This is a genomic window from Rossellomorea aquimaris, assembly GCF_003315075.1.
Classification (GTDB): domain Bacteria; phylum Bacillota; class Bacilli; order Bacillales; family Bacillaceae_B; genus Rossellomorea; species Rossellomorea aquimaris_C.
On the sequence record NZ_QNRJ01000006.1, the window covers coordinates 1 to 115,343 of the forward strand.

Below are 115,343 nucleotides of genomic sequence, written 5' to 3' on the forward strand. Positions count from 1 at the left end.
CCCTGGACACCCTTGCCTTCAGCTAACGGCTACAACGACCTTCACCGTTCGGGACTTGAACCCTAAAGCGTGTGCACATGCCGGGCACACCAAAAAAGACGATCCTTTTCTTGTAAAAGGTTCGTCTTTTTTTATTGAGCTATATCTCCACCAACATAATATTCCAGATAAACATCTTGTAATTCATTCATTGATAGCTCATAAAGCTGTTTTCCAAAATATTTATATACGCCAATCCTTAATAATTGTTGAATATAGAAGTCTTTTTTAAATTCGGGTGTCTTTTGTTGCTGTGATTTATTTTCTTGATGTAACATGTTCATCCCTCCAGTTGAAGATATACCCTACATCTGGAGTGAACTAAACATCCTCTTACACATTGGAAATAAAAGGAGAAAGAAAAGCGAGAGCTGTTACGTACAAACGTGATGATGGCCCTCTGTGACACTTTTTCCCTCAACTTGAATCGTAGAATGATGAAGGCCAAATTCCTCTTCAAGAATGGCTGAGAGTCGTAATAGAATGGTATCCCGATTCACTTCGTTTCCTACCACTACATGACAGCTTAGGGCTGTGAATCCCGACGTGATGCACCATACATGAAGATCATGAACTTCAATGACTCCCGGGATGGCAGCCAGGCTATTCTTCACTTCTTCCGTATCGATCCCTTTTGGTGATCCTTCCATTAAAATTAAAATATGAATGGAATCCTTCGTTACTCTCCATCCCGAAATGACCAAGGCACATGGACAACCTACCACTAAGACAGATAGTCCCTGATAGACCCATGTCGACCAGTCCCCTGCAAACAGCAGCGGTGGAATGATAGCCACTAGTAAAGCGATGCCCATGATAATCGGTGTATAATATTTAGCGAATGCATCCACAAACGCTCGGGAAGGTGCCCTCTCACCCTGCGCTTCCTCAACTAAATGAATGATTTTAGCGAGAGTCGTGTCTTCAATCCGCTTCGTTACCTTGACTTTTAAATACCCTTCTTCGTTTAACGTTCCTGCAAATACAGCATCGCCATGAAGCTTTTCCACAGGGACCGATTCTCCTGTGATCGCCGCCTGATTGACAAAAGACGAGCCCTCAACAATATCTGTTAAGCGAAGTCCTTCAAATGCTCCTGCTTGTTCCACCAGATTCCTTCGTGGTTTCTCCGTATACGGTAATCTTCGCTGCTCCAAAGTTCACTTTTGCATCTAGCACTCCGTAGAGATGCTGAACGTTCTTCTCGAACTTCGCCGCGAAACCCGCGCACGTGAATCCTTCGACCCGGTAGGTTTGTTTATGGGCTGGTTTACCGGTCACGTTCCTCCACCTCCACTTGATGAGTCAAGGCAATTTCAATTAATTGTTTCACAAGATGGTCGTCTAAGGAATAATAAACGAGCTTGCCTTTTTTTCTGAATTTGGCTAACCCCTGCTTTTTTAATAAACGCAAATGATGGGACGATTTCCAGGCACAGAAAAAGCCCTGGCTTATAACCAGAGCTAACGAAAAATACGTATTAATTTTGTTGAAGTTTTTTCCGATCACGTTTCATCAAGAGATCCAGTGTTACCCAGAAAACAACAGATGAAATCGCAAAGATTGCAATTGCAAAGTATATCTCTTCTGTTTTCCAGTCTAATCGTGGAATAAGCAGGCCAAGTACGCCTGATAATATATAGTAGCCACCTATTAATTGCAGATATAAACGTCCTGTTTGAGATTGAATATTTTCCAGATAGCCTTTCCCTGCTTTGCCAAAGAAAATAGCTATTCCTCTTAAGATGACATAAACCGAAAAGGCAATGATAAGGGCTACAACAAATCCTTGGTTAAACACGTCTGCCATAATCGTTCTCCTTTCCAACTATCCATTGATTCGTATCCTTGGTTGGTCCATTTCTATTCTTTATGATGAAATTGTTATTTCTAACAATAACCGAATGACCAGCACATTGCAACGCACTTTGGATACAGATAAGAATGTGATACTTTTAAAAGGATATACTCATTGCAACCGGATTTCAAGTGCTATCTTGCTTCATTTTTTTACGGAACCATGACTTTTCTATTCAGGAGGTGTTTGAAGCTTAAGAAGGGGCTTTTGGATTCACCCCCATTCTAAAGCTTCTGCTCATTGGACATTTTACTTAATTTATTTCTCGTTGCTGTTTTAATTGCGCTGACTGCTTTCTTCGTTGCATCAGAATTTGCCATTGTCAAGGTAAGAAGCTCCCGTATCGATCAGCTGGTGTCTGAAGGAAATCAAACGGCCATTGCTGCCAAAAGGGTCATCTCCCATTTAGACGAATACCTTTCCGCCTGTCAATTAGGCATTACCATCACAGCCCTCGGACTCGGTTGGTTAGGTGAGCCGACCATTGAAACGTTGCTTCATCCCGTGTTTGAGAAGCTTGATTTGAATGCTTCCGTTACAAGCATCATTTCATTTGGACTCGCATTTTCCGTCATCACCTTTTTGCATGTGGTGATTGGAGAATTGGCACCGAAAACCTTTGCCATTCAAAAAGCAGAGAAAGTCACTCTTTTATTTGCACGACCATTGATTTGGTTTTATCGACTTGCTTATCCCTTCATATGGACATTAAATGGCTCTGCCCGGGTGTTCACCGGGTTATTCGGTTTAAAACCCGCTTCTGAACATGAAATTGCCCATTCCGAAGAAGAGCTCAGGATCATTCTCTCCGACAGCTACAAAAGTGGTGAAATCAATTCATCCGAATTCAAGTACGTAAACAAAATTTTTGAATTCGACGAACGAATTGCAAAGGAAATCATGGTTCCAAGAACGAATATCGTGACCCTATCCTCGGATTTTACCATTGATGAAGCACTCTCCATCATTAAAGAGGAACGCTATACGAGATATCCTGTCGTGGAAGGGGATAAAGATAATATCCTCGGTATAGTGAATGTGAAGGAACTGCTGACAACACTCGTGAACCACAAAGAGGAACATGAAGACTTAACTTCCTTTATCAAGCCTGTGATCCGCGTCATCGAAACCATCCCTATTCAAGCCTTACTCGTCAAACTTCAGAAAGAACGGTCGCCGATGGCCGTACTCCTGGATGAATACGGTGGAACTGCCGGTCTTGTCACGGTCGAGGACATCATTGAAGAAATTGTCGGAGAGATAAGGGACGAGTTTGATATCGATGAAATTCCTGAAGTCCAGAAGGTGAATGAAGATCATTATATCTTTGACGCCGTGATGCTCATTGAAGATGTGAATGACCTTCTTGGCATCTCCCTTGAAGAAGATGAGGTCGACACGATCGGAGGCTGGTTCCTGACTCAGAAGTACGAAGTGAAACTGAATGACAAAATCGAGGAACAAGGCTATTGTTTCAGGTTAAAAGAAATCGATGGCCATCATATTCAATATTTAGAAGTTACCAAAATGGATGGCCATCATGAAAAGAACGAGTCGGATTAACGGCTCGTTCTTTTTCTCTAAGTGAATGAAGTTTATCCAGAACGTCCCCATACAAATCCCACTCTTAGGAAAACAGCTTTCCATTTAGAATAAATCCTTTCATTAATGGAAAAATAACTTCAAACATTTATGAGAGGTGAGTTATGACTAGCATCATTGTTGGATTAATCCTACTTATGGTCTTGGCGTATTTAGGCTGGTCAATCATTTGGATCGCTCCCCTGGTTGCCGGTTTAGTGGCAATAATGAGTGGTCTCGACCTGCTTCCTGCGTATACAGAAACGTATATGACCGGGTTTGTGGATTTTGCTAAAGAATGGTTTCCTGTATTCCTGTTCGGAGCCATTTTCGGAAAACTGATGGAGGATGTAGGGGCTGCCCAATCTGTCGCATACAAAATCACCAACATAATAGGAAAAGACAGGGCCATACTGGGCGTGCTGATTGCAGCTGCCGTTTTAACATATGGCGGTGTAAGCTTATTCGTTGTTGTATTTGCGATATATCCTCTGGCTATTGCCATGTTCAGGGAAGCGAATATCACACGGAAGCTATTGCCTCCAACGTTCGTATTAGGGGCTTTCACCTTTACGATGACGGCCATTCCCGGTACACCTCAGATCCAGAACTTAATACCGATCGATTATTTTAAAACATCCCCCACTGCCGCTCCGATCATTGGGATCGTCGGCGGATTAATAATGGCGGTAGGAGGGTATTTTTATTTAAGATGGCGTCAAAAACAATTTACAAGTAAAGAAGATACATTTACCGAGCCCAAGGGCGGAAACGATGTGAAGGAAATTAACGAATCGGAGCTTCCTAACTTTTACTTATCATTTCTTCCCCTTGTCATTGTCGTCGTAACACTGAATGTCTTTAAGTGGAACATCCTGACCGCCCTGCTTGTAGGCATACTTTCGATATTAATCATTAACTTCAAGCATTACAAAAAATTCATCCCTGCAGTCAATGGCGGAGCAAAAGGTTCAGTCATGGCAGTCATTAACACAAGCGCTGCCGTTGGTTTCGGAGCAGTTGTCACAGCGGCACCCGGTTTCAAGACGTTAACGAAGCTTATTCTCGGCATTAAAGGGAACCCCGTCATATCTGAAGCCATAGCTGTTCAAACTCTTGCAGCTATTACTGGATCTGCTTCAGGAGGAATGGGGATTGCCCTAGAGGCTTTGGGAGATAAATATTATGAACTTTCTCAAACGAGTGGCATCAGTGCAGAAGCATTCCATAGAATTGCTTCCATTTCATCAGGGGCATCGATTCTGCCTCATAACGGTGCCCTCCTGACCTTATTTGCCGTAACAGGGCTAACCCATAAAGATTCGTATTTGGATGTAGCTGTGGTCGGGTTGCTTATTCCTACGATTGCAGAAATCGTTTCAATCATCCTGGCCAATCTGGGAATTTATTAATTAGAGGAGGAAAAGAAGATGGTAAATGATAAAGTTGTATTCATTACAGGTGCTGCAAGGGGAATCGGGTTTGAAATAGGGGAACACTTTGCTCAAAATGGTGCGAAAGTCGTTCTCTCAGATATCAATCAAGAAGGATTGGATGAAGCGGTTGAAGAACTGAAAGACAGAGGCTTCGATTGCCTCGGCATTAAATGCGACGTTACCAGTGAAGAAGAAGTGAAAGCGGGAATTGATAAAACAGTTGAGCACTATGGCCGCATAGACGTATTGATCAATAACGCAGGTATTCAACACGTAGCTCCAATTGAAGAGTTTCCTATCGAAAAATTCGAGCTCCTGATCAAAATTATGCTGACCGCTCCCTTTATCGCAACAAAATTTGCTTTCCCTCATATGAAGAAGCAAAAATTCGGCCGTATCATTAATATGGCATCCATTAATGGACTGATCGGTTTTGCCGGAAAAGCGGCATACAACAGCGCCAAGCATGGTGTCATCGGTCTGACAAAGGTATCAGCATTAGAAGGTGCCGAGCATGGGATTACCGTCAACGCCCTGTGCCCCGGATACGTGGATACCCCCCTGGTCCGTAACCAGTTAAAGGATATTTCAACGACCCGTGGTGTGGAGCTTGAAAAAGTATTGGAGGATGTCATTTATCCTCTTGTTCCACAAAAGAGATTATTATCAGTAGAAGAAATTGCAGACTACACCATTTTCCTATCCAGTGACAAAGCAAAAGGTGTAACTGGCCAGGCCGTTGTCTTGGATGGCGGATATACTGCTCAATAATAAGCAAAGAAAAATCGGATCAGGAAACTGATCCGATTTTTCTTTAGTTCATATTTACAGGTAATTCACCTAAATCGATTCCCCATACGAGAGGCATGAAGAAATAAATCAAAAGGGTAATAAATACGATACTAATCAGATTTAACCATATACCCGCCTTGACCATGTCTCCCATTTTGATATAACCTGATCCGAATACGACAGCATTCGGAGGTGTAGCCACCGGCAGCATGAAAGCACATGAAGCAGCTAAGCCCGCCGCCACCATCAAACTATAAGGGTGAATATTCAAGGCAGCTGCAAGGGCAGCCATTATCGGAAACATCATTGTGGCTGTCGCCGTATTGGACGTAATTTCCGTTAAGAAAATAACAAAGGCTGTCACTGCAAGAAGAATGATAATGAATGATATTCCTTCAAGAATCGTTAATTGCTGTCCAACCCACTCTGCCAGCCCCGTCTCTTTGAAACCCTTGGCAATGGCAAGACCTCCACCGAATAAGAGCAGGATCCCCCATGGAAGCTTCTTTGCATCGTCCCAATTGATCAATCGGGATTCTTTTCTTCCTGGAAGAAGAAATAATACGAGTGCCCCTGTAATGGCTATGATTGTGTCATCTAATGACGGGACCCATTGGTTCAATAGAAACGATCGAGTGATCCAGCAAAGGGCTGTAGCGACAAAGACCGTAAGAACAAGCTTTTCTTCAAATGAAATGCGACCAAGAGACCGGTTCTCTTTCTCCACAATCTCCCTTCCCCCGGGCAATTCTTTCATCTTTAATGGAAAAGCCACCTTGATTAAATACCACCATGTAACAAATAGAAGAATAGTGGCAAGTGGAACTCCAAAAAGCATCCATTTAGCAAACGAGAAATCAATCCCATACAACTGCTTCACTACTGCAGCAAATATCGTGTTCGGAGGCGTTCCGATCAACGTTCCCAAGCCTCCGATCGAAGCACTATAGGCAATTCCCAGCATGATTACTTTACTGAAGTGACCTGTTCTTATAGCCCCCTCCTTTTCCAGGCTTTGATTCACTTGATAAATCACGGCTGTTCCAATCGGAAGCATCATCATAGCTGTTGCCGTATTCGATATCCACATAGATAAAAAACCTGTAGCCAGCATGAATCCAAGGACAATTCTTTCAGTGCCTGTACCAATCAACAAAATGATGTTCATGGCAATGCGCTTATGTAAGTTCCACTTTTCCATGGCGATCGCAATGATAAACCCACCCATAAAAAGAAAAATCGTACTATCACCATAGGCAGACGTGACATCCCCGGATTGAAGAGCTCCCGTAAGCGGAAACAAAATGATCGGCAACAAAGCAGTTGCCGGAATAGGTATCGCCTCTGTTATCCACCATACCGCTATCCATGTTGTACCTGCTAGAACAGATATGGCCTCTTTTGACAAACCTTCAGGTGAGAAAAATAACATGATAAGAATAAACAGGAGTGGTCCTAAGAAAAAACCGATTTTCTGTCTCGGATTTGCATTTGGCTCCGGAACAAGATTTGTATCCACCGTGCTAGAAGCAGCAGGCGTACTTCCGGAACTGAAAAATTGCAAAGTATCCATCACATCCCCGTGCCATTTCCAAAGTGTCCCCCATGCGTTTTTCACAGTAAGCATCTACTCATTCCCCCATTACTCGTCTTACTAAAACTCTATCGACCATCGAAAGCGCTGTCAATCACAACCCCTCCAAATAATGTAAATATCTGAATATTCACTCCTTTATTCCTACTCTCCTTATGTTATCTCCTTCAAAGGATATACATTTGTTGAAGGACCTTCGCCCTCTCTCTACTAAACGAAAAACAAACCATATCTTCATAAACCATTTCGTTGTAAAATATTGTTATAGAGTGTTGACTGTTATTTCAAAAGGAGACAATATGAAAATCTATTGGCAAATAAGCTATTTTGTAATAGGGTTACTTATTTTCAGCTATGGGATCAGCATGTCCATCAAAGTGCAATACTTAGGGATCCATCCATGGGATGTGTTAAACATTGCCTTATTCGAGAAGTTCGGCTTAACGATTGGAACGTGGAATATCATGGTCGGTGCCACCCTGATTGCAGGCACCCTGGTTTTGAAAGGGAAGTATGTTCGAATCGGAACGATCCTTAACGGTGTGATGGTTGGCATGTTGGTCGACTTCTTTCTATTTTACGACCTGCTTCCGCCTCAAACAAACCTAGTCGCAGATATCCTGATTCTCTTATCAGCGATTATTTTAATGGGGGTTGGCGGGGGATTGTATTCAGCGGCACACCTTGGTACAGGTCCGCGGGACGGGTTTATGCTGACCATTTCGGATTTAACGAACCTTTCCATCAGCAGAGTCCGGATCATGTGTGAGTGTGCGGTGTTACTGATCGGACTGCTCCTTTCTGGTCCAGTCTTCATTTTTACTTTTATTTATACGTTTATTCAAAGTCCCATCTTTCAAAAATCTTTCTTATTTTTCACTAACAGACTCCACACACGTTTCCCTGAACACGGCAATATTAGTATGTGAGACGAGAGTGGAAGTGGTGAAACAAAGGTTAAAGGGTTTCGTTTTAAGAGGGGCATTTTAATAAAGAGCGCAAGAATTGACGACCTATGAATCAATAGATCTATCAAGAATCCTGTATATGAATTTTGCACTTTTAAAAAGAGGGGCAGCACTTATTGCCTGGGAGATCTGGTTAAACACCGACGTTTTAATTAGGCGGAGAAATTCCGCTTAATTAGTCGTTATTATTAAAAAAAGCTGAAGTAGACGGAGAGATTCCGCCTATTGACCCGAAAGTTACTTAAATAGGTGATTTTTCTGTGCATAGCCGGAAAAACTCCGCTTAATTACCCCAAAACAAGCACCATTCTGGATATAACCGGAAAACTTCCTCTTATTTTCCTTCCACTGGTTCTTCAACGTCTTTTTCCAATTAAAAAAACCTGCCTAATTAAAACTACGGCGAGTTCTTCTAAAAAGCACCTCAAAGTGGAAAGGTTTAGGTTTATCCCTTAGGACATCTCACATGCAACCAAGCCGTATTGCTGATCCTGATCCAGCTGCTTTATAAACTGGAATAGTTGCTGTACTTGTTCATCATCCATTTCTCTCTTATAATATTCTTCCAGCATCGATAGCATCTCTGCCGGGAACATCAGGCAGGTATGGCTTCCCCAATCGGTCTGCCGTCCCTCCAACCTTTTATAATAAATCCCATCCAACACGGAGAAAAATAGTTCATATCCCTTCGGAAAAAAGGGACTGATCCGTTTAGGATAATTATGATTCCAGTCTCCCCCTTCATAATGAAACGACCGGTCCTTTAAATCACCGATAAAGACTTCCACGTCTGCCATCTTATCTCCTCCTCCAATGTTCTTATTATTATGTATGAACAAGTCCACCTTCTTTAGAACAAAAAAGAGCCCCATCAGGATGATATCCTGGATGTGACTCTTCCCTACTATAGATATTTTCGTTGCACGCTTCGCCCATCATACGTAAATAACATATCACGGTTCTCCACATGCGTTTCGATATGGACCGGTCTTCCCCAAAGCTGATGCAGATAAGGTAAAACCTTTTCCAAATACTTAATATCGAGTTCCACGTCTTCGAACCAGTGCTTCAGATAAAGCTCCCCGTTCTTCATATAATCCCCATCATTCACTGTGATGTAAGGGAACCCTCCATTGACCCTCATCCCCACCAGCTGGTCCCGCACATGAGTCCACTCTTTATCTACGATTTTGTAGTCCTTACCTTGCTTCTGGAATAAATACATATCTTCTCTCGTAACAAGATCTTTCGTTAAATAGTTCCGTAAGAAGGAAATGTCAGACTCAATCTCACGAACCTCAAACATTTTTTCACGGCCTGAATTTGGTTTCACCCCACGCTTTTTCATATCATCCGTCGGGTTGTCGAAACGATCTTCAATATCTTCGAAAATCTTCAATCCTAAATAATACGGATTGATCTGCGTACGGGAAGGCTGTACAACACCTGCATTCAGCTTGGCAAACTCAATGGACTCACCACTCGTCAAATCCATCTCTCGGATGATGCGCTGATGCCAATACGAAGCCCACCCTTCATTCATGATTTTCGTTTCAAGCTGCGGCCAGAAATACAGCATTTCTTCCCTCATCATCGTCAATATATCCCGCTGCCAGTCAGACAACTCCCTGCTGTACTGCTCAATAAAAAGAAGAATATCCTTTTCAGGCTGTGGAGGGAACTTCTTCTTCACCTTTTTCTTCTCTCTGCTCTTCGGTTTTTCATCCAACGACCACAGATCATCATAAGGAGTTGCATGACTCACATCTTCCTCTACCCACTCCACATCGTCCATCGTCCACGACAGCTTCGGACGCATCAATGACGGATCAATATGCTCATCCACGGCAAGTACGGCATCGAGGAAGTTTTCAACCTCCTGCTTCCCATGCTCGATCTCATACCTTCTCACCCGTTCCGCAGTAGCAGCCATACTCTCTACCATATCCCGCTTGGTATTCTGGAATCGCACATTATTCTTAAAGAAATCACAATGAGCCAACACATGGGCAACAATCAACTTATTCTGAATAAGTGCATTCGAATCCAATAAAAAAGCATAACAAGGATCCGAGTTAATCACGAGCTCGTAAATTTTACTTAAACCCAAATCATATTGAAGCTTCATCTTATGAAATTGTTTCCCAAAACTCCAGTGAGAAAAGCGGGTCGGCATCCCATAAGCACCGAATGTATAAATAATCTCAGCAGGACAAATCTCATAACGCATCGGATAAAAATCAAGACCAAACCCGGCTGCAATCTCAGTAATTTCCCCTATCGCATTTTGCAACTGCCTCTGTTCCTCTAAATTCATAGTCATCCCCCTCTTTATACTCTTATCTAAATGTATGAAAAGAAAAGGGATTTGATGAAAAGAAAAGCGGAAGGGCTTTGCCCAGAGGCGACAAGCATAAGGCGAGGTGGCAGGAAGGTGCGCCTTTTCACCTTCCTGTCAGCTTGACTTATGACCTCGAGCCTCTAAGCCCTGCAGCTGGACAATAAGAAAAGCGGAGGCGGCTCGCCCAGAGGCGACAAGCATAAGGCGAATCCGCACAAAAAAAGCTGCTCCCAATCACAAGATGGGAACAGCTTTTTCATAAATGTTATGTCCTAATATTCTTTTGAAGCAGCATCACCGGGATGAGAGTGCCCAGCAGCAATAGTGCTGAAAGGGTGAAAATCATTGAAATACTTAGTACTTCAAGAAGCAGCCCTACTCCAACAGAGGATAACCCAAACAGTAATGTGGTTAACGCACCTTGGGCAGCATAGATTTTCCCCAGCTCTTCAGGTGGAGCACTTTCCTGCAAATACGTCTGAAGAACGACATTTTTAATTTGATCAAACAAACCGAACACAAAGGATAAAACAAGTGCAAGGAGCGCAACCTTATTCCAGGCAAATACGAGTGTCACACTTGACGTAAAGACCATGCAAATCGGGAGCCATCTATGCCTGTGTTTGGAAAACAAGCCGTGGAGCTTAAAAATCAAATACGAGGCAAGGACCAAGCCGATAAAGAAGCTGGAGTTGATGAACCCCCACCATTCTTCTCCTCGCTGCAATTGCAGATCAACATACAAATACAAAACAGCCGCAATCCAAACAGTGCCTGAAATCGATTCTAACCCATAGATCCAAAACACGGGAACTAATCCCTTTCTCTTTCTAACTTCTGACCATCCTTCTCCAAGCTGCTGCCACCAAACTTTTCTCACTTCTAAGCTGGTACTTGGGATGACAGGGAGCTTCAGCATAAAGAGCGTACTGGCGAGAAACAAAACAATGATCACGATAAAGAGATTCGTTTCGTTTATGAGCGATAGCAGGATTCCACCTAACGCCCAGCTTGAAAATTGTATCGTCTGATCGACGGTGGATAAAAAACCGTTCGCTCCCATCAACTCTTCCCGTTTCACAAGAAAAGGCACATACGAATTCCGTGCAGGCAATGCCCATCCATCTAAAAATGAAATGATACTCGCACACCCTAAATAGAACCACACATTTTCAACATTGAGTACCATTAACAACAAAAAGAAGCATAGAAAGAATGTTTTCCCCATTTGAGAATAGGCGATTAAACTCCTCATTTGCATGCGATTCAGCAGAAGGGGTGCTGCCATACTGCTTATGAACCTCGAAAACGTAATCACCAAAGGAACCGCCGTCATGTAAATAGCTGAACCTGTTAAATGGTAAACAAGGGAGATTAACCCTACGATATACAGCACATCCCCCATATTGGCCAATGCTTGACCGAACCACAGATTTCTAAATGCATTGGAATGCAATATCTTTTCCTCCCTCTATTCAGTTTTTAATTAGGTGAGAAAAGACCGTATCACATTGGATCAAAGAACCCCTTTCAAAAATTAAAAACGATTTATGTATAGGTTTATTTTAGCAAAAGGTTTCAAATAATGCAGAGAATACTTTATTTTATAATCAATACGGCGTAGCGGTTACATGCTTTAGATATTACACGCACAATCCGAACAAAAAAAGCCTTCCTTTAAGAAGACTTTAATTGCTGCACCTATTCCTGCACCGTAATGTTCAGTATTTTTTCATTATCAAGATCGTGTACGACGACTACAAGTACCTTCTTCTCTGCACTGTTCTCTTGAACGGTAAATTCAAATGAGTCGGCCACTTTGTTTTCCGTCATTTTCTTTCGACCCTGGTATTGATAATCCTTCACAGGCTGACCGGGGTAGTCCTCTTTAATGACGGCTGTGGCAATCCGGCCAAATTTTTGATAATCCGTTGGTTGAGCATTTGCATGATTTGAAAATAAAAGAAAAAATACAGTTGATGCGATCACAATTGCTTTCTTCATTATCATCACCTCTATTTCGTTTCATTAATAGGATGAATTAAATTCACTGATTTATTCACCCAATAGTAGGAAAACAAGCATTTGCAACATAACCAACTTTTACAGAGAGATAAAAGCGGTTTTCTCCATACAATATGATTACCCCTTCAAAAGGAGGGAAACCAAGTGAACAAAGTCGATTACGATCGTGCCTTGTATTACACTCACCGATCAGAATGGGACAACCTGTTGATCCTCATGGTGAGAACGAAGGATGACCTTCTTTCGAAAAGAATTGAACACTTCTTACATGCGTATCATTTTTCTAATGATTACACGGTTGTAGAGCGTAGCCTATATACGCTATTACGATATGTTGAACATGCAAACTTCACCTATAGTGTCGAGCAACCACTTGAGGAAACCTTTGCAGAAATGTAACAAATGAGAATTCCACCTACGGCTGATCCAAATAGTATGCGCTATTGGATCAGCTTTTATTATTTGGGTATGCTTAGAATCATTAAAATTGAACCAAATCAAAAAAAACCGGCACAATGCCGATTTCCTCGATTAAGACGAAATTTCACTTTTCACTAGCTCAGCCGCTTTCACATACACCTTCAGTTCCCTCATCAGATCATCGACTAATGTAGCAGGTTCTTCTAAGAGTCCGTCCCCTTCATAATCAAAGCAGTGTGGATCAAGGATGAGCTGCTTCGGAATGACGTTTGCATACACTCCACGGCCGACGATGCGAAGGTTGTTTAAGCAGTTGATCCCGCCTTTACCTCCACCGGCACATGCAAGAAGTGCTACTGGCTTGTGGGCAAATTGCTCACTGCTCAGGAAATCGAGTGCATTTTTCAATGTTCCGCTCATACCGCTGTGATATTCAGGGGAGGCTAAAATGACGGCGTCTGCTTCCTTCACCTTTTGTTTAAGTGATTGAACGGATTCAAGCTCTGATTGATCCTGTTCTCCGGTGTACAGTGGCAGTGATCCATCACTCAAGTCAATAAGGTCACAATCATACGTCCGGGCAATGAATCGTGATGCAATTCCAGTACGCCCGCGTTTTCTTGGACTTCCGTTAATAATTACAATACTCATGGTAGAAAAATCCTTTCCGGTTTAGTTTGATGTCAATTGATGTTTGACGGCATACAAAGCCGCTTGGGTTCGATCCGTTACTTCCAGCTTGGAAAAAATGTTTGAGATATGAGTCTTGACTGTTTTTTCCGTTATATAAAGGCTGGAAGCAATCTCTTTATTACTCTTCCCTTTCGTCAGCTCAATCAAAACATCCTTCTCCCGTTTGGTGAGTTCATGGATTTTGTGGGGGGGCTCTTTTCTGGAGATCCGGGTAAGTAAATGGTTGGTTGCCTTAGGATGAAGAGAATTTTCCCCGGACAAAAGCTTACGGATGCTATTTACTAATTCATCGGGTTCAATATCTTTCAATTGGTACCCGGCTGCTCCTGCTTCAATGGCAGGAATCACGTGATTTTGATCAGAAAAGCTGGTGAGCATCAGAATTTGAATGGCGGGATGATTCTTCTTTATTTCCCTTGTTGCTTGAATTCCGTCCATGACCGGCATCATTAAATCCATCAAGATGATATCCGGTTCAAGTGTTTCAGCTAACCGGACGGCTTCTGCCCCATCCTTTGCTTCCCCCACAATATCCAGGTCCTTTTGTGTTTTTAAAAAGAAGACAAGACCTCTTCGTACGACGTGATGGTCATCGGCTATTAACACTCTGATCATGCATGACACCTCCTAATACGGTATTTGAACGGCAATCGTCGTTCCTTTCCCAAGTCCACTATCTATCGTTAGTTCCCCGCCAATGCTTTTCACACGCTCTCTCATACCTTGGATCCCCACTGACGGCAGGGACTGTTTCCTGTCATATTGAAATCCGTATCCTTTATCTTCAATCGTTAATCGAATCGATTGAGCTTCACTTTTTAATGTAAAGAATATGTTCTTTTCACCCGAATGTTTTTTACAATTATTCAATGCTTCCTGACTGACACGCCACAATACTTCTTCAATTTTAGAGCTTAGGCACAGGACCCCCTCTACTTTCAATTCAAGGGTTAAACCGAGCATGTCAGCGTATCCTTTAGCCGCTTCCACCACTCCGTTTTCCAAACCATGGGGTCTTAATTGCCAGATGAGGGCACGCATTTCCGATAGCGCTTCCTGGGCAAGACTTTGTATGGTCTTGAAGGTGTCCTTTACTTCCTCTTCCCTGGTCATCTCCGCTCCGCCTCTTGCCGTTAATGTAAGGGAAAACAACAGTTGGTTCACAGAGTCATGAAGATCTCTTGCCAATCGGTTCCTTTCGCCAATAAGAGCGACTTCCTGCTCCTTCTTAGTCAGCATAATACGCTTAATGGCCGAACCGATTTGAAAGGCAACCGATTCCAGGAGAGCCAGTTCATCTGTAGAAAAGTGGGTCTTATTCGGAGCTGCGACATTCAATAACCCAAAGGATTCATTTCCGGACTGAAGAGGGACGGTTGCATGATACGTTATTTCATCCGTATCCCCTCTGTTTTCTTCGATGGCCTGCTCGATCCGCTGACATTCGATGATATTGGATGCTTTCGTCAGCTTTCCATTCCGAAAGCGGTTGACACACCAGCAGCCGCCCTCTTTCATCAGTTCACATTTCCGGTCAGATAGTGACTTTGGGAGATTCTCATAGGAGACAAGCTCGTGACTTCCTTCCTTTTCAATAAAGAAAATCCATCCCGTCGTGAAGCTAGTTCCTCTGATCAACTTCTTCACTGCACCTGAAAGCATGGAAGAAAGCTCTGTTTCATTGTTCAGCAATTCGGCTATCTCTTTTAAAAGCCCGATATTTGAAAGGGATTCTTGATTCATCTTCATCGTCCTCTCCGATCCTTCACTACTATTATATAGATTTTACACAAATCCGGTATTCTCAAAAAGAATGAAACGTTCTACGACCTTTGACTGAAAACATACGTTCCACTCCCATACAAAAAAACAAGAGATGCACCAACACATCTCTTGTTTTGTATTAGACAATGCAATACTGCCGTAAAGCCTTTATGCCTCTCCTACAGATGAACTTACCATCGTTTCCACTTTCGCCATGATGGCTTCTTGCAGAGCATGTAATTTATTATCGCTGTCGCTTTGCGTCTCACCAATCACGCTGAAGTAGAACTTGATTTTCGGCTCGGTTCCAGATGGGCGCAAGCAAATCCAGGATCCGTCTTCAAGATAATATTTTAAAACGTTGGAAGATGGAAGGTGAATGGATGTTTCTTCACCTGATTGTAAATCGACTTTCTTCCTTACTTTATAATCTTCCGATGAAACAACCTGCATACCTGCCACTTCTTTCAAAGGCTCGTTTCTGAAGTCCTTCAGAATCCCCTGAATTTGTTCAGCGCCCTCTTTTCCTTTAAGAGTTAAACTCTTTAATCCCTCTTGATAAAAGCCATGCTGTTCAAATAAATCATTCAGTACATTATATAGCGTTTTGCCTTGCTTCTTATAGAAAGCTGCCGCTTCTGCAGCCATCAGCACGGCTTGAATGGCATCTTTGTCCCGGGCGAAGTCGCCGATTAAGTACCCATAGCTTTCTTCGTAACCAAATAAGAATGAGTATTCGCCTGTTTCTTCATACTTCTTGATTTTTTCACCGATAAATTTGAAGCCTGTCAGTACATCTTCCACGGAAGCTCCGTAATGTTCTGCCACTTTACGGCCTAATTCGGATGTAACGATGGTTTTGAATACTCGTCCATTTTCAGGAATCATATTCTTTTCCTGTTTACGTGCCAGAATATAATCCAGTAGAATCGCACCTGTCTGGTTACCTGTGAGAAGGATATACTCGCCAGATTCACCTTTAACGGCTACACCTAATCGGTCTGCATCCGGATCTGTGGCAATCAGGATATCTGCGTCGATTTCCTTCCCGTCACGGATGGCATATTCAAAGGCTGCTTTATCTTCCGGATTCGGGGATTTCACTGTCGTAAACTCAGGATCTGGAATGGCCTGTTCCTTCACAATGTGAACAGACTCATATCCTAAAGCTTTCAGACCCTTTTCAGCCATCTTTAAGGCTGTTCCATGTAAGGGAGAAAATACGATTTTCAGGTCGACTTCCTTGGCGATTTGCGGTTTTTCAGAAATCGAAATCAGATGTTCCAAGTAAGATTGATCGATCTCTTTGCCAATCATTTTAATCAGGCCGGATGATTTCAATTCTTCTTCTGACTTCACTTCAATTTCCAGCTCATTTTCCACTTCATTCACTTTATCGATAACGGCATCGGCTACGTGTGGAGGCAGCTGAGCTCCATCCTCACCGTATACTTTGTACCCATTATATTCAGGTGGATTATGGCTTGCCGTGACCACGATTCCAGAGAATGCCTTTAATTGTCTAAGGGCAAATGAAAGCTCCGGAGTTGGTTTCAGTTCGTCGAATACATATGTTTGAATACCATGTGTAGCCAATGTCTTAGCTGATTCCATGGCAAACTCAGGAGATTTATAACGGGAATCGTAAGCGATTACAACTCCGCGCTTTTTAGCCTCTTCACCTTGTTCTTCTATGTATCGTGCTAATCCTTCAGAGGCCTTTCTAACTGTATAAATGTTCATTCGGTTGGTTCCGGGACCAATTTCTCCCCTCATTCCACCAGTACCGAATTCCAGGTTTTTGTAGAATGCGTCTTCTAAGGTTTTCTCGTCGTCTTTCAATGCTCCTAAAAGCTCGTTGATCTCTTCATCCAGATGCAAGTAGTCGCTCCATTTTTCCCAAGATGTTTTCCAACTCAAAACGATCCCCTCCTAATGCTGTATAATAATAAATTCTATCACATATTGTAGAAATCCTGCTAAAACAATCCGTCACATGTCGACAAGATTCGTTCAGACCTTATTTTAGCATAATTTTTCTAAAATGAATTTGTCTTTTTACTCAAAAAAGCCTCGCTGAACCATTCAGCGAGGCTTTTACTTTATTACTTCTTATAGCTCACTCCATACACATCATGGCGGCGATCTTTCAGCTGGCGGACCGTACCCGATTGACGCTGACGTCGCAGCACTTCGAGATCCACGTCTCCGATCATGACCATTTCAATGTTCGGATTCGTCTCACCGACAATTCCATCACGGGCAAATTCAAAGTCTGACGGAGCAAAAATACCTGATTGAGCGTATTGAATGTCCATGTTTTCTGTCTGTGGAAGATTACCGACTGTACCGGAAATGACCGTATAAATCTGGTTTTCCACAGCACGGGCCTGTGCACAGTATCTGACACGGAGATACCCTTGGCGATCTTCTGTACAGAATGGAGTAAAGATGATCTTCGCCCCTTTGTCAGTTGCAATACGGGCAAGCTCAGGGAATTCGATATCATAGCAGATTTGAATCGCGATCTTCCCGCAATCCGTATCGAATACCCTTACGGAATCTCCAGGACTGATCCCCCACCATTTTCGTTCGTTTGGTGTGATATGAACCTTGTATTGTTTCTCGATCGTTCCATCACGACGGAACAGGTAAGCGATGTTGTAGATTTCATCGTCTTCTTCCTTGACGAAGTGAGAACCCCCAATGATATTCACGTTGTAACGAACCGCAAGATCCGTGAATAATTCAATGTAGTCCTCAGTGAAATCTGTCAACCTTCTTACAGCAAGGCTTGGTGACTCGATGTTCAAGAATGACATGAGCTGTGTGGTGAAGATTTCAGGGAACACGACGAAATCAGATTTTGCATCTGATGCTACATCTGTGAAGTATTCAACCTGGTTCGCGAACTCTTCGAAGGAATTGATTTTACGCATCATGTACTGAACAACACAAATTCTGACAGGATAACTTGTTTTGAAATGCCTCTTGCTGGACGGACGGTAATCGACGTTATTCCATTCCATCAGTGTGGCGTACTTATGGGACCGCTTGTCGTCAGGCAAATAGTTAGGGTTGATCCGCATCAGGGTGAAGCCATTCAGAAGCTGGAATGAAAGCACGGGATCATAGATCTTATGACGCCCCACTGAATCCACGTACTCTCTTGGTGACATTTCTTCAGAGTGCTTGTGATAATTCGGGATGCGTCCCCCAATGATGATACTCTTTAAATTCCACTGCCTTGCAAGGTCCTTTCTTGCTTCATACAAACGGTGGCCTACCTTCATGCGACGGTAATCCGGATGAACCATCACTTCGATTCCATAAAGGTTATAGCCATCGGGATTGTGATTCGTTATGTAACCATTATCCGTTACATCATCCCAAGTGTGTCGGTCGTCATACTCGTCAAAATTAATGATCAGACTCGAGCATGATGCAATGATTTCCCCTTCTAATTCGGCGACAAGCTGACCTTCGGGAAACACGTCCAAATGACTTTCCAGGTGCTCAACCTTCCAGGGGTCCATCCCTGGAAAGCAGACAGACTGCATGTTGATGATATCTTGAATGTCCTTAGGTTCCATTGGACGAATGATCATTTTCTTTTCGAACTGTGATAAGTCTAGTTTTTCTGCCATCTATGATCTACTCCTTCATAAAATACCTGAATTATATACCCTTATAGTGCACTGTTGAAACGAAGTTCATGACAGTGCATCCCTTTTATTTTAGCAAAGGGGGGTGTATGATTTGAAGAAATTTGATTTGGTGTTAAATATTTTTAATATAACCAGTAGTGGTTGATTACAGCGAGAGGTGCTCGCTTTCCGCGGGGCGTGAGTTGAGCCTCCTCGGGCTTTGCCCTGCGGGGTCTCAACTTTCCCGCTATTCCCGCAGGAGTCGAGCACCTGCAGCGAGAATCAACTAGGTTATTATTTATTTCATAGATCTTTAACACCAAACAAATTTCACAAAAAATGTCCTTAAAAATAGAAGCACCCGATCATATGGGTGCTTCCTTCCATTACCCTTTAAAATAGTAAGCTGTTGCTTCCCAAGGATTTAATGTAAAGGCATCATCTTTATTGTTTTCTTCGTTGGTGATCAGGACATCAGCCTGTTTGATATCAAAGGAAGCCACGTTTTCAATGACTTGTTTTTCTCCTGATACATTGCAAAGTACCAGGATCTTCTCGTTTCCATAGGCTCTCGTATAGGCATATACGGAGGGATGATCTGCATAGTGAAGCTCGAATGATCCGTATGGGATAATTTCATGTTCTTTACGAAGAGCGATCAATTTTTGGTAGTAGTAATAAATGGATTTTGAATCTTTCAGCGCTTCTTCGGCATTGATTTCTTTGTAGTTCGGGTTAATGGCGATCCATGGATTTCCTTCTGTGAACCCGCCATGGTCCCCGCTGTTCCATTGCATAGGGGTTCTGGCGTTGTCCCTTCCCTTTACATATATGGACTTCATGATTTCTTCCGGATCTATGCCTTTTGCTACTTTTTCACGGTACATGTTGAGGGTTTCAATATCCTTGTACTCTTCAATGGACGAGAATCTGACATTCGTCATTCCGATTTCTTCCCCTTGATAAATGTAAGGGGTCCCCTGCATCAGATGAAGAAGTGTTGCCAGCATTTTCGCGGATTTCTCGCGGTACTCACCATCGTCACCAAGTCGCGACACAATCCTTGGCTGATCGTGGTTGTTCCAGTACAAGCTGTTCCAGCCCTTCCCGTGAAGTTCTGTCTGCCACTTCGTTAAAATGGTTTTCAATTTTACCAGGTCGAAAGGAATGACGTCCCATTTCCCTCCTGGACCCGAGTCCACATCCATATGCTCAAACTGAAATACCATATTCACTTCATTGTGGTCTTCACCTGTGTAAAGGACGGCTTCATCCGGTGTCACACCCGGCATTTCACCAACCGTCATCGCATCATAATGAGAGAGAACCTCTTGATTCATTTCCTTGAGAAATTCATGAATACGGGGACCGTTCATAAAGTACTCATGACCAGAAGCATACGTTTTGCCTTCAGGACTCGGCGCATCTGGAAATGTTGGCACTTTCGAAATGAAGTTAATGACGTCCATACGGAAACCATCGATCCCTTTATCCAGCCAGAATTTCATCATGTCATAGAGTCCCTGGCGCAGCTTCGGATTCTCCCAGTTTAGATCCGGCTGCTTTTTTGAAAAAAGATGCAGGAAATATTCCTCTGTCGTTTCATCATATTCCCAAGCAGAACCGCTAAATACAGACTCCCAGTTATTCGGCTCTTTTCCGTCTTTTCCTTCACGCCAAATATAATAATCACGATATGGATTGTCCTTTGATTTCCTTGATTCCACAAACCAGCCGTGCTCATCGGAAGAGTGATTCACCACTAGATCCATCACAAGCCTCATATCACGCTGATGCATTTCCTCAAGCATTTCTTCCCAATCATCCATCGAGCCGAACTCGTCCATAATCTTTTTATAATTGCTGATATCATAACCATTATCATCATTCGGAGATTCATACACAGGAGATAACCAGACTACATCAATGCCTAGTTCTTTCAGATAATCCAATTTAGAAATAATTCCTCTGATATCTCCGACACCGTCCCTGTTTGAATCCATGAAGCTGCGAGGGTAAATTTGATAGACGACCGATTCTTTCCACCACTGTTTCGTCATATGTGTTTTCCTCCTGTTAGATCAATTCAAAGAATAAAACGATTACTGCAAGCGTTTGCACAGATCGTTAAAAAAATATCATATTTCTTCATAAAGATTTCTCATTTTACGTTTATAATAATAACATACTATAATTTGATAGAATATACGTAGAAAGGAATTCTATATGAATAAAAAGGCAGAGGGGAATAAGTTCAAAAAAGCGGACCTTAACCCGGCTACCGTCGAACCGCTGGACGATCCCAACTATCAGAATGTGATCCTGCCAGAGGAATTAGAAGAGAAATTAAAGAATAACGAAGATGTCACTGTATATTTCTACAGCTCCTCGTGTATTCATTGTAAAAGGACTACTCCTGTACTTGCTCCACTTGCCAAAGACATGGAAGTCGATATGGTTCAGTACAATCTTCTTGAATTTGAACAAGGATGGGATCAGTACCGAATCGAATCCACTCCGACACTGGTACATTTTGAAGATGGAAAAGAAGTGGCGAGAATCGTAGGAGAACAGCCTGAAGAAGAATTTAAGAAGTTTTTTGAAGAGAACGTTACGAAAGAATAAATAGGCAAAAAAAGAGGGGCTGACTTTTCCACGAGTCAGCCCCTTTCAAGTGAGGAGGAATTTCAAGATGAAGACACTTGAGTATCTTCAGGATTAACTTATTACAAGCTATTTTCCCCTCACAGGAATCTTCTAAACATTTTTATACGAATTTTCTAAAGTATCAATCTTTTCCCGGCGTGATTCACTTACACAAGCAGCTGGTTATCCGCTCTCGAATAGATACTTAAGCTATGTTTACAATCCGATTCTCCAGTGAATTGATCATAAGACAGCGGGAAAAACATACCAAAGCCCTGAAGAATCTCAGCATTGTGGTAAAACATTTCTTCATACACATCTTCTTTTGATCCACTCTCGATAATGGAAATCAATGTTTGTAAGCTTGAAATCACCTGAAACGCTTCTTTAAGGGTTCCGAAGTATTCAAAGTTTCTCGTCGTCGTATGTAATACTTGCATATCATCAAATTGCTCAATTTCATCATCTGTGAAATAATCAGGGAAAATAGTACAATACATGTACTGTATGAGCTCTTGAATTTTGTCTTCCTGTTCATGTGTTGATGCTAGTAAAACTTTCACCGTCATAACCCACCTTTGTAATGGTTGTAATCTCTCTGTAATAGATATATTAAGGATAACATAGAAGTAGAACCCACTGCGTGGTAATTATACCCATGAATTGGGTTGAATAGGTGTTAAATTAGGTTTAAATACCCACACATGTATAAGATTTTTGTCATTTGAAGGAGTTTTTTGATGAAAACACAGAAAAAAGGAGAACTATTTGAACTAGTCATCCCAGATAAATGGAAAAATGTAACGATTGAAACAATTCTTAGAAATCACTGGCAAGCACCCAAGAAACTGATTCATTCCTTGAGGATGGCGGGTGATATTAAAGTGAACGGGGAATCGATTTCCTGGACCCAGCCCCTTTCTCCGGGAGATACGCTTCAGCTTCATTTATTTAAAGAATTAGAATACGATGTCCCCCCGACCTACGGAGAGATCGATGTGTTATTTGAAGATGACCATCTGATTGTCATCAACAAACCTGCGGGAATTGATACTCACCCAAACCATCCGGAGGAGACGGATTCCCTCGCAAATCTGGTGGCCTTTCACTATCAAGCCCGGGGAGAAAGCTGCCGCGTCCTGCACATTCATCGTTTGGATCATGATACATCGGGAGCGATCATCTTCGCCAAGCACCCGTTAAGTAAAGCGATTCTTGACCGCCTTCTCACTGAGAGGCAGATCAAGCGTACATACCACGCTCTCGTTCATGGTCGATTGAAGCAGAAAAAAGGCACCATCTCTGAACCGATTGGCAGGGACCGCCATCACAATACTAGAAGAAGAGTTTCACCTTCTGGTCAGGATGCAGTCACCCACTACAAGGTGCTGGAGTATAAAAATCCTTATACATTAGTGGAGGTCCAGCTTGATACGGGACGTACCCACCAGATTCGCGTCCATCTGAGTCACATCGGTCATCCTTTGGTCGGAGACATATTATATGGAGGAAAGCCGATTTTCAAAAGGCAAGCGTTGCATGCTGCACGGATTTCATTTCCTCATCCCCTGACCGGCGAATGGATTGAGTGTGAGGCTGACTGTGCCGATGATGTTGGGCTGTGAGAATAAAAAAACGAGCCGCTCTCGAGCGACTCGTTTTTTTATATGTTCATTATTTCAATCCGTTTTTCACCGCTTCAGCGATTTGGATCGTACGGCGGGTTTGGTGTTTCACTGCAGGCTCTACGGATTCAACCATATTGCCCTCTTGATCGACCGTTACACTCGTTCCGTATGGGTTTCCTCCTGTAGTAAAGCTTGATTGGTCTGTATATCCAGGAGCTGCGATGATTGCACCCCAGTGCATCATGGTTGTGTATAGAGCCAGTACCGTCTGCTCCTGTCCACCGTGTGAGTTGCTTGCAGATGAAGTGGCACTTACTACTTTATTTGCAAGTTTTCCGTTGAACCAAAGACCTCCGGTAGTATCCAGGAAAGCTTTGACTTGAGAAGGAACGTTTCCGAATCGTGTTGGAACATTGAAAAGGTAAGCGTCTGCCCATTCAAGATCGTCAAGTGTTGCAACAGGTACGATATCTTTTGTTTCATTATAGTGCTTTTCCCATGCTGGGTTTGAAGCGATCGCTCCTTCTGGGGCCGTTTCTTCAAAACGAAGTACTTTCACTTCAGCGCCTGCTTCTTTCGCAGCCTCTTCTGCCCATTTTGCCATTTGATAATTTGTTCCCGTTGAACTGTAGTACATGATTGCTAATTTTACGTTAGACATAATCAAAATCTCTCCTTTAAATATGGTTTATATAGTAAAAAGTGAAACACCGAATCAGACTGCAGGTAAATCAATCAACATTCACCTGCATTATTCATGACTAATGAAAAGTAGTGATGTTGGAATGCATGCCGATTCTCTATGTTGGATTTCCACATCAGATAATTTCTATTGAAAAAAAACTCAACTAAAATAAAAGTGCGTCTATAGAAAATGATCCTGCCCCTACCAGTGCTACTCCAAGAGCAACAACAATGAGCATCACATTATATTCTGTACCATTTTGTGTTACCCAATAACCATTTGGTCCGTGAACTTTCACGATCGCTACAATCATCGTCCCAATGATAAGTAACGCTGCTAATGGCGTCAGGAAACCTGCTGCGAATAGCAATCCCCCTGCAACTTCAGAAATTCCTGCAAGTAATGCCATCGTTTTTCCCGGCTTGATTCCAATGGACTCGAAGAAACCACCTGTTCCTTGTAGTCCATGTCCACCAAACCAGCCAAATAATTTTTGTGCTCCGTGAGCAGCGAAGGTTAACCCCACTACTAAACGAATGACCAATAAACCGAACGCAGCTAATGCTGTCATCTTACTTCCTCCTTTATGTTTTCCCATCGAGATGTATCTTCAAACATTTCAAATTCAATTATTCTCAAATCATTTATCTTGAATTTGAGATATATGTGTAAAAAAATGAGTACATGTTATCTCGAATGTATTTATTTTGATTTCGAGATAATTGTATACTACTCTTCTCTTCCCTGTCAATAACTATTTTACAAATTAAATTAAAATGGGTCCGTCCCTCACCTGGAGGGACGGACCTCTATATATATCGATCAAAAATCAAAGTTGTCCGGATCTGGCCCGAAGCGTTCGTCGAGATTCAATCCGTTGATTTGGTTCATTTCTTCCAGTGATAGTTCGAAGTTGAATAGATCTGCGTTTTCTTTGATGCGGCTTTCATGCACGGATTTAGGAATGATGATGACATCATTCTGAAGGTGCCAGCGCAGAATCACTTGAGCAGCGGATTTTTCATGCTTTTCAGCAATGTGATTCAGTGTTGGTTCATCCAGTACACGCCCTTGAGCGATTGGTGACCATGCTTCCACGGCAATATTTTGTGATGCACAAAATTCTCTTACTTTTTCCTGATTCAGACGAGGGTGTAATTCGATTTGATTTAATACAGGCTTTTCATTGCTGTTCTTCATCAAATCTTCAAGGTGATGCTGATGGAAATTACTTACACCGATCGATTTCACTAACCCTTCGCTATGCAGCCTTTCGAGTGCCTTCCATGTATCATTGTACTTTCCTTCTACCGGCCAGTGAATTAAATAAAGATCCAGGTAGTCCATATCAAGCTTTTTCAGGCTCGTTTCGAATGCTTTCAATGTCGTATCGTAGCCTTGATCACCATTCCATACTTTCGATGTAATGAACAGTTCCTCTCTCGCTACCCCACCTTCTTTCACACCTTGACCTACACTTTCTTCGTTGTCGTAGATCGCCGCTGTATCGATGGAACGGTACCCTGACTCAATCGCTGTTCGAACGGCCTGTACCGTTTCAGACGGATCTTTCATTTGGTAAACTCCTAAACCGACATAAGGAATTTCGATTCCGTTATGTAGTGTCTTCGTGCTCTGTAAGTTTTTTAACATATTGCATCCCTCCTGATTTCCTATTTTACAAATCCACTTAGCTTTTTGCTAATATTATGATTGTGAAATTCGTTTTTTTTACTAAATTAAGGAGGCTGGGACAAAAATAAAAACCACGATATATAGACGAACAAACCTGCCTACTAGGAAACAAAATTGTTCGAGTTTTACTTAGATTAAAACACTTTTATCCCAGGCTCCTCTTTTGATCACCGGCCGATAAATTGTTCTCTTTTCTTTCCAATAAACGCAAGCTTATGGAGGGGGCGTGTCATGGCCACGTATTGGAGCTTGATGTCGAGTTCGTTTTCCGGGTTGAATGCTTCATCAACCGCTGCGATGATGACGACATCGAATTCGAGTCCTTTTGACAGATACGATGGGACGACGACGATTTGATCTTTCGGGATCGATTCCCCTTCTTCTAATAATTTCACTTTCCCAGGCTGCCGGTCTTGAAGGATTTCGCTGATTTTCATACAATCCTTCATGCTTTTTCCAATCACGGCGAAGGTTTGGAATCCTTCTTCCCGTCCAGCATCCACCTTCTCCTCGATGACGGAAGCCAATTCTTCCAATTCCACATACTCATCGAAGCTGGGAGAGTCTCCGTGTCTCACCACTGGATTCACTTTAGGAAAATCATAGGGTAGGAGATTCAGCAGTTTATTCGCTTCCTCCATGATTTCAATAGTGGTCCGATAGCTTTTTTGCAACTCCGTATAGGTGGCCCTCGGAAACACATCTCTATACACTGGTTCCCAAGACTGAAGTCCACGATAGGAGTGAATCCCCTGGGCAAGATCCCCCACCAGTGTAAACATGTCGGTTTCAAGAGCCCTCTTCAACGAATAAAGCTGTAAATAACTATAATCTTGTGCTTCATCTATCACAATATTTTTTGCTTTATAAAATTTATCGATTCCAAACAAGTGAGTTTGCAAGTAAAGAAGGGTGGCTAAGTCTTCTACCTCATACTGTTTCTTCTTCGCGTATTTCAACGTATATTGACTAAGCTGTTCTGCCTGCTGCATGCTTAGCTCACCTTTCGAGTAAGAAGCAAGCCGTTTCGGATCTGAGAATAATTCCATGAAGTATTGATCCAGGTTTTTCTTTTCAAACTGCCTCATGTAGGCCGTAACGCTTGTTCGGATCGCCTTCTTAATTTCTTCAACCCGCTCACTTTTCTTGTCCAATGCTTTTGACACATAATCCTTCCGGTTTGCTGCCTGTGTCCTTTGAAAAAGCGCTGTTTCGATCCGTTCATCGAAAAACTTCTCTACCTTCTCCACCATCTGCTTCTTGTTCGTCCGGACATAACTCTGTAAGAGAGCCTTGAGCTTTTCCATCCGGCGATAGATTGGCATATACGTATATTCCTCTTTAAAAAGGTGAGTGAATTTTTTTGCCGAGTAGAGCTTGTATTTATCAACATAGAAGTCCTTTGATGTATAAAAGCGCTGTTCAATTTCTTCTATATAATAATCAAGAATTCTCCTGAATGCTTTGGATCCTTTAAACCCTGATATCCAGGAGGCAGTCTCTACTTCTTCACCGTGGGTTTCAATTAACTGAATGAGCTTGTTATCTTCTACTAATTTCAGCTTTTTCTCTAAGCAGGTCATGACATAATCCGTGAACGTCGTTTGCCTTACCCGTTCAACACCGAGTTCCGGCAGGGCTTCTGAAATGTAGTCGATAAACAAATTACTTGGTGCAAGGATCATCAGTTGTTTCGGGTCGAAATGCTGTTTGTAGTTGTAAATAAAGTATGAAATCCGGTGAAGGGCGATGGTTGTCTTTCCGCTTCCTGCCGCTCCTTGAACAATGATCGGCTTGTTTAAATCGGCACGGATGATCCGGTTTTGTTCTTCTTGAATCGTGGAAATGATTTCAGTTAAACGATTGCTGGAGCTTTTGGCTAATGAATCCTGAAGCAGTTCATCAGTGGTCGTTAAATCTATATCCCTGATTTCTTCTAACCAACCATCCTCGATCATGTACTGACGCTTTAATGAAAGGTCACCTTCGTATGTTTCGTCTTCCGCCTCATACGAAACATCGCCGATCCTTCCTTCGTAATACAGGTTTGCAATGGGAGACCGCCAGTCCACGATGATTTGTTCTTGATTCTCCCTCTGATACAGGGAGGTCTTCCCGATATAGTGCTTCTCCACCTTGTCCGAGCCCTCATGTTGAAAATCAATCCTGGCAAAATACGGTTTCGTTTTCGCTTTCGTCAGGGACTCCAGTTCTTCTTTGGACATCTCAAAAAAGCTTGAGTTCGTCAAGATATCGATGTACGCAGCACTGGACTCGCCCCAATCAATATCTCCAAAAGCTTTTTCCATGTTTTCCTTATACTTTTCCTTACTCGTCTGGGACGTGCTGATGACTACATCAATGTAGCGCTTCGTAAACTCCAGGCGTTCTGATTCAGTTGAAAAATCGGGATGAATAGTTGATTCCTTCGTCATACATTTCTCCTTCCAAATATTAGTAGCCGCAATGGAGAAAAAAAACGTCTCATCAATCCCACCGAGGTAATGACTCTTGGTGGAAAACGTTTATAACGAAAAGCGTAGGCGGCTCGATCAAGCCCGACAAGCATAAGATGAATCTGGCGAGAAGGCGCATTTTGCCTTCTTGCCAGACTTAGCTTATGACCTCGAGGGCCTAGCCGCCGGAGCTAGACATTAGAAAGACATATCGAAATCTGGATAAATTATGTAGGCGTTTGGGAGCAGGAGTATATATTATCAGATAATTCAAGAAAGTACAATACACAATTAATACTCACTGACCTGGAGGCGTTGGGGGTCGGTAAAATTAAAAACCCCTCACCTATAAAGTAACCCGTTCGGTTGAGAGGGAGAAAACTTAAAATAACATAGGATTTGGAGGTGCAATTAGCACGATGTTTAGCACCTTCATTTTTTGTTGTTTTACCAGGGTTTATTGACTTTTTTATTGATTTTAACTTGCAAATTAACACTGCTTTTAGCACCCGTTTTAGCAACCCTGAATAAATTTATTCACGGTTGCTGAAACGGGTGCTAATTTGGTTGTTAAAAATCATGATTAATGGTTATACTGGTTCACAACGAGGATACGAAGGAGCATTTAAAGTAATGAAATTTATTGAACCTAGAAATATCAATGCAGAAAAGGTGAATTGGCTTATTTCAGAACGCGCAAGAGCTATCGTCTCTTATTATGCTGAATACACTGAGTACACAGAAAGCGATGTTGTAGATAAACTACTCCTTAATCTTCTGGAAGATAAAAACTTCATTGAATGGATCAAAAATAAACGAAACAACAAACGTGTTATCAGGCAACTGAAAATAGAGCAACTAATGGAGGAAGACTAAGTGGCTAACTTCAAGACACTCATTTCACCAGACGATGTTGTATTAGAAGTCACTCCGCCTGTATCGCAGAATGAATTAGAGAACAGAAACAAAGATTATGATGTCTTAACTCCTAGACAGTTTGGAACCAAATATAGAGGTTTATCATTTATGCCAATTGAGTTTAACCTTTTTCAAAGAAGTTACTTACTTCAGTTAAATGTTTGTGTGAATCCATACTGTAAGTGGCAAGGGTTACAACAGGAAAAATTTCATAACCTAAAAGGGAAGCCAAGCAGATATAAATTAACTTCCCCCAGCCCAGAGCAAAAGCAAATTCAATGCAACCCTGATCCAATACAAACAAACCCAGGGGTAACATTAGGGTGCAAGACTGTCGCACTATCTAATTGGTCTATTACCGAAGAGATCGAGAGATTGGTTCGAATTAATAGCGTGAAAGATGATATACCTGAGTATACCTTTCACAAAGAAGGTTGTACTAAACAAGACTGCACCCCATTTAATTCTCCATCCCTCTTTTACAAACAAGGGAAAAGCGAAAGTACGGGAGCTCAGCAATGGCAATGCAAAACATGCAGGAAAAAGACAACACTGCAACCCACAAACGCACAATCCCTTACTTATAAACAAAAGCGTAGTGAAATAAACCTTCTGTTGACAAAGTTATTGCTAAATAAAAACCCCGTAAACAGGACTTGTGAAATATTGGGAATTTCAAAGGGGACATATTACGATAAAATAAGATTTATTTATCGCAGATGTCTTGAATTTTTAGAAAGACATGAAACCCAACCTTTACAAAATAAAGAATTTAAAGAAATGTGGATCAACACCGATAAACTCACCTATCACCTAAACAACGTTCGTAAGAAAGGTATGAGTAAGAGTAAGTACAGGGACCTTGAAGATTCAGTTTTTCCTACTCATGTGGTAGTCAGTGCAGATGTATTCTCTAGATATGTATTTCGGAGCGATGTGTCTTATGATTGGGATATATCTCTCGATGAGATTAATGAGGATACCATCCGATATAAAGATGACCATTTAGGAATTTACGCGAGGAAAAACGCAAGGTTTTCAAAAAACTCTTTTTACCCGCAACCACCATCAGCAAATGATACTCAAACGAAATCTGAATATAAAAATGAGCTAGCCAGAATAAAGAATAGGACCAGATATACTGATGGATTACATGTTAATTCAACATATACAACTGTTGCTCATCATTGGATGATAAAGAACTTGGTTCATGCTTCAGAATGGCGTTTTGTAACGGATGAAGACAGTTCGCTTATTACAGCTATATTTCGGGTATTTGCAAAAGAATTCCGATTAAGTGACGCTCACCATTTCCTTTGTCACACTGACAAGACAAAATCTAGACCACAATCACACAAGGAGTACCTTGAGACAGTAAATGAACTGTTGGAATGGGGAGAACTTAATGGGTATAAAACAAAGTCTCCAAATGAGTTGGCTCTCTTAAAGCTAGAACAACTCCTTCAAAATCATCAATTTCATAAGGAAAGTGAAAACTTCTACTGGTTCTTATTTGGAGTATGCTGACAACCCCATAGAACATCCATTAGCTACAATAGATAGGGGTTACCGCTCAGTGGATTGCACCACCAACCTGTCATCATTAGAGCCAAAAGAGATAGCGAGATTGGTGCTTAATGTCAATGACAATGCAGCAAATGCTTTTATTCAGCTTATTAGAAGAAGGTTGTCCATACTGGAGAGACCATTAACGACAGCCAGAGGAGATGGGAAAAGCTATATTTACGCCAATTTCAACCCTGAATATGCACAAATGGCAATCACCATTCTGAGGACATATTATAACTTCTGCTTGCCTTATGAATCCAGAAATATCAAAAAGACACCAGCGCAGCGTTTAGGTATAGCAAAAAAGGTTTTTGAACTAAAAGATATCTTATATTTACGATGATGAATAATATCTTATAAATACTTAAAAAAAGAGCCGTGACTTACGAGTTTCTCTCACTGGATCAGTCGAATGTCCTAATGCTCACTCCAAACAAAAAAAGCATGGAATCCTCCATGCTTCTCTTTGTGTTACCGAGATCATTTAATAAAGGCATTTAACACCTTTCTATTTGTATTGATTTTTAAGAATAATGAAGTTAACCCCAGCACAGCAAAAGCAATAAATAGACCAATAGGAACCGCGTACAAGTTGTTGTTCAAAGGTGAAATTTTATGATAACCCGCAACCATATAATAGTTTTCATAGGGGTCTTTTATATCTATCCAAACGTATTCAGTAGAACCTTTAATTGATGAATCTCCAGATTCAACGGCTACATCCCAGTTTTGCACCATTTCTTGCTTTGAAGCACCTTTCCCAGGTTCAGGATTTTCATATAAAGCAAAGTATTCAATTTCTTTTGTTGCATCAACAAGAGAATTAATTTCATTAATCTTCTCTTCTGAAAATGTACCATCAGCCATTATTCCAAAAACACTATTTACTGTTTGGTCAATGGTTTGAAGTCTATTTTGGTTGTTGTGTTCAGTCCAAATTAATCCTATTAACATTATTAGACCTAAAATGAGAGCAACCATAGATGTTCGAAAAAGATTCTTAATCACATTAGTTTGAGTTTTGAAAAGACTGAATACCCCTCTTGTAATTTGTTTTTCATCACCAAAGCGACTAATAGTAATATCTATCGCTTCTGTTTCTGATTTCCCCTCTGCCTTTAACTCTTCAACAGCCTCAACTAAATGCGAACGCATTTCTTGTTTTAGTTCTTTAGCATCCTCACCACTTACATGGGCATATATCGAATTAACAAACTCATCGATTTTTTTCATTTACGTTCTCCCCCTTCTAAAAATGAATCAATGATGTTTTTTACAAATTGCCATTCTTTACGCTTTTCTTCAAAACCATCTTTACCTAGCGGTGTAAGTTTATAGTATTTTCTTCTTCCTCCGGGCCCTTGCTCGTCACCCCAATAAGAAGAAATCCACTTATTCTTTTCTAATCGCTTTAGTGACAAATAGAGTGTGCCTTCCTTTAATTCGAATTGCTCTTCGCTTTTTTCCCGAACAAGTTTTGCTATTTCGTAGCCATACATGTCCCTGGTTTGTAACAGCGATAGGATCAAAGTGTCGATATGACCTTTTAAAACCTCTTTATTAACCTCCAAATATTCCACCCCCTAATTTCAATAATAAATAACTATACTTAATAATGCAAGGTATTATTTTTTTAAAAAAACAGGCCTTGTGATTAGGCCTGCAAATTACCCTGTTAATTAAAGTGTTATTTGTGTTGTTAATTAATATTTTCTCCCTCTCAACCGAACGGGTTACCTATAAAGATGAAGGGTCTTTCATACGAACCACAGGAAACACAATCTGAAAACTTGTTCCCTTTCCCATTCTACTTTCAACTGTAATGACGCCTCTCATCGCTTCAATGATGCGATAGGATACCATAAGCCCAAGACCGGTTCCTTTTTCCTTCGTAGAGAAATAAGGTTCTCCCAGTCTGGCATGTTGTTCAGAGGTCATCCCTACTCCAGTGTCAGTGATGGTGATGCTGACGTTCCCTTTTTGAACCTTCGAAAGTATCGTAAGGGTACCTCCTTTTGGCATCGATTCGATCGCATTTTTGATGATGTTGAGAAATGCTTGCTGAAAGCTCCGTGTATTACCGACGATGGTTGCGTCCATGACGCTTTTATGTACGTCCACCGATTGCTGGTTGCTCAGGGGCTCTACCATATCAACGAGCTTATTGAGTTGTTTAGAAATTGAAATGTTCTCTACTTGATCAGGGTCCGGCTTGGCAAACGTGAGATAGTCATTGATGATCTCTTCTGCCCGGTTCAGTTCTGATGATGCAATCGCTAAGTATTGCTCTTTTTTTCCAACTGGAAGATTTTCTTGATTGAGCAGTCTCAGAAACCCTTTAATGACGGTTAAGGGATTCTTCACCTCGTGTGAGATGCTGGCTGCCAACTGAGACAGTACTTCCATTTTCTCTATCTTCACGAGTGCTTGTTTGATTTGAATCTGTTTAAGCAATGTTTCACATATGTATGTCAGAATAAGCATCCCCACTGAAGGAAGTAAGATGAAATTAATGAGATAGCTTTCATCAATCACAAACACAGTCATGGCATGAGCAATAAGGGCCGCCACTATGGAATGAACGGTAAAGAGAATCACTGAGAATATGATCTTCTGACGACTCGTTAGCCGGTCGAAATCGAACCACTTCATCCCGATGACCGTCAAGAGGTAGATCGACATGTAAATAACAAATGCTACTATACTCCAACTATATATCATCGTCCTGGATACCAATAAAACAACTAATAGTGCGAGCCCTGTATATGGTCCTCCATACATGATTCCGAGTACGAAAGGAATCATCCGCAGGTCATGTACACAGTATGGATTCTGATAGATCGGGGAAAGCATGCACAGGATAATGGCCATACTCAAAGAAACAAGGGTCGCTAACCTTGTATACCAGCCGTGTATCAACTTTCTTTCAATAAGGAAAAAAATTAAAAAAATACTCAATATGATATAAAAGAAATTATTTATAACATCCTGATTAAAGATAATCATACTTACCCTTTGACCTTTCACAGAGATTGTCTACTTTATAGAAATTCTACCATACTACTAAACAAATCGTTACAATTATATAGGTAATCGGGCATTTATATAAGAGAACTCTCCTGTACATGTACAGGAGAGTCATCAACTTATACAGTTTTCAATTGTTCACCAAGAAATTTTGCCAACTCAAGCATCCCGTATTGTCCTGACTTCGCCTCGGCATCCTTGTTATAATTTGTATTGGTGTTCACATCATATGTGTAGATGGTGCCTTCTTTGTCTTGAATGAATTCGATCCCGGCTACATCAATCCGGTTTTCTTTTAAAAATGCTTCGTAAGACGAGAGGATGCCATGGGAAAAGTTTTCCCTGATTTGGAATTTGGGTTTCTCCTCTTGCTCTCCCACAGGACAGAATAAATCATCGACCTGGCAGACATCGGCCGGACATAATTCAAATCCTTTTGACGCATCCACCCTCACAGCATACTTGAATTGGCCGCCAATGAATTCACAGCGTGTGATCGAAGCGTCCGGTGCTTCAATGTATTCCTGGATAAGCGTCGTGCCATCCAGCGGTTCTTCAAATGTATCACTGTACACATAGTTTTTCAGTGCGTCCACTGAATGAAACAACTGTACACCCAATCCTTTCCCTGCACGGTTATGCTTGGTGATGAAGGATGGCTTGTTGAGCTTTTGTGCGGCTTCTATGATCTGCTCTTTTCCAACGGCTGCAATGGTTTTCGGTGTCTTGATGCCGGCAGCGTTCAAGGCCATATACTGATTCACTTTACTCACTTCCAACCGGAGGGCACGTGTCCCGTTCAGCACCTTTCTTTCATATCTCTCTAACCATGAGAGAACGCTTTCCGTTAACTCAGGTGCAAAACGATGGTTTCTGGTATGGGAAGATGCACTGATCCGATTATAGAAAACACCTTCTGGAGGATCTGATGATAAATCGACGAGTCCTTGATCGAGGAACCATTCCACATAAGGCAATTGAAGCTCATCGAGACGAGTCGTTAAATGATTGGTCCAATCACTATTTTCATGAATAATATGAATTTTTTTCACGATCATTACCCCATTTGTCCGTATGATTTTTTTAAAATGGTCGTACAACACAAAGTAATCCTACTATAAAAGTAGGATTTAGGTCAATGATGATGAATTTATCTGGGCTTTCTGTCGGTCCTCATCTGAATTTTCATACCACTTTTGGTAAGCTGATCGATTGCTTTCGGGAAATCATCGCTATGGGAAGGGCTATGATCGTCCTTCAAGATATCCCTGATTTCCTGTAAGACTTCAAGGTTCGTCGTTTGCTTCACTTTGTATTGCTGCTCTCCGCCTTTCAAGCGGTTGACCACCTTTATCATCAGAAAAATGCTCATGGCCACGAGAAGAAAGTCTACAAGGGCTTGTAGGAACTTTCCCAATTCAATCACCTCTGCTCCAATTCGAAGGTGCAGGCCTTCTAAGTTAATGCCGCCAAATAAAATGCCGATTGCCGGCATCATCATGTCTTGAACGAGAGACTCCACAATCTTGCCAAACGCTGAACCAATGATGACTGCAATCGCTAAATCAATTACATTCCCCCTTGAAATGAATTGTTTAAATTCAGACCACATGATGAATTCACCTACCGCTTCATTACTCTTAACATATGGCAGAAACAAGTGAGTTATGAAGACAAGGGCAAAAAAGCTACATAAGATATTTCCAAGCAATGACAAGCAACACAATAAAAGCGACTACCCCCATTAGGATGATCAACATTTTTTCTTCTTTATTCCCTAACATTCTTATCGCCTCCTCCATTTCTTAAGGAACTTACACGGTCCCTCTTTCAAATAATTTTGTTTCCAGTATCACGGGGCCAGGGGCCGTATTTTCAAGAAATAGTTTAAACGACTCTTCTCCTGCTTTTCGTATCGGCACTTCAAAGGATGTAATGTCCAGGGCATCGGCAATAGGATGATTATCAAAGCTTAAGATAGCCAGATCATCGGGTATCCTGATCCCTCTTTTCCCTGCCTCTGTCACCATACCGGCTGAAACCTGATCACTGGTTACGATAAGGGCTGAAGGCTTTTCTTTCAGTTGTTCCCAGGTCTTCACCACGTCTCTTCCATCTTCCAGATGATAGCAGTTATTGAAGAACCACTCATCACGCACAGGATGGCCGGCAGCTTCTGAACTATCGTAATACCCACGGATTCTCTCTTCACTATTCGTCCCAAACATTCGATGCAGGCACAGGCCTATGCGGGAGTGACCTTTTGAATAAAGATATTCAAGACCATTCCTGACTCCTTGATAGTGATCGATATATATTTTTTTACACGAGTGCCCGTACACATTTTCACAAAAAACAACATTGGCCTTTTCCATGAACGGAGTGAGGACATCCAGTGAATTTGAGCGTGATGTTAAGATCAATCCGTCTACTTCCTTCATTTGCAGACGATGAAAGGCATCAAGTTCGGCTCCCTTGTCATAATTTGTTTGAAAAAGTTGAAGGTGATATCCATGCTTTAATGCTTCCCCTGCAATACCTTGAAGAATTTCTCCGAAGTAAGGAAGATTCAAATAGGGCAAAACAACTCCTATGCTATAGGTCTTGCCTTTTGATAAATGGACAGCGTTTGCATTTTTTATATAATTTAATTGCTCGACGGCATCGAGAACCTTCTGACGTTTTTCTTCTTTTACATAAGGGTGTTCATTTAAAACCCTTGAAACCGTTGAAACAGATACTCCCGCAAGCTTCGCGATACTGCGAATATTTGTCATCCCCATACCCCTCATTAAATAGTATGAATGGCCTGCCTGTCCCTTTTGCGCAAAACTTTTAATAAACGCTTGCTCTGAAACGCGTTTCACACTTTAGAGTTAATCATGCAAGGGGTCGCACTGGGATTTCCTACCCCTAAAACATGATAAGGAGGCTATACTATGTTTGGTATTTTATTCTTACCCGTTCTGTGTATCATCATCATCGGAGGAAGCTACGCCGCATTAAAGCCCATCCATTTCTATACTCCCCGCGATCATCAGGATTCATTTGAGCACATATACAACCGTAAACTCAACTAGTTCACCTGCCTGCCTTCAATGAAGCAGGCTTTTATTTTACCCATTTGACTGCCCACTCCTGGACGGCCTCCATCACGGGCTCCAGTTCACTTCCTTTTTTCGTCAGGCTATAAAGGACTTTGACCGGCTTTTCGTCGAGAACTTCCCGATAAACGATTCCGTTTTCCTCCAGCTCCTTTAATCTGTCGGTTAACACCTTTTGACTGATATTCGGTATTTCTGCATTTAAATCTTTATAACGGCACGTTCCTTCAAATAATACCTTTATGATCATCCCGACCCAGCGCTTGCCTAATAATTCAAAGGCACCAGCATATTTCGGGCAAAGTTTTGTTTCCATATAAGTCTTCACATCCTAAATCGTTATCCCTTGACGCATACTAAAACGTCGGTTATATTGTTCATATTGCTTTACACTTACAAAAAGTAAGTAACATACAAATATATACCATATTATAACACTTTTTTAAACATCAAGGAGGCTTTATCATGGATAATTTCTTTCAAGTCGTCGATGAACGACGCTCAACGAAAGTATACGATCCTCAAGTGGAGATCCCCCGTGAGGAATTAGTCAGCCTGCTCGAAACTGCAGGAAAAGCACCATCTGCCTGGAATCTTCAACAGTGGAAATTCCTGGTGTTCGATCAGAAAGAAGTTCAAGAACGCTTACTTCCGATTGCTTATCATCAACAACAGGTACATGATGCTTCTGCAGTCGTGGCTATACTTGGTGACCTGGAAGCCAATAAGAATGTCGACCCTGTCTTTGATCCCGCCATTGAAAAAGGTGAAATGACGGCTGAAATCAAAGAGGTACTAAAGAAACAAATTGACGGTGCATACAGCCGTGACGAATATCCGAGAGACGCTGCTTTCAGTAACGCTTCCTTAGCCGCTATGCAATTCATGCTTGCTGCAAAAGCGAAAGGCTGGGATACTTGCCCGATCGGCGGTTTCAATCCGGCAGCTCTCGTTTCCGAATTCAATGTGTCGGACCGTTATATTCCGATTATGCTGATTACAATCGGAAAACCACTTCAAGAAGCACGAAAATCAGATCGTTTAGATATCCGCAACTTGATCGATTGGGCGGAATAAACCTATGAAAAAGCCGCATCCTTAGGGGATGCGGCTTTTTCATACTGTTAAAAGAGTACACTTTTTTCAATCTGTTTCATTTCAAAGAAGTAGCCTTTTTTCCTCATGAGCTCATCAAAACTTCCCGCTTCTACAACCTTCCCTTGATCCATGACGACGATTTGATCCATGTTTTCAAGACCGGTTAAACGATGACAGATCAGAATCAATGTGTCTCCGCCGGCCGCTGTATAAAGATGGTCAAAGATCTCTTTTTCCGTCAAAGCATCAACCGAAGAAGTCGGTTCATCCAGCATCCATAAGGGAGACCCCTTCAACAGAGCCCTTGCAATGGCCAATCGCTGCTTTTCTCCTCCAGATAGATTCTCACCTTTTTCCAGTACGGTGTCCTCTAACGAAAAGTGGCGCAGCTTCACTTTTTCTAATGCCGATTCCATTTCCCCGTCTGTCAGATCATCTCGCACCAGCAAAAGGTTTTCCTTCATTGTGCCGTAGAAGAAATGATTCTCTTGAAGAACCACATTGGCATGCTCCCATAATGACTCTTTATCGATATCTTTAATTGAAGCATCATTCACGAAAATCGATCCATGATCCGTTGAGTAAAAGTTTAATAACAATTGAAGCAATGTTGATTTCCCTGATCCCGAAGGTCCTACAATCGCTGTTTTCGAACCTGCAGGCAGCTCAAGATCCACACCATCCAATGCCTTTCTTTCATCTCCCTCAAAGGAAAAGCTTACATCCTTCAGGCGAAAGGACGGAGCTTCCCCGTCAAGATTCCCGCCAAATGAAGGTCCGTCCCTCACAATGCTTTCTTCGGGAATAACCGAAGAGAGCCTGGCTGCCGCTCTGCGGGAATCTTCATAGTGTGTAGGAAGGATTGCCATGGGTGTTGCGTTTTCGAATACGGTCAATGAGATCATGACAAGCATAGCAAGGTATATTCCATCCAGTTGACCTGCTCCCACAGAATATGCCCCTACAGCTAAAACGATCCATGAAATAAGAAGCGAAACCAGGATATTGGTTGAATGACTAAAGAGGGAATGGATACTCTCACGTTCCTGCTCACTCACATAGCTTGTTGATGCATGAACGAGACTCCTCTCTTTATCCTCCAGTCTTTGATAGATTTTCAAGTCTTTGAATCCATGAAGAAATTCCGTTACCTCAGTAGACAAGTCCCCTCGACTTTCTCTTAAAGTCATTTCAACCTTTCTCTGCTTAAAAGCGAAATAGGCAGGAACGACGAATCCCGTCAGCAGAAGGCCGATGAGAAGAATCAATGCAACAGATACCGAATAAAACATCGTAAATAAAATCGTACTTAAGAACACCATCACCAGAATGATCGGCGGATAAAAGACCCTGAGAAAGAAGTTCTGGAGGCTCTCTACGTCCCCGACAATTTTTGAGAGAAGATCTCCACTTCTGTACCGCCCGAAAATCCCCGGTGCTAACGGCTCGATTGCTTCATAAATCGAGACTCGTAAGTTGGCCAGAATCGTGAATGTAGCACGATGAGAATAATAACGTTCCGCGTAACGGCTTAACGCCTTTGTAAAACCGAACAGCTTCAAGAGCGCAATCATCACCGTCAGAGCGTAAAGAGGTACTTCCAGAGCCGCTTTAGAAATTAAATATCCACTGGAAGCAAATAATCCGACAGAGGTCATTCCAGCCAGGAAGCCAAAAAGAATAGAATATACAATATCCTTCTTTTCCTTCATCATCAGCTTTACGACAAATCCTAACTCTTTCATCCTGTATTCACTCCTTGCTGTGCAGTCACCATCTCATGATAACGTAAAGAGGACCTCATTAACTCCTCATGATTTCCTATGCCCGCTAATTTTCCGTTTTCCAAAAACAGGATTTGATCCGCTTGACGAATCGTATGCAGTCGGTGAGCCACTGTGATCACCGTTGAATTTTTGGATAATTCCTGAATGGAGGCTTGAAGGATTCCCTCGGTTTTAAGATCCAATCCCGTTGTCGGTTCGTCAAAGAGAATGAGAGAAGGGTTTTTGAGAAAAGCCCTGGCTAAGGCAATACGCTGCTTCTCTCCTCCGGACAGTCCTCTCCCCGCTTCACCGATCGGTGTGTCATATCCTTTATCGAGACCGGCAATCATTTGTGAGATTCCTGCTTTTTCAGCAGCGTATTCGATCTCTTCCCGAGTCACGCCCTCTTTTCCTCCAACCGCAATGTTCTCTGAGATAGTCCCTGAAATTAAATACGGATTCTGTGAAATATAACTCAGATGATCAAACCAGTCACTTTCCCTATATTCACTTCTCGAATGTCCATTAATCACGATTTCTCCTTCAGAGGGATCAAGAAGTCCGGCTAAGAGATGAAGGAGCGTTGTTTTTCCTGCTCCACTCTGACCGACGATCGCCACTTGGCTGCAGGGAGGAAAAGCAGCCGTCATGCCTCGAAGATCAAATCCCTTATCTCCGTAGGAAAACCCGACATTACGCAATTCCATTGTGGCAGGAGTGCCGTTTGTTTCGAGCTTCTTCTCTCCCCATTGCACGGGACGATCTTTTTCTTCAAGCTCTTCCATGATTTTCTTCGCGGCTCCCATACTTCCCCGGCCAGTATGAAAGGCCTGCCCGAGCTCTTTCAATGATAGATAGAATTCCGGGGCAAGCACGAGAACAAAGAAAGCTGTGAAGAATGAAATACTTTCGAAGACGACTAATCGCAGCCCTGCTTCCAGGGCAATCAGTCCAATACTTAACATCGAGATGAACTCAAGCATTAAAGAAGATAAGAAGGCGGTCTTTAACACTTCCATCGTGGCTTCACGAAAGTCAAGACTGCTGGCACGGATCCCGTCCTTCTGTTCCTCCCCTCTTCCCAGGAGCTTCAAGGTAGTCAGTCCTTGCAGTGTATCTAGAAATCGACCGGAAAATGCCGTCAACTTATCCATTTGCTTCTCTGATTTGTTTTTTGTCATGACTCCGATAATCGCCATAAACAAAGGAATGAATGGGGCCGTTATGACCATGATCAGACCGGTATAAATATGCTCAGTAAAAATAGTGATCAACAGGATCAACGGGACGACGGTCGTTTGAATTCTTTGTGGTACGTACTGACTGTAATACCCATCCAGCCCATCGACGGCATCCATCATCGTACTGACCTTTTGACCAGACTGCCCTTGAAGGGAGGCTTGCAGTGGATTCTTTGCCCACTTATTCAAGAGCCGTTTTCTCAAGTCGCTCTTTACCTTCGCAGCCATCCTGATTCCTGTTCGTCCGTTCACATACGATAGGACCGCTCTCCCCACTAAAAGAATCAGTAAAGCACCTAGCATTGGGAGAACATCTTGAAATTCTGCCCCTTTTATAAACATTTTATCTACAATGCTAACCAGCAAGTAAGCTTGTCCAATCACCACTCCCCCGATCAATAGGGATGTTCCATAAAGTGTCATCATGGATGATTTTTGCTGCTTAGCCAATCGATTCAGCTCTATCATAACTTCTCTCAACTCCAAAAGTTAAAAGTTAGTGAAACATTTCACAAATTCAATAACTCTATTATAGTAAACTTGTTCCCTTTATGCATCTTTTAGGATTGACCTTTTTGTGACAATTCCAGAGAACCCAGTTAGTTTTGAATATGGCGTGGATGGTATAGTTTTTTATTTATCTCCTAACGAATCCAGCCGAAATCACCAGTAATCCGACCATTTTATAATAATTGCAAAACCTGCACAAACTATATTCCAATCAATAAAAAGAGAGATGCACATCCCTAAGCGAATGACCTCTCTCTTTGTTCAGCTATACTCGGCACATCATATCTTCAATAAATCCTTCGTCACACGCTGGATAATCTCCGGCAGTACTGAGAAGGTGTAAGGTTTATACACTCTCTCTGTCCACTGATGTCCATCTTTTCCATAAACTCCGATATTAATAGAAGGGATGTTCAGCTTTCTGATCATGTCGATGGGAACAGGATACAACTGATCGATCAGCGGCAGGTTCTTTTTGAATACGTCAATATCTTCATCTTCTTCATGAAGAGAGAGAAAGCTGCCATCTGCGAGATAAGGGAAAAACCGTTTAATGACAAATTCTTCGCCGGTTTCTTTCGCTATATCATTTAAGCATTTCCCTAACGCTTCTCTCACCCTCTTGCCATACTCATTTTCTTCATTCACAAAGTTATGAGGTAAAAATGGCGGTGCGAAGAATAGGATCACTCTGGGCGTTCGATCGGGATCCAGATGCTGCAGTGCTTCCACCATGGCATACGCAATCGTCCTTCTGTCTTCTCCTTCCATATCATGAAAGACCTTTTTCATGACAGGATCCGGATCGATGCCTCTTTCCTTCAGCCAGAAGATATACTCCCGTAATGTCAGCACTTCCACTTCCCACGAAAACTCCCTTTCCGGGAAACCATGATAGCTCCGATATTGCTCAAATTGTTTTTTACTCCGTTCTTCCAGCTCACTTACTGCCTTTAATGCAGCCTTTTTCATATCATAGAGCACTTCTCTTGCGGTTTTCTCGTATACAAAGTAATTGAAGTAAAGAGAAGCGCTAAGAGGGGTTTGAACATTATACGTATGCTTATCATCTTTGAAATACAAGCACGATGGCGGCAGGGTGAATTCTCCTGGTATATCCTCCAGATAATCCAGGTTCTGATTGATTTCGAGATTGATTTTGGAAGCAATCACAGTCGGATCGATGGATGTCAGCACATCCCCTACATGCGCTTCTCTTCCATATATATAAAAGCTTGGCAGGAGCTTTCCTGCAGCACCTGTGTAAATATATCGTTTACAGTCCCCATCATAGATCGGAGAAATGAAATCGGTATTGATCGCTGCCAAATAATCAAAGCCCTCTTTTTTCAAACGATAGAGATCACTTAAAGCTGCAATCATTCCGGCATGTTCACTTTCTTCATCACCATTAAATAGGAAGAGTAAATGTCCGTCTGGCGTTTCCTGTCCCGTATAGTACAAGAGATTCGCCATGTGTACGGCAATTCCGCTCTGCATATCCAATGCCCCTCTTCCAAACAGCCAGTTTCCAGAAAGGGCATCCTCTCTCACCTTTTCCTCCCCTTCATAATCCATAAAGAACTTCTGAAGAAAATCGGGATCATGAGCCATATCCTGCAGTGCACCATAATCATCGGTTCCCACCGTATCATAGTGGGCATGGAATAAAACGGTTTTAGAAGACGCGCCTTTCACAAGGGCAAATACGTTTTTCCTTCCAATCGGATCATTCGGGACTTCTTGCAGCCAGACCTGATCCGGATGCTCTTGAAAATAAGGGAATGAAGAAATCACTTCATATATAAATCGGGCTTTCTCACTTTCGCCTATTGTTCCGTTATAACTTTTCAGAGCGACTAAGGATCGTGTGATGTAGTCAATCTGCTCGGAGATTGATTTGTTTTTCAATTGAGTATACACGTTAGTACCGCTCCTTTCCGTAAGAAATGTCACTATTACTTTGTAAATCGTTTATGCCATTATAGACATTGATTCTCTATAATTGATAACATCTTATCGAAAATGAAAGGGGTTTGGAAGGGGTTTCAGGATTATTTCTCAAAAAAAATTCCTATCTTTCTATTGAAATTCGATCTAATACCGAATATTATAGAAGTTGCGCGTTTTTAATGTTCGTTTTTATTGGAGGTATTACGATGTTTAAATTAAAGGAACACGGCACTAATCCCAAAACTGAAATATTGGCAGGGATTACAACATTTCTAACAATGGTTTACATTGTCGTTGTCAATCCCATTATTTTAGCCGACGCAGGTGTCCCATTTGATCAAGTATTCTTAGCAACCATTATTTCAGCCGTAGCCGGAACGTTATGGATGGCCTTGTTTGCAAACTACCCGATTGCCATCGCACCAGGGATGGGATTGAATGCTTACTTTACCTACTCTGTAGTAGGAGCGAATGATGACATTTCTTATATCGTTGCATTCTCTGCCGTTTTTGTAGCAGGTATCATCTTTATCATTCTTTCATTAACACCATTCAGAAAAAAATTGATCGAAGCCATTCCACAAAATCTAAAGCACGGTATCACCGCAGGAATCGGTTTGTTCATTGCATTTATTGGATTAAGACTAACAGGACTGATCCAGGCTCACCCAACGAATTTAGTACAGCTTGGAGATCTTCATTCATCTTCAGCGATCTTAGCGTTAATCGGGTTGGCTGTTACCCTTATCCTTATGGTGTTACGCGTCCATGGAGCATTATTCATCGGAATGATTGTCACTGGACTCGTTGCCTTCTTCACAGGAGAATTATCATTTAAAGAAGGATTTGTGGCTCTTCCACATCTTCCAGAAGGACTTATCGTAGCAAATCCTCTAACGGCATTTGCCGATGTCTTTCAATATGGACTATATGCCGTTGTGTTCTCATTCTTACTTGTAACCATCTTTGATACAACGGGAACCATGATAGGAGTGGCTCAGCAAGCTGGACTTATGAAGGGCAATACGATGCCAAGAGCACGCGAAGCACTACTGGCGGATTCCATCGCTACCACTGTCGGGGCGATGTTTGGGACAAGTCCTACGTCCGCCTATATTGAATCTTCAGCAGGTGTCTCTGCCGGGGGAAGAACAGGATTAACGACACTAACTGTTTCGGTACTGTTTATTACCGCTGCTTTCTTCGGACCACTCGTGAGTGCAGTGTCAGGAATCTCAGCTATTACAGCTCCTGCCCTCATAATAGTCGGAAGCTTGATGATGGGAAGCATCTCTCAAATTAAATGGGATCAGTTAGACGAAGCCTTCCCAGCATTCCTGATCATTCTAAGCATGCCGTTAACCTCAAGCATCGCAACAGGTATTGCCTTAGGATTCATTTCGTATCCGTTACTGAAAGTTGTGAAAGGGCAATGGAAGCAAGTACACCCACTCGTGTATATCTTTGCTGTCCTGTTCTTCTATCAGCTGGCATTCCTGCCTCATTAACTCGGATATAGATACTCGAAAGACCGTTCACAATGAACGGTCTTTTTGTGCAGTAAATTCAGCTGGTTGAGTCCATATTCTCTTAAAGCTAGACATTCATCATCAAAATTCAGACAATATATATCCCCAAAATCATCATCATACTAAATAGTTCATGAGGAGTACCATGATGTTTCCATAGGTTCCAACAACTACGTTTTTCCCATTATATTCTTCAATTATTTAAAATATCCCCTCTTCACCTCTTTTTTGAGCGATGAGATTCGACTCTCATCTCTCCATTGAAAAGGAAGGATCCTCGATGAACCGCTCCTTCTATTTCTGTTTCCTTTTTTATTCGGGGATGAACTCCATCAGCCAGGAATCATGGTATTTCCCTTCATGAAGTTCATGCTCCCTGAGTATTCTTGCTTTGCTATATCCACATTTCTCATAGCATCGTATTGCTCTCGTGTTCCATGTCATAGGATCCATCACCAGCCGGTGAACGCCCTTCCTTTCTAGGAGATAATCCATCGTAGCTCGAATGAGCAGCGTGCCCACCCCTTGATTCCAATAAGCCACCTCTCCAATGAATTGATCCGTACCGAAGATCACTTCATCATAATTGGTGTACCCGTACCGATTCATTGTTTCTTCATCGAGCTGATAATATTGCAAATAGCCGATTTCGTTTCCTTCATGCTCTACAAGGCAGCTAACGACACCTCTCTGAGCTAGAAATTTCTCCTCCACCATCTGGAGGGTGAATGGCCGGTCCCTTCCTTCATAAAATTCCAGCACCTTGGGATCCGATAACCATCTCGACAACGTGTACTTATCCCTCTCCTCTAACGGACGAATATGTAATGATCCATTCCTATAATCCATGCAAACACCTCCCTGCATCTATCTATTACTATATACATTCAGCACACTCGAGAAAAAATCCTTCTTTCATGAGAGGGACGGACCTCCTTGGATATACGACAAGTTTGTGAACTACTTCACAATTATGTATTTTATGTTGAATTCATGAGTAGAATATCTTTGTGTTTCATGTTATTATTAGATTGTGAATTAATTCACAATACATTCACTAATACTCTTACAACTCCATTACTTTCTTTAAAAACTGAACATGGTTTTGAATCATGCAAACAAAAAACTCGTGGATAGGTGATGACGTATGACAATCAAATGCACAAACAAAGTAGCTTTAATCGGTACAGGGTTTGTAGGCTCAAGTTATGCCTTTGCTCTTCTCAATCAAGGAATCGCACATGAACTTGTAATGATTGATTTGAATAAGGAGAAAGCGGATGGAGATGCACGTGATTTAAATCATGGCCTTGCTTTCGCTTCCCCTATGAAAATATCTGCAGGGGATTACAGTGACTGCAAGGATGCTGACTTGGTCGTGATTACGGCAGGAGCGAATCAGCAGCCCGGTGAAACCCGTCTGGACCTGGTGGAAAAGAATGTGAAAATCTTTAAAAACATTGTAGACTCCGTCATGAATAGTGGATTCAACGGCATTTTCCTTGTGGCGACGAACCCTGTCGACATCTTGACGTATGCAACGTGGAAGTTTTCCGGTCTGCCTAAAGAGAGAGTCATCGGATCTGGAACAATTCTAGATACAGCCAGACTTCGTTACTTAGTCGGAGAGCATTTTGATATTGATACACGTAATATCCACGCCTATATTATGGGAGAACACGGCGATACGGAGTTTCCCGTTTGGAGCCACACGACTGTAGGAGCGAGTCATTTAAGTGAGTTGATTGATCTCCACCAGGATGATGTGCAGAAACAACTCGACGACATATTCGTCAATGTAAGAGATGCAGCCTATCACATCATTGAACGAAAAGGCGCAACCTATTACGGCATTGCCATGGGTCTTGCCAGGATTACCAAAGCGATCTTTAACAATGAAAATAGCATTTTAACCGTTTCTGCCCTCCTTGAAGGAGAATATGATCAGGAAGACATATACATCGGTGTTCCTGCCATTATTAATGGCGAGGGCATCAGAAAAGTCGTCGAGCTCCCGTTAAATGATAAAGAAAGAACTCAGTTCGCCCACTCTGCAGAAACGCTAAAAAATGTGATGAAAAAAGCGATGGATACTTGATTTACGCCCTTCGTTAATAGTAATAGACACGCACGCCCACCCAACCTCCTCATAAGATAAAGAGAATTCTTTATGAGGAGGTTCTTCTATGTACGATCACAGACAACTATTCCCTGGTTTTCCCGGGGGAGGCAGCGGGTTCCCCGGCTTTCCTGGTGGAGGTCAAGGATCGGGCGGCGGTTTTCCAGGCTTTCCAGGTGGAGGACAAGGCGCACCAAGCTCACCACCACCTACAGGCGGGCAAGGCGGACAAAATCAACCACCACCCGGACCACCACCGAACTTCCAACCGCAAAAAACGGTGATGCAAGGAACACCAGGTGGACCAAGTGTCTTTGCAGTAGACCCAGGTGCCATCAGAAGATGTTTATTCCGTTACACATATATTTGGTTAAGAAGAGATGCTTTCTGGTTTTATCCTGTCTTTGTCGGGCGCCGTTCCATTGCCGGGTGGAGATGGATCGGATTCACATGGGTATACTTCGGCATCGATTTAGATAAAATTGAATCCTTTACGTGCGTGTAGGTTTGCTCATGTATTCATATCCTTACTATAGAACCGGCAACACCAATGGGACGATTACTGTGACTGGTGAGCATACACTCTATGTGGATCCCGATCAAGCCATCGTCTCTATCGGTGTTGTCACTAAAGATGAAGAACTTGAAGCGGCACAAAACGAGAACCAGCAACAGTCCAGTCAAGTCGTACAATCATTATTAAATAACGGTGTGTCACAAAAGGATATCCAAACCTCCACCTATCAAGTATTCCCGCAGTACAACTATGAGGACGGGAAGCAAATTTTCACAGGATATGAGGTCCGCCAAGTATTTCGCGTTACTATTAAAGATATTGAAAAAGTGGGGACGATTATAGATGATGCCATAAAGAGCGGAGCGAATCGGGTAGAAAACATTCAATTTGTCCATTCAAACCCCATAGAATCCTATCAGTTAGCCCTTACTTCCGCATATCAGAAGGCATACCAAAAAGCACTCACTTTATCGAGCCAATCGGGGCAGCAGCTAAGTCCCCAGCCAAAATCCATCACAGAGCAATCAAGCCCAATGGTCACCCCCTTTGTAACAACTGGATTTGTGAAAGCCGCTGAAGAAAGTACAGCCGTCCAACCAGGACAAATCAGCGTCACAGCCATCCTGACAGTCGAATACCAAACCCGATAAACAACAAACTGCCAAAGTATATCGATACCTTGGCAGTTTGAATAACGTTGAGAGGGACGGACCTCCTGGATTGGTTGAAATTTTGTTAGATTGAAAAATTTTCAGTTTATAAGTGTGTACTTTGGCAGATTCAGAGTTCTTTAACGACTTGAGGTCAATGCCTTCCACTCTACTCGCCCAAGGACTTCGATTTACGGCTGCATGCTTCCATGGCCGTTAAAACGGCTCCTTTAAAATTATTCTTCTCCAGAGCTGATACCGCTTCAATCGTTGCTCCTCCCGGTGAGCAAACGGCATCCTTCAGTTCTCCTGGATGAGTGCCCGTTTCGAGGACCATTTTGGCTGCTCCAAGTACAGCCTGCGATGCGAGCTGATAGGCCTGCTTGCGGGGAATGCCTTGCAGAACCGCTCCATCAGCCAGCGCTTCTATGAACATAAACACATACGCGGGAGAAGATCCGCTCACTGCCGGAATGGAATCCATCAGGCTTTCCTCTACCATTTCAGCCTTTCCGAAGCTTCCTAAAATGGCTTGTACATGAGCAAGATCTTCTTCCGTTACTTCATTATTCACACAATAGGCTGTCATACCCTCTCCTACAAGAGACGGGGTATTAGGCATGGTCCGGACGATTTTCATTGATTCAGAAAGCTGACTCTCCATCCATTCAAGCGTAATGCCTGCAGCGATGGTAATGATGATCGCATCCTCTTTCAGGGAACCCTTTATCGATTCGATGATGCTCCGATAGTGGTCAGGTTTCACTGATAAAAACACAATATCCGAAAAAGCTGCTACACTTATATTATCACTGGTAACCCCCACTCCAAATTGCCCTGCTACCTTATCCAGCGTATCCTGGGTTCTGGCACTGGCTTTAACCGCATGTTTATCCACTAGCCCAGACCTCAGTATGCCCCCCATGATCGCTTGTGCCATATTTCCGCATCCTATAAATCCAATGGTTTTATCCATTTCTTCACCTCATCAGTTTGTATGTAAATAGTCTTTAGCATCATACCAAATTTATCTCCACATATAAAACAAACGCCATTAAAAAAGGCTCAAAGGAGAAATCCTTCAAACCTTTCATCATTCCACCAGCTTCCCGCAGTGGGGACAAAGGGATTTTTGATAATCCTTTGGAATCCTCCTGTGACAATGAATGCATGTCTTCACATACACAGGCTTATCAAATAAATCCCCAGACATCCCATACCCACTCTTAAAAGTCGTCCTCATAAGACGGACTAATAATCCGATGATCACACCTGTAATAAGTAGTGCCCAAATCATTTTGCTCTCGCTTTTTCAATGATTTCACCATAGTCCAGATCGACGATTGGCTCATCATGGAGCAATCTGTCCCTGATTTGAGAAAGAAGCGACTCCTCGACATCCGATAAATTCTCAAGATCCCATTTTTTATGAAAGACAGAATACAGTGTTAAATCCCTGAGCAGCAGGAAATGGGGGATCCGGTCCACCCACTCTTCTTCTATATCACACTCAGTCAGATATCCTTTTAAAAATGAAACGAGAAACTTTGCGCCAAATTGGCTGCGGGTATCTAGATTCTCATTACGAAGCTTCCACCACACAGAATAGTATAGAGGAATGGCAACGTCACTTATAAAAAAGAACTGTGTACTATCGTCAAAGTCAAACACATGAAGATCACCCTCATGGTAAAAAAAGTTCCCTGGATGGATGTCTGAGTGAATCAGCCCAAAAGTATCTTTCGTTTCCACAAAGCTTCTTATCATCTCTTTGTTTTTATGACCTTTTTCAATGATGGACCCGTCTTGTACCGATAAATATTTCTTGAAATCCAGCACATCGTCCTGATCCCATCGAAGACGGTGGATGCCAGCCTGCCCGTATCCCTTTGTTACCCGGTGCATATGTCCTGTCATTTTCCCCCATTTATAAAATAGTTCTTCATCGAATAACGGATCATTCACTTTCAAAGGACTGCCTGGAGCTTTATCAAACAAACACACATAAAAATACGTGTCCCCTGCTTTGATGACTTCTACGAGCTTTCCTTTATCAGAATGATTGACTAATGATACATTCACACCGTGTTTATGTAAGTAGTTCACCCATTTCAGCTCAGCTTCCACTTCACTTTCCGTTCGATGAGAACTGTGAGTGAGGCGGAGGATATAGGGGGTGCCTCCCTTATGCACCTCATACACATAGTTTTCAAAGTCTCCGAGCTTCTTCGCATGAGCAGTATTACAGCCATATCGTGAGGCGGCTTCCGCAAATAGCCCCTCTGTAAAAAGTTCTTCGATCCATTTTTCCATAATACCTTCTCCTACTCTACTAAAGTATTGGTTTCTTTTCTCAGGAGAGCCACTCGATATGGAAACAGTTCTGCTGTCATAATCCCTTCTTTAACGGTAGGGTCTTCCTTCATGAACGCTCTGGCCTTTTCCCCATCCTCCGCTTCAAAAATAACGATTCCAAACGCATTTTCTTCTTCATTCAATGTTCTGCCGGCAAGGATTACCACTCCATCGTCCGTAAGCTCCTTTAGTCTCTCAAAATGACGTTGAACAATTCCCTCATCCCCGGTTGTCCAATTTTCTTCCTTATGTAAGCGCGGAATCAGCTTTAATACATAGATAAATTCCATTGTGAATCAACCTCCTTCTCCCCTATATATACGACCCCTCTTACCAAATTTCCTTTATACGCAAAAAAGCTGTTCAATATACTCAACAGCCTTCTGAGTTAATATTAAAATGAGCGATTCAATCTGCGCTCTACTCAACCATTGACGCAATCCTTCTGCTTTCAAGGGGAAACCTCAATTAAAGAATGGGGGATACGAGTGAATATCAGGTGTTTTCACGACATGAATTTCCTTTCTGACATTGATGGAAGCATAGAACACTTCATCGATTGCCGTGAATCCCTCTTTTGCCATTTCATCCCGAACCCATTTTTCCTCCAAGTTTAATTTATCTAAAACGCCCGTATGCAGCACGCCATCTACAATAAGAGGAAATGCAAGACTCGTCCGCTTCATCACTCCCGCATCCTCCACTGTAACCGTTTGTTTCGGGGGGATCTTATGAATCGATAAACTCCCATTCGATTCAATGATTCCAATTTCCACATCTTGCAATGAGAATACTTCTTTCTCCCGAAGAAGCATCAGGATATTATCAATCGTATAACCGGTTTTCTTTAAGTCTTCTTTTAGAACCTGACCGTTTTCAATGACCACGGTAGGTTCAAATGAAAGCAGTTTCCCTATTTTTCGTGAAGAGATTTTCATTTTGGTCAAGATTTTTTGTAATATGCCGATCAGAATCATTGCGACGATGGTATGGATATGTTTGATGTCAGGATCGGCAATATCCGCTCCTACTACAGAACCAAACACGAGGACCACTAAAAAATCAAATACCGGCAACTCCCCAATAGAACGTTTTCCCATGTACAATGTGACAAAAATCATAAATGGAAGTATCGTAAAGATTCTTATCGCTACAATACCTAAGTCTTTAAAATCAACCATGAGCTATTCAAATCCTTTTTCAGTCTGATAGAGGTAGTTTCCCCTATCACAGAACAAACATGAAGGTTGTTTGCATATAAATAAAACGCTCTTTTCGTAAAGATTGTTGTTTTTAACATAAGTTCTGCAAGGCTCTGTCAATTAGTGTGTGCTGGATGGTGAGGGGAACTGCTTCGCTTGCAGCTAGCGTTCGGCCGAGCCTCCTCAGCTTAGCCGAACGGGGTCTCGGCACGCCCGTACTTCCGCAGGAGTCTGCGCAGTTCTCCTCACCATCTTTAATAGGATCTTTATGACAGAGCTTCAAGGTGTGCAAGAAAACAAAGTAACGAGAAAACATAACCCTTCTTCCTTAAAATGAAATTCCACTCTATTGACCTTAAATGAGATTGCTTGCTAAAATTCTTGTTATTATTGATTTCCATTAAGGATACATGCTCAGAAAGTTGATTGGAGCGGAAGGATGCTCGACTCCTGCGGGAATAGCTGGACAGGTGAGACCCCGGAGGCGAAGCCGAGGAGGCTCACCGCCAGCCCCGCGGAAAGCGAGCATCCTGGAGCGGAAATCAACTATTACTTTCTCCTCTACAATAGCCACAAACTTTACGAATAGAGCCTAATAAAAAAGGCAGATTTCCAAATGGAAATCTGCCTTTTCACTGTTTAATTATCCAATAAATAAGAAGAATACGTTCCGATCATTTTCACTTTGCATCCGAGGGCTTCCATTTCGCTGATCGCTCCCGGCAGTAGTACATCATCCATTTCGTGAGCTACATCTATCAAGAAGAAATAATCCCCTAACCCTGTTTTCAACGGTCTGGATTCAATTTTACTTAAGTTCAATTGTCTCCAGGCAAAGGTTGATAATACCTGGTGGAGCGCTCCGGATCGATCTTTCGGGAGAGTCACCATCAAGGTCGTCTTCTCCATCGTTTTTTCCTGGGGAAGCGACAAGGAATCGGCCGTCTTATGTAAAACGATGAACCTTGTATGATTATAGGCAAAATCATGAATGTTTTCATGCAGGATCATTAACCCGTATCTTTCAGCTGCCAACTCGTTTCCGATCGCCCCTAGAAACGCATCAGGGTTCTCACTCACGAATTTAGCTGCGGCTGCGGTGCTGGTCGTTTGTTCTAAAGAAACGCCCCGAAACTGCTTATGTAAAAACTTATGGCACTGTGCCAATGCGTGGGAATGGGAAAGAATCTTTCGAATCGGTTCTTCACTATCGGTCCATTCCGGATGTATCATTAAATGCTGCTGAATCGCGGACGTCAATTCTGCTGTAATCGCTAAATCCGCTTCATGAAACAAATAATCGACTGTAATATGTACCGAGCCTTCCAAGGCATTTTCCAAAGGAACAACGGCATAATCGACCTCATTTTCTATCACCGCTTCAATGCAATCAGGAATCGTTACATATGGCACCGTTTCTTGTTCTGGAAATGCCTTCTTGACAGCTAAATCTGTAAAGGAAGCCTGGGGTCCTAAATAAGCAATTTTCACTCTGATCTCCCTCTCACACTCACCAAATTTATTGAACATTCTAACACGTCCAGCATCAAAGAGGAAGAGTTTTTAAGCAAAAAAAAGAAGCATCAGGCACCTGAACCCAACACTTCTACTTTTTCTACAAATTCTAATCGTCTCAGCTTTGAAAGTAAGTCTTCCAATCCTATCGTAAGGTCTGTCACATTCAGTGATAGCGTGACATTCGCTCTTCCTTGCAAAGGGATTGTCTGATGTATCGTTAAAATATTGCAACCATGGTTGGCTGTTTCACTGAGTAAATGAGACAACGTTCCTGAACGATCTTCCAGATGGAAGAATAGCGTGATGATTCTCTCCTTCACCACGGTGTGAAACGGAAACACAGTATCACGATATTTATAAAAGGCACTCCGGCTTAAATCAACCCGATGCACCGCTTCCCATACTGAGTCGGCCTTGCCTCTTTCAATCAATTCTTTCGCATCCAGGGTTTTCTTCATCGCTTCGGGCAGCACATCTTCACGTACTAAATAAAACTTGCCCTCTTGAAATTTTTTCCCCAATGACTATTCCTCCAATTGTCTTGCTCGAGTGGCCAGGGGCAAAGATCAAGCCCCTAAGAAAACCTCTCAGCTTACTATTGTAGAGCATCGTCCGCTTATAAAAGCCGACAATGCTATCTGTCTGAAATAGATGAAGGATGAAACTTAATCTACAAACTCGAATTCATATTTTATTAAACGGATCGTATCGCCATTTTTGGCACCACGTTCACGAAGCGCATCATCTACACCATACGAACGAAGCTGTCTGGCGAAACGTCTCGCCGAATCTTCACGTGAGAAGTCAGTCATCTTGAATAGTCTCTCGATTTTCGCACCGCCAACAACGAATGTTCCATCTGGATCACGTGTGATTTCGAATTCTTTTTCTTCTTCTTCATGCTTATAAAGTACACGGTGAAATCCGGTTTCTTCTTCTTCATGAATAGGGAACTCAGACGTTGTTTCCACTTTATCTGCTACAGCATATAGAAGTTCACTTAACCCCTGCTGAGTGACCGCTGAGATCGGGAAGATAGGATAATCTTCCTCAATTTTTTCTTTGAAGATCTTCAGGTTCTCTTCTGCATCAGGCATGTCCATTTTATTGGCAACGATGATTTGAGGTCTTTCTGTTAAACGAAGATTGTATTGCTTAAGCTCTTCATTAATTGTCAGATAGTCCTCGTACGGGTCTCTGCCTTCAATTCCACTCATATCGATCACATGAACAATAACACGTGTACGTTCAATGTGACGAAGGAATTGATGACCGAGTCCAACGCCTTCATGTGCTCCCTGGATTAATCCAGGTAAGTCAGCCATAACAAAACTTCTACCATCTCCCGTTTCCACCATTCCTAAATTAGGAACAATCGTTGTGAAATGGTATGCAGCAATCTTTGGCTTCGCTGCTGAAACAACTGAAAGCAATGTGGATTTCCCAACGCTTGGGAATCCTACCAAGCCAACATCAGCCAGTAGCTTTAATTCCATTACGATATAGCGTTCTTGTCCCGGCTCCCCTTTTTCAGAAAGCTCAGGAGCAGGGTTGGCAGGCGTTGCGAATCGGGAATTCCCTCGTCCACCGCGGCCACCTTTCGTAATCACTGCACGCTGGCCGTGCTGCACAAGGTCGGCAATCGTTTCACCTGTATCATCGTCCTTCACTACTGTTCCAGGTGGGACCTTTACAACCATATCTTCCGCATTGCGTCCGTGCTGATTCTTACTCATCCCGTGCTCTCCACGAGGTGCTTTGAAATGACGTTGATAGCGGAAATCCATTAAGGTTCTTAGCCCTTCTTCCACTTCGAAAATAACGTCTGCACCGTGACCGCCATCTCCTCCGGCGGGACCACCTTTAGGTACATATTTCTCACGACGGAAGGCAACCATACCGTTTCCGCCGTCACCGCCCTTTGTATAAACCTTGACCTGATCTATAAACATACTTTCACTCCTAACTTATCCGTGAAATCGCCTTATCTGGCGACTACATGAATGACAAGAACCTCTTCTTGAAGTTGTTCTATTTCTATATTTTCTCCGTTTGCTCGTTGATTCTTTATCCAGTCTTCCACCATGCTTGTACTCTTTAGTATGCCTGTGAAATCAAATATAAAACGGGATTGTTCTTTTGTAATGTCCAGTAAGATGGATAATTGATTTTCTACATTGTTCATTACATTTGATTCAAGGAATTGTAGAAACTCCTTGCACCAGTTGTAAAGCCTTCGATCTTCAAGCCCGTGTGATGACTCCGTTTGAAGGACTTCAAAATCCAGCTTAATCAAATGTCTTGACCAATTATAGGTTAATATCCATTCTGCCAATAATGGAAGCTTTAAATTTGATAGCTTCGACTCATTTTGTGCAACAAGAACCATTTCCTCGATCACTTGCTTCGCCCGCTCCACGCGATCAAGATCCAGGTTGCCTTTTATTAATTGCAAATCATTCATCCAGTCGTGGCGAGCATGCCTTAACGCCTCGACTACACCCCAATTTTCGCTCATAATCTAACTCCTATACTTTAAGTGCTACCTGTAAGTATATCAAAGATGAGACTCTCGCGTATATTGTTTCTGTAAAATTGGTGGGTGAATGAAAATCAAACCCGAGCCATCACCCATATCCCTGATAAAAATAAAACTCTAACCGAAAGTCGGTTAGAGTTTTCGTTAAAGATATGCGATTAAGCTTCATTCGCAACTGGGTATACGCTCACTTTTTTCTTGTCACGACCCATGCGTTCGAAACGAACAACACCGTCGGTTTTAGCGAAAAGTGTATCGTCGCCGCCACGGCCGACGTTTAGGCCTGGATAAATTTTCGTACCGCGTTGACGGTAAAGAATTGATCCACCAGAAACCATTTGACCGTCTGCACGCTTAGCACCAAGGCGCTTTGAGATAGAGTCACGACCATTCTTAGTCGAACCTACTCCTTTTTTGGACGCAAAAAACTGAAGGTCTAATCTTAACATCTGTTCCACCTCCTACTTTTTGAAGGTTATTTTAATAAAATCACTATAGTCTCTTTCAATCGTCTGGAGGCTGATAAGCATGCTATCCAGTAGCAGCTGTATCTTGCTCTCCGTTTCTTCCGGAAGATCATCAGGGATGACGCAGCGAAGATATCCACCATCAGAGGATTGCTCGATGGACGGTTCTACACCGGTTAACGCCATAATGGCATTAATACTGCCGAATGAAACAGCAGAAGCACCTGCACAAACAATGTCTTGCCCATTTTCGGCAAAATCAGCATGTCCATCCATAGAGAAAGAACGGATTCTTTTCCCCGATGAACGCTCTACGTAAACGTTAATCATAATCTCACGCCTTACGCGTTGATTTCGTCAATGACAACTTTAGTGTAAGGTTGACGGTGACCTTGCTTACGACGGTAGTTCTTTTTCGCTTTGTATTTGAATACTACAAGCTTTTTCGCGCGGCCTTGCTTTTCAACTTTCGCTGTTACAGTAGCTCCATCCACTAACGGACTTCCTACTTTCACATCGTCGCCACCAACGAATAGAACTTTGTCAAAAGTTACCGTATCGCCTTGTTCTCCGTTAAGCTTTTCGATGTAGATTGCTTGACCAGCTTCTACACGGATTTGCTTACCACCTGTTTCGATAATTGCGTACATAATCGCACCTCCTTATAAACTCAGACTCGCCAATGACAGGTGTTGGATTGCTCCACACTTTAGTACCTGTAATGAGCGGTTGTAGCACGGGTGCTACAATCAATAACATTAGAATCCTATCATAAAAATCGATGTACTGTCAATAACAATCAAGAAAATCATAGTAACTTTGTTACATGATAATAAGGATGTCCATGAGTGATTTCTTTGATTTTGATTTCTTTACTCAACGCTTTTTCCAATCTTTGAAGGTGAACGTTCTGATGCCCGGAAAAAACGGTTGCGACTTCCCGGGTCGCTTCCACTTCAATGAGGGATCCATCCATTGACTGCATTTCCCACAGCTCCCGTTCAAGCTGGAATGCAAGCGTCTCAGGCGTCATTTCTCTCCCTGTACCATGACATACCGAGCAAGGGCGAGTCAAGTAGGCAGACAGGGGCTGACGGGTTCTCTTTCGCGTCAATTCAAGAATGCCAAGGGATGTAAAGCCTACGATCGTCGTGCGCTGCTTATCCGATACGAACGCATCTGAAAGCGCATCCATCACTTCCTGTTTGTGGCTTTCCTTTTTCATATCGATAAAATCGATGAGAATCATGCCACTCAAATTCCGAAGTGTGAGTTGCTTCGCCATTTCTCTCGCCGCCAGTTTATTGGTTTGTAAAATGGTCTGTTCCAAATCGTCTTTACCCGTAAACTTCCCTGAATTCACATCCACAACGGTCATGGCTTCTGTTGACTCAATGATGATAAATGCCCCATTATCGAGCCATACCACTTTTTTCAACACGTTCTCCCATACAGAGGCAACGTGATAATGAAGAAGAATATTTTCCTGGCCTTGATAGAGTTCGAAGGTCCACTTATCTTTTATCCCGGCTCCGCTCACTTCTTCTAAATGAAGAAGACTATCATAGTCATCGACTACAATCTTCCCCCCGCTCCCCTTCTTCAGTTGTTCATGGATATCCTCATAGAAAGTATCCTGCCGGGATAGAAGGGAAGGACATTTAGCTCTCAGGGACACCCTTTCCAGGCTTTCATATCTTGAACGTAATGAGTGCAGCTCCTCTTGCAGCATTCCTTCTCTCACTTCCACGGCATTGGTGCGCATCACAATGCCTTCTTCCGGCTCTTTCCACTCATTCCCTAAGCGCCTTAGAACCTTCCTGTTTTCATCATCCACTTTTTTAGAAACCGCCACATAGTACCCTTGTGGCATGTACACAAGATGTTCCCCTTTAAGCTCGATCACGGCCGTCAGCCTTGCCCCCTTCGAACCCATCTCATCCTTCATGACCTGCACGATGATTTTTTGCCCTTCATGCACGCACTTCCCAATGGGATGAGGATCGTTCCCGGCATGATATGCCTCCACGTTCTGCGGAAAGTCCTTTTCATGAAGATAGCCATTTTTCCCACCGCCAAAATCTACAAATGCCGCACCCAGCCCTTTTTGGACCTTGACGACTCTTCCAAGATAAATATTGCCTGTTAAGCTTTCCTCTCCCGGCTGATATGTATATAATCCAATGATTTCATGGTCTGATCGGTATACCCACCGCTTTTCCCTGCTCTTACTGTGTACAATGATTTCTTCCACTCCGAAAACCCCTTTTCCACGAAAAAAGTCATAAGAAAAAAGGGTTGATCCCAACCCTTTAACCAGTATGTCCTTACTTTATACAGTTCGTCTTCATTCGTCAATAAAGGTAAAGGAGATCCTTCGTTTTGGCAGAGGTCATCTTTTCGGCAAAAAAAGCGTGGAGGAGCTCATTTTCATCCAGCTTCCCTACTTCAATTCCTTTTTCAAAGACAACGAGGGGATGCTTTACCCCCCGCTGAAACTTCTCCACTACTGTAATGATGGAATCTTCGCTTTCAATGGGAAGGGGCCGCAGCTCCACAAATTGATGACTCTTCCCGTAATACCGCTCTAACAAAAACTTCATAAACGCATACCGCCTCTGTTTCCAGTCCACCCATAATGAAAAGTACAGGAACGAAAGAACGATCCACAGATTCAGATGAAGGGGAGCGATGATAAGTACAACCAGGTGGAACAGCAATAATAAACCAAAAGAAAAGAGAAGTGTGTATTCATACGCTCTCAAATAATTAAGCTTCGTGGCTAAAAGTAACGAAATCATCTTCCCGCCATCCAATGGCCAAATGGGAAGAAGATTAAACAGCAGCACCATCATATTCAACTGAAAAAAAAGCGAAAATGAGTCCGGGCTGATCACGCCGGTCTCCATGAGCCCCCAACCTGAAGCTATGAGCCATATGTGCTGCAAGGGCCCCGCAGCCACCACCCAGAACTCCTCCCGTAAAGAACGGTTTCCATGCTCATCCATCTCCGCAACCCCACCAAACGGCAACAGGGCGATTTTCTTGACTCTCCAGGAAAAAGAATGGGCCATCAGTCCATGTCCCAACTCATGGATCGTAATGATGAAGAGAAGCAGTATCAGTTCAAAAAAATGAGCTGTCATTATCGCAATGGCTATGACGAGCCAAAGCAAAGGGTGCACCTGAAATTTTTTCAAAAGTGAAATGATATTAGTCAAATGACATCACCTGTATCGGGTCGATAAATGTATCACCCATTTTAATCGCGAAATAAAACTCTCCTGTCACATCGTTCTGGCTGCTGGTGGAAACCTTGCCTACAAGAGATCCCTTCTCAATCGATTCATACTGTTTCACATCAATCGATTCGAGGTGACCATACCAGGATTCTGATTTGTCTGCATGTTGAATGATGACTGTGTTCCCAAGCTCCTCTTTCTTACCTGCAAATATAATCAAGCCCCCTTTCATCGCCGCTACATCTTCCCCTAAGCCTGTTTCAAGCATGATGCCTTGTCCATTGGTTTTGAAATTTTCAACGACCTTCCCCGACGCAGGTGCGGCATATTCCGCACTTTGCGCAGTGGTTGATTCTTTCTTGGTATTACTTGTCGGTAATAACGCTAATGGCTTTCCGAATTGGTCCTCATACCACGTGGAAATCGCGGCAAACTGGAATTCTGTATCCATGGTTCTCGTGACGACCGATTTCGCTTCATTGAAGACGGGTGAGGGACTCTTAAACATAATCGCCGTCACTAATACCATGATTCCCGCTCCAAGTATCTTAAGCATAAAGGTTTCCTTTTTAAATAACGGATGCACCCCTTCTGGTGGCGGTCCCCCTTCAAAGCTTGTCTGGCGTTCCATTCCATAGCGCTCCTCGTCCGACGGGAGAAGAAATGAAGAGTTCTGGCCTGGATTCGTTTTCTTTCGTTTCGCTATCCGCTTGCGTATTTCATCCGCACGATTCCCCATGTACACCATTCCTTTATATAAGGTATTGTTTCATAAACGTCTTTGCACCACCCTGTTCAAGGGTGATTCTATACTAAATGGTTCTGTTCATGATGAGGGACAGGGGGTGTTAGATCCATATAAAAAAGAGAGCCATTTGAATACACATGATTTGCTACAATGTATGACTTGTCCAGAAAGAATATTCATGGAGACAATAAAAAAGTCCCGGCAAAACGCTCGATGCGCTTTACCGGGACTGAGTTGATTCTTATGCTTTTACACCGAATAATTTTTTAATTCTTGAAAAGACGCCTGCCCGTTCTTCTTCCAAAGACTGTAACGGTACCGATTCACCCAGGATTCGTCTGGCAATATTCCGGTAGGAAATGGAGGCTTTGCTTGTTGAATCAAGAGCGATGGGCTCACCTTTATTGGAAGATTTGATGACATTATCGTCGTCGGCAACAATACCAAGAAGATCGATGGAAAGATGGGCTGTGATTTCATCCACATCCAACATTTCACCATTTTTCATCATATGATTGCGTATTCGGTTAATGACGAGTTTCGGTGGTTCAATATTTTCTTTCTCCAGCAAACCGATGATTCGATCTGCATCCCGTACAGCTGAAATTTCAGGTGTCGTGACGACAATCGCACGATCGGCACCCGCCACAGCATTCTTATACCCCTGCTCGATCCCCGCAGGACAATCAATAATGATATAATCATAGTCTTGCTTTAAATCTACTACTAGCTTCTTCATTTGCTCGGGGTTAACAGCGGATTTATCACTTGTTTGTGCAGCTGGCAGTAAAAATAGTTTATCCTCGAAACGCTTATCTTTTACCAGAGCTTGGTGTACTTTACAGCGGCCCTCTACAACGTCTACTAAGTCATAAATGATTCTGTTTTCGAGTCCCATCACCACATCCAGGTTTCTGAGACCGATATCTGTATCAATTAAACAAACCTTTTTGCCTTGTAGAGCTAATGCTGTACCAACATTGGCAGAAGTAGTCGTCTTTCCCACTCCACCTTTACCTGAAGTAACAACTATGGCTTCACCCACATTAGCTTCCTCCTTTAAAACTAGTAATATTTGGTCTAAGATGCTTTAAAACTTGTAATCGATCTACCACAATTTGTCCCTGATCATCGACATAGGCACATTCCATTTCGTGCTCATCGTCTTCTTCCACCCGATCAGGTGCCCGGTTCAGGGAATCCCCTATCCGGAGCTGGGACGGAACCATTTGGGATGCCACGATGACTGCCTCCAGGTTTCCGTTGTGACCGGCATGGGCAATTCCTTTTAACGAACCCAATATGTAAATATTCCCTCCAGCCAGCACTTTTCCGCCGGGATTGACATCGCCGACGATAAGGATGTCTCCTGATACTTCCACGACTTGTCCCGACCGGATCACGCCGGTTAGAGTTTCTATATTCCGTTCATCTATGAGTTTCTCTGCTTCATTCTTTGTAATCACATTACTCCATACTTCATTCACTACTAAATTACGTTTTTGTCTTACGATCTCTTTCAACTCTTCCACTTGATCATCCGTCAGGTAGCGATTTCGTGTTTGAATATTGACCGTGAGCAGGGGAGTCCCTTCTGTTTCCCGGTATTGTGCAGACAGCTTATCGTCCAATTCCTTCTTTAACTCATGAAAGGAGCATTGATCATTGAGATGAAGAGTCAGTCCTTCTTTTGTTCCTTTTATCATCACATTTGGCTTTTTATTCATGGCGCAATTTTTCACCTCAGTCGTCTATTAAATTCGACATAAGCAGTGCCATTTCCTCTTTTTATGAAAAAATTACTAATAGAATTTATTCATCCAGCCACTCTTTCCGTTTTCGGAGAAGATAGTTCCTGAGTGGAAATGCCACAACTATATAAAACAATACATTAAGGACCAATGTCGGCCACAAACGCCAGTCCACGAACTGCATGAACGTCAAATCAGTCCGTTGGATAATTAAATTGATCTGATACACCAAAAACTCCAAGACGGAAAGATTCACAAGTGAAATCATTCCCAATACAAAGAGGTTATTATGTAGGATCCTCATCATCTGATGGGATAAAAAGATGACAAATGGGAAGAGCACTAAGTAAATGCCATTGATCTCTGTGTAGTAAATATCAAATAGAAAGCCAAAGATGAAACCATAAAGCAGGGCAGTGCGGTACTGATAAAACGCACAAATAAAGAACAGCACAATAATCAGAAAATGTGGAACAATGATTTTCTGATCGAACCACTCTTCATTTGGAAAAAGATGAACAAATAAACTCTCACTGTAAAAGAAAAGCAGAGTCATAAACGGAAGGAGGAGCCTACTGATCATTGCCATCCTCCTCAGCATCCGCTTCCTTTTCCGTCACACCCTGAATGTCACGGTCGATGACCATGACGTGCTCCAGGTGATAGAAATCAGCAGCAGGCTTTACATATGCCGTTTGAGTCAATCCGTATTGATCCGGCTTTACTTCTTTCACTTCACCGATGACCAGCCCCTTAGGAAATACGCCTCCAAGTCCCGAGGTCATCACTTTAGAGCCTTTGTCGACTTTCATATCGTTGGAAATCCGTTTAACCAAAATTTCTTTTTTATCACTGTCGTACCCTTCGATCCACCCGTTTATATCTTGTTCTTTCCCTTGTATCACAGTGGAAATCCGGTTTTTTGTGTTATTGGTGGAAATTAATTCAACCGTAGATGAAAATTCATTTACGCTTTTAATCTTTCCGATCAATCCAGCCGATGAAATGACGGCCATGTCTGATTTAATCCCGTTCACTTCTCCTTTATCAATCGTTAGGAGCTCTTGCCAGCGATCAGGATTCCTTGCAATGACGGTAGCTTGAATCGTGTTATAGGCACGAAGGTCTTCCTTCTTTTCAAGGACTGCCCTTAATTCATTATTATCTTGTTTCAGGTCTTTCACCTTTGTTTCAAGCTTCACTAATTCATCTAAACGCGTTTTCAATTTTTCGTTTTCTGTGTATGTATTTTGAAGATCTTGAACGTTTTCAACAACTCCGGCTACATAGTTAACAGGTTTTGAAACCAATGACTGTCCGAATCCTACCATATCTTTTACAAACTGCTCAGGCCAGCTGATGGCATCTCGCTCCCGCAGAGAAAATCCGATTAATCCCACAAGGACGATGACACTGACGAGCAGAATGATCAAACGTTTATTCAGGAAGAATTGTGGCATGATGTACACCTCAACCTTTTCTCATTCTAGTAAATACTATATCAAAAATCGCTTGTTTTTGATATCATTCGTCAAAATATTCATGGTTGCTCGAAAAAAGATGGGGCCGACCTTAAGGCCAACCAAGCACCCTTAAGGAAACGTCCCCCATTCATTATTCACTATCTATTATTGTTAATTATTTTCCTCGATTTTTAAAGAGATGGATGTGGTCGAGGGCTTTCCCTGTACCGATTGCCACACAATCCAGAGGCTCCTCTGCAATGAGGACCGGCATTTTCGTTTCATCACTGATCACTTTGTCAAGATTACGAAGAAGCGCCCCTCCACCTGTCAGCACAATTCCTCTGTCCATGATGTCAGCTGCGAGTTCCGGCGGTGTTTTCTCTAATGTACTCTTAACGGCATCGACAATCGTGTATACGGTATCACGAAGAGCAGATGCAATTTCAATCGCCGTTACTTCGATCGTTTTCGGAAGACCGGTCAGAAGGTCACGTCCGCGAATCTCCATGGCTTCGATTCCTTCAGAGTCACCGGCAGAACCGACTTCCATTTTGATCGTCTCCGCTGTACGGTCCCCGATCATCAGGTTATACGTTTTGCGGATATAGTTGATGATGGCATCATCCATCTCATCCCCGGCTACACGGATCGACTGACTTGTCACAATCCCTCCTAAAGAGATGATGGCTACTTCCGTCGTTCCTCCACCGATATCTACGACCATACTTCCTGTCGGTTCCCATACTGGCAGGTTTGCACCGATTGCAGCGGCAAACGGCTCTTCGATCGTGTAAGCATCCCTTGCTCCTGCCTGTCTTGTTGCATCGATGACCGCTCTTTCTTCAACACCGGTTATGCCTGAAGGTACACAAACCATGACGTAAGGCTTTCGGGAAAAAGCTCCTTTATTACGCGTCGCTTGTCTTATGTAATACTTCATCATCGTGGCTGTTGTTTCGTAGTCTGCGATGACCCCATCTTTCATCGGGCGAAGAGCCACGACATTCCCCGGTGTTCTACCGATCATGTTCTTAGCATCATTTCCGACTGCAACGATATGCTTGTTATCTGTTTGAAGTGCTACAACAGAAGGTTCGCGAACGACAATCCCTTTGCCTTTCAAGTACACCAATGTGTTAGCTGTTCCTAAATCAATCCCTAAATCTTTCGTTCCAAACATGAATGGTATCTCCCTTTCTGATACAAATTGGCTGGTTTTTAACGTTTTATATGTGTTTTCACAGGAGAGTTGTCCAATCACTCTCTATCCTCGTAATTTTCGTCACAATAATTGTTCGTTCATGCATAACGAAAAGACTCATTCCCTTGAAGAATGACTCTCTTTTTTCAAAGACTGCGTTATATAGAATCACCATATTGTTTGTAAAAATCATAAGCTTAATTATATCGCAACCAGGAAAAAAATCATAGTGTCATAAATACCCTTTTTCCTTTAAACTGATAAACTTCTTCTCCCCTATTATAAGATGATCGAGTATATCAATACCAATGATTCGACCACATTCTACTAATCTTTTTGTGACCTCTATATCTTCTCTGCTTGGAGTCGGATCTCCCGATGGATGGTTATGGATACAAATGATCGAGGCGGCGGATCGTCGGAAGGCTTCCTTGAAGACCTCCCGGGGGTGCACGATGGAAGCATTCAGACTTCCAATAAAGATGGTTTGCTTGTGGAGAACTTGATTCTTTGTGTTGAGGTATAAGCATACAAAATGCTCCTGGGCCAAAAATCTCATGTCGTTCATGACATAATTGGCTCCGTCTTCGGGGGAACGGATGCTATATCTGTCGTCAAAAGCCAAGTTGCTGATTCTTCGACCGAATTCGACGGCGGCCATGATTTGAACCGCCTTTGCAAGGCCGATTCCCTTCGTTTTCGTAATCTCTTCCAGGGAAGCATCCTTTAATAGATTCAATCCATCAAAGTGATTGAGCAGACGGTTGGACAGTTGCAGAACAGATTCGGATTTCGTACCGGTCCGGAGTAAGATAGCCAGGAGCTCCTGATTGGACAGGCTTGCTGCCCCACTTTGGATCAATCTTTCCCGAGGTCTTTCATCTTGAGGGAAATCCCGGATCATCAGCCTGTTTTCTTCATGCTGGGGTATTGTTTTAACCATTGGTTCCTCCTATTCGTACGCTTGGGAGTCACTCTGGTTGAAGATAGCCCATTTCAAGTAAAACACGATTCACTCGTGAGATGGGTAAGCCAACGACGGAGAAATAATCGCCTTTGATTTCTTTGACAAATTTCGCTCCGATTCCTTGAATACCATATGAACCGGCTTTATCAAAAGGTTCTTCAGATGCAATATAATCGTCGATCTCTTTAGAAGTCAACTCCCAAAACGTCACATCCGTTTTTTCATAAAAGAGTTCCTCCACGTCACCACGCAGAATGGCAACCCCCGTGTAGACAGAATGGGTAGAACCGGAAAGCATGGATAGCATTTCTTTCGCTTCCTCTTTGGATTCCGGTTTACCAAGAATCAGATCATCCTTCGCTACGACGGTGTCTGAACCGATTACATAGTGAGTGGGGTATTGATTCGAGATTTCTTTCGCTTTTTTGCGGGCAAGATACATCACGACTTCATGGGGCGATAAATCAGATGAAAAAGTTTCCTCTACAGTAGAGCTGATAACGGAAAAAGAAAGTTGAATTTGTTGCAGAAGTTCTTTTCGACGAGGAGATTGTGAAGCGAGTATGAGGTTGGACACACCATACCAATCCTTTCAGGGTAGAAATTGGGAGATACATGAATATACTACCAAATTCCGCCTCTTTAAACAAGTAAAAATAGAGCCGGCACTCTTATGGTCAGGAAGCATAAATCTGACAAAATGAGAGAGGCTCTATTTTCGGTAAAGGATTATTTCCTAGAAAATAGTCTAATCCGGTCGAAATTATAATCCACTGTAAAGTTGCAGGTAGGATAACAGCTCTTCCTGAACCTTCTGGGCATCCTCCGGGGACTTCATCGCCGCCGCGAGATTCCCTGCTTTGACCAAGTTCTCTTTCATGGAAGCGATGGACTCTTGACCCACCTTGATTCCTTCCAGTTCCTTCACTCCGGATTGAATGGTTTGAATGATTGCATCATCAGGGGTCCCCCCGACCACACCACTGCTGCTCGCCTGCGCGATTGTGCTATAGAGGGCATTCCCTTTTTCAAGAAACGTTTTCTCTTCTTTAGAGGCGTTGATTCCCTTAGAACCGAGAACAAAATCCTTCGCGTACACCTCGACTCCTTGGTCTTTGAGTTTGCTCCCAAGATTTTTGGCCGTTTCAAGATCCCCCGCTACACCCAGAAATAAGAAGAATTGCCCGTCCTTCTCCACACTTGCATGAGAAAAGCCTTTTGCTGACAAACTATCCTGCATGGCATTTAGTTGCTCCTCTGTCGAATAAACACCACCTTGAACGATTGAGGTGGAGAAATCCTGTAATTCAACAGCCGATACAGACTGCTTCCCTTCCGTATTTCCTTCTGCTGTCGTATCTTGAAGCGTTGCCGCAGGAGCCGAAGGACCATCTGTTGTCGTAATGACTTTAAGCGTGCCGAATCCCAGCACCGCTCCCACCACCACGGCACCAATGATGGACATTAGAAGATTGACAGAGTCCTGAAAAGGATTCTTGAAAGACTTGCGCTTCTTCTTGTTCCCTGACACATAATTGATTTTCTTATATTCCTTAGGAGGTTGGGCTTCCTCATCGTCGGGAAGGATCCAATCGAACCCATTGTCTTCCGCCTCTTCCCCGGCAGCTGCTTCAGACTCACTTAACTTCCAATCATAAACAAGAAGATCTTCGTCAAAATTTGTTTTTTCACCATTAATTTTAATAGATATCTTTTTATCTTTGTCTCTTTTATTATTCATCATCGCCACCCTCCTTCATCTATTTTTTTCCATGCTATCACATCCAATAAAAAAAAGAACAAGACTTTTGTCGTCTTGTCCTAATAGGTTTTCGTCAAATTTTTTAGTTTTTCTGCAGTGATTGAATAGAAAGGGTAGAAAACGGGATTTCTTCTTTAACTCCGTTTCCATTTGTACATAGATTATACTCTTCCCCCAATAAACAAATGGATATCACACTCTCTCCGTCAGCCAAAACATAAGAGGATTCATCCGGCGCCATGACTGTTTTGGAATGGGGGTCCAAGATCGGTTCAATCAATTGAGCATCTACCAATTCTTTATACGTAATCTTACCCGTTACCTTTTCTTGAAGCATGGCATCCTTCGCATAGTATTGCGCTGAACTTTTCATCGTAAGGGCGTTTGCCACAAACGCCTGTTTCTTTGATTTTTCAATCAGATTGTTTATCGCCAATACAGCAATGACGGCTATGACCCCTAAGATCACGATAACAGCAAGCAATTCTACAAGCGTATATCCTCTTTCATTTTCACGCATTATCATCAAACCTTTAATTGATATCTAGTTCTTCTGACTTTTGTTCAGGGAACTGCTGAAAAGGATTTTTTTTGTTAGAAGGCAGGGGTGCATCGAGCTTCGGCAGCTCCTTCTCAAGTTCTACTAAACCAGGTAAATAAAAGGCGGACACGACTAAATTCAATTGAATATTTTCGAATTCAGCTTGGTATTGCAGTAATTCAGCCGGTCCGCTGAAAGAAATCTGTTCTATTTCCACGATGCGATGCAGCTCTTCTAGTTTATTGATGAACTCCTCTATCTCGAAATAGCTCTTTGCCTCTACAGAAATCGTGGCTGTCAGTTTTTGAAGACCTTGTGGAAGGACCACTACAGGTGCCGGGGTCACTTCAGTGCCTTCTTCTTCAGTTCCTTCAGCACCCGCTCCGGACACATCATCCCCTGCGCCCATGGGTTCAGTTGCAGGAAGATCGACGGCACCTTCCGTAAATTCAATGCTTGTGATGAAACTGTCCGAGACGATTTCTGCTTTTTCCAGATCGATAAGCAGCTGCTGAGTTAGAGGTTTGACCGGAACCTTTTGTTGCAGTGAACTGGAATTTTCAAAGGAAGCCTGTTTAATGGAAGAAATCTTAGAATCCAATGCTTCAATCAGCTTCTTTTCCGTTTTGATTTCATTCTGCAGACTTTCTTTCTGATTTTTCACGGGTAGATAGTAGAACCATACTCCCCCAAGGATAAGAAAAACTGCCATAACGATGGATGTACTGATCAGTAACCATTCTTTTTTCTCGAATCGTACATTCATTCCGAATCGCCTCCCTGCTCATCGGAAGTTTCCTCTGTTTCCATTTTCTTTATCTCTACTCTATTTAACGTTACTTCATATTGACCTATATACCTTGGTAAGATGGTTTCCGTATTAACGGCTGATAGACTATCATTTTCAGAGATGTCTTCTGTAGCCAGAGCTAATAAAGTCGCTTCCTGAATGTACCGGGATTCCTTCAGATGCGTTAAATAAAATGCAGCTTCACTGCTTGTGTCAAATTGAATCGAGAGTTGGATACTCCCATCTTCGGCGTATGTAAATTGCTTCACGAAACCCCGTTCCGGCAGTAATTCGACCAGGTGATTCAAGACCGGCACCGTATCGATGGGATAGCTTTCCGCCCATCTGACTGCACTCTCCAATTGTACCCAGGCATCGGATGATTCAAAATCAGAAATGCTTTGTTCTTTTTCAGCCCTTAGCTGCTTGGTACTCTGTAATTCCGTCGTCAGGACGTCCACGTCTTTTCCAATATTGAAAGACAGCAGAAAAAGAACAAAAAGAGCAAGGATCCCAACGGATAGCACACCGATAACCACATACAGCCACTGACGACTCCCTTTTTCATTTTGAGGTAATAAATTGATATCGACGAGCACTATATCACCTCTTTTAATCCTAAACCAATGGCGAGTAGAAACGCACTCGATAGTTCTTCATTGGTGTAGGCGTCGCGTGCAGCTGTTGGTACCTGGAGAATGTCTATCTCGAACCGATTTGATAAAAGGGTGTGGATTTCCCCTACCATGGGATGGTCACCGGTTACGTATATTTTATTAATCATCGCTTCATCATTTGTTAGTGTATAACGGTAAAAGCTGATCACTTTGTCTATTTCTTTCATCACTTCATCAAATTGAAGTGAGTGAAAATCCTTTTGATACCCTCGATCATCCACGACTTCCCGATCCTCCCCCAACCCGATCGGCCTGAAAAATACAGGCTGATGATCATGAAAGATGGATACGGTCACATTAGCCTGATTGAAATAGAGGAGCATTTCATGGTCCTCTCTATGAGTTAGATCCAATGAGTGAACATAGCGATAAAAGGCAAGTGGACTAATATCCGCCACAACGGGCTTTAAATGGGCATCAGTCAGGATCTGCTGATATTCCATGACAATATCTTCCGGTGCCGCCACCAGGATGATCTCTTTCTTGTCTCCTTTATTTCCTACAACCACCACATCAAAGACCGGATTCTCAAAAGGCAGGTGGATACTCGTACCGATTTCCAGGAACAAGTGGCTCTTCACCTCATCGTCCTCAATATCAGATGAAATCTCCATCTTCCTGATGATCATCTGAGTATTCGGGACGATGAATTGAACTTCCCTTTTCTTGATCCCCCAATCGAGGACACACTCTTCCAAAAAGACTTGAAAAGCTTCTTTTTCAATGATTTTGCCATCGGAGATCATCCCGTCAGCTATTCGTTTCTCTCCAAAATGGTGAATATGTAAAGGAGAAATAGATTTCAATTCTACAAATCGAATCCATTGATCACTGATGACGATATTGATTTTATTTTTATTCTTATTGAAGAGACGAGATAACATCTTGAATAACCCCTTTAGCTATATAAAGAAAAATACCAATGCAGGATTGGCTGGTGAAAGAAGTATGCTGCGAATGTTCCTAGTACGATATATGGACCGAAAGCAATGGGTTCCCCTTTTTTGAAAAAGCCGAGCATCAGGCCTGCAATACCGGCCACCGCTCCAAAAAGGGTAGCGAGGAAAAAGGAAAAAAGCATCACCTTGACCCCCACAACAAAACCAATCACAGCGAACAGTTTAATATCACCGCCACCCATTCCCCCTTTGCTGATGATGGCAATCAAAAGAAGCAGACAAAATCCGGTAATGCTCCCAGCAATGCTGTCCCACCAAGGGTTTAAAGGGATGAATATTCGTTCTGAGATAAACAGCACCGAAAAGAACAACAACACCTTATCGGGAATCACCATATATTTCAGATCACTGACCGTGATGATCATGAACAGGGAAACAAGTGTAAGAGCGACAATCAGTTCCGTCTGTAAGCCTAACATAGTATAAGAAAGTAAGAATAGTATTCCGGTAGACAGTTCCATCATTGGATAAAGAGGAGAAATGCGCCCCTTACACTGAGCGCATTTTCCCCCTTGCATGATATAGGATAGTACTGGTATCAGTTCCTTAACCGTCAGCTTATGCTGGCAGTACGGGCAGGCTGATCTTGGTTTGACGATTGACTTTTTGAGCGGTATCCGTAGGCCTACTACGTTGTAGAAGGAGCCTAGGAGGAGACCGTAGAGGAATAGGAATATTTGAAGCATATTATAAATTTACTACGTCACGTTTCACTGTATCAGGATCGCCGTTAATATGTTCTGTAGATTCCGATTTACCTATAAGAGTAACCACGTAAGAATAGTTACCGGTATCTGGATCTTTAGTAATTGTAACAATACTAGTCTTTTGGTTATACCCCTTAGAATCTGAAGGATTTTCAAACTCTTCCAAATATCCTTTATCAATAAGTTCTTCCATCTTGATAGAACCTACAGCTGCTTGATCAGCAGTAACCGCCAATCTAGCTCCACTCACCATCTGCTGAGCATTCGCAATATGAGCATCCTTCTTCGAGTTATTGATCAACCCGCCAATACTAGGAATCGCAATCGCGGCAATGATCCCTAAAATAACGACAACAGCCAGTAATTCGATAAGCGTCAATCCACGCTCATTTTTCAACCTTTGACCCATTTTCTTTAACATGGTAATTCCTCCTGTTTATTTATCTTTTTCTAAAAAATAGTAATCTAGTACTAGTATACAACACTCATCCGACAAAAAAATCATATTTTTTGTAAATTAATAGGGTATTTTCTAATAGTTTTGAACATTGTTGAATATTTCAAACATCGGTACCAGGATGGATGTGACGATGGTCCCGACCAAACCTGCCAGCATGACGATCATGAGTGGTTCGATCAGTGATTTAAGACGGTCTGTCGCACTCTCCACTTCTTTTTCGTAGAAGTCCGCTACTTTTGCCAGCATCGAGTCAAGGGATCCTGTCTCTTCCCCTATGGCGATCATCTGGGTCACCAACGGAGGAAAAGCCCAATGCCGTTTCATGGGGTCTGTAAGGGACGTCCCCTTCTCCAATGACCTCCGGGATTCGCCGATCACACGTGCTACCACTTCATTTTCCACCACTTTTTCGACGATGGCTAATGCCTGCAAAATTGGGACTGAGCTTGAAAATAAAGAGCTTAACGTTCTCGTCATTCTCGCCAGTACCGCTTTCTGCAGCATCTTCCCGAAAATCGGGATCCTCAGGATGGCATAGTCCAGATAATACTTCGATCGTTTGTCTCTTCTTAACATGGCCAGAGTGCAAGCAATGAATACAAAAAACAAAATGATGATGTACCAGAACTTTTGCATGAATTCACTTGAAGCAATGACAAACTTTGTGATGGCGGGCAGTTCGCCGCCGAAATCGGTCAACATATTCACGAATGTCGGCACAACGGCAGCTAGTAGGAATATCACGACCCCGATGGCAATGACGCCGACAACCATTGGATACGCTAACGCCGAAATGATTTTCTGTTTCGTGATATGCTGCTTCTCATAATGAGTGGCGAGACCCTCCAAAGTTTCATCCAGGCTGCCTGACGCTTCCCCGGCCTTAAGCATATTGATCAGCATGGGTTCAAAAATCTTCTTGTGACGGGAGAAGGCTTCAGATAATGGGTTCCCGTCCCGCAATTCATCCTCGATTTCCGTTAGGGCTTTACCGAGTGCCTTACTCTCTGTCTGCTCGGCCAGGATATGAGTCGAATCAACCACTGTGACCCCGGCTTGAAGAAGGGTGGCAAACTGGCGAAGAAAAATAACAAGATGCTGTAATTTCACCGGGTTGCCGATCGTTATGTCTTTGGTCATGAGTGTCTCAGGCATTTCCAGGATTTCAATGACCCTTACTTCCTGCTTTTTTAGCTGGATGAGGGCATCCTTTTTTGATGATGCCGTGATGATCCCCGACTTCTTTCCTTTTTGGTCCCTGCCTGTGTACTTATAACGTCCCATTTATTGAGGAATCTCCTCTCTGGTATAAGGAAACGCCATTTCCTTTGAAATGATGCCACTTTCATAAAGCCTCATCACACTGTCGCTCATGATGTGCATGCCAGAATTTTTGGACGTCTGCATGACATTTTGAATTTGGTGGACTTTTTCGGAACGAATCAAATTGGCAATCGCTGCATTATTCATGAGGAGCTCTGTCGCAGCTCTTCTTCCTTTTTTATCCACTGTGGCAAACAACCTCTGTGAAAGGATCCCGACAAGGACCGATGCCAATTGAACGCGGATTTGTGATTGCTGCTCCGGCGGGAAGACGTCTACGATCCGTTCGATGGTGGCCGGGGCACTGGATGTATGAAGGGTAGCCAGTACCAGGTGACCGGTTTCCGCTGCCGTGATGGCAGTATGGATGGTCTCAAGGTCCCTCATCTCCCCCACAAGGATGATGTCAGGATCCTGCCTCAAGGCACTTCTCAAGCCTTTTGAAAATGATTTTGTATCAAAGCCCACTTCCCGCTGATCGATGATGGATGCCCCGTGTTTGTGCAGGTATTCGATGGGGTCTTCCAGGGTGATGATATGCTTCCTCATTTTTCGGTTCATATAATCCACGACAGATGCAAGTGTGGTCGATTTCCCACTCCCCGTAGGTCCGGTGACAAGGAAGAGACCCTGTGGTTTTTCAGCAATCGTCTTCAATGCATGGGGAAGAAACAATTCCTCCATTGTTGGAATGGAAGTCGGAATGACACGTATGGCCAGAGATATACACGAACGTTGTTTGAATGCATTCACCCTGAACCTTGAAACGCCCGGGATTCCATAGGAAAAGTCCAGTTCACCCACTTCTTCAAAAGACGGATACATCGTTTCAGAAATGATGGCCTTTGCCATGGATTCCGTGTTATCGGGCAATAAGTTCTCCTTACCGAATCTTTTCAAGTCCCCATGTATGCGGAAAATTGGAGGGGAGCCGACAGTAAGATGGATATCGGACGCGCCTAACTCGTAAGCAGACTTTAGAAGATAATCAACTTTTTCTTTCAATACATTCACCTACTCTGAAATCGCTACTCTTAATACTTCTTCGGTCGTGGTCAAGCCCTGTTTTACTTTCAGCAAGCCGTCATCAATTAAGAAAATGGTTTTATTCCGTACGGCATGCTCCCTTAACTTGGAGAAGGGCTCGTTGTTCAGAATGACCTTCTTCATTTCATCATTCATGACGAGGACCTCATGAATGGCAATCCGACCTTTATATCCTGTCATATTACAGGAGGAGCACCCCTGCCCTCTCGTGATGGTCTCGATCTTCATGCCCCTTTTGGCAAATATCTCAATCTCCCGCCTGGTAGCCGGCATCTCTTGTTTGCAATCACGGCATACCTTCCTGATCAAGCGTTGAGCCACGACCCCGCTTAGTGATGAGGCAACCAAAAAGGGCTCTACACCCATATCCAATAGTCTTGTCACCGTACTGATTGAATCATTGGTATGGATGGTACTCAACACGAGATGTCCGGTTAAGGAAGCACGGATGGATACTTCGACTGTCTCCCTGTCCCGTATTTCCCCGACCATGATGATATTTGGATCCTGACGCAATATGGCCCGAAGCCCCTTCGCAAAGGTCAAACCGACATTTTGATTCACGCCGATCTGGTTGATGCCCTCCAGCTGATACTCAACGGGATCTTCTATCGTAATGATGTTCACTTCTTCACTGTTGAGGTGATTAAGGGCAGCATATAAAGTAGAAGACTTCCCTGAACCGGTTGGTCCCGTGATGAGGACAATCCCAGTCGGCTGCTGGATCATCTTCATGAACCTCTGTTGATTTACCTTGTTGAACCCCAGTTTTAAGAGGTCATTCAGGCTCGAACCTAAATCCAGAATCCTCAATACAATTTTCTCTCCATAGACTGTTGGTAGTGTCGACACACGCAGGTCGATGGGATGAAAGTCGATATTCACCTTGATCCTCCCGTCCTGAGGCACCCTGAATTCGGTTATGTCGAGATTCGCCATGATTTTAAGCCTGGCAATCAACATACTTTGCATGTGCTTCGGGAGATTTCTTTCGGTCCTAAGAATGCCGTCCACCCTGTAACGTATGACGACTTTGGTTTCCTGAGGGTCGATATGTATATCACTTGCTTTTTGGGTCACCGCATTCGAAAGGATTCCGTTCACTAATCGGACGATGGGTGAATCGGAATCCACCACCGTGTCTTCTTCTGCCCTATTTTGATCCCGATTCTCCTGGAATAGGTCTTCAAATCCATCCTCTAAGTCATAAAACTTATTGATGACTTTCAGAATATCATCCTTGGTTGCAATCGCTGTCTCGATTTGAAAGCCTGTGGCCAAGCGCAGATCCTCAATTGCGTAAAAGTCCAGCGGGTCGCTCATGGCTACTAAAAGCCTGTCCCCTTCTTTTTTAAGGGGGATCATCAGGTTCCGCTTAGCCGATTCTTTAGGAATCAAGTGGAATAAGTTCGTTTCGAAGGGGTATCTGTACAGGCTGACATGGGGAATCCCCAATTGAAATTCCAGTACTTCAATCAACTGCTGCTCCGTAATATATCCTCTTTGAAGCAGGGCATCCCCTAACTTCTGTCCCTTCGCCTTATCTTTCAGGGTATCTTGTAACTGGGATGCGGAGATGATCCCTGCTTCAACCAGCAGGTCTCCAAGCCTCTTCCTGATCGTGGTCACCTTATCACCCGCTTTCACGACTTATTTAATGTCTTTTTTCTTTGGTTTCGCTTCTCCATCTGATGATCTTGAAGAATCCTGGTCGGCAGGACCTTCACTTTCCTCCTCTGGGGAAGGGTTCTCGTTCACTTCCTCATCCATTGAGGGAGTATCCTCCTTTACCCCATCATTCGATTCTTCATTCGATGATTCTTCACCATTCTCCCCGGTCGGTACATTATCGAATGTTCCACTTGAGGGTTCCTGTAATTCCTGCAGCGGATAAACTGCAATCTTATGCTGTGGTGCATAAAAATCTTCATTAATCAGTTCTTCTGAAAGGATTTCACCTGTTGAACTCAGTTTTTGCTTATAGACCCGGATCAGGACCCCGTCTTTCCCTTCTTGTTGAATATCGATGCTTCCTTTTTCAACAAAAGGGCTAAACTGTTTAATCACGCGTGGAGGGAACGTTTCCTTTTCCGACAAACGGACATTATAAGAGTTTGGAAAAGGGATCCCCTGCAATTGAGCCTTGATCCTATTCTCATGGATGGCAAGCTTCAGCTCATAACCGGTTGAATTAGGATTGGTGATGACAAAATCCTGGTTATTCATCGGATTGAATTTCGCTTCAAAGCCAAGGGTCACATAGTCCGGAAGCAGCTTGCTTATATTTCGTTCAATGATAGAAAAGTTGGTATGTAAGGTGATCTGATAGAGTAATGATGCAACCGGACTTAAATCAGCCTGTGATTCAACTACAAAACCTTCTGTTTCCAGGAAATTCGAAAAGGAAAATTGGGAATTGGGTACAATGGGAATGGAGGGATAATTGTCGATAAAGCTCTTGATCGTTGGTGTAACCTCTAATTCATTGGACACGGCCTCATACAGGACTTGTGGAGACTCATTACTGGCTGCATAATCGTATATCTGTATACTCTCTTCTTTATGAAGACTACCAGCCAAAGAGAGGATATACTCCCGTAAAGATGGCAGGTTGATGTCTTCTCCCCTATAGTCAGCGAACTGATTTGCAAGAAACGCATCGAATGCCTTTTCATCCAACGTCACAATTAAACTTGTGTTTTCATTATCAACAAGTTTCTCTATGCTTTCTTCCACATGAAATTGAAAGAGAGATGGGTCGACTTTGGCTGTTTCTCCATTGAAATCAAGCATTAGGTTTTGATTTACCTTCCACTCCTCTACTTTCTCACCCAGTATCTTCATTGCTTCCTCTTTGTTTGCTCCACCCAGTTTAATAGATGCAACCGCTGCATGTTTCGACAGATTGAGTGACTTAACAAAGAACGTTTCATAAGCAAAGACGCCTAAATGAGAAAATCCATATAGAAAGAATGTGGATAAGAACAAAACGGTCATCAGTTTAACAAGTAGACCTTTTTTCACACTAGGCGCTCCTTCCTGACTCCTACTTAATATTCATCGTTAAATCAACAAAAACAGATGGACCTGCGTCCTGGGCAGCTTTAATATCAGCTTCGGTTAGAGATGAACCTTTAGCAATCAATAGATTCCCCTCTAAATTATATATATCTTCAATCACTCTTTTTCCTGTAAGTAATTGAGTCTGTTTCGTTTTAATGGTCTCTAAGCCATGTGGTTGCGGTTGTAAAGGCAGAGGCTCTTCTTCGAAAACAGGCTCAGGACTTACAAGTTGATCAAATGATCCTTTAAAATATTCTGCAGCGTCTTCATTCACAATGATGATATCTTTTCCAAATGTTAGAACATGTTCCGTACCAAGGAAAAACGTGTTGTCCTGGGCATTTAATTCTAAGGAAACAATAGCCCCGGTTTCATCATCCACATAAAACTCTTGAATGCTGCCGATCATTTGGCCTTTACGGGTCATCACGCGGGTATCGTTAATTTTAATTTTTTTATTCACCAGCTGGTTCGCAATCGGGATTTCATTTAAATCGATTACGGCATTCTCATTTTCGACTGTGACGGCATATTCCCCTATGCCAACTACCTTTTTAAACGGGATCGCCTTCACACTGACCTGCCAATCTTCATGCTCGATGGTCAGAAAATCAACCGAGCCCTTTTCCGGATTGATTACAAGGGATTTGACCCTCCCTATTTCACTTCCATCGGATATACTGATAATCGGTAAAGCTTTCATTTCTGCACTCTTTTTCATGTCATCTCACCTATTCTGTCAATTTAATTTCGTTTAACTTTTCCCATGCAAACTCATTTGTTTGCTCAATGTCCATTTTAATGTACGGATACTCATTGAATCTCTTTGAAATCCCGTCAGTAAACATTTGTAAGTCATCGTATTGCTCTGTTGAAATGTAATGATCCATTAATATTTTTGCAAATGTATAGTAATCTTGATCGTGTAAACTTGGATGTAAGTAATGCTTAATCATGTTTTCCATCTGGTGGGCTGATAAAATGCTCTTCGAGAGTGTGATTTGTTCAATCATGGTCTTCATAACCTCTCTCATGATCCTGGATCTTTCAGGAAGTACGTGAAGGTCTTCTTCACTGATTTCTTCAGCAATACTATCCTCTGTATCCTCAAATATTTCGGGGTCCTCACCTTCAACTAAATCATCTTCCAATTCATCTTCAGAACCCGGTAAGTCCTCTAAATCTTCTACAGGTTCCAGGTGATCATCAACTACATCCTTCATTTCTTCATCTTCAATGGTCTCGTCAGGTTCATTCATTAATCTTTCAATCTCACTTAAAACGATATCAGAAGACTCATTTCCTTCTTCTATTTCTTTATTAGCTTCGTTATCTTCGTATTCACCGGCATTTTCTATGAACCATTCACTTTCATCATCATCGACCTTTTTCGACTCAGCTTCAGCGGCAGGGTACCCCTCTATGATATCGACAGCTTGTAACGGTTCATCTTGTTTTAAAGATCCATCTGTTTCAAGATCTTCTTCTGCCACGTCTACTTCGATTTTATAAAGATCCTCCAATTCAATTGGAGCTATTTCTTCTTCAACCGGAACGGAATTCACAGTATCTTCAATCAAATCCAATTTTTCTTCCTCAGCTTCAATTTCACCCTTTTTATTATGTAAATTATCCTTTAATCCCTTATGTTCATGGACTATTTGCATAGGTTCTTCTTCCAAATCCATCTCAGTGCCGGTAGCCAGGACTAAAAGACCACTGAACCGTTGTTCAATCACATAAGAAGTAAGTCCTAACAAAACCATTAACATGATTCCAATCATCCAAATTGGATACTGGGTTGATGCGACTAATCCAAGGAGCGTTAAACCGAATGCAATACCGGCAATTAATAGTTTCCCTTTTACGCTGATGCCTATTGGAATAAAATATAAGATAGGTAGCAACAGAATAAGTGCAAGTAATGAAAATAGGTAGATCATCTTACATTCATCTCCTTCCTATGATATATTTCTTATAAATCAGACTTTTTTTAACAAGTTTCGACTACTAGATATTGTATAATAAAGTTAGGTATTTTGAAAGCGGGTGTTGGGTTGAAACTTATAAAAATATTAAAAAATAATAGAGGTTTCACTTTAATTGAACTTTTGGTTTCAATTACAATCCTGGGGATCGTCCTTTTAAGTTTCATGAATTTCTTCCTTCAATCCAGTACATATACGAACGGCAATCAAAAGAAGACAGTGGGAGTAAATGTAGCCAGAAATGTCTTAATGTTTATGGAAAAACAAAACTTCCTTGAGATCAGGAATTACTTCTATGAAGTGAATATAGGAAGTAAAGATCCGACAGATGAATTTTATAAATTATTCATTTGCGGGGATGAATATCAAACCTTCTCTAACTTCTCTACTGAATCAGAAATGGTTGATTCCTGTCCGGACAAGAAAAATATAAATATAAACGGATTAGAATATGAGACTGAGATTTATTCCGGGGAAGTCACGAACCCTGATGAATTAGATTACTATATTCCTATTACAATCGAAGTTAGGTGGAATATCAATGATAGAGAATACAGTACGACCGTTGATGGAAAAGTTAAAAGCGAAGATATCCGATAATAGAGGCATTACCCTGGTTGAGTTATTACTTACCCTATCCATTTCGGCTATCCTGTTACCCGTTACATACGGGGCAATGATTACCGGCTATAAGGTTTACGAGAAAGTTTCGATCGATGCACAATTGAGGGAAGACGCAGATTATGTTTCTGCAATGGTAATGAAGAATCTTTATTCATACCCCTTCGATACAATTGAAGAATGCGTGCCATCCTCTTCTACTTGTGTAAAGTTTATAAACAGCAGTGAACTATCTGTAGCGCCCTATTCAGGAAAATCCTTCTATCAGGTAGTGGAAGAAGAGATTGTGAATGATGAACAGATCTTGCAACTAGTTCAAGTTGGGGAGAAAAAACAATGGAGCTTTGACGGGTCAATATTAACTACACCTTCTGACTTTTCGGGATCCATCATCACTTCCACCTGCACTTCTAAACCGTGCAATGAAGCGATCATACAGCTATCGTACAAAGTTTCACATCCTAATTTCGATAAAACCCTTAATTTAGAGAGCAGCTTCGGATTTTAGAAGGGAGAAAACAGCTTGTTAACCAATCAAAGAGGAAATGCCTTACTTACCGTTTTAATAACATCTCTTGTTATGGTGACAATCGGTATGGCTATCATAAGTTCGACGATAGGTGGAGCTAAACGAACTGAAGTCAGAGAGACCGACATTGACATTACATATGAAGGGCTAAAGGCAGCAGAAGAAATTTCATCCAAGCTTGTCTATCAATTGCAGCCCACAAGGGAGTTAGAGATCACCGCATTGACACCAGCGAATATAAATTCGAAAGTAGCAGCTTTTTTTCAATCTTCCATTCTCCCGTCCTATCAGTCTATCGATAGAATAAAGTGTGTCACCATCATTGATGTGAGTGGGACCAGTGCAATAAACCTACTGGGTGACCGCTGTACGAAATCCAACATTCCTGATTTCAAAACCTTTGAGCTGGACTATCTTGGCACCAACCTTACGAGAGTGTATGAAATCCTGATTCAAACAAAAAACCCTTCTTCTGAACAAGGGAAAGTGGAAAAGACCGTTCGAAAAAGGGTCATTTTATCGCCCATCCCAAGTTTCCTTAAGTATACTCTAGGCTCAAGGGAAAAGCTTCAATTGAATGGATCTCCACATCTGGTTGGTAACATTTATGCTAACTCTTTAGGCATAAGCGAAGAGGCCGACTACCAACTTTCTAATAAACAGGAGAAAACATACCCAGCACCATTCCCGTCCGTTATCGGGGACTTGTATACAAGCTACAACAAAGCGAATTATGAACATATGAAAAGCTTGATAACTTCAAATCAGTTCTATCCGCTAATAGCACCTCCCAAAGTAAAACAGGATAGTCAATTTACTGATATTTCATTTAATCAAACTTACGAAGAAGAGGTTAGCAAGGTATTAGAATCTCTTGATCTACCAATGAGAAATAACATTTCCCAAACAAATTTAATGAGTTCAATCAGAACTGCTTTTCTTTCAAACTCCTTCTCTCCTGCCCTTGTTGAAGATGGGATGTTGGATGAGAGCTCCCAGGGGAAGGTTAAGGTGAGTGGAAACATTACTATTAGAGGGCTACAGTATTCAGGGGTGGACCTGCTTGTAGATGGTGATGTGAATATTATCGCGAGTTCTCCAATGAACATCGGGAATATCATTTCGACTGGGAATGTGACCATTTCTAATTTAGAGGGAGAAATGACCATTGATAATATCGTGGCAGCAGGAAGAGTATCCATAGAGGCAAATTCACCCGTAATGCTTCAGAAGAATATAGTTAGTTTTGATCACATCTCTTTTCAATCACAAAATTCCACTTCCGTCATATCGGGAAATGTATTTTCAGGGAGGAATTTAACCATACTGGGTGATGCCAATGACCCAGCCGGTGAGAATGATGAAATCAAGTTTGATTCCGTCATTTACGCAAGGGGAAAAACAAGTATTTCTAACTTGAATATAACCGGTAAAGAGAGTGAAGACGGCACAAATAATACAGGTGAATTAATTTTACTCTCTAAAGGAGAGTTACTATTAACAAGAATGAATGAATTTCAGTATTATGCTCAGGAGAAGGAAAAGGATGAATTACGTTTATTGCCCGATCCAGCTGAGGCCATCAAGCCGTTACAAGCTTTTTTCTACACGGATAGTGACGCTACCCTTTATGGAGTTGGTTCATTATTTTATGTTAACGGCGGAGTCTTCTCAAAAGGCAACCTTACAGTGAATGCTGTTCGTGGGGACGTAGACAATATCGATGAGGCAAATCAGAGCTCCCCCTCAAATCAGCAAGAGAAACTGTCAAGATTCATCGTAAACTATAACAAAGATGTCCTTCTTTCAAAGCTGGATACTTTACCAAAGGTTGAAGCTCTCTCATTAATCAGTGATGAAATAATAGTTGAATGAAAAAGGGAGGTCCATTATCAAGGACCTCCCTTTATATCACCATCTTCCATCGATATTCCCATCTCCGGTCTCCGGGTTTTCAGTTTCTTCTTCACCTGCAACGACTTCGAAAATCGCAATCGCCTTTATATCAGGATCTTCTTCAGAAGTAACCGTTATCGTCGTCACCCCTGTATTTTTAGGTATAACCTTCCAAACTCCACTTTCTTGTACGATGTCTACAACATCATTACCTGTGTCGACAACGTTCTTGATGTTTTTATTGGTTGCATTTTCAGGATTGAATACTAAATGAGAGTGTATATCGAATGCGTTACCTTCCAGCAATAAAGTGTACTTCGATTTTGTGAAGTCCATGCTTTCCAGTTTTACAATCCTTGACTTAACAATGACTCGGATCGATTTTTTGTATTTCCCATTCTTGGTTTCAACTTCCACTAGATCCTCGCCGGGAGATAATCCTGTCATTCGGTTCTCTTTGGTGGAACTGACTTGACTGTATGAGGAGTTAATCATTCCATCATCCCCTTGTAGAACCTTTACATTATAATTATTGTTGGGTTTTCCAAACGGGAAGATATCGATATTGAATGACTGGGTTTCTCCAACATATAATTCAATTAATGAAGGTACACGTATTAATTCGTCACCCTCGATCCAAATGGTCCTTTCAATAATGTAATCCTCTATTGCAAAACCTCCAACGGCTTTTACACGGATTTCATTCTTCCCGAAACGATCAATGATTTTCGTATCTTCCAACTCAAAATCTGTCCATTCGCCGTTTGTTTCTTCTTCATTAAGAAGTTGATAGTGGTAAGAAACATTTCCTCCAGGAATACCATTAGAGAGATAGAATTCCACTTCATTCGAGACAGAAGAACCATCATCTAAAATAGTTTCTGTGAGTGGGTCTTTTACTATTAATTCAGGAACGAATGGTAAAACAGCGGTTGCTCCATTTTTGTAGGTAATAGTAAGCTGTGTGGGTTCACTCTGCAATGATTTTACAGGCATAATCGGGTATCGACTATCCACTCCAGCTTCCAGTGTTGCTACAACAGTTTCCGTTTGCCCCTGTATTTTAACCTTCTTGATCGTACCGTTTGAATAACCATCAAATGCAAATTCCCTTCCATTTTGCAATTGACGTGTTCTTACTTTCGCGCTGATTTCGTTATGATTCGGGCTCAGATTACTGCTCACTTTGTTCCCATATCGTGAATCGACATAATAGACTTTCGCTTGTGGCATTTTCACATTATTAATGGCCCAGACGGCGTTCATCGTTACAGGTATCTCAAGTGCAGGTTTAGTAAATGCACCGTTTTCAAAGCTCATCTTTTGTTTAACCTTGATTATGGCAATTTGTTGTCCATTGATATTCTGAATTGTTACATCAGGGCTTTCTTTAACGCTGATACCCTCTGGTAAGGGCTGGTGTATAGTAATCTCACTTAAATCACCCTTTGCTTTCGGATTTACCAACCCGCCAAAATCCAGTTTGAACAGTCCTGTGAAAGTATTTGTTTCTTTTCCATCCTCAATAATTAAATTGAACAGGTCTTGATTGATTTTATTTAAGTCTACCCTTCCTGTGACCGATGCAGGTGCATCATCTTTCACTTCAATCGTCACAGACCTTCTATCACTTGATCGCCATTCTGTTTCTTCTGCCGTTTTATACTGTACTTTCAAATCCTTAAACGTATAGGATCCCTTATTGGAGAATTCCACCGGAAGCGATACTGTAATAGGAGTTGGTACACCCTGCCCTACTTCGTATACCGTGGAAAATGGCAAATAGACTTTATTATTCATCACTTTGTATTGATTTTGGTCAACTGTCACATTTTCCGGCAACTGCACGACAATTTCGCCATCCAATTTGACTGAATTCAATTTGTTGGCTAATTTTTCGAATGCATCGGAGACGCTTCCTTCACTGGCTTTAATGAAGCTACCCGACGTTTGCTGTGCCAGCATTTCAAGATAACGATCATCCAGATCTCCTTCTCCATAACCAAGGGTATGCATGGTGATTTTATCGTTGTAGATTTCCTTGGATACTTCAAGGCCTTTTTGTTTGATAAGAGCTTGAACGTACTCGCTGTACTTCTCTAGTTCATCCATTATATACCAACCTGAATTCATGGACTTCCCGTTGATAGAGAAATCATTTACATATAAATAATTCACATCGCGATTTTCGGTAGAAGATATTCTATGAAGCCATTTATTATAGTAGTAATTATATCTATCTTGATAATCGAACTTCACTAGCTGTTCTTTCTCAATAAATTCGTATTTATTACAAGGTTTATTTTTACAGTCTTTGTAACCTACTTTTTCAATCGACGTCGCAATCATCGGCTGTCCATCGGTTAAGAAGACAATATACTTTTCATTCTTGGAATCTTTCAGCATATTCTTCGCTGCACGCAAGGGGTCTGTGTAATTGGTGCCTCCATAAGCTGTGGTATGTAACATGGAAGTTTTAATAGCATCGAGGTCATTACTTAATGGAAGTATCGTTTCTATATCTGAAGAAAACGTAATAAGAGAGAAGCGATCATTACGTTGTTTGTTTTTCTCAAAGAATTGTACGGCATTAGTCAGCCCATCCTTTGCACTTTGCATTTTATCCCTGGTGCTATTCATCGATCCTGACTTATCGAAGACAAAAACGACGTCTATAGGAGGTCGATTCGTTTCTTTCACCTCTCCGATTGGATTGATATGAAAGTCTAATGATGCTTTGGCATTACCATCCACCGGCTTAACAATGACTTCTTGGGACGGGGTAACATTGAAGTCAACTCTTAAATCTGAAGTTCCATTGGCATAGGTATTTGTCGAATTAAAAATAAATGCCAGAAAAAGGGTGAAAAGTAATAGTAGTGGAATCTTTCCCTGAATTCTCATAATATCCCTCATTTGGTTATCCTATAATGCTTTTATTATATCAATCTTCAAACTATTATAATAGGACTTAATACTCAAAACAAAGAAAAAAGATGTCTATTGTCGAATAGACACCCTTTTAACTATTTCACATACTGAGCCACCCGGTTCCGCCCGGCCTGCTTTGCACCCGTATAAAGCGCGCGGTCCGCATGGCGGATGAGTGCCAGGGTATCTTCTGCATCTTCAGGTGCGGTTGAAACTCCGATGCTTGCGGTGATCCGGACCATCATCTGTTTGTTGGATTCATGGAGACTGTCATGGATGGTGAAGGGTTTGTTGGCTATCTCACCCCTGACATGCTCTGCCAGGATGAGCGCTTCATCCCGTTTTGTATCCGGAAGAAGGATGACAAATTCCTCCCCTCCATACCTGGCAACCGTTCCCCTGGTATCGATAAGGGTACGAAGGCGGTCTGCAAGTTCAATCAGGATTTCGTTACCGCTCTGGTGACCATAGTTGTCGTTAATGACCTTGAAATGATCAAGGTCGAGCATGATGAGGGATAGACTTTTCCTTTTCCCGACATCGAGATGATTGAATTCCAGGGACAGGAGATCTTCAAAATAGCGGTAATTGTAAAGTCCTGTCAGGGCACATCTCTCACTGTTTTTCTTCGTTCGTTCATGATGCCTTGCATTGGCGATCGCCACCCCGAAATAGGAGCATAAAATATCGACGATCATCAATTGATATTTTTCATAGGCTTTCTTTTTGGAAGAAGCCAATAGAAGGATCCCTCGCACCTTTTGACTTCTTACAATGGGTACGCACAGAACGCTTTCCACTCCATCAGGCATGTATCCTTCAGCGATCCCGGTCCATTCAGATCGTGAAGTATAGAGGACTGACTTCCCTGTTTCCCACACTACACCGCTGATTCCCTGGCTTTTCTTTAATGGACGCAGGTTATTGGACTTCATTTCTCCATTTTCAACCCGTCTTAACAGGACAAGTTCTTCTTCCTTGCAATCCAGGATATAGGCATATTCAACCGGCAGGGTCTCAATGATCTTCTCGATGAATATATCAAGCACTTCATTCACTTTAAGGCTTTCCGTTAACTGGTGACCGATTTCACCCGCTTTTTGAAGGTATTCATTGATCTTTTCAGAAGAGTTATACATCTTCAAGATGATCGATAAGCTCACAAAAGGGATACCGATCAATAACGAAGCGAAGGCTCCCAGTTCAAACGTTAAATAATAGAGAGATAAAGAAAGGGGGAACATGATCATATTTGCCGTAAAGTCCCATACGAAATCCTTGCTGTAGAAGCGGACATCACTATTCACCAGATAGTGTTGATAGAGCAGAAGCAGTATCTGGTTGACCATGATCGACACAATTTGATAACTCAATATAGGAAAGATTAATTGACTGATATCTCTTAAACCGACTTCTCCACCGAATAAAAAATAGACCAGGCCGCTGACTAATGAAACGATATAGAACATGACAGAATTCAAGGGGATTCTATGCCAATCATTTTTGGTCAATTGAAGCCGTATGAGTAATGGAATGATAGAGAACTGCATGAGGATGATCTCAACAAATAGACCATACTTTATAAACCCTACTAGGGTCACCCACTGGATGAAGAAGATGGTCGCACCATTTATCACAATGGGCATAAGCGGGATAAAAGTAGCGAAAGCCACCAATGTTAATAGCTCTAACTCATTTCCTGCAATATTCTCAGGAGGATAGTATTGATAGGTCATATACAAACCAGCAGGTACAACGGCCAGCCAGGTCAGCAATATGTACAGCTTCTTTTTTACTGATAACGTCATATCTATCCCCCATAGGTCCACCATTAATTTAATATAGTTCGATCATACTATACTAGTTAAATAGTCACAAGTTTAAGAATATTTTATCAAAGCAGTCCAATAAAGTCACTTACTTTTTTCTGTAATTTTCCAGGTGGTCCAGCAGATATGGTTTAACCTTGGATAAAAAGTATAGTGAACCTGTTATTAACAGGATATCTTCTTCTTTCATGCCTTGTACTTTCTCAGGAAGGTAGTCTCTCCATTGGTGAACTTTCATCTTATCGGGATGGGAAGATAGTTCATAGAGCTCTTCAACTGACGCGACTCGCGGAAAGTCAAAGGTCGTGAATCCAATTGCCTCCACCGCTTCTTCCAATGTCGTGATCATCGGTTTTAATTCTTTGTCGTGTAGTGCCGCAAAAAGAACCGTTACCCTTTTATTGATAAAGCGATCGTTTATGGTTTTCACCAAGGCTTGTACCCCTTCAGGATTATGGGCCCCGTCAATATAAATCCCGGGATTGTATGATAAAGCTTCCATTCTGCCTGGCCATGATGCCTTCTTTAGTCCCGTTTTAATATGGGGACCTGCTATTTTATGCTGTTCACTAAGAAGCTCTGTCACTTTAATGGCTATTGCTGCATTATTGATTTGGTGTACACCGATCATGGAAAGCTCATACGTTTCATTTTGAACAGGAGACGTGTATTGGAATCTCTCCCCTTTTTCGAGTAAGGCTTGACGTTCCACAGAAAAATCCTCTCCGAGTTCAAACAGGTCACTACCCATTTCCAGCGCTTTCTGTCTTATCACTTCAGCTGCTTCTTTCTGGTGAACCCCTGATATGACCGGAAAAGAACGTTTGATGATCCCGGCTTTCTCAAAGGCTATGTCTTCTAATCTGCTTCCCAGAAATTGCATATGATCCAGACCGATGCTCGTTATGACTGAAACCATCGGTGTGATGACATTCGTCGAATCAAGTCTTCCTCCAAGCCCTACCTCATAAAGGACGAGATCGACAGGATGCATTTCGGCAAAGTAATAAAAGCTCATGGCTGTTATGACTTCGAATTCAGAAGGGGTTCCCCATTCAGAATGCTCCATGCTTTCGGCAATGGGCTTAATTTTTTCCACAAGAAGAGTTAAATCTTCATCAGAAACAGGTTCCCCATTGATGCTGATCCTCTCATTAAATCGTTCAAAATATGGTGAAGTAAAGGTGCCGACTGAATACCCTGATTCCTGTAGCATATTTCTCAAATAGGTTACAGTGGATCCCTTTCCGTTTGTTCCCCCGATATGAACGGTTTGGAGCTTTTTATGAGGATTCCCAAGCTCCTCTAACAAGTACTGCATTCTCTCAAGACCCGGCTTGATTCCAAGTCTGAGTCTTGAGTGTATCCATCCAACGGCCTTTTCATAGGTTAACAATTTCAATCACTCCCCTTAAGGTTTCATTAGAAAGAGGGCTCAAGTCGGGGCAGATTGCCGGAGAGAAAACCTTGATGCATCCCCTCAACCTTAACAATCAGACCCGATTCTAAAGCCCTCTTCTTATCCTCTGTTCAAAAGATTATAGTGATTTAAGCTCTTCGATTCTTGCTTTCACCGTCGCTTGTTTCTCTAAATAATCTTTTTCCTTTGCTTTTTCCTCATCTACTACATTTTGAGGAGCCTTGCTCACAAATTTTTCGTTGTTTAATTTGCCTTGAACCCGGGAAACTTCTTTCGTCCATTTCTCCAGTTCTTTTTGAAGACGGGCAATTTCTTCTTCGATGTTGATTAATCCTTCTAATGGAAGGAATAAGTCTACACCTGTTACAACCGCCGTCATCGCTTTATCCGGAGTAACTAAATCTGTACCCATTTCCAGCTTCTCTGGATTACAGAATTTTTCAATATATGCTTTGTTCTTCTCGATGATCGTGAGGGTGTGTGCGTCTTTTGCCTTCAGCATCAAGTTGATTTGCTTACTCATCGGAGTGTTTACCTCTGCACGGACATTACGTACGGCACGAATGATATCAACGAGCAGCTTCATCTCTTCTGCTGCCCCTTGGTCTGTCAGTTCATCTTGAACCGTCGGCCACGCAGCTACTGTAATGGATTCGCCTTGATGCGGCAAGTTCTGCCATATTTCCTCGGTAATAAACGGCATGAATGGGTGTAGTAGTCTCATTGTGTTGTCGAGTACATAGGCCAGAATCGAACGGGTCGTTTTCTTAGCTCCTTCGTCCTCGCCATACAGAGGCAATTTCGCCATCTCGATATACCAATCACAGAAGTCATCCCAGATGAAGTTGTAAAGAACGCGTCCCACTTCACCAAATTCGTAACGATCGGCTAATCGTGTCACGGTTTCGATCGTTTCATTTAAACGGGTAAGGATCCATTTATCCGCAACAGACTTCTCACCTGAAAGATCGATCTCGTCGTATGTCATACCATCCATATTCATAAGGGCGAAACGGGATGCATTCCAAATCTTATTCGCAAAGTTCCAAACAGATTCTACTTTCTCAAAGGAGAAACGAAGATCCTGCCCCGGTGAGCTGCCTGTAGATAGGAAGTAGCGAAGGGAATCGGCACCGTACTTTTCGATGACATCCATCGGATCTACACCATTACCTAATGACTTACTCATCTTGCGTCCATCTGCATCCCGAACCAGTCCGTGAATCAGTACGTCTTTAAATGGACGTTCTCCTGTGAACTCCAGTCCTTGGAAGATCATGCGCGATACCCAGAAACCGATGATATCGTAGCCGGTCACGAGTGTATTCGTTGGATAATAGCGTTTAAAGTCCTCTGCATCCAGATCAGGCCAGCCCATTGTTGAAAACGGCCATAGAGCTGAACTGAACCATGTATCCAGTACATCCTCTTCCTGGGTCCAGTTCTCAAGGTCTTCCGGTGCTTCGTTGTTTACATAGATTTCGCCTGTTTCTTTATGATACCAGGCCGGGATGCGATGCCCCCACCAAAGCTGACGGGAAATACACCAGTCACGCGTGTTTTCCATCCAGCGCAGGTAAGACGTTTCAAAGCGATCAGGTACAAAGTTGACCTTGTTCTCATCCTGTTGCAGTTTCACCGCTTCCTCTGCCAGAGGATCCATCTTAACGAACCACTGAGTCGAAAGATAAGGCTCAACCACCGCTCCACTTCTTTCGGAGTGACCAACTGAATGTATATGCTCTTCAATCTTGAACAGAACTCCTGCTTCTTGAAGGTCCTTCACGATTTCCTTACGGCATTGGAAACGATCCATGCCTTGGTATTTATCCGCCTTGTCATTCATGGTTCCGTCTTCGTTCATGACGAGAACACGCTCTAAATTGTGACGGTTTCCGATTTCGAAATCATTCGGGTCATGGGCAGGTGTGATTTTTACTGCACCTGAACCAAATTCCATATCAACATAGTCATCTCCTACAATCGGAATTTCACGTCCAACGATAGGAAGGGTGACGGTTTTGCCGATTAGATGCTTGTAGCGATCATCTTCCGGGTGAACCGCAACGGCCGTATCTCCAAGCATCGTTTCCGGACGGGTCGTGGCAATTTCAATGTGACCACTTCCATCTGCCAGCGGATATTTCATATGATAGAATGCACCTTGTACATCCTGATGAATGACCTCAATGTCTGAAAGGGCCGTTTTCGTTGCCGGATCCCAGTTGATGATGTATTCACCACGGTAGATTAAGCCTTTGTTATAAAGGTCGATAAATACCTTTTGTACCGCTTCCGATAAGCCCTCGTCCAACGTGAAACGCTCACGGCTATAGTCCAGGCCTAATCCAACCTTAGACCATTGCTGACGGATATGCTCGGCATATTCTTCTTTCCATTTCCATGTTTCTTCTACGAACTTTTCACGACCTAAGTCATAGCGTGAAATGCCTTGATTGCGAAGTTTTTCATCCACTTTCGCCTGTGTCGCGATCCCGGCATGGTCCATACCCGGCAGCCATAATACATCGTAACCCTGCATGCGCTTCATTCTTGTCAGGATATCTTGCAGGGTCGTGTCCCAAGCATGACCAAGATGAAGTTTTCCTGTTACGTTCGGAGGAGGAATGACAATTGTGTATGGCTCCTTCTCCTTATCGTTTTTGGCTTCGAAATATTTACCTTCCAGCCACCATTTGTATCTGCCCTGCTCAATGGCATTTGGATCATATTTTGTCGGCATGGATAATTGCTGATCTTGAGTTTCCATTTGTTTTCCTCCTATATTAGTGCGAATAAGTACACTTTTCTAAAAAAAATAAAAAAATCCCCCGTCCTGTGAAAAGGACGAAGGATTCCATTCGCGGTACCACCTTTTTTCTCAGGAGAAATAAGCCTCCTGAACTCTCGACGATTATAACGGCTTTTAACCGGCTTCTACTACTCTCATTTCATAGAAACAGCTCTTCAGGCGACCTTCCATTGTCTTAACGTAGAAAATCTCTCAGCTAACGATTTTCCTCTCTGAAAGTAAGGATCAATGTACTCTTCCTGTTCATTGCTTTTCAAGATTATTTATTTACTCATTATAGTATAGGATAAGATAAACTTTCGTCAATCATTATTGGCATTTTCAATGAAAAATATTCATTTTGCCTATACATAGGCACCATTTTATTCTGTATTCATAAGATAAAGTAGTGAATACACCCAGGAAAGTGAGTGGACGAATATGAAAAAAATCAATCAATATACCATGCAGAAATGGATGGGAAACGCCCGGTTAATATGTAAGCAATTCATCATTCCTTTTACGATCTTTCAAGGGGTCCGGACCATTTTGCTTCCAACCACTTTTGACGTCCTTCTTTTAACTCTTTTTATCGGTATCGGTCTTGCCATTTATTTCGATTGGATTTAATGGACTGACGAAATGTGGACTTCGCCAGTCCTTTTTTTTATTCTGCCTCGGCCGCCTGCTCCTGCTTCTTTTTTTCCATTTCATCTAAACGCATGACCACGTATTCCGTGTTTTTCAGAAGCCAGTAATGCCGTTGCAATTTTTTGAGAGATTTCCGTTCATTCCGCTTATCCTTCGGTGTATGAAAATACTTTTCCACCACAGCGATGACAGAGCTTGGGTAAGCTAAATAACTCATGAACAGGAGCCGCTCTTCGTTACGTACGGTAAAATGCTGAAAATACGTGGTGAGCCACTCGATGCATTCCTCATAATACTTAGGATAGGTTTTCAAAGTTCTGGACAGAAACGGCAGCAGGTCATGGAAGGGTGAGGCCATCTTTGAGTTCTCAAAGTTATGGAAATACCCCAAGCCTCTTTCGTCGAATAAAAAATGCTCCGTCGATACCTTACCATGTGTAATGACGGTTCTGACTTTCTCAAGCTCTTTCGTTTCCTCATACCATTCATCCAGCATTTTCCGTGAAAATTTCAGCGCTTGGGAAGCGTCCTTATAGTACATGCAATAATGGAATTGAAAAGGAGACATATACGTTGTCCTTTCACATGCTTCCACATACTCATCGAGAAACTGCTGTTCTTTATCCCACCTGGAAGTCAGCTGCTCGTAATGAGATTCTCTCTCTTCTTTATCAATCTTTACTTCTTGAGAGGAGAGAGTATGAAGTCTTGCCAATTCCCGGAACATTTTCTGATGCTTTTCAAATTGATCTTCCCTTTCCAGGTTCAAGAGCCAGGGCATGACATAGTATAACTGCCCATCATTCCACACCGCATAGCGTCCATCCAATGTCGGATAGATCGGAACAATCCGGTTATAGCCCCTTTGAAACAACATTTGTACATTCCTGACAAAATCCACTCCAGTTTGGGCTGAGAGCTGCTTCACAGCAAGCGTCCCTTTATTGGAGAATACTTTGGAAATCTTCCCGTAATTCTCAACAAAATGGGGTTCGACACCATAAGGTTGTAACACAGGCTTTAATCCCTCCAGCGTTTGTACCATACCTCTCACCTTCTAAGATTACTTTTCTAAAAAAAACGGACTAACTCCAATGATTTTGGTGTCAGCCCCGTAGTTCCTTCTATATGGCAATTGCGCTCTTCTCAGATGGGAGCGACTTTGCTCTATTCCTTTAACCCTTGAAGACATACTCGCTTTTCGGGATATATAGAACCTGCCCTACATAGACGTCTTGATTGGCTTCAAGTTGATTGACCCTCAATAGCTGAGGAATGGTTAGATCATACTTTTCTGCGATATAATCCAGCGTTTCTCCTTCTTGAACAATGCATACCCTTAATGTTGCACCCTTTTCCTCTTCTTTTCTCGCAAAGAAATCGGTAAGGGAAATGGTCTCATATTTCTTTTTGCCTTTAGTCTTTTTCTTATCATCCTGCTCTTCTCCGCTTTCTTCCATTTCTGCTTCTACTGCGGAGGATGAAGAGGACTCTTCTTCCTCCTCCTGCTGTTTGTATTTAGGAGGCGGCATGTAGGCGGCCTTTGGTTGAGCCGGCTGTTCTTCTGATGACTCGCTCAGGTCATGCTGTGGCAATTCAAACACGTTTTCTTTTCGGAAATAATTTTCCTCATAGCTATGGGCAGGATGAGCATCGTATTGAATCTGTACGGGGATCTCATCGTCCTCTTCGGCTGGCGGTGTCCGTCCTTCCAGATTAAAGGGCTGGTACTCGTCGTCTTCAGAGTCCTCTTCTTCCTCTTCTTCCTCTTCTTCCTCCTCTTCAACGTTCGCCGTTAATTCTTCGACATCGTAGTTCTCATACTCGTATACTTCTTCTCTTTCTTCCTGCTCTTCTTCTGTTTCTACATCTTCCTCCGCTGTATCCTCTTCTACTTCGGCAACTGCACTCGAACGGTACAGCGGCTCGTAATCTTCCTCTCTGCTAAATTCAGCTTCAAGGGGAGTATGCGTCTGCTGTTCTCCATAAATCCCTGTAATCGTTAAATCGGCATTCAATTTTAGACAAGCATTCTCGGGAACCATGTAGTCAAATGACTCAACGAACACGTCGATATCGCCCAGATTGGCAATTCTGTTTTTCGGAATCGTCACATCGACCGGGAAACGGTGGACAAATTCATACTCACCTTTTTCCCTTTTTTCAACTATTTGAACAAACTTACCACCCGCTTCAAACTCATCCTCTTCTTCATCTCTCGGTGAGGTTGGTAAATATTCACCGGAAAGATCAAGGCTACCCCTGATAAGTACGTACTGCTCTTGCTCTTGTATCGTTATATGAGGATCTAAGGAGATAGATAGCAATTCTTCAACTTCCTGTCCTTTTTTAAACCAAATTGATTCTTCCAAAGAAAATCGCAAACACGATTGTTGTTCTTGTGACAAAAGAAATTCCTCCTTTCAGGTTCCAAACAAAGAAATAGTAAACAATGCCATTATCACTTTATGAACCGAAAAGGAGGATTATGATAGGAAAACGAATATAAATAGCCGATCCCTATAAAAAGGATCGGCTACCATCATTACTTTTTACTAATTTTTTCAAACGCTTTTTCCGCTGCTTCAAGGGTTTTTTCAATATCTTCATCTGTGTGAGCTGTCGATAGGAATAGTCCTTCGAATTGGGAAGGTGGTAAGAATACACCTTCATGGGCCATTTCACGGTAGTAATCGGCAAACATCTCAAGATCAGATGATTTCGCGCCTTCATAGTTGGTTACTTCTTCATTCGTGAAGAAGATACCGATCATGGAGCCGGCCCGGTTAATTCTGTGAGGGATGTTGTGCTTTTCTGCTGCTTTCTTTAAGCCTTCTTCCAACAGGTCTGCTTTGCGTGCGAACTCTGTGTACGTTTCAGGAGTCAGCTGGCTCAGGGTTTCATATCCCGCCGTCATGGCCAATGGATTTCCGGATAGGGTTCCAGCTTGATAGATCGGACCGCTTGGAGCGATTCTTTCCATGATTTCAGCTTTACCGCCGTATGCACCTACCGGCAGGCCACCACCAATGACTTTTCCTAAACACGTTAAGTCCGGGGTTACATTGTAATAGCCCTGTGCACATCCGTATCCGACACGGAATCCAGTCATGACTTCATCAAATATTAACAGAGAACCATGATTTTCCGTTATTTCACGAAGGCCTTCCAGGAAGCCTGGCTGAGGTGGAACGACACCCATATTGCCGGCAACAGGTTCTACGATCACACCAGCGATGTCATCACCAAATTGTTCAAAGGCATAACGGAGGCTTTCCAAGTCATTATAAGGCACCGTAATCGTATTCTTTGCTACGCCTTCAGGAACACCAGGACTGTCGGGCAACCCGAGAGTCGCAACACCGGATCCTGCCTTGATTAATAATGAATCTCCATGACCGTGGTAGCAGCCTTCGAACTTGATGATTTTATTGCGTCCAGTATATCCACGCGCAAGACGCAGGGCACTCATCGTCGCCTCTGTACCAGAGGACACCATACGTACCACTTCAATACTTGGAACCCTTTCAATGACTAGTTCGGCAAGTTTGTTTTCAATCTCTGTCGGGGCACCGAAGCTGGTCCCGTTTTCTGCTACCTTTTTAATGGATTCCACCACACGGTCATTGCTGTGACCAAGAATGAGTGGTCCCCAGGAAAGAACATAGTCAATGTATTCATTTCCATCGATATCGTAAATTTTAGCTCCTTTTCCTCTTTCCATGAATAGGGGATCCATCTTTACGGATTTGAATGCCCGTACAGGACTATTAACTCCGCCAGGCATCAGTTTTACTGCTTCTTTGAACGCTTGCTTCGATTTCTCATATGAACGCATTCCGGGTTCCTCCTTTAGTGATCTTTCAGTCATCCTTACAGGAACTTTCCACCAATTAGGATAACCAATTCGCTACATCTTTTGCAAAATACGTAATAATAAGGTCTGCACCCGCACGTTTCATGCTTGTCAGTTTTTCCATTACGATTTCCTGTTCGTTTACCCAGCCGTTTTGAGCCGCCGCTTTCACCATGCTGTACTCTCCACTTACGTTATAAGCGACAACTGGTGCATTGAAACGGTCTTTCACTTCCCGCATGATATCTAAATAGGAAAGGGCAGGTTTGACAATTAAGAAATCTGCGCCTTCTTCAATATCCGACTGTGCTTCTCTTAACGCTTCGAGACGATTCGCAGGATCCATCTGATACGTTCTGCGATCTCCAAATTGCGGTGTAGAGTGTGCTGCATCACGGAATGGACCATAGAAGCTTGAGGAGTACTTAACGGCATATGACATGATCGGCACATCATGATAGCCGGCCTCGTCCAAACCGTGGCGGATCGCTGCAACGAATCCATCCATCATATTCGAAGGAGCAATGATATCAGCTCCCGCTTCAGCCTGGCTGACCGCCGTTTTGGCTAAAAGATCAAGTGTGGGATCATTCAGTACTTTTCCATCTTTGACGATTCCACAATGTCCGTGGCTCGTATATTGACATAAACAAGTATCGGCAATGACAACAAGCTCAGGATAATGTTCCTTCACAAATCGGGTTGCTCTTTGGACGATTCCGTGGTCATGATACGCTTGTGTTCCTGCCTCATCTTTTTCAGCCGGAACACCGAAAAGAATAATGGATTTGATACCTAAGGAAACCACTTCATCCATTTCTGCTTTTAAGTTATCCAGGGAAATGTGAAAAACCCCTGGCATGGAAGGAACGACATTCTTAATATTTTCCCCTTCCACTATAAACAGTGGATAAATTAAATCCTCTTTTCGTAGATGAGTTTCTCTTACTAACGCACGCATATGATCTGATTGACGCAGGCGGCGATGACGATTAAAATGCAAATCTTTCATGTGAAATCCTCCTAAGTAAATAAAGCTTTATTGTGATGATCTATTCGTGATAAATCTTTTCATTTCGTTTACCATTTCATTTACAGTATAAATGGTCGGACAGATTTTTACATGTAATCCGTACTGTTCAGCCGTACTTTTTGTAATGGGACCAATGCAGGCAATCGGTATGTCCTGGATTTTATCATGAAGGCTGTGCTGATCGACCACCTTCATAAAATGATGAACCGTTGATGAACTGGTAAACGTGATGATATCAGGTTTCTCTTCTTCAATACTGTCCTTCAACTGACCGATGCACCCTTCTGGAAGGACGGTTTCATAGACGATCCATTCCTGACAGGACACCCCGGCAGAGAGAAGCTCTGAAGCAATGACGTTTCTGGCCAGGTTCCCCTTTGGAATCAGAACGTCCCCTGAAGGCTTCACTTTCGAAATGAATTCGTCTGCAAAGTCATCCCCTGTAAAATGGTCAGGCACGAAGGAAACAGGGATTCCATTCTTCCTGCAATAGTGTTCCGTCTTACTTCCGACTGCAGCAAACTTCCCGGAAAAAGAAGATAAATCGAGCTGTAATCGTTTCAAAGCTTGAAGAAAGAATTTCACTCCATTTTTACTGGTGAAAATAATCCATTCGTACGTATGTATGGTTGTGTGAAGATTCGTTTCCCACACATCTTCATGAGGTTGAAAATGAAGGAGCGGCACCACAATCGGAACCCCTCCCACGTCTTCGATGAGGGAAGCCGTTTCACTGGATCCCTCACTTCCGCGAGTAATCAAAACCTTTATGTTTTCTAAAGGCCCTTTACCCTTCATTATTGATCTAGCTCCTCTTTCACCTGATCGATTAAAGCCTTAGCCCCCAGGTCTGTTAAGCTTTCAGCGACTTTCTCCCCTACTTGCTGAGGATTTTGTCCCACCATGTATTCTTTATAAATCGTCTTCCCATCAGGTGAAGCTACAAGCCCTGTTAATGCTACATCCCCGTTGTCTTTCAGCTCAGCAAATCCTGCAATCGGCACCTGACATCCGCCTTCCATTTTATGAAGGAACGCTCTTTCAGCCGTAACAGTCTCAGTCGTCTCTTCACAAGCAAACTTCTGAAGCAACTCAAGCAACTCAGAATCATCTTTCCTGCATTCAATGGATAATGCACCTTGTCCGACTGCAGGCAGACAAAGGTCTGGATCAAGGAATTCCGTTACAACATCTGATGTCCAGCCCATACGTGATAACCCTGCCGCTGCTAGGATGATCGCGTCGTAATCCTCATTTTTAAGCTTCGTTAAGCGCGTATCGATATTTCCACGGATCCATTTGATTTCAAGATCTGGACGAACGGATAAAATCTGTGCTCCTCTGCGCAGACTGCTCGTTCCTATGATTGCACCACCCGGTAAGTCTTTGAGGGCCACATGATTTTTACTGATGAACGCATCACGGTGATCCTCGCGAATCGGTATACATCCGATGGTCAGTCCTTCAGGTAAAACCGCTGGCATGTCTTTCATACTGTGAACGGCCATATCGATTTCTTTATCCAGCATCGCTTGTTCAATTTCTTTAACAAACAAGCCTTTTCCACCGACCTTTGACAGGGTGACATCGAGGATCTGATCCCCTTTTGTAACGATTTCCTTCACTTCGAATTCGTAAGAGGGATCCAGTTCTTTCAACTGATCGATCACCCAATTTGTTTGTGTCAGTGCTAATTTACTTCGTCTCGATCCAACAATGATTTTTCTCATAATGACCTCCTGAAAACTTATGAATACCAGAAATGAAATGAAGACAACCTACTGCCCAAGAAAAAGTTAATTAAAATGATCAAAAAGGCTGCAACATTAAGAAAAGCTAATGACTTACCAAATAGATTTTTTTTGATGCGAAGATATAAATAACTACTATATAAAATTAATAGAATGAATGATCCTACTATTTTCGGATCATACCATAGAAATTCCGGCAGTTTGATGTATGCCCATTGCAGCCCCAGTATCAAGCTCAATAGAAGCATGGCTACACCAATGGCGTTCGATATATATGAAATCTTCTCAAGTTTGGACAAATCGCTGATCCGCCATAACCTTTGTCCCCATTTTTTCTCCTTTAATAATTTAAATTGCAGGAGGTAAAGCAGGGAAAACACAAAGGATAGTGAAAAGGCTCCATATGAGAGGATGGCCATCGTAATATGAATCAACAATAATTCAGATACGAGCTGTTCTGCCATCGCCTGTGACTCTACCTGTACCGGCGCAAACGTATGGATCGCCATGATGATGAATCCCAGTACATTTGTGAAGAACACCGTAAAGTCCACTCTTAATAATCGATTGATGACAAGTGACAGGGTGATGAGGACCCAGGCATAAAAATAAAGTCCCTCAAAGATGGTGAGGACCGGAAACCTGCCTGTATTCATCATGTATAGAAATAAAAAGATTGTTTGAAGGATCCAAACAATCGCAAGTAACCAGAAGGCAAACAGATTCGCCTTCCGGTTTTTGTTTAAGAAATCTATAAAGTAAAAGAGAATACTAATAGCATACAGAACAATCATAAGTTCGTGCAGCCTAGTCATCGTTTGTTCAAACATAGACAATAACCTCACTTATGCTTGAAAAGAAGGTTGTGGTACAAGCTTAAGATCGCTCTCAGTCTTTTCATTGGCTGCTTTCACTTGTTTCTGCTCTTGCACTTGTTGTTCAATATTAAAGATATTGATGAATAAATCCAGTTTATCTTCAGCATCAGGAAGTCCGGCGAATTCCTTCGCTTGAAGGATCGGATCCTTCAACAACTGATTGATGATACTCTTCGTATGCTTATTTAACACTTTTCGCTCACGATCCGTTAAGTCAGGCATTTTCCGTTCGATGCTTTCCATCGTTTCAGCTTGGATAGAGAGTGCTTTTTGTCGCAGTGCTGAAATAACCGGAACAACACCAAGCATATTCAACCACTCTTTAAACGCTACAATTTCAGCTTCAATCATGATTTCGATTTCCTCAGCGGCTTTCTTACGCTCAGCCAGGTTCGCCTGAACGATGCCTTCTAAATCGTCGATATCATAAAGGAAAACACTTTCTAATTCTCCGATGGAAGGATCCAGGTCACGAGGTACCGCAATGTCCACCATGAAAAGAGGGCGACCCTTTCTCATGCTTTCCACATGTGACATCATCTCTTTAGTGATGACAAAATCCTTTGCACCGGTGGAACTGATCATAATATCAGCCTCTACAAGGGCACATTGAAGCTCCTTCAGTGTTTTTGCATTCCCACTGAAACGTTCTGCCAAGGTTTGAGCCTTTTCGTACGTACGATTAATGACCGTCACTTTAGTGGCTCCGCTGCCATGAAGGTTTTGGATCGCAAGTTCTCCCATTTTACCGGCACCAAGAATAAGAACATGCTTACCCTCCAGGCTTCCGAATACTTTTTTAGCTAATTCAACGGCAGCATAGCTGACAGACACAGCATTGGAACCAATATCTGTTTCAGAGTGACCCTTTTTGGCTACCGTCACTGCCTGCTTGAACAGATGATTGAATACTGTACCAGTCGCTCCTGACTCCTGTGCACTCAGGAAGCTTGAACGAATTTGTCCGAGGATCTGGGTTTCCCCCAACACCATAGAATTCAATCCGCACGCAACTTTAAAAAGGTGTTCGACTGCTCCTTCTTGTTCATAAATGAACAGATATGGCGTGAACTCCTCTTTATCTATATCGAACCATTGAGATAAGAAATCTTTAATATAATAACGACCTGTATGAAGCTGATCCACTACTGCATAGACTTCCGTTCTATTACATGTAGAAACAATCACATTTTCCAGAATGCTCTTCTTTTCCTTTAAAGCCTTCATAGCTAAAGGAAGATCCGTTTCATTGAATGATAAACGCTCACGAATCTCAACAGGGGCCGTTTTGTAATTCAAACCAACGACTATTGTATACATGCTATGCACTACACCCCCAACTAAAATCATTACTCTTATTATAACATGTCCTAAAAAGCTCCTGTCCCGTAAATGTGAACAGAAATTGAAACCTAAGTATGATACATTTATAAAGGTAAGAAGGCATGCTTCTTCCGGTACTTGCAAAACATTCAATTCATCATATACATTTAAGATTCATAAAGAATGAACATGAAAGCATTTTCAATTCTAAAAAAATCTTTTATATTTCGACATTCCCTACTAATGTAGGGTACCAAAACAAGCTTAAAGAATCAAGTAATGGAAAGGTTTGGGCTTATCTTTAGTATTATGTATTATTTTCCCTGAAAAAACAGTATTTAAAACATTTACTATAAAAGATACGGGAGGAAGAGAATGAGACAACAACAAAGAATTTTCCCAGGAATGATTTTGATCGGGTTCGGAGCATACTTTTACTTACAGCAAGCGAACATTGTCCTGTTTCAGGAGTTTTTCACATGGCCGACATTATTGATGATTGTTGGACTGGCCTTTCTCGGACAGGGATATGGAGGGAGAGATTATGAAGCCATATTACCGGGGACGATCCTCGTTGGATTCGGTCTCCATTTTCACGTTGTCAACAAACTGGAAATCTGGCCGGACCACATGGGTACATTCATTCTGATCATTGCCTTGGGTTTTCTCCTCAGGTATCAGAAAACGAGAGCAGGGCTATTTCAAGGAGTGCTTTTTTTAACCCTGTCTATCATTCTCTTATTCTATGATAAAGTGGTGGGATGGTTTGGCTTCATTGGAGGTAATGTGGAGACTGCCTGGGAATTTTGGCCGATTATCGTTATTGGTATCGGCGTCTACTTATTGTTTATAAAGAAAAAATAATTCTATTTAATCCATAATAAAAGCCCGGAATTCACTCCGGGCTTTTTGTACGGACGATTATAGAACTGAATCCAGAAATTCTCTTGTCCGCTGCTCTTTTGGAGCGTTGAATAATTCCTGGGGAGGTCCCACTTCCACGATCCTGCCATCGTGCATATACACGACCCAATCGGCTACCTCGCGGGCAAACCCCATTTCATGGGTCACGACGACCATCGTCATCCCCTCTAAAGCAAGCTCCTTCATGGTAGCCAAAACCTCTCCGACCAATTCAGGGTCCAGTGCTGAGGTAGGTTCATCGAAGAGCATGATTTCAGGCTTCATGGCAAGTGCCCTTGCAATGGCCACACGCTGTTTCTGTCCTCCGGATAGCTTGGATGGATAGACATTTTCCTTATCCCCAAGTCCCACCTTTTTTAATAATTCTTTCGCATCCTTTTTTGCTTGGGCCTTCTTCACACCTTTTACGTAAACAGGTGCTTCCATCACATTTTCCAGGACCGTTTTGTGAGGGAAAAGGTAGAAATGTTGAAACACCATCCCTACTTTTTGACGGATTTTATTTAAATCATGTGTATCCTGGTTGACTTCATCGCCCTCGATGACAACCCTTCCATTGTCTTTCAGCTCCAGGAAGTTTAAGCAGCGGAGCAATGTACTCTTCCCTGATCCACTGGCTCCAATGAGGCAAACCACGTCACTTTCCTTTACGCTGATATCAATGTCCTTCAATACATGTAAATCACCAAAGGATTTATTTAATTTTTCAACTTTAATCATTTCCTGACTCACACTCATCCCTCCCTCTTCATTATTAATCACTAACCGACATCCGTTTTTCTATGATATTGACAATCGTTGAGAATACCAGTACCAGAACCAGATAATAAATCGCTACAACGAGCAGGTAGGTCATGTAATCGAAATTGTTGGAACCAAGCGTCGTTGCCACACTGAACAATTCGAACATCCCTATGAATGATGCAAGAGATGAATCCTTTAATGCAATGATGAACTGATTACCCAGTGGCGGCAGGGCCCGTCTGAATGCCTGGGGTAAAATGATCCTTCTCATGGACAATCCAAGAGACATCCCCAGGGACCGCCCCGCTTCCATCTGTCCTTTATCAATGGATTGAATGGCACCACGGAAAATCTCTGCGATATAAGCCCCATTATGAAAGGCAAGACCCATCACGACAGACCAGAAGCCTGAGATATTCAGTGAAGTCAATCCGAAATAGAAGATGAAGATCTGAACGATTAATGGTGTACCCCTTACAACGAAAATGTATAAATCCGCAATCAGGGACAAAGGCTTGATCCCTGAAATCTTAAGGAAAGCGAAAAACAACCCAATCACAATCGCAATCAGGACAGAAACAAAGGTTAATTGGAATGTTAACAACATCCCTTTAAGAAAAACATCATATGTACCGGCAAAGGTTTCTAAAAAGTGCATGAACTTCCCTCCGTTCAAGTTATATCCCCATTAAGACAAAAAGCGAATGCGCATAGAAGCACATTCGCTCTGTGTCATGCTGCTTTTACTCTTTCTCGGGATCTGATGTGATGTCTGTATTGAAATACTTTTCACTGATTTTCTTCAGCGTTCCGTCTTCTCTTAATGTTTCTAAAGCTTTATTGACTTCATCCAGTAACGCTTCGTTCTCTTTGCTTACAGCGATGGCTTGCTCACTGCGGCCGATCAGCTCACGTGCTTCGATGTTCAATCCTGCAGCGATCGCTTCTTTCCCTGTAATGAAGTCGGTGATAACGGCATCGTGCTTGCCTTTATTTAATGCTTCTAATGCGACTACGTCACTATCATATTGTTGAACATTATCCGTTACACCCTGGGCAGTCTCTGCATAAGTAGATCCCTTGGAAACGGCAATCTCCATTCCTTCCAGGTCATCAAGCGTTTCTACAGTACTGTCCGAACGAACGAAAATCTGCGGACCGGAATAATAATAAGGAGTCGAGAAGTCTACTTCCTTCAAGCGTTCATCCGTGATCGTATGGCTGGCAACCGCCGCATCAAAACGACCGGATTTCACTCCTTCTACAATTCCTGCAAACTTAAATTTCTTCTGTTCAGGTTCTAGACCCATTTCTTTCGCAACGGCTTCTGCCACTTCAATATCGAAACCTGACATGGTTCCATCATTATTTGTTACACTGAATGGCTTAAATTCACCTGAAGCTGCATAAATGAATTTGCCTTCCTCCACTAACTTCGCACCATTTTCCGTTGTGGCTTTGTCGCCGCAGGCTGATAGAAGAAGCACAGAAATGACTAACAAGACTAGGCTTTTCCAATTCTTCACTGGTTAGAGTCCCCCTTATGTAGCTTGTAATATTTTTAATCTTTCATAATTTTATCAACAAAAGAGAAAATTCTCAAAATTCAAATATAGCTTCCACAGCTTATAATTATCCATTTTAGTGGATGAAGCGGATTCAGCTCGGTTACAGGTACATATGCGTCCCTATCCTTTTATTTCCTTTCATATGCTTTAACATTATAGGCCAATAAACCTTATACGGACTTCAGTAGACCCTCTTTTATACTACTTTTAAGCTATAGTGGTGCTGTCATTACTTAGTCATAAAAAAGAACCGATCTCCACATATGCGGAAATCGGTTCTTTTAAGCTTATTTATAGTAAGACTTGATGGCGTCCCAGGCTTTGTCTTTTCCAAGGCCTGTTTCGGAAGAGAACATGATGAGGTCGTCTTCACTGTCCATATTCAGTGTTTCTCTTGTTACTTTAAGGTGCTTCTGCCATTTGCCTTTCGGGATCTTATCCGCTTTGGTGGCGATGACGATGCATGGAAGCCCATGATGTTTGAGGAAATCATACATCATGACATCATCATTGGTCGGTGCATGACGCAAGTCCACGATCAGGATAACCGCCCTTAGCTGTTCACGGGAAGTGATGTAGGTTTCAATCATCTTCCCCCATGCTTCCCGTTCTGTTTTGGATACTTTGGCAAAACCATATCCAGGTACGTCCACATAATAGAGGGTTTCTTCTATTTTATAGAAGTTCAGCGTCTGGGTTTTACCCGGCTTGGATGATATCCTTGCCATGCTCTTACGACCGATCATTTTATTGATGAATGAGGATTTCCCTACGTTCGAGCGTCCCGCTAAGGCAAACTCGGGAAGGATATCGCCAGGATATTGTTCAGGCCTGACTGCACTGATGACTAACTCAACTTGATTTACTTTCACTTCTTTTCACCTACTAATGCTTTCTCTAAGACTTCATCGATATGGGCTACAAGGATGAACGTTAATTCTCCCCTTACACTCTCAGGAATATCGTCAATATCCTTTTCATTATCTTTCGGAAGGATAATCGTTTTAATTCCGGCACGATGAGCGCTTAATGTTTTTTCTTTCACTCCTCCGATTGGAAGTACTCTTCCTCTCAGAGTCATTTCACCTGTCATTCCTACTTCACGATTGACGTATTTACCTGTCAGTGCGGATACGAGTGCCGTCGTAATGGTAATCCCTGCTGAAGGACCGTCTTTCGGGACTGCTCCTTCAGGAACGTGGATGTGAATGTCATGTTTCTCGTGGAATGACTCGTCGATCCCAAGGTCTTTCGCTTTCGAACGAACATAACTAAATGCCGTCTGAGCGGATTCCTTCATGACATCACCCAATTTACCTGTCAGTACAAGCTTTCCTTTACCAGGGGCTAAAGATACCTCGATCTGCAAAGTATCTCCGCCAACGGTCGTGTAAGCAAGACCTGTTGAAACTCCAATTTGGTTTTCTATTTCTGCTTGACCATAACGGAACTTTTTCTTCCCCAGGAACTCTTCAATATTACTGGACGTAATCACGACTCGCTTCTTCTCACCAGAGACAATGATCTTCGCCGTTTTTCTACAAAGGGCTGCAAGGTGGCGTTCTAAACTTCTCACCCCTGCCTCTCTTGTGTAATAGCGAACAATATCGACAATCGCTTCATCCCTGACTTGAAGCTTCGATTTGTTCAAGCCATGATCTTTGATCTGCTTATCTAATAAATGATGCTTCGCGATATTTAATTTTTCAAGCTCTGTATAACCTGCAATCGTAATGATCTCCATTCTGTCTCGGAGTGGTCCTGGAATGGTCGATAAATCATTCGCCGTTGCGATGAACATGACCTTCGATAAATCATACGTTTCTTCAATATAGTGATCACTGAAGTTCGAGTTCTGCTCTGGATCAAGTACTTCGAGCATGGCAGAAGAAGGATCACCTCTGAAGTCACTTGACATTTTGTCAATTTCATCAAGGAGGAAGACAGGGTTGATGGTACCTGCTTTTTTCATGCCACGAATGATTCTTCCAGGCATCGCACCCACATACGTACGTCTGTGACCTCTGATCTCAGATTCATCCCGAACGCCTCCAAGGGAAATCCGGACAAAGTTTCGACCCAGTGATTCAGCCACGGAGCGGGCTAAGCTGGTTTTCCCGACACCCGGTGGTCCGGCAAGACACAGGATAGGTCCTTTAAGGGATCGAGTTAACTGTTGAACAGCCAAGTATTCAAGCACTCTCTCTTTTACCTTTTCAAGGCCATAGTGATCCCGATTTAAGATCTGTTCAGAACGCTTGATATCCAATTGATCTTCTGTTTCCGTCGACCAAGGCAGGGATACAAGCCATTCAATGTAATTTCGGATAACAGAGCTTTCAGCAGAGCTTGATGGCACTTTCTCATAGCGCGCTAACTCTTTCAATACGGTTCTTTCTACGTCCTCCGGCATATCAGCTTGTTCAATCTTAGACGTTAAATCTTCAATCTCACCGGTTTTTCCTTCTTTGTCGCCTAATTCTTTTTGAATGGCTTTCATTTGCTCCCGTAAATAGTACTCTTTTTGGGTTCTTTCCATGGAACGCTTCACACGCTGCCCGATTTTCTTCTCAAGGCTAAGTACTTCTTTTTCATTGTTGATGGTCTCGATCACCATTTGGAGCCGCTTCTTAATATCCAGTGTTTCAAGAACGTTTTGCTTTTCTTTCATTTTCAACGGAAGATGGGAGGCGACGATATCCGCCAGTCTACCCGGCTCTTCAATGTCTGAAACAGTGGAATACGTTTCTGCTGAAACTTTTTTGGATAGCTTTATGTATTGTTCGAAATAATTCAATAACGTCCTCATTAAAGCGTCTGTTTCTGATTCTTTCACTTCGGAATCTTTGAATTCCTTGATTTCCACTTCATAAAAGTCTTTTTGCTCAGTAAATGTTTCAATAGACGCCCTGTTTAAACCTTCAACCAGAACTCTGATCGTTCCATTCGGTAATTTAAGCATCTGCTTTACCTTTGTAAGAGTTCCCATTTCGTAAAAATCTTCTTGTGCTGGCTCATCTATATTCATATCTCTTTGAGTGGTTAAGAAAATTAAATGATCATCCATCATTGCTTTTTCTAAAGCTTGTACGGAGCGCTCACGTCCAACATCTAAATGTAAGACCATTGTTGGATACACAAGTAAGCCTCTTAATGGAAGGAGGGGAACCGTTAAATTATTTTGATTTGCCACATATAACACCTCCGAATTTTGCTCTAAGTCTTTGTACAATTCTAACTTATTTACTAGGTAGTGTCTATTAAATAGGTATTTACAACTTTATTCAATCTCATTACCGCTTATTCCATTTCTCTTCCATTCAAAAACAAACCGATTCGGATAGACCCGAATCGGTCAACAGTCTATACACTTTTCTTATTTTGTTCTGTTATGAGATCCGTTTGCTGTGGCGTTTCCTTCATAAGAGCAAGATCCAATACTTCTTTAAGCTGTTTCACAGGAATCACTTCAATTCCCTCGATTTCACTTAACATGGCTTGCTGATTATCATAAGGGATGATCGCTATTGTGGCACCAGCCAATTTCGCACCCTTCACCTTCGCGGCCACGCCTCCGACTGGTTTAACGAGACCGTGGATACTGATCTCACCGGTAACAGCAATGGTATGTTTCACTGGGATACGGTAAATGGCAGAGTAGATGCCAAGTGCCATAGCGATTCCGGCAGAAGGTCCGTCTACAGGGACTCCACCAGGAAAGTTCACATGGATATCATATTGATCAGCTGGTACTCCCATGGAACGAAGCACCGTAATCACATTTTCGATGGAGCCTTTCGCCATGCTTTTTCTTCGGACTGATTTACTGCGATCCCCAATGCTTTCTTCTTCCACTATTCCCGTCACATTGATCAGTCCTTTATCCGTTGCCGGGATCACCGTTACTTCAATCTCGAGTAGTGAACCCGTATTAGGGCCTGTGACGGCTAACCCATTTACCAGGCCGATTGTTGCTCGTTCATTGATTTTTTTCTGATAGCGGGGAGAAAGCTGACTGGACTGGATGATCCACTCCAGTTCATGATCAAAGATTTCTTTTCTGTTTTCTGTAATGGCCACTCCAGCCGCAATCTGGACCATATTAACCGCTTCACGTCCATTACGGGCATAGGAGGCAAGCGTTTCAAGACCCTTGTCACTAATAGCCATCTCCACTTTTTCAACGGCTCTGGCAGCGACTTTTTTCACTTCATCATGCTCAAGCTCTCTAAAGAAAACTTCCATACATCTCGAGCGGATGGCAGGCGGAATTTCACTGGGGGTACGGGTGGTCGCACCGATTAAACGGAAATCTGCCGGAAGGCCATTTTTGAATATATCATGTATGTGGGTGGGGATTTGATGATTTTCTTCATTATAATAGGCACTTTCAAGAAACACTCTGCGATCTTCCAGTACTTTTAATAACTTATTCATTTGGATAGGATGCAATTCTCCTATTTCATCAATGAACAATACTCCTCCATGGGCATTTGTTACAGCCCCTTGCTTCGGCTGGGGAATCCCCGCTTGTCCCATGGCTCCCGCTCCTTGATAGATGGGATCATGAACAGACCCAATCAAAGGATCGGCAATTCCCCGTTCATCGAAACGTGCGGTTGTGGCATCCAGTTCAACAAAGACAGCGGCAGGTTTAAAAGGAGATTTTATATTCTTCTTGGCTTCTTCCAGGACCAGGCGGGCAGCTGCGGTTTTCCCGACTCCGGGCGGACCATAGATGATCACATGCTGAGGGTTCGGACTGCATAAGGCTGCTTTCAAGGCTTTAATTCCATCTTCCTGGCCAACAATATCTTCAAAGCTTGATGGTCTTACTTTTTCTGCAAGAGGTTCAGTTAATGAAATGGATCTCATCTTTCGTAACTCTTCCATTTCTTTTTTTGATTCACGATCAATGGAAACTTTTTGCGTTCGCTGATTTTTCAATAGGTTCCAGAAGTACAATCCAATGATGATTCCGAAGAATAATTGGATAAACAAGGCGATGCTAGTAAAGCTCATTCGTCTCCCTCCAAGTAGATACAAGTTGTTATCGGTTAGTATCTCCTTGACCTTGTGGGAATAAACAAAAAAAATCTGGTTCTAAAATGAGTAAAAATAAGAAATATGGGGGCAATTTCTAAAAGCTACTAAGCATGTAATGGTTGATTTCCGCTCCAGGTGCTCGCTTTCCGCGGGGCGTGAGTTGAGCCTCCTCGGGCTTTGCCCTGTGGGGTCTCAACTTTCCCGCTATTCCCGCAGGAGTCGAGCACCTTCCGCTACAATCAACTATGTAGTATTCAATTTGAGTATATTAAAAGCTAATTTAAAAAGTTTTTTTAAATTACCATTAATGATTCTTTTCCACCACTTCATCAAATCGCTATCTTTTTTTTCTTTCTGTTCAATATATACTCACGCTTTTTGTTTCATTAAAAAAGCCAAGAATGAAGGATCATTCTTGGCTTTACTTTAAGCTGTTAGGCTGATGTTTTTTCTTCGTTCGGGTCGATCATGGTTCCATCTTCGAGCATTAGGTGTGGCGCCGCATCTTCTAGGATGGTTTCTTTTGTAATGATACATTTTTTAATATCATCACGGGAAGGAAGATCGAACATTACATCCAGCATCATCGTTTCGATGATAGAACGTAGTCCGCGGGCACCCGTTTTACGCTCGATTGCTTTTTTAGAGATTTCAAGCAGGGCATCTTCAGTGAACTCAAGCTCGACATCATCTAGTTCAAGCATTTTTTGATATTGTTTCACTAGCGCATTTTTTGGTTTTGTCAGGATTTCAACAAGTGCTTCTTCATCAAGAGGCTCAAGGCTTGAAATCACAGGTAAACGACCGATGAATTCTGGAATCAATCCAAACTTCAATAGATCTTCAGGTACAACTTTAGAAAGAAGGGATTTATCTTCTTTAACTTCTGCGTTTTTAGGATCAGAACCGAAACCAATCACCTTTTGACCTAGACGGCGTTTAATGATTTGTTCGATTCCATCGAATGCTCCACCACAAATGAATAGTACATTGGACGTATCGATTTGGATGAATTCCTGATGAGGATGCTTACGACCACCCTGAGGGGGAACGCTTGCTACCGTACCTTCAAGAATTTTCAGAAGTGCCTGCTGAACACCTTCACCTGAAACGTCTCTAGTGATGGATGGATTTTCAGATTTACGTGCTACTTTATCGATTTCATCGATGTAGATGATACCTTTTTCAGCTTTTTCAACATCGTAATCAGCTGCCTGGATCAATTTCAATAGAATATTCTCTACGTCTTCCCCTACGTAACCAGCTTCAGTTAGTGAAGTGGCGTCCGCAATGGCGAAAGGAACGTTAAGAATACGAGCAAGTGTTTGAGCCAGTAATGTTTTACCGCTACCTGTCGGCCCGATCATCGCAATATTACTCTTGGACAGTTCAACGTCATCGACTTTACTGCTTGAGTTGATACGCTTGTAGTGGTTGTATACAGCTACAGCCAGGGATTTCTTTGCCTGGTCCTGACCAATTACGTATTCGTCCAGTATTTCCCGAATTTCACGAGGTTTCGGAACGTCTTTAAATTCTACTTCTTCTTCCGTACCAAGCTCTTCTTCTACGATCTCTGTGCAAAGTTCGATACATTCATCACAGATGTATACACCTGGTCCAGCGACTAGTTTACGAACTTGGTCTTGTGTTTTTCCGCAAAAAGAACATTTTAGTTGTCCTTTTTCATCATTAAATTTAAACAATGATTTTCACCCCTTAGTTAAAACTTCATAAAATCGTGCTCTGTTTTCAATAAACGAACGATTTCTTACATCCCATTACCTAAAGTTATGTACTGCATTTTATCATATTATATGTTCGTAAAGAAATTGATACGATTCTTAAGAATCATCTTATTATGTAACACGCATTTTAGCAAATATTTTACATTGCTAGTTAGTATCTTGTCCAATTGAAGTCAGGTAATGTAAGAAATCTAATTATGTATGTTCCTGGTGAAAAATAATGCAACCCCGTTTAATAAGCTTTTTCCAAAAAAAGTGGTTCTTATTCTTGTTTGATAAAACAATTAAAACTTATTAAGTGAAGCTTAGTGATTTGGCTCATTTACGCCATAATCATCAAAAGCGATAGAGCAAACTCGTTTGCTCTTTCGCTTTTGATGATTATGGCTACTTTTCAGCAAAGCTGAAAAGCGTGAGAAACATCCGTTTCTCACGAATGAGCCAAATCACGGGGTATATCCGCTTCATTGTACAAAACAAGGCACGAATGAATCGCGCCTTGTTTGCTATTTTTATTATGCTACAGTTTTGCTGTTTTCAACAAGGAATTCTACTGCTTTACGTACTTTAAGGTCAGCTTTAAGTGTGTCAAGGCCGCCTAGAGCTTGTTTGATGTTGTCAGCAGACATGTTGTATTGTTCAGCCATTTTATTTACTTCTTCTTCTGCTTCTTCGTCGGTTACTTCAAGGTTTTCAGCTGCAGCGATTGCTTCCAGTGTAAGGTTTGTGCGAACGCGTTTACCAGCATCTTCTTTCATTTGACCTTTAAGATCTTCTTCTGATTGACCAGAGAATTGGAAGTAAAGGTCAAGGTTCATCCCCTGCATTTGTAGACGTTGTTCGAATTCCTGCATCATGCGGTCTACTTCAGCTGTAACCATTACTTCTGGAATTTCAACTTCAGCATTGTCAGAAGCTTTATTTACAAGAGTTTCACGAACGGCTGTTTCAGCTTCGTTCTTTTTAGACTCTTGAAGACGTTTTTCGATTTTTTCTTTTAGTTCAGCAAGTGTTTCAACTTCTTCGTCAGCGTCTTTAGCGAACTCGTCATCTAATGCCGGAAGTTCTTTCGCTTTGATTTCGTGAACTTTCACTTTGAATGTAGCAGGCTTACCAGCAAGTTCCGCTGCATGGTATTCTTCAGGGAAGTTAACTTCAACTTCTTTCTCTTCTCCAGATGCAACCCCGATTAATTGCTCTTCGAAACCTGGGATGAATTGACCTGAACCTAATTCAAGAGAATAGTTTTCAGCTTGGCCGCCTTCGAATGCTTCACCGTCAACGAATCCTTCGAAATCCATTGTTACAGTGTCGCCTTCTTCAGCTTTTCCTTCTTCTTTTACAGCTAGCTCAGCTTGTTTTTCTTGAAGTGAAGTAAGTTCAGCTTCTACATCTTCAGCTGTTACTTCTGTTTCCATTTTTTCTACTTCAAGACCTTTGTATTCACCAAGTTTCACTTCTGGTTTCACTTGTACTGTAGCAGTGAAGATCAGATCTTTGCCTTTTTCCATTTGCTCAACATCGATTTCCGGACGGTCGATTGGATCGATTCCCGTTTCTTCGATTGCTTTCGCATATGCTTCAGGTAAGATGAAATCTAATGCATCTTGGTAAAGTGATTCAACACCAAAACGTTTTTCGAACATTCCGCGAGGCATTTTCCCTTTACGGAATCCTGGTACGTTAACTTGTTTTACAACCTTTTTGAATGCTGCGTCCAAACCTTCGTTTACTTTTGCAGCTTCAACTTCAATTGTAAGTACTCCTTGGTTTCCTTCTTGCTTTTCCCATTTTGCAGACATACTGTTCCCTCCAACAATCTATAATTGATCTTGTATTTTTACGCATAGTAGTAGATAGTCCCGTATGAATCTAGCACTATCATCGTAAATATATGAAAAACTTTTACATTACAACCATTACATTATAACATACAGCCACTGTCTTTCAACAGAGAGCATTTAAATATTAGGAGAGGAAATTTCCTCTAGTTCCGTAATTCTTGTAAGAATCCACTGAGATTGTGTGTTTTCAACCTGGCCTTTTAACTCTTCTTCAAGGATGGCATCGGCAAACATCCCTGCCGTGTAGTAAGCATACACCGAAGCGATTGCTTTCGGTTCCTCCTCAAGTGTAAAAGGATAGAGAAGGAAGGTATGCCTTTTCAGTAAATCTTGAGCGTGCTGAAATAGCGTAGGATTCGTTTGGGCCAGAAGATCGTCCAGTGAGTCTGTGACCATCTTAAAGAAATCAGACTCGAACACATCTTTCAAAGCGGCAGGAGACACCCGCTCCTCTAAGCCGAACTTTGCTACATCTACTTCTTTATCCATTCCATGCTCTCTTAAAACATTTAAGATCATCGTTTGCAGAAATGGATGGGCAGATGGATCCTTTATAACCGCTTGCAACTCCCCGACGAACGGTTGAATGTTACGATGAACCAGCTGCGCCACGATCAACGTCTGTTCCTCCAGGCTCTTCCCGGATAAGATGGACGATTGATCTTCTTCTGATGATTCTTCTTCAGGAATGGACGCTTTTCCGTTCACTACTTTTTCACTGAATTGGAGAAGCTTCCTGAAATGTTCTTCCTTTTCAAAGGGCACTTCTTTTTCATCAAACAGGACGTTGATCGTGTCGACCACTTCCCTGTGCTGATGAAGCTGGATGAGAATCATCAAATACATATCAACGACTTCGAAATAGTCCCCGATCCCTTCGAGGAGCATCTCTTTACATATGGATCTGGCTTTGTCGTACTGCTTGCTTTCATAAAGAGATAGCACGAGTGCAGTATTGATATCGGGATTATCAGGTTCTAATTCATAGGCTTGCGTGAGTAACTGAGAGGATTCATGCACCTCTCCTTTCTCAAGTGCCTGCACACCCTTTTCCAGCAAACGATCCTTCAATCCTGGAAACAGGACGACTTTTCCTTTTCCTTCATGGTTTCCCTTAGTCATAAAACGTACCTGCCTATACTTTTTAGTTTGTATTAGTTTAGCATGATATCTTTTGGATAACAAAAAAAGCCTACCCTTTATAGGTAAGCTTTGTGTATGTAGGATTTATGGCGTCCCAGGAGAGATTCGAACTCCCGACCGTACGCTTAGAAGGCGTATGCTCTATCCGGCTGAGCTACTGGGACGTGATTTGTTTTTCAAGGACAATATTTATTATATTCACATAGCATCAATAAGTCAACAGATTTTCAAAAAAAGTTTAAATTATTTTTCCAGGATCGCTTCTTTTATCTGAAATAATGGAAGAGAACCCGCCGTGGCAGGTTCTCACAATGCTTTTACAATTGAAAGGATTGAGTCAATTCGTCCAGAACTACGTGATCATGAGTTAAGAATGTTACCTTTATTTCCTGATCATTTACTTCTACTAATGCGTAGGTTCGTTCTCTCCTGCCTCTTGGCAAAAGGATGCTTCCAGGATTCAAGAACAATGTGCCATTATTCATTTCTGCACCGAGTGTGTGTGAATGACCAAAGAAAACAAATTGTGCTCCAACTTCTTCAGCTTGATAACGCAGCTTCATCAGTGACATTTTAATTCCATACAGATGACCGTGTGTGACCATGATTGAATGGCCCTCTACCTTTTCAACAAGATCGTCGGGTAACCTGGCATCCATATCACAGTTTCCCCTCACCACAAGGTAGGGGGACAAGGCCTGGTCGTCCGCACTTAATTCAGAATCTCCGCAGTGAATCATGGCATCTACGGCAGATTGATACTTCTCTGATAGCTCCAATAGCTCTTCATTTGAACCGTGACTATCACTTACAACCAATAGTTTCATTCCGCTCACCCTTTAAATAAAGTCTGAGATTATGTTCTTTAGCTTTTTCAAGGCATTTCCACGATGGCTGATCTGACTCTTCTCGTCCTGAGATAGTTCAGCCATGGACTTTTGAAGAGTAGGAACGTAGAAAATCGGATCGTACCCAAACCCATTCGTTCCCCTCTTTTCTTGCAAAATCATGCCTTCGCATGTTCCTGTAACGGTCCTGGTTTCCCCATTGGGATCGGCAATCGCTAAAACACAGTGAAAGCGTGCGGTACGGTGAGTTTCTTCAACAGACTCAAGCTCACTTAATACCTTGTCCATGTTCGCCTCGTCACTCTTCTCTTCACCTGCGTAGCGTGCAGAATACACTCCCGGGCGACCTTCGAGGGCATCGATGGCCAAACCTGAATCATCCGCTATCACCAGTACTCCCAATTCCTGCGCAACCGTTTCAGCCTTTAATATGGCATTTTCTTCAAACGTTTCACCGGTTTCTTCAACATCCTCAATGTGAGGAAGGTCTAGTAATGTTTGTACCTCATACCCGTATGGAGCAAACATATGTTGAAACTCTTTTGCTTTTCCCCGGTTTTTCGTGGCTATGATCACTCGTTTTGTCATCTACAGTCTCATCCCTTTATTGAAATCTTTTTACTATATCCCCTAATGATTGCTGCTGAATTTGGAATATCTCGTGGATTCCTTCTTGTCCAAGTTTTAACAGTTGCTTCAATTGGTCCATCGTAAAGGTTGCTTCTTCCCCTGTTCCCTGAAGCTCTACAAATTCGCCTTCACCCGTCATGATGATGTTCATATCCACCAATGCACTGCTATCTTCAATATAATTCAAATCAAGAACCGCCCCGTGCTCTTCAACAATCCCCACACTTGTGGCTGCCAAGAAACTTTTCAGTGGAAAAGAAGATATTTTTTTGCTGTCTTGAAGCTTTGCCACTGCC

The 115,343-nt window shown here is 42.4% G+C and carries 110 protein-coding genes, 1 tRNA gene, 3 pseudogenes and 2 other annotated features (1 of these 116 running past the window's edge); of the genes and pseudogenes, 21 read left to right on the forward strand and 93 right to left on the reverse strand.

Annotated features, from left to right (window positions below; translation table 11 throughout):
• Positions 1-131 precede the first annotated feature (131 nt).
• From DET59_RS09465 to DET59_RS09480, 6 genes and pseudogenes are all read right to left on the reverse strand, one after another.
• A complete protein-coding gene (locus DET59_RS09465) occupies positions 132-317 on the reverse strand; it encodes a Fur-regulated basic protein FbpA (protein ID WP_181778105.1) in 186 nt (61 codons plus the stop codon).
• A gap of 96 nt (positions 318-413) precedes the next feature.
• On the reverse strand, positions 414-689 hold the full coding sequence (locus DET59_RS22350; protein WP_472924301.1) for a cation transporter dimerization domain-containing protein: 276 nt from the start codon (positions 687-689) through the stop codon (positions 414-416).
• 42 nt (positions 690-731) lie between these two features.
• A pseudogene (locus tag DET59_RS22355) lies at positions 732-1,106 on the reverse strand (P-type ATPase actuator domain-containing protein); the annotation flags it as partial.
• A gap of 19 nt (positions 1,107-1,125) precedes the next feature.
• A complete protein-coding gene (locus DET59_RS22360) occupies positions 1,126-1,320 on the reverse strand; it encodes a heavy-metal-associated domain-containing protein (protein WP_472924300.1) in 195 nt (64 codons plus the stop codon).
• A pseudogene (locus DET59_RS22050) lies at positions 1,310-1,465 on the reverse strand (ArsR/SmtB family transcription factor); the annotation flags it as partial. The pseudogene DET59_RS22050 and the gene DET59_RS22360, both read right to left, overlap by 11 nt.
• Positions 1,466-1,520: 55 nt before the next feature.
• Positions 1,521-1,850 carry a hypothetical protein gene (locus tag DET59_RS09480; protein ID WP_113969442.1) on the reverse strand — a complete coding sequence of 110 codons (330 nt, stop codon included), beginning with the start codon at positions 1,848-1,850 and terminating at the stop codon, positions 1,521-1,523.
• 288 nt (positions 1,851-2,138) lie between these two features.
• Between DET59_RS09480 and DET59_RS09485 the strand changes: the two genes are divergently transcribed.
• The 3 genes from DET59_RS09485 (at position 2,139) to DET59_RS09495 (ending at position 5,686) form a co-directional block, all read left to right on the forward strand.
• The gene (locus tag DET59_RS09485) at positions 2,139-3,461 is read left to right on the forward strand and encodes a hemolysin family protein (protein ID WP_113969443.1); all 1,323 of its coding nucleotides are present in this window, start codon (positions 2,139-2,141) and stop codon (positions 3,459-3,461) included.
• A 143-nt stretch (positions 3,462-3,604) separates the two neighbouring features.
• On the forward strand, positions 3,605-4,891 hold the full coding sequence (locus tag DET59_RS09490; protein WP_113969444.1) for a GntP family permease: 1,287 nt from the start codon (positions 3,605-3,607) through the stop codon (positions 4,889-4,891).
• An 18-nt stretch (positions 4,892-4,909) separates the two neighbouring features.
• On the forward strand, positions 4,910-5,686 hold the full coding sequence (locus DET59_RS09495; protein WP_113969445.1) for a 3-hydroxybutyrate dehydrogenase: 777 nt from the start codon (positions 4,910-4,912) through the stop codon (positions 5,684-5,686).
• Positions 5,687-5,729: 43 nt separating this feature from the next.
• Here DET59_RS09495 and DET59_RS09500 read toward each other — a convergent pair whose 3' ends face one another.
• Positions 5,730-7,334 carry an SLC13 family permease gene (locus DET59_RS09500; protein ID WP_113969446.1) on the reverse strand — a complete coding sequence of 535 codons (1,605 nt, stop codon included), beginning with the start codon at positions 7,332-7,334 and terminating at the stop codon, positions 5,730-5,732.
• A gap of 266 nt (positions 7,335-7,600) precedes the next feature.
• On the opposite strand from DET59_RS09500, the gene DET59_RS09505 reads away from it, so the two are divergent.
• Entirely contained in the window at positions 7,601-8,230 is a 630-nt protein-coding gene (locus tag DET59_RS09505; protein ID WP_181778106.1) for a YczE/YyaS/YitT family protein, read from the forward strand.
• A gap of 491 nt (positions 8,231-8,721) precedes the next feature.
• On the opposite strand, the gene DET59_RS09510 is transcribed toward DET59_RS09505, so the two are convergent.
• The 4 genes from DET59_RS09510 to DET59_RS09525 all read right to left on the reverse strand — a co-directional run bounded on the left by DET59_RS09510 (position 8,722) and on the right by DET59_RS09525 (position 12,614).
• A complete protein-coding gene (locus tag DET59_RS09510) occupies positions 8,722-9,066 on the reverse strand; it encodes a hypothetical protein (protein WP_142675578.1) in 345 nt (114 codons plus the stop codon).
• Between the two features lie 107 nt (positions 9,067-9,173).
• Entirely contained in the window at positions 9,174-10,586 is a 1,413-nt protein-coding gene (locus tag DET59_RS09515) for a SpoVR family protein (RefSeq protein WP_113969449.1), read from the reverse strand.
• A gap of 289 nt (positions 10,587-10,875) precedes the next feature.
• Positions 10,876-12,066 carry an MFS transporter gene (locus tag DET59_RS09520; RefSeq protein WP_181778107.1) on the reverse strand — a complete coding sequence of 397 codons (1,191 nt, stop codon included), beginning with the start codon at positions 12,064-12,066 and terminating at the stop codon, positions 10,876-10,878.
• Between the two features lie 245 nt (positions 12,067-12,311).
• Positions 12,312-12,614 (reverse strand): DUF3889 domain-containing protein, encoded by a 303-nt coding sequence (locus DET59_RS09525; protein ID WP_181778108.1) that lies wholly within the window; start codon positions 12,612-12,614, stop codon positions 12,312-12,314.
• A 165-nt stretch (positions 12,615-12,779) separates the two neighbouring features.
• Between DET59_RS09525 and DET59_RS09530 the strand changes: the two genes are divergently transcribed.
• Complete coding sequence (locus tag DET59_RS09530) at positions 12,780-13,034, forward strand: YhdB family protein (protein ID WP_113969452.1); 255 nt, start codon at positions 12,780-12,782, stop codon at positions 13,032-13,034.
• 132 nt (positions 13,035-13,166) lie between these two features.
• Here the strand turns inward: DET59_RS09530 and DET59_RS09535 are convergent, their stop codons facing one another.
• The 6 genes from DET59_RS09535 to DET59_RS09565 form a co-directional block, all read right to left on the reverse strand.
• Positions 13,167-13,706, reverse strand: a complete 540-nt coding sequence (locus tag DET59_RS09535) for an NADPH-dependent FMN reductase (RefSeq protein ID WP_113969453.1) — start codon at positions 13,704-13,706, stop codon at positions 13,167-13,169.
• A 21-nt stretch (positions 13,707-13,727) separates the two neighbouring features.
• Positions 13,728-14,363 carry a response regulator gene (locus DET59_RS09540; protein WP_113969454.1) on the reverse strand — a complete coding sequence of 212 codons (636 nt, stop codon included), beginning with the start codon at positions 14,361-14,363 and terminating at the stop codon, positions 13,728-13,730.
• A 12-nt stretch (positions 14,364-14,375) separates the two neighbouring features.
• Complete coding sequence (locus DET59_RS09545; protein WP_258549643.1) at positions 14,376-15,491, reverse strand: GAF domain-containing sensor histidine kinase; 1,116 nt, start codon at positions 15,489-15,491, stop codon at positions 14,376-14,378.
• A 189-nt stretch (positions 15,492-15,680) separates the two neighbouring features.
• The gene (locus DET59_RS09550) at positions 15,681-17,432 is read right to left on the reverse strand and encodes a phospho-sugar mutase (RefSeq protein ID WP_113969456.1); all 1,752 of its coding nucleotides are present in this window, start codon (positions 17,430-17,432) and stop codon (positions 15,681-15,683) included.
• Positions 17,433-17,617: 185 nt separating this feature from the next.
• On the reverse strand, positions 17,618-19,159 hold the full coding sequence (locus tag DET59_RS09555) for a bifunctional GNAT family N-acetyltransferase/carbon-nitrogen hydrolase family protein (RefSeq protein ID WP_113969457.1): 1,542 nt from the start codon (positions 19,157-19,159) through the stop codon (positions 17,618-17,620).
• A gap of 386 nt (positions 19,160-19,545) precedes the next feature.
• Positions 19,546-21,219, reverse strand: a complete 1,674-nt coding sequence (locus DET59_RS09565; RefSeq protein ID WP_113969459.1) for a glycoside hydrolase family 13 protein — start codon at positions 21,217-21,219, stop codon at positions 19,546-19,548.
• Positions 21,220-21,385: 166 nt separating this feature from the next.
• Between DET59_RS09565 and DET59_RS09570 the strand changes: the two genes are divergently transcribed.
• Positions 21,386-21,784, forward strand: coding sequence for a thioredoxin family protein (locus tag DET59_RS09570; RefSeq protein WP_113969460.1), 399 nt, complete (start codon positions 21,386-21,388; stop codon positions 21,782-21,784).
• A 188-nt stretch (positions 21,785-21,972) separates the two neighbouring features.
• Here DET59_RS09570 and DET59_RS09575 read toward each other — a convergent pair whose 3' ends face one another.
• Positions 21,973-22,368 carry a YhcU family protein gene (locus DET59_RS09575; protein WP_113969697.1) on the reverse strand — a complete coding sequence of 132 codons (396 nt, stop codon included), beginning with the start codon at positions 22,366-22,368 and terminating at the stop codon, positions 21,973-21,975.
• A 177-nt stretch (positions 22,369-22,545) separates the two neighbouring features.
• Here DET59_RS09575 and DET59_RS09580 point away from each other — a divergent pair, with 177 nt between their 5' ends.
• Positions 22,546-23,430 carry an RluA family pseudouridine synthase gene (locus tag DET59_RS09580; RefSeq protein WP_113969461.1) on the forward strand — a complete coding sequence of 295 codons (885 nt, stop codon included), beginning with the start codon at positions 22,546-22,548 and terminating at the stop codon, positions 23,428-23,430.
• A gap of 49 nt (positions 23,431-23,479) precedes the next feature.
• On the opposite strand, the gene wrbA is transcribed toward DET59_RS09580, so the two are convergent.
• The 4 genes from wrbA to helD all read right to left on the reverse strand — a co-directional run bounded on the left by wrbA (position 23,480) and on the right by helD (position 28,248).
• On the reverse strand, positions 23,480-24,094 hold the full coding sequence (gene wrbA / locus DET59_RS09585) for an NAD(P)H:quinone oxidoreductase (protein WP_113969462.1): 615 nt from the start codon (positions 24,092-24,094) through the stop codon (positions 23,480-23,482).
• 187 nt (positions 24,095-24,281) lie between these two features.
• The gene (locus DET59_RS09590) at positions 24,282-24,689 is read right to left on the reverse strand and encodes a DoxX family protein (protein ID WP_113969463.1); all 408 of its coding nucleotides are present in this window, start codon (positions 24,687-24,689) and stop codon (positions 24,282-24,284) included.
• Between the two features lie 251 nt (positions 24,690-24,940).
• Complete coding sequence (locus DET59_RS09595; protein ID WP_113969464.1) at positions 24,941-25,771, reverse strand: aldo/keto reductase; 831 nt, start codon at positions 25,769-25,771, stop codon at positions 24,941-24,943.
• A gap of 209 nt (positions 25,772-25,980) precedes the next feature.
• Positions 25,981-28,248: an RNA polymerase recycling motor HelD gene (gene helD, locus DET59_RS09600; protein WP_113969465.1), complete on the reverse strand. Its 2,268-nt coding sequence runs from the start codon at positions 28,246-28,248 to the stop codon at positions 25,981-25,983.
• Between the two features lie 588 nt (positions 28,249-28,836).
• Between helD and DET59_RS09605 the strand changes: the two genes are divergently transcribed.
• From DET59_RS09605 to DET59_RS22055, 3 genes are read left to right on the forward strand one after another with little or no spacing between them, the layout of a single operon-like run.
• On the forward strand, positions 28,837-29,145 hold the full coding sequence (locus DET59_RS09605) for a hypothetical protein (RefSeq protein WP_258549630.1): 309 nt from the start codon (positions 28,837-28,839) through the stop codon (positions 29,143-29,145).
• Entirely contained in the window at positions 29,146-30,714 is a 1,569-nt protein-coding gene (locus DET59_RS09610) for an insertion element protein (RefSeq protein ID WP_258549631.1), read from the forward strand.
• 49 nt (positions 30,715-30,763) lie between these two features.
• Positions 30,764-31,099 (forward strand): hypothetical protein, encoded by a 336-nt coding sequence (locus DET59_RS22055; protein WP_258549632.1) that lies wholly within the window; start codon positions 30,764-30,766, stop codon positions 31,097-31,099.
• Positions 31,100-31,236: 137 nt separating this feature from the next.
• On the opposite strand, the gene DET59_RS09615 is transcribed toward DET59_RS22055, so the two are convergent.
• The 6 genes from DET59_RS09615 to DET59_RS09640 all read right to left on the reverse strand — a co-directional run bounded on the left by DET59_RS09615 (position 31,237) and on the right by DET59_RS09640 (position 36,560).
• Complete coding sequence (locus DET59_RS09615; RefSeq protein ID WP_113969466.1) at positions 31,237-31,989, reverse strand: permease prefix domain 1-containing protein; 753 nt, start codon at positions 31,987-31,989, stop codon at positions 31,237-31,239.
• Positions 31,986-32,327, reverse strand: coding sequence for a PadR family transcriptional regulator (locus DET59_RS09620; RefSeq protein WP_113969467.1), 342 nt, complete (start codon positions 32,325-32,327; stop codon positions 31,986-31,988). Before DET59_RS09620 ends, DET59_RS09615 begins: the two co-directional genes overlap by 4 nt.
• A 166-nt stretch (positions 32,328-32,493) precedes the next feature.
• Positions 32,494-33,675 carry a sensor histidine kinase gene (locus DET59_RS09625; protein ID WP_181778109.1) on the reverse strand — a complete coding sequence of 394 codons (1,182 nt, stop codon included), beginning with the start codon at positions 33,673-33,675 and terminating at the stop codon, positions 32,494-32,496.
• A gap of 227 nt (positions 33,676-33,902) precedes the next feature.
• Complete coding sequence (locus DET59_RS09630; RefSeq protein WP_113969699.1) at positions 33,903-34,835, reverse strand: ATP-grasp domain-containing protein; 933 nt, start codon at positions 34,833-34,835, stop codon at positions 33,903-33,905.
• Between the two features lie 98 nt (positions 34,836-34,933).
• A complete protein-coding gene (gene mscL, locus DET59_RS09635) occupies positions 34,934-35,395 on the reverse strand; it encodes a large conductance mechanosensitive channel protein MscL (RefSeq protein WP_113969469.1) in 462 nt (153 codons plus the stop codon).
• A 202-nt stretch (positions 35,396-35,597) separates the two neighbouring features.
• Positions 35,598-36,560 carry a LacI family DNA-binding transcriptional regulator gene (locus DET59_RS09640; RefSeq protein ID WP_181778110.1) on the reverse strand — a complete coding sequence of 321 codons (963 nt, stop codon included), beginning with the start codon at positions 36,558-36,560 and terminating at the stop codon, positions 35,598-35,600.
• Positions 36,561-36,722: 162 nt separating this feature from the next.
• On the opposite strand from DET59_RS09640, the gene DET59_RS21635 reads away from it, so the two are divergent.
• Positions 36,723-36,863: a hypothetical protein gene (locus tag DET59_RS21635; RefSeq protein WP_181778125.1), complete on the forward strand. Its 141-nt coding sequence runs from the start codon at positions 36,723-36,725 to the stop codon at positions 36,861-36,863.
• 31 nt (positions 36,864-36,894) lie between these two features.
• Here the strand turns inward: DET59_RS21635 and DET59_RS09645 are convergent, their stop codons facing one another.
• Entirely contained in the window at positions 36,895-37,203 is a 309-nt protein-coding gene (locus DET59_RS09645; RefSeq protein WP_113969471.1) for a winged helix-turn-helix transcriptional regulator, read from the reverse strand.
• 149 nt (positions 37,204-37,352) lie between these two features.
• On the opposite strand from DET59_RS09645, the gene DET59_RS09650 reads away from it, so the two are divergent.
• On the forward strand, positions 37,353-37,964 hold the full coding sequence (locus tag DET59_RS09650) for a nitroreductase family protein (RefSeq protein ID WP_113969472.1): 612 nt from the start codon (positions 37,353-37,355) through the stop codon (positions 37,962-37,964).
• A gap of 47 nt (positions 37,965-38,011) precedes the next feature.
• On the opposite strand, the gene cydC is transcribed toward DET59_RS09650, so the two are convergent.
• The 3 genes from cydC to DET59_RS09665 form a co-directional block, all read right to left on the reverse strand.
• Complete coding sequence (gene cydC / locus DET59_RS09655; RefSeq protein ID WP_113969473.1) at positions 38,012-39,730, reverse strand: thiol reductant ABC exporter subunit CydC; 1,719 nt, start codon at positions 39,728-39,730, stop codon at positions 38,012-38,014.
• Positions 39,727-41,460 carry a thiol reductant ABC exporter subunit CydD gene (gene cydD, locus DET59_RS09660; protein WP_113969474.1) on the reverse strand — a complete coding sequence of 578 codons (1,734 nt, stop codon included), beginning with the start codon at positions 41,458-41,460 and terminating at the stop codon, positions 39,727-39,729. The genes cydC and cydD overlap by 4 nt, the downstream gene beginning before the upstream one ends.
• 321 nt (positions 41,461-41,781) lie before the next feature.
• Positions 41,782-43,425 (reverse strand): M20/M25/M40 family metallo-hydrolase, encoded by a 1,644-nt coding sequence (locus DET59_RS09665; RefSeq protein ID WP_113969475.1) that lies wholly within the window; start codon positions 43,423-43,425, stop codon positions 41,782-41,784.
• A 236-nt stretch (positions 43,426-43,661) separates the two neighbouring features.
• Between DET59_RS09665 and DET59_RS09670 the strand changes: the two genes are divergently transcribed.
• Positions 43,662-44,963 (forward strand): NCS2 family permease, encoded by a 1,302-nt coding sequence (locus DET59_RS09670; RefSeq protein WP_113969476.1) that lies wholly within the window; start codon positions 43,662-43,664, stop codon positions 44,961-44,963.
• Positions 44,964-45,110: 147 nt separating this feature from the next.
• Here the strand turns inward: DET59_RS09670 and DET59_RS22320 are convergent.
• Together DET59_RS22320 and DET59_RS09675 are read right to left on the reverse strand one after the other, a co-directional pair.
• Positions 45,111-45,233, reverse strand: a pseudogene (locus DET59_RS22320) (histidine phosphatase family protein); the annotation flags it as partial.
• Between the two features lie 63 nt (positions 45,234-45,296).
• Entirely contained in the window at positions 45,297-45,833 is a 537-nt protein-coding gene (locus tag DET59_RS09675; RefSeq protein ID WP_113969477.1) for a GNAT family N-acetyltransferase, read from the reverse strand.
• A gap of 298 nt (positions 45,834-46,131) precedes the next feature.
• On the opposite strand from DET59_RS09675, the gene DET59_RS09680 reads away from it, so the two are divergent.
• The 3 genes from DET59_RS09680 (at position 46,132) to DET59_RS09690 (ending at position 48,270) form a co-directional block, all read left to right on the forward strand.
• A complete protein-coding gene (locus DET59_RS09680) occupies positions 46,132-47,082 on the forward strand; it encodes an L-lactate dehydrogenase (protein ID WP_113969478.1) in 951 nt (316 codons plus the stop codon).
• Between the two features lie 88 nt (positions 47,083-47,170).
• Positions 47,171-47,608: a hypothetical protein gene (locus DET59_RS09685; protein WP_113969479.1), complete on the forward strand. Its 438-nt coding sequence runs from the start codon at positions 47,171-47,173 to the stop codon at positions 47,606-47,608.
• An 8-nt stretch (positions 47,609-47,616) separates the two neighbouring features.
• Positions 47,617-48,270 (forward strand): SIMPL domain-containing protein, encoded by a 654-nt coding sequence (locus DET59_RS09690; RefSeq protein WP_113969480.1) that lies wholly within the window; start codon positions 47,617-47,619, stop codon positions 48,268-48,270.
• Positions 48,271-48,439: 169 nt separating this feature from the next.
• Here DET59_RS09690 and proC read toward each other — a convergent pair whose 3' ends face one another.
• The 34 genes from proC to DET59_RS09860 all read right to left on the reverse strand — a co-directional run bounded on the left by proC (position 48,440) and on the right by DET59_RS09860 (position 78,998).
• Entirely contained in the window at positions 48,440-49,246 is an 807-nt protein-coding gene (gene proC, locus DET59_RS09695; RefSeq protein WP_113969481.1) for a pyrroline-5-carboxylate reductase, read from the reverse strand.
• Positions 49,247-49,563: 317 nt separating this feature from the next.
• The gene (locus DET59_RS09700) at positions 49,564-50,583 is read right to left on the reverse strand and encodes a phosphotransferase enzyme family protein (protein WP_113969482.1); all 1,020 of its coding nucleotides are present in this window, start codon (positions 50,581-50,583) and stop codon (positions 49,564-49,566) included.
• An 11-nt stretch (positions 50,584-50,594) separates the two neighbouring features.
• On the reverse strand, positions 50,595-50,915 hold the full coding sequence (locus DET59_RS09705; RefSeq protein ID WP_113969483.1) for a YciI family protein: 321 nt from the start codon (positions 50,913-50,915) through the stop codon (positions 50,595-50,597).
• A gap of 174 nt (positions 50,916-51,089) precedes the next feature.
• On the reverse strand, positions 51,090-51,806 hold the full coding sequence (locus DET59_RS09710) for a DUF421 domain-containing protein (protein WP_113969484.1): 717 nt from the start codon (positions 51,804-51,806) through the stop codon (positions 51,090-51,092).
• 660 nt (positions 51,807-52,466) lie between these two features.
• Positions 52,467-53,318, reverse strand: coding sequence for a prephenate dehydratase (gene pheA / locus DET59_RS09715; RefSeq protein ID WP_113969700.1), 852 nt, complete (start codon positions 53,316-53,318; stop codon positions 52,467-52,469).
• A gap of 92 nt (positions 53,319-53,410) precedes the next feature.
• Positions 53,411-53,866: an ACT domain-containing protein gene (locus DET59_RS09720; protein ID WP_113969485.1), complete on the reverse strand. Its 456-nt coding sequence runs from the start codon at positions 53,864-53,866 to the stop codon at positions 53,411-53,413.
• 144 nt (positions 53,867-54,010) lie between these two features.
• Positions 54,011-55,297, reverse strand: coding sequence for a GTPase ObgE (gene obgE / locus DET59_RS09725; RefSeq protein ID WP_113969486.1), 1,287 nt, complete (start codon positions 55,295-55,297; stop codon positions 54,011-54,013).
• Positions 55,298-55,329: 32 nt separating this feature from the next.
• Positions 55,330-55,863 carry a Spo0B C-terminal domain-containing protein gene (locus DET59_RS09730; RefSeq protein ID WP_113969487.1) on the reverse strand — a complete coding sequence of 178 codons (534 nt, stop codon included), beginning with the start codon at positions 55,861-55,863 and terminating at the stop codon, positions 55,330-55,332.
• 179 nt (positions 55,864-56,042) lie between these two features.
• Positions 56,043-56,333: a 50S ribosomal protein L27 gene (rpmA, locus tag DET59_RS09735; RefSeq protein ID WP_034757227.1), complete on the reverse strand. Its 291-nt coding sequence runs from the start codon at positions 56,331-56,333 to the stop codon at positions 56,043-56,045.
• Between the two features lie 12 nt (positions 56,334-56,345).
• Complete coding sequence (locus DET59_RS09740; protein ID WP_113969488.1) at positions 56,346-56,681, reverse strand: ribosomal-processing cysteine protease Prp; 336 nt, start codon at positions 56,679-56,681, stop codon at positions 56,346-56,348.
• Positions 56,682-56,692: 11 nt separating this feature from the next.
• On the reverse strand, positions 56,693-57,001 hold the full coding sequence (gene rplU, locus DET59_RS09745) for a 50S ribosomal protein L21 (RefSeq protein WP_060670849.1): 309 nt from the start codon (positions 56,999-57,001) through the stop codon (positions 56,693-56,695).
• Between the two features lie 12 nt (positions 57,002-57,013).
• Positions 57,014-57,092: a sequence feature (ribosomal protein L21 leader region), on the reverse strand.
• A 67-nt stretch (positions 57,093-57,159) separates the two neighbouring features.
• Positions 57,160-58,605: an Rne/Rng family ribonuclease gene (locus tag DET59_RS09750; protein WP_181778111.1), complete on the reverse strand. Its 1,446-nt coding sequence runs from the start codon at positions 58,603-58,605 to the stop codon at positions 57,160-57,162.
• Between the two features lie 100 nt (positions 58,606-58,705).
• Complete coding sequence (locus DET59_RS09755; RefSeq protein ID WP_181778112.1) at positions 58,706-59,572, reverse strand: M50 family metallopeptidase; 867 nt, start codon at positions 59,570-59,572, stop codon at positions 58,706-58,708.
• Complete coding sequence (locus DET59_RS09760; RefSeq protein WP_113969490.1) at positions 59,565-60,332, reverse strand: M23 family metallopeptidase; 768 nt, start codon at positions 60,330-60,332, stop codon at positions 59,565-59,567. The genes DET59_RS09755 and DET59_RS09760 overlap by 8 nt, the downstream gene beginning before the upstream one ends.
• A 250-nt stretch (positions 60,333-60,582) precedes the next feature.
• Positions 60,583-61,386, reverse strand: coding sequence for a septum site-determining protein MinD (gene minD / locus DET59_RS09765; RefSeq protein WP_113969491.1), 804 nt, complete (start codon positions 61,384-61,386; stop codon positions 60,583-60,585).
• Between the two features lies 1 nt (position 61,387).
• Positions 61,388-62,068 carry a septum site-determining protein MinC gene (minC, locus tag DET59_RS09770; RefSeq protein WP_113969492.1) on the reverse strand — a complete coding sequence of 227 codons (681 nt, stop codon included), beginning with the start codon at positions 62,066-62,068 and terminating at the stop codon, positions 61,388-61,390.
• 85 nt (positions 62,069-62,153) lie between these two features.
• Positions 62,154-62,675, reverse strand: coding sequence for a rod shape-determining protein MreD (gene mreD / locus DET59_RS09775; protein WP_181778113.1), 522 nt, complete (start codon positions 62,673-62,675; stop codon positions 62,154-62,156).
• Positions 62,665-63,552 carry a rod shape-determining protein MreC gene (gene mreC, locus DET59_RS09780; RefSeq protein WP_113969494.1) on the reverse strand — a complete coding sequence of 296 codons (888 nt, stop codon included), beginning with the start codon at positions 63,550-63,552 and terminating at the stop codon, positions 62,665-62,667. The genes mreD and mreC overlap by 11 nt, the downstream gene beginning before the upstream one ends.
• Before the next feature lie 178 nt (positions 63,553-63,730).
• Complete coding sequence (locus tag DET59_RS09785) at positions 63,731-64,738, reverse strand: rod shape-determining protein (RefSeq protein WP_113969495.1); 1,008 nt, start codon at positions 64,736-64,738, stop codon at positions 63,731-63,733.
• Between the two features lie 253 nt (positions 64,739-64,991).
• Positions 64,992-65,702 carry a RadC family protein gene (radC, locus tag DET59_RS09790; RefSeq protein WP_113969496.1) on the reverse strand — a complete coding sequence of 237 codons (711 nt, stop codon included), beginning with the start codon at positions 65,700-65,702 and terminating at the stop codon, positions 64,992-64,994.
• 28 nt (positions 65,703-65,730) lie between these two features.
• A complete protein-coding gene (locus tag DET59_RS09795) occupies positions 65,731-66,303 on the reverse strand; it encodes a Maf family protein (protein ID WP_113969497.1) in 573 nt (190 codons plus the stop codon).
• 186 nt (positions 66,304-66,489) lie between these two features.
• Positions 66,490-67,470, reverse strand: a complete 981-nt coding sequence (locus DET59_RS09800; protein WP_113969498.1) for an SPOR domain-containing protein — start codon at positions 67,468-67,470, stop codon at positions 66,490-66,492.
• 100 nt (positions 67,471-67,570) lie between these two features.
• Positions 67,571-68,008 carry a type II secretion system protein gene (locus tag DET59_RS09805; RefSeq protein WP_181778114.1) on the reverse strand — a complete coding sequence of 146 codons (438 nt, stop codon included), beginning with the start codon at positions 68,006-68,008 and terminating at the stop codon, positions 67,571-67,573.
• Between the two features lie 13 nt (positions 68,009-68,021).
• Positions 68,022-68,795, reverse strand: a complete 774-nt coding sequence (locus DET59_RS09810) for a hypothetical protein (RefSeq protein WP_113969500.1) — start codon at positions 68,793-68,795, stop codon at positions 68,022-68,024.
• The gene (locus DET59_RS09815) at positions 68,792-69,418 is read right to left on the reverse strand and encodes a PilN domain-containing protein (RefSeq protein ID WP_113969501.1); all 627 of its coding nucleotides are present in this window, start codon (positions 69,416-69,418) and stop codon (positions 68,792-68,794) included. Before DET59_RS09815 ends, DET59_RS09810 begins: the two co-directional genes overlap by 4 nt.
• Positions 69,418-70,380, reverse strand: coding sequence for a type IV pilus biogenesis protein PilM (pilM, locus tag DET59_RS09820; protein ID WP_113969502.1), 963 nt, complete (start codon positions 70,378-70,380; stop codon positions 69,418-69,420). Before pilM ends, DET59_RS09815 begins: the two co-directional genes overlap by 1 nt.
• A 14-nt stretch (positions 70,381-70,394) precedes the next feature.
• Positions 70,395-71,141 (reverse strand): prepilin peptidase, encoded by a 747-nt coding sequence (locus tag DET59_RS09825; RefSeq protein ID WP_113969503.1) that lies wholly within the window; start codon positions 71,139-71,141, stop codon positions 70,395-70,397.
• A 1-nt stretch (position 71,142) separates the two neighbouring features.
• Complete coding sequence (locus tag DET59_RS09830) at positions 71,143-71,583, reverse strand: type II secretion system protein (RefSeq protein ID WP_113969504.1); 441 nt, start codon at positions 71,581-71,583, stop codon at positions 71,143-71,145.
• A gap of 111 nt (positions 71,584-71,694) precedes the next feature.
• A complete protein-coding gene (locus tag DET59_RS09835; RefSeq protein WP_113969505.1) occupies positions 71,695-72,906 on the reverse strand; it encodes a type II secretion system F family protein in 1,212 nt (403 codons plus the stop codon).
• A complete protein-coding gene (locus DET59_RS09840; protein WP_113969506.1) occupies positions 72,907-73,950 on the reverse strand; it encodes a type IV pilus twitching motility protein PilT in 1,044 nt (347 codons plus the stop codon). It lies immediately after the preceding gene.
• 9 nt (positions 73,951-73,959) lie between these two features.
• Positions 73,960-75,621, reverse strand: coding sequence for a GspE/PulE family protein (locus DET59_RS09845; RefSeq protein WP_113969702.1), 1,662 nt, complete (start codon positions 75,619-75,621; stop codon positions 73,960-73,962).
• 21 nt (positions 75,622-75,642) lie between these two features.
• Positions 75,643-77,016 (reverse strand): VanW family protein, encoded by a 1,374-nt coding sequence (locus DET59_RS09850; protein ID WP_113969507.1) that lies wholly within the window; start codon positions 77,014-77,016, stop codon positions 75,643-75,645.
• A gap of 22 nt (positions 77,017-77,038) precedes the next feature.
• Positions 77,039-77,776 (reverse strand): PRC-barrel domain-containing protein, encoded by a 738-nt coding sequence (locus DET59_RS09855; protein ID WP_113969508.1) that lies wholly within the window; start codon positions 77,774-77,776, stop codon positions 77,039-77,041.
• A gap of 10 nt (positions 77,777-77,786) precedes the next feature.
• Positions 77,787-78,998, reverse strand: coding sequence for a hypothetical protein (locus DET59_RS09860; protein WP_113969509.1), 1,212 nt, complete (start codon positions 78,996-78,998; stop codon positions 77,787-77,789).
• 114 nt (positions 78,999-79,112) lie between these two features.
• Between DET59_RS09860 and DET59_RS09865 the strand changes: the two genes are divergently transcribed.
• Genes DET59_RS09865 through DET59_RS09875 form a run of 3 tightly spaced genes read left to right on the forward strand, consistent with a single transcriptional unit; the run spans position 79,113 to position 82,068 of the window.
• Entirely contained in the window at positions 79,113-79,643 is a 531-nt protein-coding gene (locus DET59_RS09865) for a prepilin-type N-terminal cleavage/methylation domain-containing protein (RefSeq protein WP_258549633.1), read from the forward strand.
• Entirely contained in the window at positions 79,585-80,172 is a 588-nt protein-coding gene (locus tag DET59_RS09870; RefSeq protein WP_113969510.1) for a PilW family protein, read from the forward strand. Before DET59_RS09865 ends, DET59_RS09870 begins: the two co-directional genes overlap by 59 nt.
• Positions 80,173-80,187: 15 nt before the next feature.
• The gene (locus DET59_RS09875) at positions 80,188-82,068 is read left to right on the forward strand and encodes a polymer-forming cytoskeletal protein (RefSeq protein WP_113969511.1); all 1,881 of its coding nucleotides are present in this window, start codon (positions 80,188-80,190) and stop codon (positions 82,066-82,068) included.
• Between the two features lie 36 nt (positions 82,069-82,104).
• Here the strand turns inward: DET59_RS09875 and DET59_RS09880 are convergent, their stop codons facing one another.
• The 4 genes from DET59_RS09880 to DET59_RS09895 all read right to left on the reverse strand — a co-directional run bounded on the left by DET59_RS09880 (position 82,105) and on the right by DET59_RS09895 (position 91,039).
• Complete coding sequence (locus tag DET59_RS09880) at positions 82,105-84,993, reverse strand: vWA domain-containing protein (RefSeq protein WP_181778115.1); 2,889 nt, start codon at positions 84,991-84,993, stop codon at positions 82,105-82,107.
• A gap of 122 nt (positions 84,994-85,115) precedes the next feature.
• The gene (locus tag DET59_RS09885; RefSeq protein ID WP_113969513.1) at positions 85,116-86,828 is read right to left on the reverse strand and encodes a sensor domain-containing diguanylate cyclase; all 1,713 of its coding nucleotides are present in this window, start codon (positions 86,826-86,828) and stop codon (positions 85,116-85,118) included.
• 109 nt (positions 86,829-86,937) lie between these two features.
• Entirely contained in the window at positions 86,938-88,245 is a 1,308-nt protein-coding gene (locus DET59_RS09890; RefSeq protein WP_258549634.1) for a bifunctional folylpolyglutamate synthase/dihydrofolate synthase, read from the reverse strand.
• A 142-nt stretch (positions 88,246-88,387) separates the two neighbouring features.
• Positions 88,388-91,039 carry a valine--tRNA ligase gene (locus DET59_RS09895; protein ID WP_113969514.1) on the reverse strand — a complete coding sequence of 884 codons (2,652 nt, stop codon included), beginning with the start codon at positions 91,037-91,039 and terminating at the stop codon, positions 88,388-88,390.
• Positions 91,040-91,109: 70 nt separating this feature from the next.
• Positions 91,110-91,337 (reverse strand) — a binding site (T-box leader).
• A 164-nt stretch (positions 91,338-91,501) separates the two neighbouring features.
• On the opposite strand from DET59_RS09895, the gene DET59_RS09900 reads away from it, so the two are divergent.
• Positions 91,502-91,690: a hypothetical protein gene (locus DET59_RS09900; RefSeq protein WP_044339496.1), complete on the forward strand. Its 189-nt coding sequence runs from the start codon at positions 91,502-91,504 to the stop codon at positions 91,688-91,690.
• A 37-nt stretch (positions 91,691-91,727) separates the two neighbouring features.
• Here DET59_RS09900 and ysxE read toward each other — a convergent pair whose 3' ends face one another.
• The 8 genes from ysxE to hemA form a co-directional block, all read right to left on the reverse strand.
• Positions 91,728-92,756 (reverse strand): spore coat protein YsxE, encoded by a 1,029-nt coding sequence (gene ysxE / locus DET59_RS09905; protein ID WP_113969515.1) that lies wholly within the window; start codon positions 92,754-92,756, stop codon positions 91,728-91,730.
• A gap of 130 nt (positions 92,757-92,886) precedes the next feature.
• Positions 92,887-94,119, reverse strand: a complete 1,233-nt coding sequence (spoVID, locus tag DET59_RS09910) for a stage VI sporulation protein D (RefSeq protein WP_113969516.1) — start codon at positions 94,117-94,119, stop codon at positions 92,887-92,889.
• A 137-nt stretch (positions 94,120-94,256) separates the two neighbouring features.
• Entirely contained in the window at positions 94,257-95,549 is a 1,293-nt protein-coding gene (hemL, locus tag DET59_RS09915) for a glutamate-1-semialdehyde 2,1-aminomutase (protein ID WP_113969517.1), read from the reverse strand.
• A gap of 55 nt (positions 95,550-95,604) precedes the next feature.
• Entirely contained in the window at positions 95,605-96,579 is a 975-nt protein-coding gene (gene hemB / locus DET59_RS09920) for a porphobilinogen synthase (protein ID WP_113969518.1), read from the reverse strand.
• 27 nt (positions 96,580-96,606) lie between these two features.
• On the reverse strand, positions 96,607-97,398 hold the full coding sequence (locus tag DET59_RS09925) for a uroporphyrinogen-III synthase (protein WP_113969519.1): 792 nt from the start codon (positions 97,396-97,398) through the stop codon (positions 96,607-96,609).
• Complete coding sequence (gene hemC, locus DET59_RS09930) at positions 97,398-98,330, reverse strand: hydroxymethylbilane synthase (RefSeq protein ID WP_113969520.1); 933 nt, start codon at positions 98,328-98,330, stop codon at positions 97,398-97,400. The genes DET59_RS09925 and hemC overlap by 1 nt, the downstream gene beginning before the upstream one ends.
• A 17-nt stretch (positions 98,331-98,347) precedes the next feature.
• Complete coding sequence (gene ccsA, locus DET59_RS09935; RefSeq protein ID WP_113969521.1) at positions 98,348-99,181, reverse strand: cytochrome c biogenesis protein; 834 nt, start codon at positions 99,179-99,181, stop codon at positions 98,348-98,350.
• Between the two features lie 15 nt (positions 99,182-99,196).
• Positions 99,197-100,549: a glutamyl-tRNA reductase gene (hemA, locus tag DET59_RS09940; protein WP_113969522.1), complete on the reverse strand. Its 1,353-nt coding sequence runs from the start codon at positions 100,547-100,549 to the stop codon at positions 99,197-99,199.
• 378 nt (positions 100,550-100,927) lie between these two features.
• Between hemA and DET59_RS09950 the strand changes: the two genes are divergently transcribed.
• The gene (locus DET59_RS09950) at positions 100,928-101,416 is read left to right on the forward strand and encodes a LiaI-LiaF-like domain-containing protein (protein WP_113969524.1); all 489 of its coding nucleotides are present in this window, start codon (positions 100,928-100,930) and stop codon (positions 101,414-101,416) included.
• A gap of 57 nt (positions 101,417-101,473) precedes the next feature.
• On the opposite strand, the gene DET59_RS09955 is transcribed toward DET59_RS09950, so the two are convergent.
• From DET59_RS09955 to rph, 13 genes are all read right to left on the reverse strand, one after another.
• Positions 101,474-102,196, reverse strand: a complete 723-nt coding sequence (locus DET59_RS09955; protein ID WP_181778124.1) for an amino acid ABC transporter ATP-binding protein — start codon at positions 102,194-102,196, stop codon at positions 101,474-101,476.
• Positions 102,197-102,230: 34 nt separating this feature from the next.
• Complete coding sequence (locus tag DET59_RS09960; protein WP_113969525.1) at positions 102,231-102,878, reverse strand: amino acid ABC transporter permease; 648 nt, start codon at positions 102,876-102,878, stop codon at positions 102,231-102,233.
• 85 nt (positions 102,879-102,963) lie between these two features.
• Positions 102,964-103,746 (reverse strand): transporter substrate-binding domain-containing protein, encoded by a 783-nt coding sequence (locus tag DET59_RS09965; RefSeq protein ID WP_113969526.1) that lies wholly within the window; start codon positions 103,744-103,746, stop codon positions 102,964-102,966.
• Positions 103,747-104,075: 329 nt separating this feature from the next.
• Positions 104,076-104,660 (reverse strand): ribosome biogenesis GTP-binding protein YihA/YsxC, encoded by a 585-nt coding sequence (yihA, locus tag DET59_RS09970; protein ID WP_113969527.1) that lies wholly within the window; start codon positions 104,658-104,660, stop codon positions 104,076-104,078.
• Positions 104,657-106,981: an endopeptidase La gene (gene lon, locus DET59_RS09975; protein ID WP_113969528.1), complete on the reverse strand. Its 2,325-nt coding sequence runs from the start codon at positions 106,979-106,981 to the stop codon at positions 104,657-104,659. Before lon ends, yihA begins: the two co-directional genes overlap by 4 nt.
• 170 nt (positions 106,982-107,151) lie before the next feature.
• Positions 107,152-108,810, reverse strand: coding sequence for an ATP-dependent protease LonB (gene lonB / locus DET59_RS09980; RefSeq protein WP_113969529.1), 1,659 nt, complete (start codon positions 108,808-108,810; stop codon positions 107,152-107,154).
• A 458-nt stretch (positions 108,811-109,268) separates the two neighbouring features.
• Positions 109,269-110,540, reverse strand: a complete 1,272-nt coding sequence (clpX, locus tag DET59_RS09985) for an ATP-dependent protease ATP-binding subunit ClpX (RefSeq protein WP_113969530.1) — start codon at positions 110,538-110,540, stop codon at positions 109,269-109,271.
• A gap of 557 nt (positions 110,541-111,097) precedes the next feature.
• Entirely contained in the window at positions 111,098-112,384 is a 1,287-nt protein-coding gene (gene tig, locus DET59_RS09990) for a trigger factor (RefSeq protein WP_113969531.1), read from the reverse strand.
• Between the two features lie 159 nt (positions 112,385-112,543).
• Complete coding sequence (locus DET59_RS09995; protein WP_113969532.1) at positions 112,544-113,548, reverse strand: tetratricopeptide repeat protein; 1,005 nt, start codon at positions 113,546-113,548, stop codon at positions 112,544-112,546.
• A gap of 108 nt (positions 113,549-113,656) precedes the next feature.
• Positions 113,657-113,733 (reverse strand) — tRNA-Arg (locus DET59_RS10000).
• Between the two features lie 153 nt (positions 113,734-113,886).
• The gene (locus tag DET59_RS10005; RefSeq protein WP_113969533.1) at positions 113,887-114,396 is read right to left on the reverse strand and encodes a metallophosphoesterase; all 510 of its coding nucleotides are present in this window, start codon (positions 114,394-114,396) and stop codon (positions 113,887-113,889) included.
• A 12-nt stretch (positions 114,397-114,408) separates the two neighbouring features.
• Entirely contained in the window at positions 114,409-115,005 is a 597-nt protein-coding gene (locus tag DET59_RS10010) for an XTP/dITP diphosphatase (protein WP_113969534.1), read from the reverse strand.
• 16 nt (positions 115,006-115,021) lie between these two features.
• Positions 115,022-115,343, reverse strand: partial view of a ribonuclease PH gene (gene rph / locus DET59_RS10015; RefSeq protein WP_113969535.1) — the 3' portion only. It continues 416 nt past the right edge of the window; 322 of the gene's 738 nt are visible here — the last part of the coding sequence; its start codon lies off the right edge, out of view — the gene reads right to left on this strand; its stop codon occupies positions 115,022-115,024.

Bases quoted from the DNA above. Each gene is read 5' to 3' on its own strand.
- DET59_RS09960 (WP_113969525.1), bottom strand. From the start codon at position 102,878: ATGCACTTTTTAGAAACCTTTGCCGGTACATATGATGTTTTTCTTAAA.
- DET59_RS22350 (WP_472924301.1), bottom strand. From the start codon at position 689: ATGGAAGGATCACCAAAAGGGATCGATACGGAAGAAGTGAAGAATAGC.
- DET59_RS09855 (WP_113969508.1), bottom strand. From the start codon at position 77,776: ATGAAAAAGAGTGCAGAAATGAAAGCTTTACCGATTATCAGTATATCC.
- DET59_RS09700 (WP_113969482.1), bottom strand. From the start codon at position 50,583: ATGGAAAAATGGATCGAAGAACTTTTTACAGAGGGGCTATTTGCGGAA.
- DET59_RS09595 (WP_113969464.1), bottom strand. From the start codon at position 25,771: ATGTTAAAAAACTTACAGAGCACGAAGACACTACATAACGGAATCGAA.
- DET59_RS09740 (WP_113969488.1), bottom strand. From the start codon at position 56,681: ATGATTAACGTTTACGTAGAGCGTTCATCGGGGAAAAGAATCCGTTCT.
- mreD (WP_181778113.1), bottom strand. From the start codon at position 62,675: ATGATCAGTAGGCTCCTCCTTCCGTTTATGACTCTGCTTTTCTTTTAC.
- DET59_RS09570 (WP_113969460.1), top strand. From the start codon at position 21,386: ATGAATAAAAAGGCAGAGGGGAATAAGTTCAAAAAAGCGGACCTTAAC.
- DET59_RS09870 (WP_113969510.1), top strand. From the start codon at position 79,585: ATGATAGAGAATACAGTACGACCGTTGATGGAAAAGTTAAAAGCGAAG.
- DET59_RS09830 (WP_113969504.1), bottom strand. From the start codon at position 71,583: ATGTTAAAGAAAATGGGTCAAAGGTTGAAAAATGAGCGTGGATTGACG.
- pilM (WP_113969502.1), bottom strand. From the start codon at position 70,380: ATGTTATCTCGTCTCTTCAATAAGAATAAAAATAAAATCAATATCGTC.
- DET59_RS09785 (WP_113969495.1), bottom strand. From the start codon at position 64,738: ATGTTTGGAACGAAAGATTTAGGGATTGATTTAGGAACAGCTAACACA.
- cydD (WP_113969474.1), bottom strand. From the start codon at position 41,460: ATGATAGAGCTGAATCGATTGGCTAAGCAGCAAAAATCATCCATGATG.
- DET59_RS09835 (WP_113969505.1), bottom strand. From the start codon at position 72,906: ATGGGACGTTATAAGTACACAGGCAGGGACCAAAAAGGAAAGAAGTCG.
- DET59_RS09465 (WP_181778105.1), bottom strand. From the start codon at position 317: ATGTTACATCAAGAAAATAAATCACAGCAACAAAAGACACCCGAATTT.
- cydC (WP_113969473.1), bottom strand. From the start codon at position 39,730: ATGAAAGAGTTAGGATTTGTCGTAAAGCTGATGATGAAGGAAAAGAAG.
- DET59_RS09710 (WP_113969484.1), bottom strand. From the start codon at position 51,806: ATGGTTGATTTTAAAGACTTAGGTATTGTAGCGATAAGAATCTTTACG.
- DET59_RS10005 (WP_113969533.1), bottom strand. From the start codon at position 114,396: ATGAAACTATTGGTTGTAAGTGATAGTCACGGTTCAAATGAAGAGCTA.
- hemB (WP_113969518.1), bottom strand. From the start codon at position 96,579: ATGAAAGATTTGCATTTTAATCGTCATCGCCGCCTGCGTCAATCAGAT.
- DET59_RS09730 (WP_113969487.1), bottom strand. From the start codon at position 55,863: ATGAGCGAAAATTGGGGTGTAGTCGAGGCGTTAAGGCATGCTCGCCAC.
- hemL (WP_113969517.1), bottom strand. From the start codon at position 95,549: ATGCGTTCATATGAGAAATCGAAGCAAGCGTTCAAAGAAGCAGTAAAA.
- DET59_RS09760 (WP_113969490.1), bottom strand. From the start codon at position 60,332: ATGGGGAATCGTGCGGATGAAATACGCAAGCGGATAGCGAAACGAAAG.
- DET59_RS09490 (WP_113969444.1), top strand. From the start codon at position 3,605: ATGACTAGCATCATTGTTGGATTAATCCTACTTATGGTCTTGGCGTAT.
- DET59_RS09565 (WP_113969459.1), bottom strand. From the start codon at position 21,219: ATGACGAAACAGTGGTGGAAAGAATCGGTCGTCTATCAAATTTACCCT.
- DET59_RS09810 (WP_113969500.1), bottom strand. From the start codon at position 68,795: ATGAATGTACGATTCGAGAAAAAAGAATGGTTACTGATCAGTACATCC.
- radC (WP_113969496.1), bottom strand. From the start codon at position 65,702: ATGGTTAAAACAATACCCCAGCATGAAGAAAACAGGCTGATGATCCGG.
- DET59_RS09680 (WP_113969478.1), top strand. From the start codon at position 46,132: ATGACAATCAAATGCACAAACAAAGTAGCTTTAATCGGTACAGGGTTT.
- DET59_RS09540 (WP_113969454.1), bottom strand. From the start codon at position 14,363: ATGATCAGAGTGTTAATAGCCGATGACCATCACGTCGTACGAAGAGGT.
- DET59_RS09690 (WP_113969480.1), top strand. From the start codon at position 47,617: ATGTATTCATATCCTTACTATAGAACCGGCAACACCAATGGGACGATT.
- DET59_RS09675 (WP_113969477.1), bottom strand. From the start codon at position 45,833: ATGGATTATAGGAATGGATCATTACATATTCGTCCGTTAGAGGAGAGG.
- DET59_RS09860 (WP_113969509.1), bottom strand. From the start codon at position 78,998: ATGATCTACCTATTTTCATTACTTGCACTTATTCTGTTGCTACCTATC.
- rpmA (WP_034757227.1), bottom strand. From the start codon at position 56,333: ATGTTAAGATTAGACCTTCAGTTTTTTGCGTCCAAAAAAGGAGTAGGT.
- DET59_RS09580 (WP_113969461.1), top strand. From the start codon at position 22,546: ATGAAAACACAGAAAAAAGGAGAACTATTTGAACTAGTCATCCCAGAT.
- DET59_RS09515 (WP_113969449.1), bottom strand. From the start codon at position 10,586: ATGAATTTAGAGGAACAGAGGCAGTTGCAAAATGCGATAGGGGAAATT.
- ysxE (WP_113969515.1), bottom strand. From the start codon at position 92,756: ATGGTACAAACGCTGGAGGGATTAAAGCCTGTGTTACAACCTTATGGT.
- DET59_RS09645 (WP_113969471.1), bottom strand. From the start codon at position 37,203: ATGGAAACAAAACTTTGCCCGAAATATGCTGGTGCCTTTGAATTATTA.
- DET59_RS09670 (WP_113969476.1), top strand. From the start codon at position 43,662: ATGTTTAAATTAAAGGAACACGGCACTAATCCCAAAACTGAAATATTG.
- DET59_RS09995 (WP_113969532.1), bottom strand. From the start codon at position 113,548: ATGACTAAGGGAAACCATGAAGGAAAAGGAAAAGTCGTCCTGTTTCCA.
- obgE (WP_113969486.1), bottom strand. From the start codon at position 55,297: ATGTTTATAGATCAGGTCAAGGTTTATACAAAGGGCGGTGACGGCGGA.
- wrbA (WP_113969462.1), bottom strand. From the start codon at position 24,094: ATGTCTAACGTAAAATTAGCAATCATGTACTACAGTTCAACGGGAACA.
- DET59_RS09500 (WP_113969446.1), bottom strand. From the start codon at position 7,334: ATGCTTACTGTGAAAAACGCATGGGGGACACTTTGGAAATGGCACGGG.
- DET59_RS09650 (WP_113969472.1), top strand. From the start codon at position 37,353: ATGGATAATTTCTTTCAAGTCGTCGATGAACGACGCTCAACGAAAGTA.
- DET59_RS09895 (WP_113969514.1), bottom strand. From the start codon at position 91,039: ATGGAAACTCAAGATCAGCAATTATCCATGCCGACAAAATATGATCCA.
- DET59_RS09590 (WP_113969463.1), bottom strand. From the start codon at position 24,689: ATGACAGCATTAGCTGCGTTCGGTTTATTGGTCATTCGTTTAGTAGTG.
- DET59_RS09800 (WP_113969498.1), bottom strand. From the start codon at position 67,470: ATGATGAATAATAAAAGAGACAAAGATAAAAAGATATCTATTAAAATT.
- DET59_RS09555 (WP_113969457.1), bottom strand. From the start codon at position 19,159: ATGGCAGAAAAACTAGACTTATCACAGTTCGAAAAGAAAATGATCATT.
- DET59_RS09525 (WP_181778108.1), bottom strand. From the start codon at position 12,614: ATGAAGAAAGCAATTGTGATCGCATCAACTGTATTTTTTCTTTTATTT.
- tig (WP_113969531.1), bottom strand. From the start codon at position 112,384: ATGTCTGCAAAATGGGAAAAGCAAGAAGGAAACCAAGGAGTACTTACA.
- DET59_RS09480 (WP_113969442.1), bottom strand. From the start codon at position 1,850: ATGGCAGACGTGTTTAACCAAGGATTTGTTGTAGCCCTTATCATTGCC.
- rplU (WP_060670849.1), bottom strand. From the start codon at position 57,001: ATGTACGCAATTATCGAAACAGGTGGTAAGCAAATCCGTGTAGAAGCT.
- DET59_RS10010 (WP_113969534.1), bottom strand. From the start codon at position 115,005: ATGACAAAACGAGTGATCATAGCCACGAAAAACCGGGGAAAAGCAAAA.
- DET59_RS09925 (WP_113969519.1), bottom strand. From the start codon at position 97,398: ATGAAGGGTAAAGGGCCTTTAGAAAACATAAAGGTTTTGATTACTCGC.
- mreC (WP_113969494.1), bottom strand. From the start codon at position 63,552: ATGCCACAATTCTTCCTGAATAAACGTTTGATCATTCTGCTCGTCAGT.
- mscL (WP_113969469.1), bottom strand. From the start codon at position 35,395: ATGTGGTCTGAATTTAAACAATTCATTTCAAGGGGGAATGTAATTGAT.
- DET59_RS09640 (WP_181778110.1), bottom strand. From the start codon at position 36,560: ATGACAAATATTCGCAGTATCGCGAAGCTTGCGGGAGTATCTGTTTCA.
- DET59_RS09535 (WP_113969453.1), bottom strand. From the start codon at position 13,706: ATGAGTATTGTAATTATTAACGGAAGTCCAAGAAAACGCGGGCGTACT.
- DET59_RS09805 (WP_181778114.1), bottom strand. From the start codon at position 68,008: ATGCGTGAAAATGAAAGAGGATATACGCTTGTAGAATTGCTTGCTGTT.
- DET59_RS09705 (WP_113969483.1), bottom strand. From the start codon at position 50,915: ATGGAATTTATCTATGTATTAAAGCTGATTCCGCGCTTACATAAGGAA.
- DET59_RS09955 (WP_181778124.1), bottom strand. From the start codon at position 102,196: ATGATTAAAGTTGAAAAATTAAATAAATCCTTTGGTGATTTACATGTA.
- proC (WP_113969481.1), bottom strand. From the start codon at position 49,246: ATGGATAAAACCATTGGATTTATAGGATGCGGAAATATGGCACAAGCG.
- DET59_RS09615 (WP_113969466.1), bottom strand. From the start codon at position 31,989: ATGAAAAAAATCGATGAGTTTGTTAATTCGATATATGCCCATGTAAGT.
- DET59_RS09950 (WP_113969524.1), top strand. From the start codon at position 100,928: ATGAGACAACAACAAAGAATTTTCCCAGGAATGATTTTGATCGGGTTC.
- DET59_RS09510 (WP_142675578.1), bottom strand. From the start codon at position 9,066: ATGGCAGACGTGGAAGTCTTTATCGGTGATTTAAAGGACCGGTCGTTT.
- helD (WP_113969465.1), bottom strand. From the start codon at position 28,248: ATGACGAAGGAATCAACTATTCATCCCGATTTTTCAACTGAATCAGAA.
- hemC (WP_113969520.1), bottom strand. From the start codon at position 98,330: ATGAGAAAAATCATTGTTGGATCGAGACGAAGTAAATTAGCACTGACA.
- DET59_RS09685 (WP_113969479.1), top strand. From the start codon at position 47,171: ATGTACGATCACAGACAACTATTCCCTGGTTTTCCCGGGGGAGGCAGC.
- DET59_RS09505 (WP_181778106.1), top strand. From the start codon at position 7,601: ATGAAAATCTATTGGCAAATAAGCTATTTTGTAATAGGGTTACTTATT.
- DET59_RS09825 (WP_113969503.1), bottom strand. From the start codon at position 71,141: ATGCTTCAAATATTCCTATTCCTCTACGGTCTCCTCCTAGGCTCCTTC.
- minC (WP_113969492.1), bottom strand. From the start codon at position 62,068: ATGAATAAAAAGCCAAATGTGATGATAAAAGGAACAAAAGAAGGACTG.
- DET59_RS09885 (WP_113969513.1), bottom strand. From the start codon at position 86,828: ATGACGTTATCAGTAAAAAAGAAGCTGTACATATTGCTGACCTGGCTG.
- DET59_RS09495 (WP_113969445.1), top strand. From the start codon at position 4,910: ATGGTAAATGATAAAGTTGTATTCATTACAGGTGCTGCAAGGGGAATC.
- DET59_RS21635 (WP_181778125.1), top strand. From the start codon at position 36,723: ATGTTTGGTATTTTATTCTTACCCGTTCTGTGTATCATCATCATCGGA.
- ccsA (WP_113969521.1), bottom strand. From the start codon at position 99,181: ATGTTTGAACAAACGATGACTAGGCTGCACGAACTTATGATTGTTCTG.
- lonB (WP_113969529.1), bottom strand. From the start codon at position 108,810: ATGAGCTTTACTAGCATCGCCTTGTTTATCCAATTATTCTTCGGAATC.
- DET59_RS09545 (WP_258549643.1), bottom strand. From the start codon at position 15,491: ATGAATCAAGAATCCCTTTCAAATATCGGGCTTTTAAAAGAGATAGCC.
- DET59_RS09880 (WP_181778115.1), bottom strand. From the start codon at position 84,993: ATGAGAATTCAGGGAAAGATTCCACTACTATTACTTTTCACCCTTTTT.
- DET59_RS09900 (WP_044339496.1), top strand. From the start codon at position 91,502: ATGAAAAAAATCAATCAATATACCATGCAGAAATGGATGGGAAACGCC.
- hemA (WP_113969522.1), bottom strand. From the start codon at position 100,549: ATGTATACAATAGTCGTTGGTTTGAATTACAAAACGGCCCCTGTTGAG.